This is a genomic window from Streptomyces sp. NPDC006365 (assembly GCF_042870755.1).
Classification (GTDB): domain Bacteria; phylum Actinomycetota; class Actinomycetes; order Streptomycetales; family Streptomycetaceae; genus Streptomyces; species Streptomyces xiangluensis.
Window position 1 is genome coordinate 169,786 of record NZ_JBIAHS010000008.1, and the last position, 115,343, is coordinate 285,128.

Below are 115,343 nucleotides of genomic sequence, written 5' to 3' on the forward strand. Positions count from 1 at the left end.
GGTGCGGACCTCCTCGCCCGAGGTGAGCTTCCAGCCGGCCCGGAAGTACTGGTGAGAGGTGGTCGTGGTACGCCGTGTGGTGTTGCCGGCCTCGTCGTGGAGGAACGTCTCCGTACGGGTTCCGTCACCCGCCGTGGAGACCTTGCCCAGGGCGTGCGGCTGATTCTGGCCTGCGCCGGGATAGTCGTAGCCGCGCACACTGTCCTGCCCGGCACGGATCCCTACGCCGTGCTGGGTCTCCGACGTGCGCTGGCCCGCAAGGTTGTAGGCGTACGAGGTCCAGTACGGCGCTGGTCCGGACATGCTGTCGGCGCTGCGTGCGTCGGAACACTTCTGTGAGGTGGGAGTCCAGGCCTCGGTCAGGCGCTGATGGCCGTCGTAGGCGAAGCACTGGGTCTCTGCGGCGCTGGTCCCGCCGAGCGTGGTCGGGTCGGCGATGGAGGTGACGTTGCCGGCCTGGTCGTAGGTGTAGTTGAGGTCTTGCAGCATGTACGGGTGGGTCTGGTCGGTGACATGACTGCGGGTGAGTCGGCCGGTGCCCTCTTCGTACCGGTTGGTGATGTAGGTCTTCTTGTGTTCCTCGGTGTTGGCGGTGCCGAGGACGAGTTGCTGCGCTTGGCCGAGGGCGGAGTAGTCGGTGTCCAGGAGGTAGCCGGTCGCACCGCCGATGGACTTGACCTGCCCGAGGCCGGTGTATCCGTACTCGATGATCTCGGACGGCAGGCCGCCGAGGGTGGGTTCCTTCGTGTTCTGCAGAGTGCCGTCGACGTTGTAGTAGCTGGTGGACTCCAGAGTGGACGGCGTCCCGGCGGCGACGAAGGGATCGTCGTCGGGGAGCTTGAGCTGGGTCGTGGTCGGGCGGGAGAGGCTGTCGTAAGCGGTGACCGCCTTGGTGTAAGCCTTGCCGCCCTTACCGCCGACGTAGCGGGTGGAGGAGGCCGGGTAGCCCTTGAGAACGGTGTCGTACTCGTAGCCGGTGAGCTGGTTGGCGTCGGTCCGCGTGCCTGCCCAGGTACCGGTGATGCGGCCGAGTACGTCGTAGTCCGAGATGACGGACTTGCCGCGCGAGTCCGTCAACTTCACGACCTGGTCGAGGACGTTGTACTCGGTGACGGTGTCGCCCCTGTCCGGGTCGGTGGCACGAGTCTGCCGTCTGAACAGGTCATAGTCGTAGGACCACTTGGCGCCATCGGGACCAGTGATGGTTGCGGGCTGGTCGTCCAGGTTGTACGTGTGCTTCACCGAGGCGTAGGCGGTACCGACACCGCCGCCGTACTGGACGTCCCCCGGACTGGTCCCGACGTATTCGCGCATCTCGGTGGTGCGGCCCCGGGCGTCGGTGATGGTGCGGGTGGCGGAGCCGCCCGCCGGCGCGGTGGTCGCTGTCGAGTCACCGGTGTAGCTGGTCGTGGTGGACCACTTCTTCACTCCGCCCACGAGGAAGGTACTGGTGGTGGGCCGCCCGACGCCGTCGAAGACGGTCTCGGTCTGAGCCGGGGCCTCTCCGTACTCGGCGCGGGTGTAGGTGCCGTTCGGCTTGCTGGTGGTGTCGAAGATGTCCGCCTGCGTCTCGTAGACCAGGCCGCGGCTGTCGTAGCGGGTGTCGGTCAGCAGCCGGCCACCCTGCGGCGTCGGGGACTGGATCTGCAGCGGTCTCAGCAGCGCGTCGTAGATCGCGTAGCTGGTGTTGTACGTCTCACCGTCCTTCTTCAAGGCGGAGGTGGACACCCAGGACTGCTTGCTGTTGCTGAGCTGGTAGGCGAATTTGGTGTTGGGCGCCTGGCTGCCGCTGGTGCGGTTGGGCAGCCACACGTCGGTCAGCCGACCGAGCGCGTCGTAGGCGAGTTCCGTCTTCTTCAGGTTCGCGTCATAGCTGCGCAACACCAGTCCGCGCCGCGCGTCGAGGAAGCTCACCGTGCGGTGGGTCGTGACGGGGCTGGTGGTGATGGTCTTGGTCAGAGGCCCGGCCTCGGCCGGGGTGTACGCGGTGGAGGTGGTGTTGTTCTTCGGGTCGGTGGCGGAAAGCAGTCGACCGAGAGCGTCGTAGGTGCTGGTGAGTGTGGTCTGCCAGGCCGAGGGATGGCGCTCACCGCCGGTCGCTGTCGCCGGGTAGCCGGTCGCCCGCCCGGCCCAGGTCGCTTCGCCCTTGGTCGGTGTCTGGCTCGCACTCCAAGCGGTCGCGGTGGCGGAGTCGTAGACGACCGCCGTGTCGGTGAGCACGTCGCCGCGGCTGTCCTTGGAGGTGGGCAGGTCGAGGGAGGTCTCGGCCACCGAGCAGGACTCACCGACCGTGCGAGTGCGGGAGGTAAGGGAGATGAGACCGGCATCCGGGTTGCGGGCGTACCAGGTACGGGTGCAGGTCTGGTCACCGCCCGCCCCGGCTTCACCGGAATCGTCGACCGTCACGGGCATGCCGTAGTCGTCGAAGGTGGTGGTGACCGCCCGGGCCCGCCAGGTCCCCGAAACTGTCAGATGGGTGTAGCTCGTGCTCTTCTGCGTACGCACATACCGCGCCACGTGATCGCCTGCGTCGGGCACGGTCTGGCGGGCGGTCTCCTTCGACCACGGCTGGTTGACACTCACGCCGACGGGTGTGGAGCCGTTGTAGGTGACCTGCTGGCGTAGCTGACCCGCGTACTGAGCACTGTCGGTGAGGGACGCGATACCCACGTCAGGGTCGGCCAGCGGGGCGACACTCACCGAGCGGGTGGTGCCGTCCGCCTTTCTGTCGCCGTTCATGCCCTGCATGTAGACGGAGACGGTCTTGGAACGGGTGGTGTCCGTGGCCCCGGTGTGTTCGGTGACCTGGCGGTATCCGCGCCAGGTCGACCAGGTCCGCTCGTCCCTGGGCGTGAACGGGTCGTCGCTGTAGCGCCAGGCCGCGCCCGAGTACGCGTAGGCGTGTTCGACCACGTCGTTCTGTCCGGCCGGGTCTGACGTGGCGACGGCCAGCACCCGGTACTTGTGGAACCAGTCGACGGATGCCTCCGAGGCCCCGTTGATGTTCCAGTACTGGGGGTAACAGGAGCGAGTGTTGGTGTCTTCCGCCGCTCCGAGCACCTGGCTGCGCACGCACTCGGGCGAGGACAGCGTCACCGTGGTGATGGCACCCGTCTCCGAGGTGACGGTGGAGATACGGGGGCGGGTCAGCGGCAGGATGTTGTCGGTGGCGTCCACCCGGTTGGGCCGCATCTGGTACGTGAACGCCACCGGGTCCAGCACGATGTTCGTCCCGGCCTTGGCGGTGCGCTTGAGCGACTTCAAGGTCAGGACATGGTCGGAGGTGTCGCCGATGTCCCCCCCGTCCAGGTATTCCTGGGTCAGGTCCCAGGAGTCCACCGGCTCGTACACGCTCGCCGAGGCCGACCAGGAGAAGGTGTCGATGCCGGTCAGCCGCTTCCGGGAGAAGAACGCCGTACCGGACGAGAGGCACTCGCTGTCGCCACTGGAGCAGATCGCGTCGAACGGCACGTCCGGCCAGTTGTCGGCGGTGGCCTTTGTCAGCGACGAGCAGTCCGAGGCGGTGCAGCGCTCGGCGTAGGAGAAGGTGGCCTTGGCGTCGGCGTCGTCGGTAAACAGCGCGCCCTTGCGCAGACCGTACTTGATCTCCTTGAGGTAACCGCCGCGGGTGTAGGCGGTGTTGGCGGTCTCCGCCTTGTTCTTCTTGTAGTAGTTGGTTTCCTTGGCGTACCAGTAGGTGGAGGCGTTGCCGTGGGTGTCCTCGACGTAGTCGAGGTTCCACCGCCAGGCCTGGGTCACCGCCCGACCGCCGAACGTGTCGCCGTTGCCCCAGCCGGGTTCACCGGGGTCATCGCCGAAGACGGTCGTGGTCCAGGTGGAGTTGGTCCGCTCGGTACCGGCTCCGTCGAGCTTGTTCAGACCGAAGACGTACTTGGTGCCGTCGCCGGTGATGACCGTCCAGTGCTCACCGTTGCCGTCACCGTTGTCCGCGCCCGTGGAGCGGGTCACCTTCGAAGCGTCGTCACCCTCCAGCCGCCAGGTGCTGTCCCACGTACCGGAGTCCTTCACCAGGCGAGTGGACTTGCCATTCAGTACCAGCTGCGCGTTGTCGTACTTCCAGCAGGAGTCGAAGACGTCCACGTGCCCGTCGTCGTCGCAGGAGTTGTACGAGCGCTCGATGTAGGACTCGGTCAGCGAGAAACCCTCGCCGACCGCGGTGCCCTGGTTGTTGGTGGTGGCAGTGCGTCCGTCGACAGCGCCCGAGTCGTACGACAGCGACAGCCCCGGCGTCGGCCCGGCAGCGGCCGGCGGCATCGTGAAATCGTAGGACCACGTGAAGGAACCAGAACTGCCCCCCGCCTCCCACGAGGAGGATTCCGACAGTTCGGTCGCCGAATAGTCACCCGTACCCGACGGCGACTCACCCGATCCGGCGGCAGCCGCAGTCACCGCGAAGACCGTCGCCCCGGCCGCGGCACTCTCGCCGAGCTGCGTCGATGCACCGCCCTCGGTGCCCCCCAGCGTCACCGGCGCGGAGACGGTCCGCGCGGCGATGTCATTGTGGGAAGCCAGCGGCGTCTGCGTACGGCATTCCGCCTTCTGCGGCGTCGTCAGGGCGCAGGCTGGCAGCTGTACCAACCGCAGCCGTCCCGCCCAGCCACCGCCACTGGCCGAGGCGAAGCCGCTGTAGTCGACACTCACCTCCGCCCGGCCCGCCGTGTCCGCCTCGGCGGTCAGCACCACACCGTTGATCCCCGCCTTCTCGGCGGCCTTCCGGCCGAGCACAGTCACGCGCGCTTCGCCGTCTGCTGTGTCCGCCTTCTTCGCCGGTACGGGACTGACCTCCACCGGAACGCCACCGGGTGAAAGCTTTCCGGTCTTCTGGGCGGCCAGCTTCACCGTGGCCGTGCCCGGCTCGGGCCAGTCGGCCGACCGCTGCTCGGCCCGCGCGCTCTTGCTCTGCGCGGCGTTGGCCGCCTTGTCCTTGGCGACCTTCTCCCGAGCCTTCTTCGCACCCGGCCCAGTGACCTCCCTGACCTTGCTCACCCGCTGCTCGGGCAGCTCCGGACGCCCCAACCCGCCCCCGCTGCCCGTCGCCTCGGCGACAGGGGCCAAACCCACAGGCACCACCAAAACCAGTACCACCGCCGCGATCAGGGCCCTGCTGTCCCGGCGTCCCGCCACGCCACGGGGCCCACGAGATCCACGAAGGTGTCTTGAGGTGCCTATGCCAAATACCATGATCCGTCCCCACCCGGTCTCGCACGTTGAGATGTTCCAAACCGCCCGCGGCCCCGCCTTCCGGCAGGGCAGCGGTGCGGGAAGGTCCTCGACGGCCCTCCCCGCACCTCACACGTCAGTCACCCACCCGGAAGTCGATCTGCTCACTGCTGGCCATCGCCCCCGCCCACAGCCGCATTTCCGCGACCCGGCTGGGCAGATAGTGCTTCCAGGTGCCACCGACGAAGCCGCGGCCTATGGCGAAGTCACCGGAACCGGCCTTGGCTGTGAACATCTGCGCGTCGCCGTTCTGGTTGTGGCCGAGGTAGAGACTGATCGTCCCCGCCCCTGGGTCGAAGAGCCCGGTCAGCCGTACGAAGCCGTCCAGCGCCGCCCCCTCGTCCGAGGCCACCGAGGAGAAGGTGCCATCGGCGTTGAGCCGGCCGAAGTGCCAGAACCCGACCGGAACCGTCCGCTCTTCGAGCGTCTCCTCGTCCAGCTCCGTCGTCTTGCCCGTCAGCCGATACCAGAAGCCCCACGCGGAACCGTCCGCGGTGCGCTGCCCCAACACCTGGCCGGTATAGCCGACATCCTTGGCCGCGAGCTTCGTCCCGTCGAGTTCCACCAGGGTGGTCACGGTGAAGGCACCCGTGTCGTCCACCAGTGGTCCGCTCGCACCGGCCGTGTCGTCCACACCGTCCAGCACGATCGCCTCACCGTCCAGCGAGGCCCCGCCGGTCAGCGTCAGGTTCCTGCCGTATCCGGACGTGGTGTCGGTGACGGTGGTGCCGCTGCCCCGCTCGGCGGACCAGTCCGCCACCAGCTCCGCGCCCGCGAAACCCTGCGAGATCAGCAGGCGTGCCTCGTCCGCGATCTCCTTCTCCGTCAGTGCTCCCTGCCACACCGTGGGCTCATCGACGGAACCGTGCATGTAGTCCTTGTACACATCGGCGTGCATCACGCGGCCGATCTGCAAGGGACCGTCCGCGTCCCACGCCGTACCGGCATCGACCGTCGCCTGCAGGACTCCGTTGACGTAGAGACTGGTCTTCTTCTGCTCCGCGTCATGCACCCCCGCCACATGGGTCCACACCCCACGAGGCGACGACTGCTTGGCCTTCGCCTCGGCGAACGACCCCTCCTTGGAGAGCGTCCGCATACTCCAGGCGTTGGAGCCGCCCCCGCCGTACGACAAGTACAGGGGGCTGTACTTCTTTGTGAACGGGCCGGTGGACGCAGTCTGGCTGGCCACCGTCAGCGTGTGGTTGGCACCAGGATCCACCCGCACCCACGCCGCGACCGTGTACGACGACGCGGTGTTCAGCACCGGGCCCGACGTGGCCGCATAGTCATCGGTCCCGTCCAGGACAAGGCCCTTGTCGCTGACCGCGCCCGCCAACGGCTGGCCCTGGGCATCGTGGGTGATCAGACCACGGCGCCCGCGGTAGTCCCGTACCGCACCGCCGGACAGTGTCGCGTCATCCGCGCCATCGGCCGTCGCGGAGTCCACCGCAACGCCACTGTCCTCGGCGAAATGCCACCGGCCGACCGGGGTGTCGCGCGACGCCACCAGGAAGTCCACCGCGTTCTGCGTGCCGTCGCGGCCCAGCTCGTCCTCGGCCATCGCGTACACGGTGAGCGTGCCTGACTGCTGGGGCGTGAAGTACCCACGCCAACCCAAGAACGAGGATGTGCCCTCAAGGTCCTCGCACTGGAGGGACCACGGCGGGGGCGGGCTGCACACCGGAACGGCATCCGTCCAGCCGGCGGACTGCGACAGCCGGTACTTGTACCCGACGTTGTTGCCATCGCCCGTGGCGGGTGTAAACGTGAACGACGCCTTCTTCCCCGGCCCGCCGCCGGCCACACAGGCATTGGTCGTGCACTCGCTGTACGGACTGCCGATCGCGATCCCCGGCGCCTTCGGCCTGGTCGGATCAACGCTGAAGTAGCACCAGCCGGTCGTCGACGCGTTCGAAGGACCGGACAGGAAGTCACCACCACTGTTGTAGTACGAACGCACCCAGGCCCGATAGCGGTACAACTTGCCCTCAGCCAGGGTCGACCAGGACTTGGTCAGCTTCACGCCGTCCCCGACATAGCCGGTGGACGGACTCAGATCCCCCGCACCGGCGGGGGTGTCCGACCAGCTTCCGTCACTGTTCTTGTGGTCGATGTCGAAGTACACCCGCAGCTGCGCGTCCTTCTCCCCACCCGCCATCGTCTTCGCCCTCGCTGTCAGCGCCGGTGTCGGATCCGACACCACCGCCGGCCGGGAGGCGTTCGTCTCGCACACCGTGCCCGAGCCCGTCACCAACCCGATCCCTGTGGGCTTCGCCGGAAGACCGACAAAGTCCACCGCCAGCACCGCGTCGTTCTTGAACCGCTTCCAGGCGCTGGTGTCCGTCTCGTCATGGGCCTTGAGCATCAACGTCAGCCGGGAGAACTTGCCCGCTGCGAAATCCCGTACGGTGGGCATCAAGTTCTCGTTCGTCTCGGCCGGGTTGTCGTTGAACTCGATCGGTGCGTCCGGCGAATCCGGATCGCACAGCGAGCCCCGGCCGGCCGACACATACCGGTCCCCCATCAGGTCCAGGTGCCTGGGCCGGGAAGACCACGCGGTCGACGAAGAGATGTTGCTCGTACGAAGCAGATCCACCCAGCGCGGATCACACTGGAACGCCCACGGCTCCGTCACCCGGAACGTGGCGTCCAACACCCTCTTGCCCTTCAGGCTGGCCGGGGAGAACTCGAAGTACAGTCGCTGGACATACCCCGGGCCACAGTAGTAGCCGCCCCAGTTGCCGCACTTGCCCACGCCCTTGCCCAGACCATCGTCGCCGTTGCCCCAGCCGTACGACTCATAGCCGTCACTGCGCAGCAGAGTCCGCTCCGACTCACTCCAGGTCACCGTCGGATCGATGTACAGCGGAAACGCCGACGGCTCCGTATTGGCCAGCATCTCCGGGTCGGGAATCACCGCCAGCGCATCACTGGTGACCTCCACCTCCATGCTGGTCACCGTGTCGCCGGGCTCGGGCTCTATCCCCTCCACCACCGAAGCGCCTCTCCCGGCCGGGTCCGAACCCTCCGGCTCGGCAAGGGACACGGCCGACATCAACTGCGTGGTAACCCCGGTGGCGCTGTCAGCCGTCCCCGCCGAATCCCACATCTGCGCAGGCGGCGCACGGAAGACCCGGTTGCCGTCCGCATCCACCGCCGTGAGGTTGCCCGCTTCTCCCTCGAGGAGCTTCAGCCCCTCCGCCTTCAGGGAATAGTCAATCCTTTCCAGCTCCGAACGTGCCGCCGCCTCCGGTGTCTTGACCACAAGAACGTGCCGGAAACCCTCGACCAAAGCCGTCACCTTCAGGTCAATGCCCGGCAGCACCTCGGAGTAGAGCGCACTGGAACCATCCAGCTCCGGCTCCGGCAGCTTCCCCGGCCACCCCAGCGCCAGCGAGCGCCCACGCTCTTCGATCTTGACCAGAGATTGGTTCTCCCCGCCACCGGAGAACTCCATCTCCACCGCCGCCGCCTTCGGTGCGACCGACCCGTCCGAGCTCACCTCCAGCGTCGCGTCCGGCGCCTGCCAACCGCCCCCGGGCTTGGCCACCCGCACCGGGACAGCGGACTCCTCCAACGTGAACCTGAACCCATCCGGGTTGGCGTACACAGTCGTACGCTCCGACCGCTCCCCGGTCACCTCGACGCGCCGGCCGGACTCCTGCGCCTCTGCGAGGGCCTGCTGTCCCTCCGACAACTTCGAGGGGGCGTCCTCCGCGGCCGCCCGAGCCGCCGGTTCCGACCCGAGTACCGGGACGGCCACCAGCAGAGCAACCGCGGTCGTTGAGCACAGCAAGCGACGGGCTCGCCCATCAGCCACGCCGCCGCCCCGACGCCTCCGCCTCGATCTCAAATCCCCACCCCAGATGGTTCAGAACAGGCCATGACAAATTCAGCGCGGAACTTTCACAAGAAGGAGCAACATCAAACTCGCCGTGATGAACATGTGACCAAAGTGACTGGTGGGACACCACGCACAAGCGAAGCGAATATGCCCCAATGAGCCATGGCGTTCGGATTACCTCAACAGTGAACAAATTTGCCCAGCTGCGCCCCACAGGCAGGCCGTCGCACGACACGACGGTCACCGCCGGCGACACCTGTCGTCTCTCGCGGCGGCCACTTCCGCACCGCGAGGTGGACGAGGTGGCGCAGGACTGTCCGGCCTGCGGACCGTTCGCCCGCCAGTCACGGGTTCCGCCCAGGGCCAGGCACCACGATCCGGCCCATGGCGAGCGGTCCTGAAGCTGACCTCTTCGAACCGCCTAGATGTGATCCAGCACACATAAGAATTATGTGAGTTCGAGGACAACCATTCACAGGAGTCACAGGTCTCACTTGCGAAATCAACGGCTGTACCCGCGACCCCACACGCGTAGGCCCCCCAAAATTTCGTACTGCGATGCCGCAGTACACCGGACTTTTCGAGGTCTTCATGAAGCTTCGCCGTGCTCTGGCCGCTGCGGCCGCTACGGCTGTCATAGCTCCGCTGTCGCTGCTGTCGGCACCGGTCGTGTATGCCACCGACGGCGACACCACGACCACCACCACGACGACGGGCGGTTCGACCGGGGGCGACACCGCCACCGGGGGCGACACCACCGGCGGTGACGACACCACCGAGGACAGCACGGGCTCGGACGACGACACCGCCACCGGGGGCGACACCACCGGCGGTGACGACACCACCGGTGACAACACTGGCTCGGACGACGACACCGCCACCGGCGGTGACGACACCACCGGTGGCAACACTGGGTCGGGCGACGACGCGACTGGCGACGACACCGGTGCCGAAGACACCAGCGGCGACGACCAGTCGGGCGAGGACGACGAAAAGCCCAGCCCGTCGCCGTCCGAGGGACCGGACGTGACCGTGCCCGCCCTGGAAGAGGAGTTGCCGTTCTGCGAGGAGGTGGATGACCAGTACGCTTCGGACACGGTCGTCACCAGCATCTCCGGTCTGCCGGGCAAGATCGCCGCGGGCAGTGGCTTCCACGGGTTCACCATAAACGCCGCCAACAAGTCCGACTTCGACGTGAAGAAGATCTCCCTCTTCGCCGAGGTCGAGAACTACGAATTGGACGAGAACAAGTACCTCAGCCCCTTCGTCACCCTCCAGTACAAGTCCAAGCTCGACGGCACGTGGAAGAACCTCGGTGACGCGGACTGGGCCGGTGGCTTCTTCAGCACCAGCGACGTGCTCAAGTCCGGCGAGTCGATCAGCTACGAGATGCGAGTGAGCATCGCCAAGAACGCGCCGGCGGGTGACGCCTACTCCTTCGCCGCGGGCGTCTACGTCGACAACGTCAAGGGCAAGGACTGTGTCGCCGGCAGCGAAGCCGACTACGACTTCGTCGTCCTGGCGGCCGGTGTCTCCAACCCGGACCCGGGTATCGCCAAGCCCGGGGACGGCGAAGGCAAGCCGGCTGACGGCAAGCCGACTGATGGCAAGCGGCCGCAGGGCGGTCTGGAGAAGGTCTCCGGTGAGCTCGCCGAGACCGGTTCCAGCTCCAACCTCCCGGTCATCGGCACCGTCGGCGGTATCGCCATCGTCGCGGGCGCCGGTGTCGTGTTCGCCATGAAGCGCCGCAAGACCGGTGCCGACGCGTAACGCTCGGCGCTGACGCGTAAGGCATAACGCTTCACTCACGAAGAGAAGGACCTGCGCTCGGAGGGGGGCGCAGGTCCTTCTTTTCGTTGCCGTTACTGCTTCCCTTTCGTTGCCGTCACTTCTTCGGCGGCACCGCCGGCATCCCCAGGAACGGCAGCCGCAGCGCGCCGAAGGCGTCCGCCGGGACGACGGGCGAGCGGGGCTCGACCGGCTTCAGGCGTTCGTACGCGGCTCCCGGCGCCGGACGCGGGTCCGCCTCGCCCTTGTTGGGCCAGTACGACATCGCGCGCTCGGCCTGGGCGGTGATGGTCAGGGACGGGTTGACGCCGAGGTTCGCGGAGACCGCGGCGCCGTCGACGACCGAGATGCCCGGGTGCCCGTACAGCCGGTGGTACGGGTCGATGACGCCCTCGTCGGCGGACGCGCCGATCGGGCAGCCGCCCAGGAAGTGGGCCGTCAGCGGCGTACCCATCAGCTCGCCCACATTGCTGCCCGCGAAACCGTTGATCTCCGCGGCGATCGCCGACGCCGCCTCCGAAGCCACCCTGATCTGCTTGGGGTTGGGCGAGCCATGTCCCTGACGTGCGGTCAGCAGCCCCTTGCCCGCACCCTTCGGCTTCAGATAGGTCGTCAGGGAGTTGTCGAGGGACTGCATGACGAGCCCGATGATCGTCCGCTCCGACCAGCGGCGGTTGGACAGCGAGCGGAGCACGAGCAGCGGATGCCGGGCCGCGTGGGACAGAAAGCCGAGGACTCTCGACGACCCTTCGGCGTACGGGACTTGGACGATGGACAGGCCGCCCATCGAGTTCGAGCCCTTGCCGTAGCGGACCGGCTCGATGTGGGTGTTCGCGTCGGGATGGATCGATGAGGTGATCGCGACCCCGCGGGTGAAGTCGACCTTCGCCTCGCCGGTGGCCTTGCGATAGCGCCGGTTGTCCGTCTGCGCGCCGACCAGGGCCTCGGAGTTGGTACGGGTCAGATCGCCCAGCCTGCCGGAGAGGTACGGGAGTTGGCCGCCCGCTTTCATGCGGTGCAGCAGGGTCTGCGTGCCGTACGTACCGGCCGCCAGGACGACCCGGCGGGCCCTGAAGACCCGTCCCTCGCCCTTGCGCTTCTGGTCGGTCGGGAGCGTGGCGACGGCGTACCCGTCCTGCGAGTCGTCGGTGACGGATACGACCGTCGTCAACGGGTGGACGACCGCGCCCGCCTTCTCGGCGAGGTACAGGTAGTTCTCGACGAGGGAGTTCTTGGCGCCGTGCCGGCAGCCGGTCATGCACTCCCCGCACTCGGTGCATGCCTTGCGGGCGGGGCCCGCGCCGCCGAAGTAGGGGTCGGCGACCTGCTGTCCGGGCCTTGCCTTCACCGTCCCGTCGGTGTCCTCGCCGTCACCGAAGAAGACGCCGACCGGCGCGAGGTGGAAGGTGTCCCCCACGCCCATCCGCTCGGCCGCCGCCTTGAGGTGGACGTCGGACGGCGTCATCGTGGGATTGAGCCGTACGCCGAGCATCCGTCGCGCCTGGTCGTAGTACGGCTTCAACTCCTCCTGCCAGTCCGTGATGTCCTTCCACTGCGGGTCCTGGAAGAAGGGCTTCGGCGGTACGTAGAGGGTGTTGGCGTAGTTCAGCGAACCGCCGCCGACGCCGGCGCCCGCCAGCACCATGACATTGCCGAGGAGATGGATGCGCTGGATGCCGTACATGCCGAGCTTCGGCGCCCAGAGGTAGTTCTTGAGGTCCCAGGAGTTCTTGGGCAGCGACTCGGGGGTGAAGCGGCGGCCGGCTTCGAGGACGCCGACCCGGTAGCCCTTTTCGGTCAGGCGCAGGGCGGTGACCGAGCCGCCGAAGCCGGAACCCACGACGACCACGTCGTAGTCGTAGGACTCGTCTGGCTGCCGCATGTTGTCTCCTCGCTGGGGACCCGTTGTGGTTGCTCGCGCCCACGCGGCGGCGCCGCAAATGTCACCGCCCCGCGCCCCTGAAGGGGCGCACTCACCTGAACCGGAGTGCCTACCTGAACCGGAGTGCCTTCATCACCCGGAGGCTGCGGCTCATGAACTGCGCGTACTTCTCGTCGTCCATCCCGAACGCCGGTGCCATCGGCATGATCCGCTGGTGGGCGATCGTCTGCGCCTCGGTGTACTTGAGGATGCCCTCGGAGCCATGGCGGCGGCCGAGGCCGGAGTCCTTCATTCCGCCCATCGGCGACTGGACGCTGCCGTACGCGGAGGCGTAGCCCTCGTTGATGTTGACCGTTCCGGTACGCAGCCGGGCGGCGACCTTGGCGCCGCGGCGGCCGTCCTTCGTCCAGACCGACGCGTTGAGGCCGTACGGCGTGGAGTTGGCGAGCTCGATCGCCTCGTCCTCGTCCTTGACGCGGTAGATGGAGACGACCGGGCCGAAGGTCTCCTCGCTGCAGACGGCCATCGGCGCCTCGACGCCGTCGAGGATGGTGGGCTCGAAGAAGTACGGACCGATGTCCGGGCGGGCCACGCCGCCGGCGACCAGCTTGGCGCCCTTGGCGACGGCCTCGTCGACATGCCGGGTCACGGCCTGGAGCTGGCGTTCACCGGCCAGCGAACCCATCTCGGCGCCGTATGCGAGAGACGTACCGAGCCGCATAGCCTTGGTGCGCGCGGAGAAGCGCTCCACGAAGGCGTCGGCGATCGACTCGTGGACGTACAACCGCTCGATGGAAATGCACAGTTGCCCCGCGGAGGAGAAGCAGGCGCGCACGGCACCCGCCGCGGCCTTGTCGATGTCGGCGTCGTCGAGCACCAGCATGGCGTTCTTGCCGCCGAGTTCGAGGGAGACGCCGACCAAACGGCCTGCCGCGCTCTGAGCGACCTCGCGGCCGGTGCGGGTGGAGCCCGTGAAGGAGACGTAGTCGGCGTGCCTGACCACCTCGGGCCCCACGACCGGGCCTTCGCCGATGACGATCTGGAACACCTCTATGGGCAGCCCCGCCTCGATCAGCAGGTCACGAGCCCACAGTGCGGTCAGGCAGGTCTCCGTGTCGGGCTTCATCACGACCGCGTTGCCCGCGACGAAGGCGGGCAGCGCGTCGCCGACCGACAGCTCCAGGGGGTAGTTCCAGGGCGCGATCTGCCCGACGACGCCGCGCGGCTGTCGCAGTTCGGTGACCTTGGTGAGGGTCGGCACGGCGCCGGTGTGCCGCTTGGGCCTGAGGTACGAGGAAGCCTTGCGGCCGTAGTGACGGGCCGCCACCGCCACCGCCTGCACCTCTTCGTGCGCGTGCAGCCGGGCCTTGCCGGTCTCCAGCTGGATGAGGTCGAGGACTTCGGCCTGACGCTCCAGCACCAGGTCGTGGAAGCGCAGGAGGACGGCGGCGCGCTGCCGTACGGGCACCTGCGCCCAGACCGCCTGGGCCGCGCGGGCCTGCTCGAACGCCTTCTGTACGTCCTCGGGGGTGGACTCGGGCAGATCGGCCAGCTTCTCGCCGGTGAACGGCGTGTGGTTGGCGGTACGCCCCGAGCCGGCCACGCCCTTGGTGAGCTGGGCGACCAGCTCCGGCGTGACCACGTCGGCGGCCGTGCGGGCGCCCGCGGGTGCGGGGGCGAGGGGATTCGTGCCGGTCTTTGCCGGGGCCTGCGAGTCCGTCATGGGCCGCAGCGTATTGCGGCCCGAAGACTTTTGGTACCCGGTGGTAACCGACTTCACGGAGTGCACACACCGCGCCAGTGGCCGCTGGCGGGAAACGCCCTGATCAGGGCAATCGCGGCGCACAATGTGACGTTCGTACGTCGCCCTCAGCCCTGCACGCCCTTGTCTGCCCCATCCTTCTTGTCCGAGCCAACGGTGAACTCCGAGGTGTCGAGGTCGAAGTCGAAGGGCGGAGGAACATGCAAGAACGTACCGAAGGGCACCGTCGTCCGTGACCGATAGCCCTTCGGCGACGGATCCCAGAACGCCGTGATCTCCCCCACCTGCATGTCGAGCACCAGGTACACGGGGACAACACGCCCGTACGTGTCCAGCTTGTCGAGCCAGTCGGCGTCCTTGGTGGACGCCGAGGTCAGCTCGGCGACGAGGGAGAGCGCCGCACCGTCGGCGTGACGGCCTTCGGCCTCGAAGGCGGCTTCGTCGGCGACATGCAGGTCGGGGCCGAACCCGCGCTCGGAACCGGGAAACGTGAAGAGAAACGGCGCCACATCAACGTCGTGCCCCTCCGGCGCATGAGGCTCGAGCTGGAGCCGCAAGGACTTCATCACCCGCTTGTAGCACAGCTTCGACCACGGCGACACGACGATCTTCCCCCGGATGAGTTCGGCCTTGTAGCCCTCAGGCGTGTCCAGCTCCTCGACGATCCGGAGCATGTCCTCGAAGGCTCCGGTCGGAGGACTCTCTATGGCCGCAGGGCGCTCGGTCATGATGGTCACCACAGTCCTCCATTGACTACAGAGCGTGTCGCTCTTCCCACGATAGTGCCGGGAAGCGCCTGCCGCCCGCCCTTCCACCGCCGTCACGCTGCGGCGACGCAATCGACGGCCTGCGGCCCGATCTCGCACCACAGCAGCTTCCCACCGCAGCCGAAAGGATCAGCCCGAAGCGGATAACCGCCCCACGCGTCCGCGTAGTGGCATACGAGGAACAGTCCGCGCCCGCCGTCGGAATCGACCCGGACGGGGCACCGTGGCCGCCCGGGCCGCTGGTCGAAGGGCGGCGGGATGTACGGATTGGTGTCCCAGACGCTCACGCGGAGGCGGGCACCGGCCAGGGCACGGAGGCGGAGGGTCGCGGAGCCGGTGGAGTGCCGGTAGGCGTTGGTGACGAGCTCCGAGGTCAACAGCTCAGCACTGTCGACGAGTTGCGTCAGTCCGTGCCCGGCGAGGACGGCCCGAAGCGTGACTCGAGCGATACGCGGCGCGAGCGGATCATGCGGCAACTGGAGGGCGTACGCCCAAGGTGTGGACCCTTCGGCCTTCGGCGGGGATACGGTGGCCATGAACGCCTCCTGCGGTAGGGGAACTTGAGGTCGCTCGATGGTTCCGGCCGGGCGGTGGCTTGTCGCGTGGCTGCGGGCAACGCGGTGCGCTTCCGGCTTACCGGCGGGGCCAGTTGAGCGGTTCGGTACTCACCGTAGACCGACTAATGGACTACATTCCATGAGTCACAGGGGTTGTAGTCCCTATTACCTTCGTGTGGGTGACACACGCGCCATACGTACGAACGGGAAGTCGCAGCTGATGCCGCAACCAACCCCCCTCCTCACCGCCCGACGCCGGCGACTGGGTATCGAGCTGCGGAGGCTGCGCGAGCGTGCGGACCTGTCCGCCACACAGGCCGCGGCCCTGGTTGGCGCCACACAATCACGCGTGAGCAACATCGAGGCGGGGCGCTACGGGGTCAGCAGCGAGCGCGTGCGCACGCTCGCCCGTCACTACGACTGCACCGACGAGCCGCTGATCGAGGCTCTGGCGGCGATGACCGGTGAACGTCGACGCGGCTGGTGGGAGGAATACCGCGACATCCTTTCGCCTCGCATGCTGGATCTCACCGAGGTTGAACACCACGCCACCGCCCTACGCGTGGCACACGTCATCAACATCCCCGGGCTGCTGCAGACCACGGACCATGCACGCGCCCTGTTCAGCCACACCGTGCCCCCACTGAAGCCACACGAGGTCGAGCACCGTGTGTCGCACCGCATCAAGCGCCAGGCGATCCTGCACCGCGAACAGCCCCCGCCGTACGCGGCGATCATTCACGAAGCCGCTCTGCGTATGCGCTTCGGCGACCGCACGATGGTCAGAGCTCAGCTCGACCACCTCAACGAGGTGGGCGAACTCGACCACGTCACCATCGCCGTCATCCCCTTCGACAGCGGCCCGTTCCACACCTCCGGCCAGGGCATCGACTACTTCCACGGCCCGGTCCACCAACTGGACACCGTCCAGCTCGACACCGACCACGGCGCCGAACTCATCGATTCCCCAGCCCCATTGGAGCGCTACAACCTGGTCCTGGACCGCATGCAACAAGCTGCACTCCCCCAGGCCAAGTCCCGCGACTTCATCGCCCAACTCGCCCGAGACCTCTGAAGGAGCCCGCCGTGCCCGAACCTCGCTGGCAGAAGTCCACGTACAGCCAGGAGGCCTCCGCCTGCCTGTACGTGGCGACCACCGCCCCCGCCGGAACGATCCTCCTCCGCGAGAGCGACACCCCGGACACCGTTCTCACCACCGGCCCCCGCCAACTCCACGCCCTGATAACCGCACTACGCCAGCCCGAAGCTCACAACTTGTCGATGTCCAGGTTCTCGATCGCCGCCTTCGCGACCTCCCGACCACGTTCGGTGAAGTCGCCCTTGCCGGGATAGTCGATCCACAGCTTGTACAGGTCGCCTGACTTGGTTTTGTAGTAGAAGATCCGGGCCTCGCGCGGCCGGGGCGTGTCGGGGTCCGTCCGGTCGTCGACGTAGGTGACGACGTTCTCCGCCGCCTTGCCTTCCTTGTACGACGTCTCGATGGTGTCGGCCTTGGGCGCGGGTGAATCCGCCATCTCGGAGAACGAGCTGTCGTCCGTCTTCTCCATGGCGTCGGCGTCCTGGTAGGCCTCGGAACTGGCCGTGCCCGCGATCTCGTTGAGACTGTCCTCGGACTTCTTGTACAGGGTCAGACCGACCGAGATGGCGTAGCTCGGGTCCGTGTAGGAGACCCAGCGCCCCTTGTCCGTCTCGCTGTCGGGTGCGCCTCGCACGTAGTCCGGGGGCACGGCCAGCGTCGCCGCGACCTCCTTCTCCTTGTGCTTCTCCCAGCCGTCCGGCAATGGCCCCGCGAACGGATTGCCCATCGCCAGGAACGCGGTGACCGCCGTCGCCACGACGAGCCCCGTGGCGATCCCGATCCACCCTTTGCGGCCGATGCGTATCGACTTGCCGCCAGGGGAGGCGAGTTGGACGACCTTGGTCTCCTGGGGCGGCTGGGCGGCCTTCTCCAGGAGTTGGCGGACCTGGGCGGCGTTCGGGCGGCGGGCCGGGTCCTTGTTCAGGAGCGCGTTGATGGCGTCGGCGAGCGGGCCCTTGGCCGCGTTCGGTGCGGCCGGCGTGGCGTTGAGGACGGACTGGAGTGTGGCCGGCGTGTTGGTGCGGCGGAAGGGCGAGATGCCCTCCGTGGCCGCGTACAGGACGACGCCCAGCGACCACAGGTCGGAGGCAGGGCCCGGCCGCTGCCCCAACACCCGCTCGGGCGCGATGAATTCGGGTGAGCCGACGAAGCCGCCGGTGTCCGTCAGGTTGGTCTCGCCCTCGATCTGGGCGATGCCGAAGTCGGTGAGGACGACGCGGTCGTGCGGGCCGAGCAGGACGTTGTCGGGCTTGACGTCGCGGTGCAGGATGCCCGCGGCGTGCGCGGCCTCCAGCGCGCCGAGGACGTCGAGGCCGATCTTCGCCGCCTCGCGCACCCCGAGCGTGCCCTCCTGCAGCGCGGCGCCGAGCGAGCGTCCCGGCACGAGTTCCATCACGATCCACGGCCGGTCGTCCACCACTGCGACATCGTGCACATTCACGACAGCCGGGTGATCGAGCCGGGCTGCGGCGCGCGCCTCACGACGCATGCGCTCGAAGACGTTGGCACGTTCGCGTTCGGGAAGATGGTCCGGAACACGGGGTTCTTTGACGGCGACCTCACGGTCCACCGTCTCGTCCTTGGCCCGCCACACAGTACCCATGCCGCCATGGCCGAGCTTTCCCAGCAGCCGGTAACGGCCGGCGATCAGGCGTCCGGTTCCGGGCTCCTGCGGCGCCTGTTGCTGGGGCACGACCTGGGTGGGCGCCGCGTACGGGTTGCCCGGATACGGGACGCCGGCGGGCTGCGGTGCGCCGGGCCGCTGTCCGGGCACACCCGGCTGCGGCGGTTGCAGACCGAAACTGGTTGGCTCGTTCGACCCGTAAGGGGCTCCCCCGTTGCTGCTCATAGGGCCCATCTCTATCGCGCCAGGTGGCTGGCTTCCACCCCTGGCGCCCACCGGTCACACACCCGTGACGCACGACGTTCCTTATGTTCCTTTTACGGGGCCCTGGGCGACCGGCTACGGGATCCTGGGCGGCCGGTCCGGCGACGGAGCCGTGTCCGCGATGGACGTCGGCGAGCGCGTGACGGTCCCCGAGGGCGTGGGGCTCGTCGGCGGACTCGTACCGGGGCTCGTCTCGGGCGCCGAGCTCGTGGGCGACGGCGTACGGTCGTTGTCCCCGCCCCCTCTCATCAGCAGCGCGGCGGCTGACACACCCGCCCCCGCCATCGCGGCGACCAGCGCGGCCGCGATCAGCGCGCTCCGGGGCGACAGCCTCGCCGGCCGCGTGGGCGAGGGGATGCGGGGCGGCGCGGTCACCGGCTGCCGTTCCGGTACGTCCCGCCGTGTCGGCGTCGCGGGCGCGGGCGGCACCGGTGGCGTACGGCCTGTGTCGAGAAACGCCCGCAGCATCCGCTCCGCCTCCGCCGAACCGAGGCGCCGGTCGGGATCGCGTTCCAGGAGCCCTCGTACGACGGGAAGGATCGGCGCGGCCTCGCCCGGCGGATGGATATCGGCGGCAACCACAGCGTGCAGAATGCCGCCCAACGAGTCGCGGTGGAACGGCGATTCGCCGCTCAGCGCCGTGCACAGCAGTGCGCCGAGCGACCACAGGTCGGATTCGGGTCCTGTCCTGGACCCGGACATGCGCTCGGGCGCGGTGTACTCGGGGGAGCCGACGAACGAACCGTTCTCGGTGAGCGTCGTCGCGCCCGCGACCTGGGCGATCCCGAAGTCGGTGAGCACGACGCGGCCCTCCTCGGAGACGAGGACGTTCGCGGGTTTCAGGTCACGGTGCAGAACGCCCGCGCCGTGTGCCCTGCGCAGCGCGCCGAGCAGGGCGATGCCCATCCGCGCGGCCTCGGCCGCGTCTACGGGCCCGTGCGCGGAGATCCGGTCGGCGAGCGAACTGCCCTCGATCAACTCCATGACCATGTACGGGCGTTCGTCGTCCTCGACCACGTCGTGCACCACGATGATGTTCGGATGCTCGAGCTGCGCGACGGCCCGCGCCTCCCGCAACGTGCGCTCGCGCTGCGAGCGGGACTCCTCCGCCGGGAGCGACGGGTCGACGGCGAGCTCCTTGACCGCGACCTGCCGGCCGAGCAGCAGGTCCGTGGCCCGCCATACGACACCCATGCCGCCCCGGCCGACCGAGCCCTCAAGCCGGTAACGACCCGCGATGACACGGAGGTTTTCCGCCTCGGTCCCCATGCGCCCCATCATGCCCCGCCGGACCCCTGCCTTCCGCGGCACTGACCGGCCAAGTGTGCCGCCGACCCACGGGGGTTGGCGGCACACGTCCGGGAGCTCAGGCTCGGCCTCGCGGGGAGTACTCGCAGTCGTCCCAGTTGACCTTGCCGCCGTAGGCGCTGCACACCTTGAGCTTGATGTACGTGCCCTCCACCAGGTTGACCGTCAAGCCCAGGCACGAGCCCGAGCCGGCGTTGTTGTACAGGCTGTCGAAGACGGCGCCCGTCTCGTAGTGCTCCACACCGCCCCAGACCGACTCACCGTTCTTCCGCTGGTCGCACACCAGCAGGAAGTCACCGTTGGCGGTCCAGTGCACGCTGCCCACGGTGTACCCGCCCGTGACCAGGTACGCCTCCGTGTTGGTGCCGGCGTACGCCGGTCCGGTGCTGGCCGCCAGTCCCAGCACCACAGTCGCGGGCACAGCCGCGATCCGAGCCATGCGCTTCAGCATGAGAGCCTCCCGTTGCACGATGAACGGCCGGACCTTTCCGGCATGTTCACATCACGTTCGGCGAGATTATACTGATCATGTCGGCGCCCCTCCGACCGGACCGGCCCTAGCCCTCCCTCCAGCTCTGGAGGACCCAGGTGAACTGCTTGCGCGTGGTGGCCCAGTCCTTGACCGGTGCGGACATGTAGATGGCGTACTCGACGCCGTCCCGCGCGATGTACCCCACGTCGATCGCGCGGCGAGGCCCCGGGGCGTACGGCGGGTCCTTCGCCAGCGCGGTCCACGTGTACTCCCAGCGGGAGCTCGGCAGGTCGCGGAAGATCTCCTTCTTCAGGCTCAGCTGCTTGTAGGCCACAAGGCGCTGGGAAACCTGCTGGTCCAGGTCGCGCTGGTGGTCGTACGCGCTGCTGAAGTCCGGCGAGGTGTCCACGGCGATACGGACGAGGTGCTTGCCCTTGTCGGGCGAGTAGTCGATCTGCTGGAGGCCGTCCTGGAGCTCGATGGAGACGGACCGTTTCCAGCCCCTGGGCAGATGGACGCTGAAGCCCGCCGGGTCGTCGTACTGCTCCCAACTGGCGGGAACCGCCCCCTGGCCCCCCTCCTCGGTCGGCGTGGCACTGGTGCTCGGGCTCGGCGTGGCGGAGGCGGGGTCGCTGTGGCTGCCCCTGCCGAACTGCTGCAACGCGACCGCGACACCCCCGCCGACGATCGCCGCGAGCGCCACGACCAGGGCGAGCGTTCGCAGCCGACGGCGCTTGGGTGACCGTACGAGAGCGTTGCCCCTACTCGTGTCCGTCCCGGTCTCCGCGGTGTCGTACTGCGCTCCGCCCCGCGTCGGACCCGTCATCGGCGGATACCGCGTGCCCGTGGCCGTCTCCGCTCCCATGGGCGCGGGCCCCACGCGCGCCTCCGGCTCGTGCCGAACGGCGTGCTGAGTCGGCACGTACACCTGCGCCGCGTGCGGCCGCCGTCCCTCCGCCACCTCGGCCAGCATCTGCTCCGCCTCGGCCGCGTCGGGCCGGGTGGCCGGATCCTTCTGCAGCAGCGCCGTGATCACAGGCGCGAGCGGGCCCGCGTGCTCCGGCTCGCCCGGTTCCTCGTCGACCACCGCCTGCATGGTGGTCAGCGGCGTGGTCCGCCGGAACGGCGACCGGCCCTCGACCGCCGTGTAGAGCGTGGCGCCCAGTGCCCACAAGTCGGATGAGGGGCCGGGGTCATGGCCTCGAATGCGCTCGGGCGCGAGATAGTCGACCGAGCCGACGATCTCGCCGGTCCGCGTGATCGTCGTATCCCCCTCCATCTGCGCGATCCCGAAGTCGGTGAGCAGGACACGGCCGTCCCGGGAGAGAAGTACGTTGCCGGGCTTGATGTCGCGATGCAGTACGCCTGCCGAGTGCGCGGCCCGCAGCGCACGCAGCACCCACAGCCCGATCCGTGCCGCCTCCCGGGGCTCGACGCGCTCCGAATCCTTGACCGCGTCCGCGAGCGAGTGACCCTCGACCAGTTCCATCACGATCCACGGCCGGCCATCGTGCTCCAGCACGTCGTGCACCGTGACGACGGCCGAGTGGTTGATACGCGCGGCCGCACGCGCCTCGGCCCGGGTACGAGCGAGCAGTACGGCCTGATCGCTCTCGGACACGTACAGCGCGGCCGTCAGCTCCTTGATGGCGACGGCACGGTTCAGCACCTCGTCATGCGCGCGCCATACCCGGCCCATGCCACCGCTCCCGATGGAGTCGACGAGCCGGTAGCGGCCCGAGAGGAGCACGCCCTGCATCTGATTCACGTTTCCCCGCAATGTTCTTGACAGGCTCAGACTAGGGACCGGCCATCGAACAGGGGAACCCGCGCGGACACTCGGTACCGCACTGTGACGGTCGTGCCCTGTGCGTAATAGAGGGACCTGCGGGAACTGCCGGTAACCGCGGCGCTGGTGGGGCACTCGGCGGCGCACTCGGTGGGACGATCCGGCTCGGGCGTTCCGCCGTCAACCGGTCACCTGATAGGTGGCCGACGCCTGCTCGTACAGCCGTGACACCTCGTCCCGCTCGGCCTCCGGGCCGCGCAACTGCACCACGTGGTAACGGCCGTCGACGAGGATCGCGAGATTGCGTACGTAGATCTCGCGTCCTTCGGCGTCCTGCCAGGTGAACTGGCCCTCGGCCATGGTCCGTCCGCCGACGTCGATCCGCCGCATCCCGCTGGACGTGGCCCAGGTCGAGTCGCGGAACGGCTGCAACTCGCGCTCCTCCTCGCGCTGATAGGCCATCGGATCGTCGCCGTACCGACTGGCGGTGTCGCGTCCGGGCACGATCAGCAGCTCGAAGTTGCCCTGGGAGTAGACGACCTGCCCGCTTCCGTTCTTGGGCGTCCGGTCCCAGCCGCGCGCGACCGCGACACTGAAACCCTCGGAGTCCTTACGCAGCGTGAAACCCTGCGGGAGGTCGGGGCCGGTGGTCTGCGTGCCGGAACTGGACGACTGGCTGGGGCTGTTCTCCTTGCTCGGCGTCGCGCTCGGGGTCTCGTCGGGCTGCGGATCCGTGCCCGCGTTCCCGTCCGTGCCGGGGTTCGGGCCGGTGTCGGACGAGGCCTCGGGTGCGGGCGCGGCGCCCCCGGCGGCACCGGTCTGCCCGCTCGCGTCCGGCTCGGCCTTGGGCATGAAGACGAGGGCGTATGCCACGGCCGCGGCCAGCGCCAGCAGGATCAGCACCAGCAGGGTGCGGCCGAGACGGCGCGGCTTCGGCTCCTTCTCCTGCCGCTTGTGACGGGCATGCCGGTCGGGCAGCCCTGCACGACGCTTGCGGACGAGCTCGCCCCGGCGGCGTACGACGGGCAGGCGCGTGGCATCCACCGGCGGCGCCGCCACTACATACGTCCCCGCCTCCGGCTCGGGCGCCGACCGTACGAGCGAACGCAGCCAGCCGCGCAGCTCCTCGAAGTCCAGCCGCTCGGTGGGGTCCTGACGCAGCAGCGACTCCACGACCGGCCTCAGCGGCCCGCACTCCTCCGCGAACGCGGGCGGCTCCGCACACACCAGCTGCACGAGCTCGGCGGTGTTCTCCTCCGGATACGGCGCATGCCCCTGCACGGCCCGGAAGAGCAGCGCGCCCAGCGCCCACAGGTCGGTCGCGGGCCCGATCGGCGCCGCCAACTGCCAGTTCTCGTGCACCGGCCCGGCCTGCTCGGGCGCCCACCGCTCGGTGACCGGTCCCACGACCGCCATACGGGCCTGGCGTGCACGCTCGGCGGCGAGGGCGGTGGTGGGGCCACGGTGGGGCGTGCGTTCCGGGACGAGGTGGGTCCAGCGGGTGGGCCCGGAGGAAGTGTGCTGGTCAGGGGCGTGAGGGACTGGGGCGTGTGGGTTGGTGCGGTAGTCGGGGGACCGGGTGGGTACGCCGCTTGCCTCGGGGGCGGCTCCGTTCCCCGGTACGTCGGTTCCTGTGCCCGAAGCGCCAAATCCGTTGCCCGCTATGCCCGTTCCGGCTTCGTTCGCCTGGCCCGGGAGCGCGGGCCGGCCCTGGTCGTTGCCGGGCAGCGCGGGGGCACCGGCCCGGGGAGCGGCGCCATGCCAGGGGTTCGACCCGCCCACTCCGTACGGGTCGGCGATCTGGCCGGGCGGCGCAGTGTGCTCCACGCCGTACGCGGAGGTCTGCCCGGCCTCGGTGTCACTCTCGGCGGGACGGGGCCGCGGGGCGGGCAACGCTGTGTGCTGTCCGTGCTGTCCTTCCCGCTGCTCCTCGTGCACCCGCGCGGCTGCCCGCGCACCGGCGCGATAGGCCGCGATGGCTCCGGCCCGGGCCGCCCGTACGTCATTGCTCGGCTCCAACGCCCGCCGCCCCGCGACCGGCGGCTGTGCAACGGGTGCCACGGCTCCATGACCACCGGGCGCCGCCTCTACGGCGGACCGGTCGTCACCAGGGACTCGTGTATGGGGCACAGCGGGCGAGCCGTAGGGACCGGGGCCACCCGACGGACCGGGCTGACCGGGTGGTCCGTGCGGACCCGGCGAACCGGCGGCCGTTCCGGAAGCGGAACCGGAATCGGCCCCCTCGGGCTCTCCGCCGCCCTCACCCTCCGCAACCGGCACCGGGTCGTACCCGCACAGTGCCTCCTCGGCCGCACCTGCCGCGAGTCCCGTGAGCATCACCCGGCCGTCGTCGCAGACCAGCACCGTACGCACCGTGATGTTCCGGTGCACCCAGCCGTGCGCATGCAGCACCCGCAACGCGGTCAGCACATCGGCGGCGACCTCGGCGGCCCGATACGGAGTCAGCGGGCGGTCCGCGAGCAGCGCCGCCAGCGGACGGGCGGGCACCAACTCGCTCACTATCCACATCGACCCGCCCTCGGCGAACACGTCGAAGACCTGGTCGAGCCGGGGGTGGTCGGGTATCTGCGCCGCCGCCTGAGCGGCCTCGATCGCCCGGCGCACGGCGGGCTCGGTGGGCCGCCGGGTGGGCCGCGCGGCCGACCGCCGCGCCCCGCCGTCCCGCGCCACGAACCCGTCGGGTAGGCCGTCGGCGTCGATCACCTCCGCCTCGACGACCTCGGGCAACGGCACCTGCCTGACCAGCACTTCCTGCCCGCTGTAGGTGTCGAAGGCCCGGCTCTCGGCGAATTCGTACTCGTCCGAGGGCGGCAGCGGCAGGCGGTAGCGGTCGGCGAGGACCCGTCCCGCATAGTCGTCCACGATGCCTCCCCCGGCCACCCGGTCGGTCAAATCCGTTCGTCACACGTCCCGTTGTGACCGCATATCCGGCTGCGTACGGTCCGCAACCACTCACGATACGTGCCGGAGGCAACTCGCAGTGAGGGGATGCGAGATCTCAAGACTCCCGTATCCCTCTTGTGTCCCTCAGGACTTCGGTTCGAACGTCCGCGTGAGTGTCTGCCAGGTGTCCCTGCGAAGATCGCTGCCCCAGGCCGAAGCCTTCGCGGTGTACATCAGCGCATGACCGAGCTGGTTGTTGACGACGAACCCGCGGTCGATCGAGCGGTACTTGGTCCCGCCCTCCGTGAACGTGAACTCCCAGTCGGCCGCGTTCCAGCCGCGGTAGCCCACCTTCTCGATGCGGATCCGCTGATACTGCGACCGCGCCATGAACTGCTCTTGGTTCTTCCAGTCCGCGACGGGGTCATCCTTGGGCGTGGACGTCCAGGCGATCAGCAGCTCCTGCCCGTCAGGACCGGCGAACCTGTCCCCGCTCGCGCTCGTGGACTGGTACTTCCACCCCTTCGGCAGCCCGATCGAGTATCCCTGGCCTGCCTTGTACGTCGACGCGGCGATGTCCTTCGAATCCCCGCCACCGCCTCCGTTCGTTCCACTCGGCGCACTCGGGGTCGGGCTCGGGCTCGGCGTGCCCCCCGTGGTCGGGCTTCCGGAGGCTCCGGCAGCGGACTCCGGCTTTTCACCGCTGTCCGTGCCGGTACCGCTGTTCTCGTCCTGCTTGGTGCCGCTTCCGGCGTTCGCCCCGCTGGACGCGGTTGCGTTGCCTCCGCCCTTGTTGCCCTGGGCCCCGGCATCGTCATCGCCGTCCAGCACGACCGCGAGAATCGTCCCGAGTACGGCGAGCGCCACGGCCACCGCGACGATCACCAACGTCCGCCGCGACACCACACCGCTGAGCGGCACCCTCGAGGTGGTGGACGGCGGCGTCCCGCCACCGGCCCCCGAAGTCCCGGCCTCGGAAGTCCCGCTCGCGGCACGGGAGTCCGCTCCGCCAGAGCTCAGCCCGACGGCGGCTTTCTCGCTGTCCTTCGCGGGTGCTTCGGCCTTCTCGCCGGCGGGCGTCTTCTCGCTCGGGGTTGCCGCGCCCTCCCCGGAGGAAACCTTTGATTCGGTCGAGCCTGCAGAGCCGGCGGACTCGGTAGAGCCGGCTGAATCGGCGGAGTTGGCGGGCTCGGCGGAGCTGCCGGATTCGGCCGACTCGGTGGCGCCGGATGACTCGGCAGAGCCTTCGGAGTCGGCGGTGGATCTGTCCTGCTTCCCCCGCACCCCGGCCACGGCCGCCGAGGCCGCCCCCGCCGACGCGGCAGCACTCTTCCGTACGGAACGAAACGCCCCGAGCAACCGCTCGGCCGCCTCCTCGCCCTTCTTGCTCGCCTTGCCCGGCCTGGTCCCGGAACCGCCCCCGGCCCCGCCGCCCGGACTTCCCTTCTTCGAGGGGGCCTCCGGCACGTCCGGCAAGGGCACGACCTTCGTCGCGTCCATAGGCTCCGGCTCGGGCTCGGTCTCCTTGGGCTCGGGCGCGTGGATCACCTCGGTGAGCATCGCCCGCGCACCCGCCTCGTCGAGCCGCTGCTCGGGGTCCTTCACAAGGAGTCCGGAAATGGCCTTCTCCAACGGCCCCGCGTTCTTCGGCTGTTCGAGCGGCTCGGTCATCACCGCGGTGAGCGTCGCGATGGCGGACCCTTTGTCGTACGGCGGCACACCCTCCACCGAGGCGTACAGCAGACCGCCGAGCGACCAGAGGTCGGCCGCGGGCCCCGGCTTGTGGCCGCGCGCCCGCTCGGGCGAGATGTAAGAGGGCGCGCCGACGAGCATGCCGGTCGAGGTGATGGACGGGTCGCCCTCGACCTGCGCGATACCGAAGTCGGTGAGCACGACCCGGCCGTCTTCGGAGATGAGCACGTTCGACGGCTTCACGTCACGGTGCAGGATGCCCTCGCGGTGTGCGGCACGCAGTACGTCGAGGACCGCGAGCCCGACTTCCGCAGCGCGCTTCGGAGTGAGCAGCCCGTCCTCACGGATCGCCTCGGCGAGGGACTTGCCCTCGATGAGCTCCATCACGATCCACGGCCGGTTGTCCTCGTCGACCACGTCGAAGACCGTCACCGCGCCGTTGTTCCGGATCCGAGCGATCGCCTTGGCCTCACGCAGGGTGCGCGTGATCAGCCGCCGCTTCTCGTCCTCGTCGATGCTCGACGGGAACCGCAGCTCCTTGACGGCGACCGTCCGGCCCAGCGTCTCGTCCTTGGCTCGCCACACGGTGCCCATGCCGCCGCGGCCGAGGACTTCTCCCAGCCGGTACCGACCGGCGAGGAGACGTTCACTCTTGTCCTGACGAGATGTCCCGTCCCGCTCCGGCTCCGACATGCGTCCCCTCATGCAACCCGCCCCGACAGAGCCTCCATTGTCCCTCACCCGACGAGCAGTCAGTGCCCAGGGTGGCCACAATCGGAATGCGCCACCCCCAACCCCGGCGAGGGCAGGCTGAGTTACAGCGGCACGATGTCCGGCGCCCCCAGTCGTGCCGCGTCGGCCGTCAGGTCGTCCGGCTGCCGCTGCGACTCACGCTCGGCCTCGACCCGCTTCTCGTAGTGCTGCACCTCACGCTCGATCTGGTCCTCGTCCCAGCCGAGCACCGGCGCCATCAGCTCCGCGGCCTCCCGTGCGCTGCGCGTCCCGCGGTCGAACGTCTCTATCGAGATGCGCGTACGCCGGGTCAGTACGTCGTCCAGGTGCCGCGCCCCCTCGTGCGAGGCGGCGTACACGATCTCGGCGCGCAGATAGTCCTCGGCGGCCGGCAACGGCTCGCCCAGGGAGCTGTCCTCGGCGATGAGGTCGAGCACCTCCTCGGCGAGCGCCCCGTACCGGTTCAACAGGTGTTCCACGCGCACCACATGGAGCCCGGTCCGCGCGGCGATCCGCGCCCGCGCGTTCCACAGCGCCCGGTACCCCTCGGCGCCGATGAGCGGGATGTCCTCGGTGACGCAGTCGGCGACGCGCTGGTCGAGACCGTGCACCGCCTCGTCCACCGCGTCCTTGGCCATTACGCGGTACGTCGTGTACTTGCCACCCGCCACGACCACGAGCCCCGGCACCGGATGCGCCACGGTGTGCTCGCGCGACAGCTTGCTGGTGGCGTCCGACTCCCCCGCCAGCAGCGGCCGCAGCCCCGCGTACACCCCCTGCACGTCGTCACGTGTGAGCGGCACCGCCAGCACCGAGTTGACGTGTTCCAGGAGATAGTCGATGTCCGCGCTGGACGCGGCCGGATGCGCCTTGTCCAGGTCCCAGTCGGTGTCCGTCGTACCCAGGATCCAGTGGCGTCCCCACGGGATCACGAACAGCACGGACTTCTCGGTCCGCAGTATCAGTCCCGTCGTCGAGTGGATCCGGTCCTTCGGGACGACCAAGTGGATGCCCTTGGACGCCCGTACATGGAACTGCCCTCGCTCGCCCACCATCGCCTGGGTGTCGTCCGTCCACACCCCTGTGGCGTTGACGACCTGCTTGGCGTGGATCTCGTACTCCCCGCCCGCCTCCACGTCCTGCACCCTGGCACCGACGACACGCTCGCCCTCGCGCAGGAAGCCGGTCACGCGCGCGCGGTTGGCGACTTTCGCGCCGTACGCCGCCGCCGTGCGCACCAGTGTCGCCACATAGCGGGCATCGTCCATCTGCGCGTCGTAGTACTGCAGGGCCCCGACCAGTGCGTCCTTCTTCAGGCAGGGTGCGACGCGCAGGGCGTGGCGGCGCGTCAGGTGACGGTGCATGGGCAGCCCTCGTCCGTGACCGCGCGCCATCGACATGCCGTCGTAGAGCGCGACGCCCGATCCCGCGTACAGCCGCTCCCAGCCCTGGTGCTGCAGGGGATACAGGAACGGCACCGGTTTCACGAGGTGCGGTGCCAGCCGCTCCAGCAACAGGCCGCGCTCCTTCAACGCCTCCCGCACGAGCGCGAAGTCGAGCATCTCCAGATAGCGCAGCCCGCCGTGTATGAGCTTGCTCGACCGGCTCGACGTGCCTGACGCCCAGTCACGCGCCTCGACCAGGCCGGTGGACAGTCCGCGGGTCGCGGCGTCCAGAGCGGTGCCTGCGCCGACCACGCCGGCGCCCACGACCAGCAGATCCAGCTCGTGCTCGGCCATGGATGCGAGTGACTCGGCGCGCTCCGCCGGTCCCAGTGCCGCTGTCCTCACCGCTGCCTCCCGCTTTCCGTCGAGCCGGCCTCATCTGGTCGGCGAGGCTCGGCCCACATTCCCCGCACCCAAAGTCTGACGGCGTTGCCCGACTTCGGCCACCACCCACCGCCAGCCTGTGGACAACTCTCGGCGACTCGCACGGAATCACCACCGGACAATCCCGCAAATCGGTCATATTTACTCCTAGTCTGACATTGCGCTCGCCCGTTCTGTCCACAGGGCTTGCGCCGTTGTCCCGCCTCGGCTATTGGGAAGGACGGCCCACCGCCATGCCCGCAGATCTCGCCGTCATCGGCCTCGGCCAGCTCGGCCTGCCCCTGGCCCAGGCCGCCGCCACCGCCGGCATCCCCACGCTCGGCTACCAGAGCGGCGACCCCGCACCGCTGTCCGCCGCCGACCTGCGCCGGATGCTCTCCTCAGGCTTCCGCCCGGCCACCGACCCCGCCGAACTCGGCCGCGTCCGCACCGCCGTCATCTGCACACCCACCCCGCGCGGCGCGGACGGCGGGCTCGATCTGACCCAGGTGACCGCCGCCGCGCGGGCCCTGGCCACACATCTGCGTCCGCACACCACGGTCATCCTGGAGTCACCCGTGTACCCGGGGACCACAGAGGAATTCCTACGCCCTCTCCTCGAAGAGGGTTCCGGGCTGCGCGCGGGCCGCGACTTCCACCTCGCGTACTCGCCCAGCCGTGTCGACCCGGGCAACCGCGACCACACCCCCGCCAGCACCCCGAAGGTCATCGGCGGCCTCACCCCCGCCTGCACCGAGTCGGCCGCCGCCTTCTACGGCCGGCTCACCGACAAGGTGGTACGCGCGCGTGGACCACGCGAAGCGGAGACCGTGCAACTCCTGGAGACCAACTACCGGCACGTCAACATCGCCCTGGTCAATGAAATGGCCGTACTCTGCCACGAGTTGGGCGTCGACCTGTGGGACGTCATCCGCTGTGCCGAGACCAAGCCCTTCGGCTTCCAGGCCTTCCGCCCCGGCCCCGGAGTCGGCGGCCACGCCGTCCCCCGGGACCTCGCGGGCCCCAAGACCCGTGCCCTGCGCATGGTCGAACTGGCCCAGCAGGTCAACAACCACATGCCCCAGTACGTCATCCAGCGCGCGGCCACGCTCCTCAACGAACACGGCAAGTCGGCCCGAGGCGCACGCGTGCTGCTCCTCGGCGTGACGTACAAGCCCGACCACGCCGACCAACAGGGCTCCCCCGCTCAGGAGATCGCTCTCCGGCTGATGGAGCTGGGCGCCGCCATCAGCTACGACGACCCGTACGTACCATCCTGGAGCGTTCTGGACCGCCCGGTCCCGCGCGCGGATTCCCTCTACGAGGCCACCGCCGACGCCGACCTGACGATCCTGCTCCAGCACCACCGCACGTACGACCTCCAGGGGTTGTCGGTGAAGGCACAGTTGCTGCTGGATACGCGGGGAGCTACGCCTACGGGGGCGGCGCACAGGTTGTGAAGCGGCGGCCGCTCACCAACCGAGGATCCGCGAGATCCACCTCTGGCGGCACTTCACCATGACCAGCCCAATCGGGCACAGCAAAGGGGCCCGGTCACCCACACGGGCAACCGGGCCCCTCCCTTCGCTCAAGACGAGCGCAGCGTCACGTCACCGCTTGTGCTGCGAGTCCGCCACCGTGACCTCAACCCGCTGGAACTCCTTCAGCTCGCTGTACCCGGTGGTCGCCATCGCCCGCCGCAGCGCACCGAAGAAGTTCATGGAACCGTCGGGGGTGTGCGAGGGACCCGCGAGGATCTCCTCGATCGTGCCGACCGTGCCGAGGTCGACCTTCTTGCCGCGCGGGAGCTCTTCGTTGACGGCTTCCATGCCCCAGTGGTTTCCCTTGCCGGGGCCGTCCGTGGCGCGGGCCAGCGGGGAGCCCATCATGACCGCGTCGGCGCCGCAGGCGATGGCCTTCGGGAGGTCGCCGGACCAGCCGACACCGCCGTCCGCGATCACGTGTACGTACCGTCCGCCGGACTCGTCCATGTAGTCCCGGCGGGCCGCCGCAACGTCCGCCACCGCCGTGGCCATGGGCACCTGAATGCCCAGGACGTTGCGCGTCGTGTGCGCGGCGCCGCCGCCGAAGCCGACCAGGACACCGGCCGCGCCCGTACGCATCAGGTGCAGCGCCGCCGTGTACGTGGCACAGCCGCCGACGATGACGGGGACGTCCAGCTCGTAGATGAACTGCTTCAGGTTCAGCGGCTCGGAGGCGCCCGATACATGCTCGGCCGACACCGTCGTACCGCGGATCACGAAGATGTCGACGCCCGCGTCCACGACGGCCTTGGAGAACTGGGCCGTGCGCTGCGGTGAGAGCGCGGCGGCGGTGACCACGCCCGAGTCGCGCACCTCCTTGATGCGCTGCCCGATCAGCTCCTCCTTGATGGGAGCCGTGTAGATCTCCTGGAGGCGGCGGGTCGCGGTCTCGGCGTCCAGCTCGACGATCTCGTCGAGGAGCGACTGCGGGTCCTCGTACCGCGTCCACAGGCCTTCGAGGTTCAGTACGCCGAGGCCGCCCAGCTCGCCGATGCGAATGGCCGTGGCCGGAGAGACGACCGAGTCCATGGGGGCGGCCAGGAAGGGCAGCTCGAAGCGGTAGGCGTCGATCTGCCAGGCGATCGAGACCTCCTTCGGGTCTCGCGTACGGCGGCTGGGGACGACGGCGATGTCGTCGAAGGCGTATGCCCGGCGGCCGCGCTTGCCGCGCCCGATCTCGATCTCAGTCACGTTCTGTGGCCTTTCCCTCTTCGTTGCAGCGTCTTCCAGTATCCCCGACGCCTATGACAAGGGCGGCCCCGAAGCTCCCGGGGCCGCCCTTGGCCGCGCTGCACGCGCGCGCGGATGCCGATTACGGCGTCGTACGACTACTTGTTGCGGCTGTAGTTCGGCGCCTCGACCGTCATCTGGATGTCGTGCGGGTGGCTCTCCTTGAGGCCCGCCGAGGTGATCCGTACGAACTTGCCGTTCGCCTGCAGCTCCGGAACGGTGCGACCACCGACGTAGAACATCGACTGGCGCAGACCGCCCACCAGCTGGTGGACGACCGAGGAGAGCGGGCCACGGTAGGGCACCTGGCCCTCGATGCCCTCCGGGACGAGCTGCTCGTCGGAGGCGACGCCCTCCTGGAAATAGCGGTCCTTGGAGAACGACTTGCGGTCGCCGCGGGACTGCATGGCCCCCAGGGAGCCCATTCCGCGGTACGACTTGAACTGCTTGCCGTTGATGAACATCAGCTCGCCCGGCGACTCCTCGCAGCCCGCGAGCAGGGAGCCCAGCATGACCGTGTCGGCGCCCGCGACCAGGGCCTTCGCGATGTCGCCGGAGTACTGCAGGCCGCCGTCACCGATGACCGGGACCCCGGCCTCCTTGGCGGCGAGCGACGCTTCGTAGATGGCCGTCACCTGCGGTACGCCGATGCCGGCGACCACCCGCGTCGTACAGATCGAGCCGGGGCCGACGCCGACCTTGATGCCGTCCACGCCGGCGTCGATCAACGAGCGGGCGCCGTCGCGCGTGGCGATGTTGCCGCCGATCACGTCGACGCCCGACGAGTTCGACTTGATCTTGGCGACCATGTCGCCGACGAGCTTGGAGTGGCCGTGCGCGGTGTCGACGACGATGAAGTCGACACCCGCCTCGATGAGGGCCTGGGCGCGCTCGAACGCGTCACCCGCGACGCCCACGGCGGCACCGACGAGCAGGCGCCCCTCGCCGTCCTTCGCCGCGTTCGGGTACTTCTCGGCCTTCACGAAGTCCTTGACCGTGATGAGGCCCTTGAGGACACCGGCGTCGTCGACGAGCGGCAGCTTCTCGATCTTGTGGCGGCGCAGCAGCTGCATCGCGTCGTCACCGGAGATGCCGACCTTGCCGGTGACCAGCGGCATCGGCGTCATCACCTCGCGCACCTGACGCGATCGGTCGGTCTCGAAGGCCATGTCGCGGTTGGTGACGATGCCGAGCAGCTTGCCGCCGCCATCGGTGACCGGGACACCGCTGATACGGAACTTGCCGCACAGCGCGTCCGCCTCGGCGAGCGTCGCGTCCGGGTGCACCGTGATCGGGTCGGCGACCATGCCGGACTCCGAGCGCTTCACCAGGTCGACCTGGTTGGCCTGGTCCTCGATGGAGAGATTGCGGTGCAGCACACCGACACCGCCCTGGCGGGCCATCGCGATCGCCATGCGGGCCTCGGTGACCTTGTCCATCGCGGCGGACAGCAGCGGGATGTTCACCCGCACGTTCTTGGAGACGTACGAGGCGGTGTCGATCTGGTCGGGCGCCATGTCCGACGCGCCCGGCAGCAGCAGCACGTCGTCGTAGGTCAGCCCGAGTGTCGCGAATTTCTCGGGCACTCCGTCGACGTTGGCAGTCATGACACCTTCCCCAAATGGCCTTGATCGGTGCGGATGTCCATGCTAACGGCGAACTGGGGGCTCTGATTCCACACCATGGGCTGCTCCGCCGCTTCGTGGGTTCGTACGGTCCTGGTGGCCTCCTCGTTCACCACCTGCCCGACTCCCGCCGATCCAGGGATCCCGGAAGCCGGCCCTACTGCTCGGCCAGCGCCCTCAGGCGGCTCAGCGCCCGGTGCTGAGCGACCCGGACCGCTCCCGGAGACATCCCCAGCATCTGGCCCGTCTCCTCGGCCGTGAGGCCCACCGCGATCCTCAGGAGCAGCAGCTCACGCTGGTTCTCCGGAAGGTTCGCCAGGAGCTTCTTGGCCCACTCGGCGTCGCTGCTGAGGAGGGCGCGCTCCTCGGGGCCGAGGGAGTCGTCGGGCCGCTCGGGCATCTCGTCCGAGGGCACGGCCGTCGAGCCGGGGTGGCGCATCGCGGCGCGCTGCAGATCGGCGACCTTGTGCGCGGCGATGGCGAAGACGAATGCCTCGAAGGGGCGCCCCGTGTCCTTGTAGCGCGGCAGTGCGAGCAGCACCGCCACGCAGACCTCCTGCGCCAGGTCCTCGACGAAGTGCCGTGCGTCACCAGGCAGCCGGGACAGCCGGGTGCGGCAGTAGCGCAGCGCGAGGGGGTGTACATGGGCGAGCAGATCGTGCGTGGCCTGCTCGTCACCGTCGACAGCACGATGCACGAGCGAACCGATTGCCCCTTGGGCAGTGGCCGCCTCGTCGTCGCGCATCGGTCCATGGTGCCTTGGCGTCGTCTGTTCCGTGGCACCGCGTTCGTTGTTGTGCACCGAAGCGTTATGAGCAGGTGCGCCGGAACTCATCTCCTGCGCCCTCCCCTCCCGCTCGACCGACTCGTCCCCGAGGAACTCCACACCTCAAGGATGCGGCATCGGCGCCGAAACGAGCAGCGGGCACCTGTCGGGCCCTCTCTCCACCCCCGCCCACCACGCGGCAGGCGGGGGTTTTCCTACCCCCGCTGCACTTCACCTAACGGACCAGGCCCCACCGGAAACCGAGCGCCACCGCATGGGCACGGTCCGAGGCGCCGAGCTTCTTGAACAGGCGCCGGGCGTGGGTCTTGACGGTGTCCTCCGAGAGAAACAACTCACGGCCGATCTCCGCGTTCGACCGGCCGTGGCTCATGCCCTCGAGCACCTGGATCTCTCGCGCGGTGAGCGTCGGTGCGGCACCCATCTCCGCGGAGCGGAGCCTGCGCGGGGCGAGCCGCCAGGTCGGGTCGGCGAGTGCCTGCGTCACGGTCGCCCGCAGCTCGGCGCGCGAGGCGTCCTTGTGCAGATAACCGCGGGCACCGGCGGCCACGGCGAGCGCCACACCGTCCAGGTCCTCGGCGACGGTGAGCATGATGATGCGCGCACCGGGATCGGCGGACAACAGTCGCCGGACCGTCTCCACGCCACCCAGACCGGGCATGCGTACGTCCATCAGAATCAGGTCCGAGCGGTCGGCGCCCCAGCGGCGGAGGACTTCCTCGCCGTTGGCCGCCGTCGTCACACGCTCGACGCCGGGCACGGTCGCGACCGCGCGGCGCAACGCCTCTCGGGCAAGCGGGGAGTCGTCGCAGACGAGGACCGATGTCATGACTGTCCTCCGCGGCTCTCACAGCTGCTGCGCGTCACCTTGAGCCTCCAGGCTGGTACGAATCGTCACCTGTGCGGTCGATACTCGCCGACGGATTCTGCCGTCCGACCGAGCGTTTGTTCCTTCAACCGCCTCAGCACACTCAACGACGGTCACTCGAAAGAGTTACGGGGCGGTGGGCCACCTTCGGCACTCTACGTGAGGGCGCGGACACGGTGCAGACACCCGCAAAGGACCCTCAAGGTTTCATCACAAGGCATGCCCCATTCAGACGTTTTTCTTCCCATTCGCTGGTGTCTGTAGCTAGATTCGCAATGAGTCATATTTTCATCTCCTTAGATCGTCTACACGCGATCATGGGCACGCACCCGCCTGAACGGCCACAAGGGGACAACGCAATGGCAGATTTCTCCCGCCTTCCCGGACCCAACGCGGATCTGTGGGACTGGCAGCTCCTCGCGGCCTGCCGCGGAGTCGACAGCTCCCTGTTCTTCCACCCGGAGGGCGAGCGCGGGGCAGCCCGGAGCGCTCGCGAGAACTCGGCCAAAGAGGTCTGCATGAGGTGCCCGGTACGCGCGGAGTGCGCGGCGCACGCGCTGGCGGTGCGCGAGCCGTACGGGGTATGGGGCGGACTCACCGAGGACGAACGTGAAGAGCTCATGGGACGCGCCCGCAACCGGCTGGTATCGGCCTCGGCGCCGAGCGGGGGCGTTCCATCGAACAACTGAACAATTGAAGGAACGTTTCTGCGCAGAGTTCGCCAGGCGATGCTCCGCTGAGGGCTGCGCTCTTCTCAGCGCGCCGCGGCGCGGGCCAACTCGTTCAGCGTGGCCGCCACCGCGGGCACGTGGGCCAGGTCGGGCAGCGTGAGCGCGACGATCTCCCGCCGGAGCGCGGGTTCCACCGTCACCGTGCGTGCCCTCTTGGGGCGTACGGACTCGATGGCGAGCTCCGGCAGGACGGCGACGCCCAGACCCGCACCGACCAGACCGACCACCGCCGGGTAGTCGTCGGTCGCGAAGTCGATACGCGGAGTGAAACCGGCGCTCTCGCAGGCCTCGACGAGCTGGCCGCGGCAGCGGGGGCAGCCCGCGATCCACGGGTCCCCGGCGAGTTCGCCGAGGGCGACCGACTTCGCACGGGCCAGCCGGTGCCCCTCCGGTACGAGCCCGACGAGCCGGTCGCTGAGCAGCGGCCGCACCACCAGGTCGTCCCACTCCTCGGCGCCCGCCGCGCCCTCGTACCGGAAGGCCAGCGCCACATCGCAGTCGCCCTCGCGGAGCATCTTCACCGAGTGCGGCGGCTCGGCCTCCTCCAGGGAGACCCGGGTGCCGGGGTGTGCGGCGCGCAGGGCGGCGAGCGCGGTCGGCACGAGCGTGGAGCTGCCGCTGGGGAACGAGACCAGGCGGACCCGTCCCGCTCGCAGGCCCGCGATCGCGGCGACCTCCTCCTCGGCGGCGGTGAGGCCGGCGATGATGCCCGCGGCATGGCGCACAAGCGCCTCGCCCGCCTGCGTCAGGCGCATTTCGCGGCCCGTGCGGATCAGCAGCGGGGTGCCGACGGAGGCTTCGAGGGCCTTCATCTGCTGACTGACGGCGGGCTGGGTGCAGCCCAGCTCACGCCCCGCCGCCGAGAAGGAACCGGTGGCGGCCACGGCGCGCAGCACACGGAGATGACGGGCTTCGATCACGTTCTGAGCATAAGCGCATCTTGGGTACGTTGCCGAATATTGCACCGCACCTTTGGTCGCCCATCGCCTAGCGTGCCGGCATGAAGCTTCTTTCTCTGAATCTGGGCCGGGCCGAGGCCAGCGAGCACACGGATCAGCCGGAGCGTGTGACCGGGATCGACAAGCGGCCGGTGGCCGGGCCGGTGCGGGTGGCGGCGCCCGGGCCCAAGGGGGTCGGGGCCAGTGGGGTGGCCGGGGACGCCGTGTGTCACACGCGGCATCACGGTGGGGACCACCAGGCCGTGTACGCCTTCGCGCGCGAGGATCTCGACGACTGGGAGCGGGAGCTCGGGCGGACCCTGGTCAGCGGCACGTTCGGCGAGAACCTCACCACGGAGGGGCTCGACGTATCCGGCGCGAAGATCGGGGAGCGCTGGCGGATCGGTTCCGAGGTGGTCCTCGAGGTCACCAGCGGGCGGATTCCGTGCAGTACGTTCCAGGGCCATCTCGGGGAGAAGGGCTGGGTCAGGCGGTTCACGCGGAAGGGGGCGCCCGGAGCGTATCTGCGGGTGATCGAGCCGGGGGAGATACGGGCCGGGGACCCGATCGAGATCGTGCACCGACCGGACCACGAGGTGACCGTCTCCTTCCAGTTCCGCGCGGTCACCACCGAGCGGGAGCTGCTGCCGCGGCTGCTCGCGGCGGGCGATGCGCTGCATCCGGAGGCGATCGAGAGGGCGCGGACCTATATGGCGCAGCAGAGTTGACGGACCGTCACTCCGGTGTGGCGGAATCCGGGAATCCGGTGCTCTCAAGTCGGCGAGCACTCAATAACCTTGGGCCATGACAACGGCTCTGATTACGGGATCGACCGCGGGCATCGGCGCCGCCTTCGCACGGCGCCTGGCCTCCGACGGCCACAACCTCGTGCTGGTGGCGCGTGACAAGAAGCGGCTCGGCGAGCAGGCGACCGAGTTGCACGACCGGCACGGCATCGAGGCGGAGGTGCTGTCGGCGGACCTGGCGACGGACGACGGCATCGAGGCGGTGGCCGGCCGCCTCTCGGACCGTAAGCACCCGGTCGACCTGCTGGTCAACAACGCCGGCTTCGGCAACAAGGGCCGCTATCTGGACGTACCGATGGCCGACGAGCTGAAGATGCTCAAGGTGCACTGCGAGGCGGTGCTCCGGTTGACCTCGGCGGCTGCGGAGTCCATGCGGGACCGGGGTCGTGGGGGCATCGTCAACGTCGCGTCGGTGGCCGCGTTCCTGCCGCGTGGCACCTACGGGGCGTCCAAGGCCTGGGTCGTGCAGTTCACGCAGGGCGCGGCGAGAGATCTGGCCGGGTCCGGGGTCCGGCTGATGGCGCTGTGCCCCGGATTTGTGCGTACGGAGTTCCATGAGCGGGCCGGGATGGGAACGGACAACATCCCCAACTGGATGTGGCTCGACGCCGACAAGCTGGTCACGACGGCACTCGCGGACCTGGCCCGCGGCAAGTCGGTATCCATCCCCGACCCTCGCTACAAAGCCCTCATGGGCATCGTGAAGGTGACCCCGCGTGGTCTGCTCGGCGGGATCAGCTCGAGGACGGGGCGGAAATACGGGCCGCAGTAGCGCCCGGCCGTCGCAGCCGGCGCCTGATCGCCTCAAGCCCTTATTTCAAACCCCTCAATTTCAAGGCACCCATTCAAGTCGCTCATTCAACTAAAACACTCCTGGGCGATTTTCACTAAAATGGGGGATTCAGCCGGAGTCAGGGGGGCTGGAGGCGGCGTCATGACCTTTGTGCAACTCATCGACTGCAAGACGAGTCGGTTCGACGAGGTGAACCAGCTCATGGACACCTGGGTCGAGCGGACCAAGGGGAAGCGGACGGCGACGCACAGTCTGATCGGCCAGGACCGGTCCGACTCGTCGCACATCATCGAGATCGTCGAGTTCCCGTCGTACGAGGAGGCTATGCGGAACTCGAATCTGCCCGAAACGGACGAGGTCTTCCGCGAGATGGTGGCGCTCTGCGAGGAGATGCCGACGTTCACGGACCTGGACGTCGTACGGGACGAACAGCTGTACGCGGCCAATGTCAGCAGGCTCTTCGAGGCGATGGGCACGAAAGGTGAACTGCCTCCGCTCAACGATCTGATCGCGGAGAACTACCACGACCACGATCCCTCCAACGACCAGGACACCATCGGACTCGACGCGATACGGCGCGAGATGGGGATGTGGCGCGGAGCGTTCGACTTCACGTTCACCCTTGACGACCAGATCGCCCAGGGCGACCGCGTCAGTACCCGCTGGACCTGGAACGGCACCCACAAAGGTGACTTCCTGGGGATTCCGTCGACCGGCAGGACGGTCGGCATGACCGGAACGACCATCTTCCGCTGCCGGGAGGACGGCAAGATCGTCGAGGGCTGGTGGCAGTACGACCGGCTGGGGCTGATGGCCCAGCTCGGAGTGCTCGACCCGCTCGAACTCTAGCCGGGAAGCCGAGCAGGCGGCCGGGCATCCGGCTTGGCAGCGCGAAAGGCCCGGTACCCGCGCTTGGGGTACCGGGCCTTTCGCCGGGCGTCGTCAGGGACGTACCGCCCTACTGTCCGAGCTGTCCGTGGCTCAGTGGGAGTGACCGTGGCCGTGGCCCCCGGCCTCCGGCTCCTCCTCGGCCGGCTTCTCGACGACCAGGGTCTCGGTCGTCAGGAGCAGGGAGGCGATGGAGGCGGCGTTCTCCAGGGCGGAGCGGGTGACCTTGACCGGGTCGATGACGCCCTGCTTGACCAGGTCGCCGTATTCGCCGGTCGCGGCGTTGAAGCCCTGGTTCTTGTCGAGCTCGGCCACCTTGGCGGTGATGACGTAGCCCTCGAGGCCCGCGTTCTCCGCGATCCAGCGCAGCGGCTCGACGACGGCCCTGCGGACGACGGCGACACCCGTGGCCTCGTCGCCGGTCTTGCCGAGGGAACCCTCCAGGACCTTCGCGGCGTGGACGAGCGCGGAGCCACCACCGGAGACGATGCCCTCCTCGACCGCGGCACGGGTCGCGGAGATGGCGTCCTCCAGACGGTGCTTCTTCTCCTTGAGCTCGACCTCGGTGGCCGCGCCCACGCGGATCACGCACACGCCGCCGGCCAGCTTCGCGAGGCGCTCCTGGAGCTTCTCGCGGTCCCAGTCGGAGTCCGTGGTCTCGATCTCGGCCTTGATCTGGGCGACGCGGCCCGCGACGTCGTCGGACTTGCCGCCGCCGTCGACGATCGTCGTGTCGTCCTTGGTGACGGTCACGCGCCGGGCGGTGCCCAGCACGTCAAGACCGGCCTGGTCCAGCTTGAGGCCGACCTCCTCGGCGATGACGGTGGCACCGGTGAGGGTGGCCATGTCGCCGAGCATCGCCTTGCGGCGGTCGCCGAAGCCGGGGGCCTTCACGGCCACCGCGTTGAACGTGCCGCGGATCTTGTTCACGACCAGGGTCGACAGGGCCTCGCCCTCGACGTCCTCGGCGATGATCAGCAGCGGCTTGGAGGAGTTGGTCTGGATGACCTTCTCCAGCAGCGGCAGCATGTCCTGGATGGAGGAGATCTTGCCCTGGTGGATCAGGATGTACGGGTCGTCGAGGACGGCCTCCATGCGCTCCTGGTCCGTCACGAAGTACGGCGACAGGTAGCCCTTGTCGAAGGCCATGCCCTCGGTGAAGTCCAGCTCGAGACCGAAGGTGTTGGACTCCTCGACGGTGATGACACCGTCCTTGCCGACCTTGTCCATCGCCTCGGCGATCAGCTCGCCGACCTGCGGGTCCTGGGCGGAAAGCCCGGCGACGGCGGCGATGTCAGCCTTCTCGTCGATCGGACGGGCGGTCGCGAGGAGGTCCTCGGAGATCGCGGCGACGGCCGCGTCGATGCCCTTCTTCAGGGCGGCGGGGGACGCGCCGGCGGCGACGTTCCGCAGGCCCTCGCGCACCAGCGCCTGGGCCAGCACGGTGGCGGTGGTCGTACCGTCACCCGCCACGTCGTTGGTCTTGGTCGCCACCTCCTTCACCAGCTGGACGCCGAGGTTCTCGTACGGGTCCTCGACCTCGACCTCGCGGGCGATGGTGACGCCGTCGTTGGTGATGGTGGGCGCGCCGAACTTCTTGTCGATCACGACGTTGCGGCCCTTGGGGCCGATGGTCACCTTGACCGTGTCGGCCAGCTTGTTGACGCCGCGCTCGAGGGCGCGACGGGCGTCCTCGTCGAACTTCAGGATCTTCGCCATGGAGCTGAGTCAGTCCTTTCGGAAAAAACGAACCGCGCCCCCGGCGCCCGGCTTCTTAGTGGTTGCGGGGGGCCAGGGGCGCAGTTCAAAGCAAACCTGGGTGAATTACTTCTCGATGATCGCGAGCACGTCGCGAGCCGAGAGGACGAGGTACTCCTCGCCGCTGTACTTCACCTCGGTGCCGCCGTACTTGCTGTACAGCACGATGTCGCCGGTCTTCACGTCGAGCGGCAGGCGCTCGCCGTTCTCGAACCGGCCCGGGCCCACGGCGAGGACGACGCCCTCCTGGGGCTTCTCCTTCGCAGTGTCCGGGATGACCAGGCCAGAGGCCGTGGTCTGCTCGGCCTCGACGGCCTGGACCACAATGCGGTCCTCGAGCGGCTTGATGGCAACCTTGGAGCTGGCGGTCGTCACGATCCGACCTCCCCCTTCGGAGATCTCACGGGGTTAACTGTCTGAGGTGGCGACCAGGTCGATCCGTCGTCGCGGGTGCCGGACCTGCCCGTCGCGTTGTTGGCACTCTCCACTGGGGAGTGCCAGACCTGAGACTATGACCGCGATTAGCACTCGGTCAAGCGGAGTGCCAATCGCCTCCGGCGTGTTCGCGGTTATTGGGCACCCTGGGTCGGTGTCGCCGTCCCCTGGGGGCTCCTCCCTCAGACCCCCGTATCGGCCTTGCCGCCTCGTCCTCAAACGCCGGACGGGCTGGATGGCGACAGGTAGTCCTCCAGGCGCGCCACCGTGAAGCCCTGCTCCTGGATGTCGTTCAGCACTCTGGTCGTCGTCTCCGCGAGGGTCGCGCCGTTGCGGCCCTCGGGGCGGAGGATGTCGCCCGCTCGCAGGCGGTCCGGGTCGCGCCACAGGACCACCGCCGTGACTCCGCAGTCCGCTGCTGCTCTGAGCGTGTCGTCGTTGTGGGCGCCGTACGGGGGGCGGAAGAGGCGGGGGCGGATTCCGAAGCGTTGCTTGAGTTTCTCCTGTTGGCCGCAGATCTCGGCTCGCTGGCCGGCGTAGGGGAGGCCGGGCAGGTAGGGGTGGTCCAGGGTGTGGTTCTGGACGCTCGCGCCTACCGCGCGCAGGCGACCGAAGTGCGCGTACCCCGGTCCGACGACGCTGTCCGTGAGGAACATGGTGACCGGCAGCCGAAGTTCGCGGACCATGTCGACGAACCTCGGATCCCGCTCGGCGCTGTCGTCGAAGGTCAGGAAGACCACCTTGTCGCGGGTGGGGACGCGGTCGACGACGGGCGGCAGGCCCGGACCCGCGGGGCGTACGGCGGGGCGGCCGGGTGGCTTCGGCGCCGGGGGGAGCGGGGCGGGCAGGCCCCAGCGGCGGTACGTCGCGGCCGGGAGGCTGTGGGTCCGCAGCGTGGACGTCGCCTTCTTGTCGAGCCGTTCGACCGGGTCGACGGGCCGGGAACAGCCGGTGGCGCCGACGGCGAGCAGTGCGGACGCGAGTACGGCCATGGCGAGAGCGCGACTGAAGCCAGTTCTGCCATCTTGTCGTACGGAACGCATGGTCCCGGATCCTCACAGGCATGAGCCGTACGAGCCCCCCGACACCGCTGCCGGGCGCGCACCATCCACCGACTGGCCCACAATGGAACCGTGGACGATCACGACCCTCTGGCCTCCTTCGCCGCGCTGCTCACCGACCGCGGACGGTTTCTCCTCGACGAGGTGCGGGAGGTCGAACCGGCGCAGGAGCTGGCCGTGGCCACGCGGTTGCGGCGGGAGCATCCCGCCGAGCTCGTGTCCGCGGCGATCGCGCAGGCGCGGTGGCGGCAGCGGGCGGCGGGAAAGTTCGGGGGCGCTGACGCCGGGCGGATGTTCTTTACCGCCAACGGGATCGAGCAGGCGACCCGGGCGACGGTCGCGGCGTACCGGGCGGAGCGTTTCACGGAGCTCGGCGTACGGTCCGTCGCCGATCTCTGCTGCGGCATCGGCGGCGACGCGATCGCCCTCGCCCGCGCGGGGGTACGTGTCCTGGCTGTCGACCGCGATCCGCTGACCTGCGCGGTGGCGCGAGCGAACGCCGACGCGCTCGGACTCGGCGACCTGATCGACGTACGGGAGTCGGATGTCACGGAGGTCGATACATCCTCGCACGACGCGGTCTTTGTCGACCCCGCCAGGCGCGGTGGCAGACAAGGAGGGGCCGCGCGCAGCGGGTCGGTGAGGGGCGGTGGTCGGGTGACGGGCGGGCGTGTTTTCGACCCCGAGGCCTATTCGCCGCCTCTCTCCTGGGCCGTCGAGGCGGCCCTCAAGGCACCTCGTGCCGCGCTGAAGATCGCGCCCGGGATTCCGCACGAGGCGGTTCCGGGCGACGCCGAGGCCGAGTGGGTCTCGGATTCCGGGGACGTGAAGGAGGCCGTGCTGTGGTTCGGCACCGAGCCCGGCCTTGTGCGCGCCACCCTCTTGCCAGGGCCGCGCAGCCTGCGTGGCCGTGGGCTGCCCGATCCTCAAGTCCGGGCGCCGGGGCGGTACTTGTACGAACCAGACGGTGCCGTCATCCGCGCCCATCTGGTCGCGGAGGTCGCCGAGGAGGTCGGCGGCGGACTGCTCGACGAGACGATCGCGTACGTCACCGCGGACGCCGTGACCCCGACCCCGTACGCCACCGCCTACGAGATCACCGACCAGCTCCCCTTCAGCGTAAAGAAGTTGAAGGCGCTGCTCCGAGAGCGCCAAGTCGGCACCCTGACCGTCAAGAAACGCGGCTCGGCGGTCGAGCCGGAGGAACTCCGCCGCAAGGTGAAGCCGCAGGGGCCGAACTCGGCGACAGTGTTCCTGACTCGAGTTCGGGGTGCTCCGACCATGCTGATCGGGCATCCCGTCCAGCGGCGGAAGCCCCCTGGCTAGCCGTCCAGTTGCGCCAGTGTCGCGTTCGACGGCCCCCTGCGGGAACGCTCGGCGCGTGCCACATCCTCCGCTGCTCCCAGGACCCGTACCGCGTTCTGCCAGGTCAGCTTGGCGAGGTCGGGCTTTGACCAGCCGCGGCTGAGGAGTTCGGCGATGAGGTTCGGGTAGCCCGAGACGTCGTGCAGGCCGTCGGGGGTGAAGGCCGTGCCGTCGTAGTCGCCGCCGATGCCGATGTGGTCGATTCCGGCGGCCTCGCGCATGTGGTCCAGGTGGTCGGCGACCGTCGCGGCCGTGGCGACCGGGCGGGGGTGCGAGTCCTCGAAGGCGCGGTGGACCTTCATCGCCTCCGACGTGGTGTCCAGGGAGTGGAAGCCGTGCTCGCGCATGTTCTCGTCCGCCGCCGCCGTCCAGTCGACGGCCGCCTGGAGGACGAACTTCGGCACGAACGTCACCATCGCCACGCCGCCGTTGGCCGGCAGGCGCTCCAGTACGTCGTCGGGAATGTTGCGGGGGTGGTCGCACACCGCGCGCGAGGAGGAGTGGGAGAAGATCACGGGCGCGACGGTCGTATCGAGGGCGTCGCGCATCGTCGTCGGCGCGACGTGCGAGAGGTCCACGAGCATGCCCTCGCGGTTCATCTCCCGGACCACCTCGCGGCCGAAGGCCGACAGGCCGCCCACGCTCGGCTCGTCCGTCGCGGAGTCCGCCCAGGGGATGTTGTCGTTGTGGGTGAGCGTCATATAGCGGACGCCCAGCGCGTACAGCGCCCGTAGCGTCGCCAGGGAGCTCGCGATCGAGTGGCCGCCCTCCGCGCCCATCAGCGAGGCGATACGGCCCTCGCCGCGCGCCGCCTCCATGTCGGCGGCCGTCAGCGCGGCCCTCAGGTCCGCGGGATGGCGCGCGATCAACTGCCGTACGCAGTCGATCTGTTCGAGCGTGGCGGACACGGGCTCCGGCAGGTCCGAGCGGACGTACACCGACCAGAACTGGGCGCCCACGCCGCCCGCGCGCAGCCGTGGCAGATCCGTGTGCAGGTGCGCGCTCTGGTCGGTGGCGAGGTCGCGGGCGTCGTGGTCGTAGCGGACCTGTTGGCGCAGGGCCCAGGGGAGGTCGTTGTGCCCGTCGGCGACCGGGAACTGGCGCAGCAGTTCCCGGGCTTCGTCCAGGGAGGTCAGCGGCGCCACGCCCTCAGCTCCCCGAACCGAAGCCGAAGCCCGACGCACCTTCGGCCTTGGCGCGCAGGCGCTTGCCCTTCTCCGCCGCCTGGTCGTTCAGCTCCTGCTGGAACTCCCGCATACGGCCCCGGAGTTCCTCGTCGTGGGCGCCGAGGATACGGGCCGCGAGCAGTCCGGCATTGCGTGCGCCGGCGACCGACACGGTGGCGACCGGCACCCCGGCCGGCATCTGCACGATCGACAGCAGCGAGTCCATGCCGTCCAGGTGCTTGAGCGGCACGGGCACGCCGATCACGGGCAGCGGGGTCACGGAGGCGAGCATGCCCGGCAGATGAGCGGCTCCGCCCGCACCCGCGATGATCACCTTGATGCCGCGGTCCGCCGCCTCCTCGCCGTACGCGATCATCTCGCGCGGCATCCGGTGCGCGGAGACGACATCGACCTCGTACGCGATCTCGAACTCGTCCAGGGCCTGGGCCGCCGCTTCCATGACGGGCCAGTCGGAGTCCGAGCCCATGACGATGCCGACGACGGGACCCGTCGAAGAATCTGCAGACTCAGCCGAAGTGCTCATTCGGTGATCGTCCCTCTCAGGTATGCGGCTGCGTGACGGGCGCGGTCGAGGACGTCGGCCAGGTCGTCGCCGTAGGTGTTGACGTGGCCGACCTTGCGGCCCACCTTCACGTCCTTGCCGTACATATGGATCTTGAGCTGTGGGTCACGGGCCATGCAGTGCAGGTACGCGGAGTACATGTCGGGGTAGTCGCCGCCGAGGACGTTCACCATGACCGTCCACTCGGCGCGCGGGCGCGGGTCGCCGAGGGGCAGGTCGAGGACCGCGCGGACGTGGTTGGCGAACTGGGAGGTGATCGCGCCGTCCTGGGACCAGTGGCCGGAGTTGTGGGGGCGCATGGCCAGCTCGTTGACCAGGATGCGGCCGTCGCGGGTCTCGAAGAGCTCGACGGCGAGGTGGCCTATGACGTCGAGTTCCTTGGCGATGTTCAGGGCGAGCTGCTCGGCCTGGAGCGCCCGCTCCGCGGGCAGGTCCGGGGCCGGGGCGATCACCGTGTCGCAGACGCCGTTGACCTGCCGCGATTCCACGACGGGGTATGCGACCGCCTGGCCGTGGGGCGAGCGGACCACGTTCGCGGCGAGTTCCCGTACGAAGTCGACCCTTTCCTCGGCGAGGACCGGGACGCCGGCGCGGAAGGGATCCTCGGCCTCCGCCGCGGACCCCACGACCCACACGCCCTTGCCGTCGTAGCCGCCGCGGACGGTCTTGAGGACGACGGGAAAGCCGTCACCTTCCCCCGCGAACGCGGCCACGTCCTCGGGATCGCTCACGATCCGGTGCCGTGGACACGGCACCCCGATCGCGTCGAGTCTCGCGCGCATCACGCCCTTGTCCTGGGCGTGCACGAGAGCGTCGGGGCCGGGGCGTACGGGAATGCCGTCCGCCTCCAGGGCCCGCAAATGCTCGGTGGGCACATGCTCGTGATCGAAGGTGATCACATCGCAGCCCCGCGCGAAGTCACGCAGCGTGTCGAGATCGCGATAGTCGCCGACGACGACATCGCTGACGACCTGCGCCGCCGAGTCCTGGGGAGTGTCACTGAGGAGCTTGAATCTGATGCCGAGCGGGATGCCAGCCTCGTGCGTCATACGAGCGAGCTGGCCCCCGCCGACCATGCCGACTACCGGGAACGTCACGCACCCAGGGTAACGGGCGCACCGGGGCGCCCAAGCAGCCCGCATGATCATCGAAACATCCGCATGTTCATCACGTACCGGCCACATCTGCGGCTCTGCCCAGGACTGGACCGGGAGAGCTGGATAACATGGCGGAGTCGACGGAAGTTGACGAAGTTGGCATATCCGACGAGACGGGGGCTGGGCGACACCATGGGCAAAGGTGGTTCACGCGGGGCACATGCCGCGCCGCGCAGCGCGGTACGCCAGCGCATCGACCGTCTTACACGGGAGGTCGCCAAGTTCGGGGCAGTCGGCGGCATGGGACTGCTGGTCAACCTTCTCGTCTTCAACCTCGTACGCAGCACCACGGACCTGCAGGTCGTGCGAGCCAGTGTGATCGCCACGGTGGTGGCGATCGTCTCCAACTACATAGGGTTCCGCTACTTCACCTACCGCGACCGCGACAAGAGCGGCCGCACCAAGGAACTCTCGCTCTTCCTGCTGTTCAGCGCCATCGGCCTGGTCATCGAGAACGGCATTCTGTTCGCCGCCACCTACGGCCTCGGCCTCGACAGCCCCCTGCAGAGCAACGTCTTCAAGTTCCTCGGCATCGGTATCGCGACCCTGTTCCGCTTCTGGTCCTACCGCACCTGGGTGTTCCGCACGCTCCCGGCACGCGAGGCCGTGGCCAGTGCCGAATCGTTCCTGACGGAGGACCGCCCGACCCGCCAGTTCCAGCGCGTGCGCTGAACACCAACCCCGGCGCTATCGCACTGTCTGCTCCGGCTCCTGGCCCGCCGACGCCCGCTTCTTCGGCGTACGCGACAGGAACAGGCCGAAGACAGGCGGCTGGGCCTGGAGCATTTCGAGCCGACCGCCGTCCGCCTCCGCCAGGTCACGGGCCACGGCGAGGCCGATGCCGGTGGAGTTCTGGCCGCTGATGGCCCGCTCGAAGATCCGGGCGCCGAGCTCGGCGGGGACGCCCTCGCCCTCGTCGGTCACCTCGACCACGGCCTGGTTTCCGGTGACGCGGGTGCGCAGGGCGACCGTGCCGCCGCCGTGCATGAGCGAGTTCTCGATCAGGGCGGCCAGCACCTGGGCCACCGCTCCTGGGGTGCCCACCGCCTGCAGATGCCGCTTGCCCGAGCTGACGATGGCGCGGCCCGCGCTGCGGTAGGCGGGGCGCCATTCCGCGAGCTGCTGGTTGATGACCTCGTCCAGGTCGAAGGTGACGGCGGAGCCGGTGCGCGGGTCGCGGGAGTTGGTGAGCAGCCGTTGCACCACGTCCGTGAGGCGCTCCACCTGACCGAGCGCGATGGTCGCCTCCTCCTTCACCGTGTCCGGGTCGTCGGTGAGGGTGATCTCCTCCAGGCGCATGGACAAGGCAGTGAGGGGCGTACGGAGCTGGTGGGAGGCGTCGGCGGCCAGCCGGCGTTCGGCCGTGAGCATCCGGGCGATGCGCTCGGCGGAACTGTCCAGCACATCGGCGACGCGGTCCAGCTCCGGCACTCCGTACCGCTTGTGGCGCGGTCGCGGGTCCCCGGAGCCGAGCCGCTCGGCGGTCTCCGCGAGGTCGGTCAGCGGGGAGGCGAGCCGGTTGGCCTGGCGTACGGCGAGCAGTACGGCGGCGATCACCGCGAGCAGGGCGACCGCGCCGATGATCAGGAACGTACGGCCGACTTCGCGGGTGACCGAGGACCGCGGCTCCTCGACCGTGACCGTCTCGCCCTCCTCGCCCCTGGCCTCCTTCGACTGGATGACGCGACCGCTGGGCTTGGTGCCGATCTCGATCGGATCCCGCCCCGGAATCTCGACACGCGCATACCGCTCGTCCGTGACCTGATCCTCGAGAATCTCGGCACTGATCTGCTCATCCCCGAGAATCCGACTGTCGACGATGCTGGCCAGCCGCAGCGCCTCCAGATCCACGCGTTCCTGCGCACTGGCACTGATGGTCCGGGTCTCGACGATGACGAGCGAAACCCCGAACACGGCAATCACAACAAGGACCACGGCGAGGGTGGACTGAATGAGACGGCGACGCACGGGGCCCTCCGAGCAGCTGGTTTACGAGGTCCAGTGTGCCGTGCCCCGAAGGGGCGCGGGGCTGCGTCAATCCGCGGCTCCGCATTCCCGGAGGGGGTTCAGCTCTTCTCGAAGCGGAACCCCACCCCGCGTACCGTTGCGATGTATCGCGGATTGGCCGCGTCATCGCCGAGCTTCTTGCGCAACCACGAGATATGCATATCGAGGGTCTTGGTAGACGACCACCACGTCGTGTCCCACACCTCACGCATCAACTGGTCACGCGTGACGACCCGCCCCGCATCCCGAACCAGCACCCGAAGAAGATCGAACTCCTTGGCCGTCAGCTGGAGTTCCTCGTCCCCCATCCACGCCCGGTGCGACTCGACATCGATGCGGACCCCGTGCGTGGCGGGCGCCTGCTGCGGCTCCGTGGCCCCGCGCCGAAGCAGCGCCCGGACCCGGGCGAGCAGCTCGGCAAGACGGAACGGCTTGGTGACGTAGTCGTCGGCGCCCGCGTCGAGGCCCACAACTGTGTCCACCTCGTCGGCGCGCGCGGTCAGAATGAGGATCGGGATGGTGTGGCCTTCGGCACGCAGCCGACGGGCCACCTCCAGTCCGTCCATACCGGGCAGCCCGAGGTCGAGCACGACCAGATCGACGCCACCCTGGATGCCGGCGTCGAGCGCGGTGGGTCCGTCCTCACGTACCTCGACCTCGTAACCCTCCCGGCGCAGAGCACGGGCCAGCGGCTCCGAAATGGACGCGTCGTCCTCGGCGAGCAGTACTCGGGTCATGGGGTGATGGTAGTCCGCAGTGGACAACCACCGTGAGGGAAGATCGAGATCTCGGTAAAAGCCCGCACTCCCACCCACCCGCACTCTCCCACCTGCGGGAGGGGAGTGGGCCGGGTGCGTCGTATGCCCGTCGCGGAGGTTCTGTCTCAGGCCACCCGCGCCCTGTGGCAGCCGAAGGGCCGCACGCCCACCCTGCGACGGGCTGACGCACCGGCCCACGGCCCCGGCCCACCCACGCACCCCAGGGGCGCGGGCCGTATCAATGTGCGGCTCCGCCGCGATGGGGGCCCCGCTCATGGGGGTCCCCCCGCTCGAGCGAAGCCGAGAGTGGGGGAGCGAGCAACCACAACCCACCCGCAGATACGAACCGCGCCCCCAGCGGAGCGCTACCGCAGGCGACGTCGCGGCATAAACGTGAACACCGCGCCGCCCAACAGAATCGTCGTGCCCGCCAGCAGCCCCAGTGCCCGCAGCAGCCCGCTGTCGTCGGACCCCGTGTCCGCGAGGCCACCGCCCGAGGACGCGGGCCCCGCACCCGACGTACCCGCTCCACCGGCGGAGCCACCCGCGGCTCCGCCCGGCTGAGACGAGGTATCCAGCGTCAGCGAAACCTCACTCTTGGCCGGCGTACACGTAGTCGTCGTACCCAGCGCCTCCACCGTCAGCACACCCGGCGAAAGCGTCGACTCACCGTCCGCCCCCGGCTTGTAGGTGCCCGTCAGGTTGGGAATCTCGATCGGATCGCCCGACTTGATCGGCTCCGGGTTCGTCGGGCCCTCCACACGCACAGTGCCCTTGTCCGCGCCGCCCAGCGCAACCTCCATCGACGGCTTCACGGAGTCCGCCGGGATGTCCGCGGGACTGTCCATGACCGACTTCTTGAACTGCACCGTCAGCCCGAAGTTCCCGCCGTCCTTCTTGGCGTCGATCTGCACGGGAGAGGTCGCGCTCTTGTCCCCGATCGGCGTCTTGCACTCGTACGGAATCTCGACCTCCTTGCCCGTGAACTCGGTCTGCCCGCCACCGGACCCACCGGAGTCCGAACCACCGGAGTCGCCGCTGTCACCCCCGGTCGCGCTCTCAGAGGGATCCGAGGGAGACGACGGAGGCGTACTGCCGGTCGGCAGCTCCGTCGGAACCTCCGTGGGCACCGGGGGCACCCCCGTCGGCAGCCCACCCGTCGTGCCCCCGGAGTCTCCCCCGCTCACCTTGATCGTCGCGGCCGACTTCACCGCCTCCGTCGGCGTGCACTTGGTGTCCGCGGACACGGGCTTGTTGACGTTGACGTTGTACGCGTCCGGGGTCAGCGTGACCTCCCCGGCTGCCGTCAGCTTCAGCGTGCCCTTCATGTCGGAGAGCTTCATGTCGCTGTTCTTCGGGATGGGGGGGTTCTGCCGGGGCCCCTCCATGGCGATGTCGCCGGTCTGCGCGCCGCCCGCCTTGAGGGTGCCGGTCGGCTGGACGGTGTCCTTCTCCAGGTCGATGATGTCGGGGTTCTTGGAGGCGGCCTTCACGAACTTCCAGGTGATCTGCACCTCGTCCCCGACCTTCGCCTCGGCGGGCGCGGTGATCTCCACCTGGGTCGTTCCCTGCACCGGATCCATCCCGGAGATCGCAGGCGGTACGCACTCGGTCTTGTACGACACCTCGGCCGCCTGGGCGGGCACTGCGGCCACACCGAGCAGGATGCCCGCGCCACCGAGCATCAGCGCGACTCCGGCCGCGCTCGCTCTAGGACGCTTCCGCACCCCAAGGCCGCCGTCTCCGGGCCGGACTCTCCGTAGCGTGCTCACGGGTTTCCCTTTCTGGTGGGGGTCGTCGGGCTGTTCTCTTGCGGTGCGGAGAGCTGACCGGCCTCGGCCCCCGGATCGGCGTCCGGGGTGAACCACGGCAAGGTCGGGTTCGTACGGGTGTCGCTGTCGGCGTCTGCGTGGGGGGACGACGCCGTGGACGAAAGGCTCAACTTCGGCATGCGTACGGTTACTTCGGGCAGCCGCAGGCTCCGGCGCGGACCGGCGTGCCCGCCACCGCCACCGCTCCTCGGGCGGGAGCCCCAGCGCCCGGCCGGCCTGGACCTGCCCTGCGGACGTACGCGGTCCACCACGGCCATCCCGATCCGGAACACGGCGGCCGGTACGACGATGAAGAGCAGGATCCAGAAGAGCGTCACGCCCCAGGGGCGGCCCACGCCCCAGGGCTGTTCGGCGAGCACCTTGCCGCCGTACTTCACCGAGACCGTGTAGTCGCCGTGCGCGCCGGCCGACAGCTCGACGGGCAGTTCGATCTGTGCCTTCTTGCCGGGCTCGATGGTGCCGCGCCACTGCTGTTCCTCCCATTGCGGGGCGAACACGCCGTGCGAGGTGCCGACTTGGAAGACCGGATCCTTGACGGGCAAGGAGCCGACGTTGCCGACGGTGAAGACGAAGTCGCGGGACGGCGGCGCGCCGAACCAGGTCAGCGGACCGCTCGATCCGTCGAGCCGGGTGTCGGTGAGCACCGAAAGCCGCCCACTGGTGTCCTCCTTCGGCAGGGGCTCGACCTCGTGGCCTGCCACCAGGAACGCCGCGTCCGCGTCCGCCTTCTGACCGGTCACGGTCGCCACATGCACCACGCACGGGCACGGCTGCGGCGGCTCGACGACCGGCAGTTTCTTGCTGAACGCGCCCTTCTCGTCCGTGGTGACGGCCCGGCCGTCCGAGTTGGCGCAGGAGTTGGTACCGCCGATCACGCCCCGGTCGGGGGAGGACTGACCGCAGATCAGCATCATGAGGAGGGCGTCCGGCCGCCATCCGGAGCCGGTCACCGTGATCGAACCGCCCGTTCCCGCTTGGGATTTGGACAGCTTGACCTCCGGTTTCCCGTCCGCGCCCGTAGCCGCCCCGCCCAGGGGGAGCAGGAGCAGCGCGAGCACCGCCACCACCAACGCCGGAATCCGCACCTTCCCGCTCACGTCACCGCTCCCGTCAACTCGACTTCCGTACGCGGCTGTTCAGGACCACCGGATCCACCGGGTCCACCAGGCCCACCGGGCTCGCCGGACTCCGCGGTGCGCCTTCGACGTCGTACGAACCAAACGGCACCGCCCGCACACAGCACGAGCCCGCCCGCCAGGCCCGCGACCGCTCCCCACGGCACGAACCGCGCCGCCGTGCCCGCCTCGTCGTGCGCCCCGTCCGCCGCCGTGACCGTGAGTCTCACGTCGACCGAGTCGAACGCGGGCCGGTCGTGCCAGGGCTCGCGGAGGGTGACGCGGCGGCCGGGGAGCAGTTCGACGGGGAGGGTGCGCGGGGCGCGGTCGAACACCTCGCCGAACAGTCCGTCGGCGCGTACGGCGAGCTTCGGGGTCAGCACGGTGTTGCCGCGGTTGACCAGGTCGTACGAGATACGGCCGTCCCCAACGGCCACGTCCTCGACCGTGAGCGCGGACAGGGTCGGGCCGCCGACCCGCAGCTGGACGCGTACGGCCGCGGACCGGCCGCCGCCGCTCGCGACGATCGCGCCGGGGTGATCGCCGGGGATGGCGCCCTCGGGGACGCCGATGGTGAACGGAACGTCGGCGCGCGTCCGCGCGGGCACCTTCACGGTCTTCTCGGCGAAGGTGATCCACGAGCCGGTGTCCGTCGGCTTCGCCCGCAGTGAGAAGCCGCCACCCTCCATGCTGTTGTCGGCGTCCGCGCCCCGCAGCCGTACGGTGAGCGGCTCCTCGCCCGGGTTGATCACCGACACCGTGTCCTGCAGGACCGCACCGGGCGCGCCCTCCGCGTAGAAGTACGGCCGCCCGTCCCGGCCGCCCGCCGACGGCACGACGGACCAGCCCTCGTCGGCCACGGCGGTGGGTGCGATGCCGGGCAGGCCGAGCAGAAGTGCTGCGGCGAGAGCGAGGACACAGAGGCCACGGGCGGCGGACTGCACGGATGTCACAGGCGGCTCCAGACCAGAAGGTGCGGCGTACGGCCAGCGCAGCGAGATGGGGGTCCCCCCGGCCGAAGGCTGGGGGAGGCCAGTCCTGCGCGTACGCGAAAAAACGAAAGGTCAGCGCGGCGCCTGGTTCCTTCGGGTCAGCCACAGCACCCCGGCCGCTCCGGCGAGGAGCACCGTGCCGCCGAGCGTGCCGAGGGCGATCGCGGAGTCCTCGGGGCCGGTCTGCGGGAGCTCGGCGCCGGAGTCCGCGCCGCTCTCGGTGCCGCCCTCGGGGGAGGTCTCCGACGAACCGCCGCCGCCACCCGCCGCCGTGACGTCGAGGCTCAGCGCGGGTCCCGGATTGTTGCCGGGCTCGCAGGTGGTCGTCGTACCGAGCGCCTTGATGGTGAGCACGCCCGGCGTGAAGGTGACCTTGCCACTCTTGGACGGCGTGTACGTACCGCTCAAGTCGCTGATTTTGATCGGGGTGTTGGCGGGGATGGCCTCGGCGTTGGCCGGGCCCTTCACCGTGAGCGTCCCGCTCTCGGCGCCGCCCAGCTTGATGGTGGCGCTCGGGCTCATCGCGCCCTTGCCCAGTTCCACCGGGCTGGACGAGACCCCCTTCTGCCAGGACATGGTGATCTTGTAGCCGCCGCCGCTCTCGGCACTCTTGATGTCGATGGGCGAGACGGCGGACTTGTCACCGATCGGCGTCTTGCAGTTGTACTCGACGTCGACGACCTCGGCCCATGCTGCGGGGGCGGCCATCAGCACCGCCGAGCCGGCCAGGGCCGCGGCGAACGCGAGCGCGGCGGTTCGTTTCTGGTACGTCCGGTATGACACGGTCCCCTCATTCCTGACGGCACATCAGATCGGCCGTCAAGGTACGCCCGGGGCCTTGTGGAGGGAAGACAAAGGACGCGCCGGATCTCGATCGATCCGCCGCGTACGAAGAAGGGTTCGAACCTGCGGTAACCCTCGGTGGGAGTTACCCGCGTGCTAAGCGGGCGCCCCGAGCTCCGCCCATACCGTCTTGCCCGCCACCCCTGGAGCCCGGAGGACCCCCCAATCCAGGCACAGCCGCTGCACGATGAACATCCCGTGGCCGCCGGGGCGCCCGGCGCGGTGCGGGGTGCGCGGGGCGGGCTGGCCGGTGCCCCGGTCGGAGACCTCGACGCGCAGCACCTTGCTGTCGCAGGCGATCCACAGCTCGTCCGGGCCCTCGGCGTGCAGGCAGGCGTTGGTGACGAGCTCGGAGACGACCAGCAGTACATCCTCGGCGGCGGCCCGCCGGTCGGCGGTCGCGGCGGGCAGCCAGCCCCACGCGTACAGCGCCTGGCGCGCGAAGTCGCGGGCGAGGGGGACGACCCCGCTCGCGCCGTCGAGGTTGAGCCGACGGGCCTGACGGGCGGCCGGGCGCGCGGACCCGTCGTCTCTGGCCTCCCCCGAAGCGCCGCAGACGCCCGCTTCCGGGCCGCGGTCGCCCGGCGGGTAAGGCCGGGTGGTGCTCATCAGCGCTTCACCTCACCGATTCACCAGTTCACGATTCAAGACATTTCAGAAAGCTCAGGACCCTCAGAATCCGGGACTGCCGCGGCTTACCGTTGGCCTTGTTGACATATTCAGAATGTCTCCTGCCCGGCCGATCCGTCAGAACACCCACTGATTCGGCCTGAGCACTGTGACACTGGTAACGCGCCGATCACACAGAGACAACTGAGTCATAACTTCGCACACCGCAGCCGGGCGGTTACTCACCCGGGCGCCGATCCAGCATGTCCTGCCGAGTGCGCTTACTCACACAGCGCGCGTCGACTGTGTCATGCATCACTGTGCGATCACTCACGCAGGGCCGCGTCGAGCGTGTCATGCACAGTGAAGACGGCCGCCGCACCGGTGATCTCGAACACCCGGGCCACCACCGGAAGCATCCCGGCCAGATGCACCCCACCGCCCGCTTCCTCAGCTTTCAGCCGGGCGCCGAGCAGCACGTTCAGCCCGGTGGAGTCGCAGAACTCGAGCCGCGAACAGTCCACTACGAGCCGCGCGAACCCACGCTCGAGGCAGTCCTCGAGCGGCTCTCGCAGCAGATCGGCGGTGTGGTGATCCAACTCACCCGCCGGGGTCACGACGGCGCTGGGGCCCTCTTCCCGCACCTCGACCAGAAGCCGGCCCGATTGTGCGCTGCCGACCGTCCCGCGGTCCATGCCGTCTCTCTCTTCCGACCGTCGTGGCTGTTGATTGACGCTCCTGAACACTACGCCTTTCCTACGACCACGACTCCTGCCGTGCGGTTCCTTCCCTACGACCTCTCTACGACTTGCCATCCCCGAACAACCGCCCAAAGCTGGACATTTCCCCTGCTAGCGCACTTGCGGTGGGCCGACAAAAGCGGGTAGGGCTAGTAGGGACACGAATCAACACGGCCGGCTTTGGAGGCGCCGCACACCGCAGTGCACGTATTGGCATCGGCGGCCATATGCCGAGAACGATGGAGGACATCATGTCACCCCGGCTCGACGCATCGCAGACCCCTCAGGCGACGTCGACACCCTCTCCAGAACAGGCGGATCTCGTCGAGGAGGACCTCGACGGACTCGCCGGCCTTCCGGAGATCCCGCCGTACGACGAGGTGGGGCCGGTGGACGCACGGGCCCTGTCCAAGACCCTCTTCGAGCGGCTGGAGTCCCTTGAGGAAGGCACGCACGAGTATTCATACGTACGCAACACCCTGGTCGAACTGAACCTCGCTCTGGTGAAGTTCGCCGCCTCCCGGTTCCGCTCCCGCAGTGAGCCGATGGAGGACATCATCCAGGTCGGCACGATCGGCCTCATCAAGGCGATCGACCGCTTCGAACTCAGCCGTGGCGTGGAGTTCCCGACCTTCGCGATGCCGACCATCGTCGGCGAGATCAAGCGCTTCTTCCGCGACACCAGCTGGTCGGTGCGCGTACCCCGCCGACTCCAGGAACTCCGCCTGGACCTGGCCAAGGCCGGCGACGAGCTGGCCCAGCAACTGGACCGCGCTCCGACAGTGGGAGAGCTGGCGGAACGCCTGGGCCTGTCCAACGACGAGGTCGTCGAGGGCATGGCCGCGTCCAACGCCTACACGGCATCTTCACTCGACGCCCAGCCCGAGGAGGACGACTCCGAGGGCGCCCTGGCCGACCGCATCGGCTACGAGGACCACGGCCTGGAAGGCATCGAGTACGTCGAGTCCCTGAAGCCCCTGATCGCCGAACTTCCTTCCCGCGACCGGAAGATCCTCTCCCTCCGCTTCGTCGCCAACATGACCCAGTCCGAGATAGGCGACGAGCTGGGCATCTCGCAGATGCACGTTTCGCGACTGCTGTCGCGAACGCTGGTGCGCCTGCGGAGGGGCCTGACGGTCGAGGAGTGACGCGGGCTGCCGCCGACGGTGGCCTGAACCATGACGGTGACTGAGCAACCCGGCCTGGGAAGGGCCGGGTTGCTTGGTTACGTGGAGGGTCGGGAGCCGGCTCGTTGGCTCACCTCATACGCGGCTTGGAGCCGGGCCCCTTCCACGCCGCCACACCCCGGTGACCAGCGGCACACCCGGCCGGTACGCCAGATGCACATGGCTCGGGGCGTCCAGGAGAACAAGATCGGCGTACGCCCCCGGCGTGAGACGGCCGACGTCCTCCCGCCGCAGCGCCCTCGCTCCACCCGCCGTGGCCGACCAGACCGCCTCGTCCGGCGCCATCCCCATGTCCCGTACCGCGAGCGCGATGCAGAACGGTACGGAGGAGGTGAAGGACGAGCCCGGGTTGCAGTCGGTGGACAGGGCGACCGTGACGCCGGCGTCGAGGAGGCGGCGGGCGTTCGGCCACTCGGCGCGGGTGGAGAACTCGGCGCCGGGGAGGAGCGTGGCAACCGTCCGGCTGTTCGCCAGGGCGTCGACGTCCGCGTCGGTGAGGTGGGTGCAGTGGTCGGCGCCGGCGGCGTCCAGTTCGACTGCGAGCTGGACACCGGGGCCGTATGACAGCTGGTTGGCGTGGATGCGCGGGTGCAGGCCCGCCGCCCTGCCCGCCGTGAGAATCGCGCGGGCCTGGTCACCGTCGAAGGCGCCCTTCTCGCAGAAGACGTCGATCCAACGGGCGTAGGGGGCACAGGCGTTGAGCATGTCGCCGGTGACGAGGGCTACGTACGCCGCCGGGTCGTCGGCGTAGTCGGGGGACACGATGTGTGCACCCATGTACGTGACCTCGTCGGTGTGCCGGGAGGCGATGCGCAGGGCGCGGGACTCGTCCTCGACGGTCAGGCCGTAGCCGGACTTGGTCTCCATGGTGGTGGTGCCCTGGCGGAGGGCCTCGGCGAGGTAACGCGTGAGGTTGCGCTCCAGTTCCTCGTCGCCCGCCGCACGCGTCGCGGCGACCGTCGTACGGATACCGCCCGCGCTGTAGGGCCGTCCCGACATGCGGGCGTTGAACTCCTGCGTGCGGTCGCCCGCGAAGACCAGGTGCGAGTGGGAGTCGACAAAGCCCGGGATCACCGCCCGGCCACCCGCGTCGACCCGATTGTCAGTGGCGGGTGCTTTGCTTGATTCACCGGTCCATGCGATGCGGTCGCCGTCGATGACGACGGCCGCGTCCTGGATCAGACCAAGGGGGGAACCGTCGCCGAGGGAGGGGTCATTGGTGACCAGCGTGGCGATGTTCGTGATGACGGTGGTGGTCGGGCTGCTCGTCGGGCTGCTCATGTCGTCCTCGCGGGGGCGCGGTTCGGCGGTCGTCGTCAGGCGCGCAGGGCTTCGACTGCCTGCGCGAGGGCTTGCGGTACATCCGGTACGAGCGTGTGCGCCCCGTCTCGTACGACGTGACGGCCGCCCACGATCGTGTGCCGTACGTCCGCCGCTGTCGCGGCGAATACGGCCGTCTCGGTGCCGAGCCGTGGCAGCGGCCCCGCTGTCCTGACCGAGTCGAGCGCGATCGTCGTGAGGTCCGCGAGCGCGCCGGTCTCGATGGTGCCCGTGTCGTCCCAGCCGAGGGCCGCGTGGCCGTCGGCCGAGGCCGCCCGAAGGAGGGCAGCCGCCGTCCAGTGACCGCGCGTACGGGTGCGCAGGCGCTCGTTCAGTTCCATCGCGCGCGCCTCTTCGAGCAGGTCGATGACGGCGTGGCTGTCGGAGCCGAGGGAGAGCGGTGAGCCGGCCTTCTGCAGGGCGACGGCGGGTCCGATGCCGTCGGCCAGGTCGCGTTCGGTGGTCGGGCACATGCACGTGCCGGTCGTGGAGTCGCCGAGCAGCGCGATGTCCTCATCGGTGAGGTGTGTGTTGTGGACGCCCGTCGTGCGCGGGCCGAGCACACCGTGGTCGGCGAGCAGCCGGGTGGGTGTGCAGCCGTGCACGGCCCGGCAGGCGTCGTTCTCCGCCGTCTGCTCGGACAGGTGCACATGGAGCGGGGCCCGCCGCTCCTCGGCCCATCGCACCACCGTGGACAACTCCCGTGCGGGCACGGCCCGTACGGAGTGGATGGCCGCACCGATCCGCAGGTGATCCCGGTCCTTGAGAACTGAACAGCGTTCCGCCCAGGCGTCGGCGTTCCCGTCGGAGAAACGGAGCTGGTGGGTGTTGGGTGGCTGTCCGAAGCCGGAAGAAAGGTAGGCGGTGTCGAGGAGGGTGATGCGGATACCGGCTTCGGCGGCAGCGTCGGTGAGCGCCTCGCCCATCGCGTTGGGGTCGGCGTAGCGGGTGCCGCCGGGGGCGTGGTGAACGTAGTGGAACTCGCCGACGCAGGTGATGCCGGCGAGCGCCATCTCGGCGTACACCGCGCGGGCGAGGGCGTGGTAGGTCTCCGGGGTCAGCCGGTCGGCTGTGGCGTACATGACCTCGCGCCAGGTCCAGAAGGTCCCGGAGCCGACCTGGACGGTGCCGCGCAGGGCTCGGTGAAAGCAGTGCGAGTGGGCGTTCGCCAGGCCCGGCAGAGTCAGTCCGCGCAGGATCTCGGAGCCGGGCGGTGGGCTGTCGATGCCCGTACGGACGGCGGCGATCCGGCCGTCGGCGACGTCGACGGCCACGCCCGGCTCGACGAACGAGTCGAGCCAGGCGTGCTCCAGCCAGTACGTCTGCGGGTGGGAGTGGGTCACCTGCGGGCCAGCCCTTCCAATACGTCGGCCAGTGCGAGTACCCCGGCCACGCAGTCGTCCTCGGCCGCGTACTCGGCCGGGGAGTGCGAGACACCGGTGGGGTTGCGCACGAACAGCATGGCGGTGGGGATGGTCCCGGAGAGGATTCCGGCGTCGTGTCCGGCGCCCGTGCCGAGGACGGGGACCTTGAGGTCCGTGTCGGTTCCCAGAATGCGGGCGACTTCGTTGCGCAGGGCGTGGTCGAACTCGACGACGGGGGTGAACGACTCGCGGACGACGTCGAGTTCGACGCCGTGGGCGCCCGCGTAGTCGCGGGCCGCCTGCTCGATGCCGCTGACGACGGTGTCGAGGCTCGCCTGGTCTGCGGCGCGGGAGTCGAGCCAGCCGCGGACGAGGGAGGGGATGGCGTTCACGCCGTTCGGCTCGACGGAGATTTTGCCGAAGGTGGCGACGGCGCCGGCGAGTTGGGCTTCCCGGCGGGCCGCGAGCACGGTCTCCGCGTACGACAGCATGGGGTCGCGGCGGTCCGCGAGCCGAGTGGTCCCCGCGTGGTTGGCTTCACCCCGGAAGTCGAACCGCCACCGCCCGTGCGGCCAGATGGCACTGGCGATACCGACCCGGTCGCCGGACAGGTCAAGGGCGCGCCCCTGCTCGACATGCAGCTCGACGAACGCGCCGATACGGGCCAGGCGCTCCGGATCCGCCCCGATGGCGTCCGGATCGAACCCAGCGGCCTCCATCGCCTCCGGCAGGCTGACGCCGTCGGCATCCCTGAGCCGATGCGCCTGCTCGACGGTGAGCTCTCCGGCCGCGAGCCGCGACCCCACACAGGCCAGTCCGAAGCGGGCCCCTTCCTCGTCACCGAAGTTCACGATGGCCAGGGGCTTGCTCAACTGCGCGTTCCTGCTCCGCAGTTCATCCAGCGCGGCGAAGGAGGACACGACGCCGAGGGGACCGTCGAAGGCGCCGCCATCGGGCACCGAGTCGAGGTGCGACCCGGTGACGACAGCGTCCCCGGCAGCGGGATCCCCGAGCCAGGCCCACTGATTCCCGTTCCGGTCCACCTCGTACGCCAGCCCCCGCGCCCGCGCCTGCTCCTCGAACCAGGCCCGACACTCGGCATCGGCGCCGGTCCAGGCGAACCGGCGGTACCCGCCGGAGTCGGGGTGCCGCCCGATGGGCTCCAACTGCCGCCACATCTCATGAAAGGAGGGAGACGCCGAACGTGGCTGGGCCTTCGGGCCCAGTCCCGCACCAGCCAGCCCGTCGTGGGGGTCGGTCTGAGGGCGGAGCCCCCAGTGGGGCCCAGGGGCAGCGCCCCCAGTTTCGGGAAGGGGTGGGGTGGGGGAAGAATCCTGCCCCCCACCGGACGGCAGGCTCACTCGCCCTCCCGCATGGGCACCCGCACACCGCGCTCGTCGGCCACCGACTCCGCGATGTCGTACCCGGCATCCACATGCCGGATGACCCCCATCCCGGGGTCATTCGTCAGAACCCGGCGAATCTTCTCCCCGGCCAGCTTCGTACCGTCGGCCACGGACACCTGCCCGGCATGGATGGACCGCCCCATCCCCACACCACCCCCGTGGTGAAGGGAAACCCAGGACGCACCCGACGCCACGTTCACCATGGCATTCAGCAGCGGCCAGTCGGCAATCGCGTCGGAGCCGTCGAGCATCGCCTCGGTCTCGCGGTACGGGGAGGCCACCGACCCGCAGTCGAGGTGGTCGCGGCCGATGGCGAGCGGGGCCTGCAACTCCCCGCTCGCGACCATGTCGTTGAACCGCTCCCCCGCCCGGTCCCGCTCCCCGTACCCGAGCCAGCAGATTCGCGCCGGAAGCCCCTGGAAGTGCACCCGCTCACCGGCCATCTTGATCCAGCGGTGGAGGGATTCGTTCTCGGGGAAGAGGTCGAGGATCGCCTTGTCCGTCTTGGCGATGTCCGAGGCCTCACCGGACAGCGCGGCCCACCGGAAGGGTCCCTTGCCCTCGCAGAACAGCGGCCGGATGTAGGCGGGCACGAAGCCCGGAAAGGCGAATGCCCGCTCGTAGCCGACGAGTTGGGCCTCACCACGAATGGAGTTGCCGTAGTCGAAGACCTCGGCACCGGCGTCCATGAAGCCGACCATCGCTTCCACGTGCCGGGCCATGGACTCGCGGGCACGGGTGGTGAAGCCCGCCGGGTCCTTGGCCGCGTACGAGGCCATGTCGTCGAAGTCCACGCCGAGCGGCAGGTAGGACAGCGGATCGTGGGCCGAGGTCTGGTCGGTCACGATGTCCACGGGGGCGCCCTCGGCGAGCATGCGCGGCAGCAGCTCAGCGGCGTTGCCGAGCAGCCCGATCGACAGCGGGCGCCGGGCGTCGCGCGCCTCCACGGCCAGTTGGAGGGCGTGCTCGAGCGAGTCGGCGCGTACGTCCAGGAACCGGTGCTCGATACGGCGCTCGATCGCCCGCGGGTCACAGTCGATACAGATGGCGACGCCGTCGTTCATCGTCACGGCGAGCGGCTGGGCGCCGCCCATGCCACCGAGCCCGGCGGTGAGCGTGATCGTCCCGGCGAGCGAACCCCCGAACCGCTTCGCGGCGACCGCCGCGAACGTCTCGTAGGTGCCCTGCAGGATGCCCTGCGTACCGATGTAGATCCACGAACCGGCCGTCATCTGGCCGTACATGGTGAGTCCGAGCTGCTCCAGGCGCCGGAACTCCTCCCAGTTCGCCCAGTCGCCCACCAGGTTCGAGTTGGCGAGCAGCACGCGCGGCGCCCACTCGTGGGTCTGCATGACGCCGACCGGGCGGCCGGACTGGACGAGCATCGTCTCGTCCTGCTTGAGGGTGCGCAGCGTACGGACCATGGCGTCGAAGGAGCGCCAGTCGCGGGCGGCCTTGCCCGTGCCGCCGTAGACGACGAGCTTGTCGGGGTGCTCGGCGACCTCGGGGTCGAGGTTGTTCTGCAGCATCCGCAGGGCGGCTTCCTGCTGCCATCCCAGGGCGCTCAGTTCCGTACCGCGGGGCGCTCGTACCGGGCGGGGTCCTGACATGGGCTGCCTCCTGGCGGGCTGGTGGTGCTCCGGCGTTGCAGTCGGTCTCGGCAATCGGTCTGCGCAATCCGTCACCGCGATCGGTCTGCGCAATCCGTCACCGCGATCGGTCACCGCAGTCGCTCATTGCAGAGATATTCACATCCTGACTTCATGAATAGAACTAGTCAATACACCCCCTGCGTCGGCGCCGGCGCCGTACAGGTGTTTGGCTGAATCCATGACGGCACACACAGGGGACACGCACCCATCGGGCGAGGCGCAGGACGCGGCGGATGCGGCGACGAACGGGGTCGCGCGACGCGACGACGCCGTCCGCGCGGCCGTGGAACAGGGGCTCGTGGGCCCCGCCACCCCCATCATCGGACTCCTCGACATCACCGGCATCCGCAGCTCGGCGGCGGCACTGCACGCGGCCTTCGAAGCGGTGGTCGCACCGGGTACGCCGGTGCTGCACGCGTTCGCGGTGAAGGCGACTCCGCTCGTACCGGTGCTGCGGCTGCTGCACGATGAGGGCCTCGGCGCGGAGGTGGCGAGCGCCGGCGAACTGGCCCTCGCCCGTGCGGCCGGGGTGCCCCCGTCCCGTACGGTCCTCGACTCCCCGGCCAAGACCCCGGCGGAGCTACGGGAGGCGCTGGCACTCGGCATCGCGGTCAACGCGGACAACCCGCAGGAGCTGGCCCGTATCGACGGCCTGGTCCAGTCGGCGTCGACCCGATCGCCCATCGGACTGCGGGTGAATCCGCAGGTCGGCGGAGGTTCGATCGAGGCGCTGTCCACGGCGACGGCGACCTCGAAGTTCGGGGTGGCGCTGCGGGACGAGGGGGCGCGCGAGTGGGTCGTACAGGCGTATCTGGACCGGCCGTGGCTGACCCGGCTGCATGCGCACTCCGGTTCGCAGGGGATGCCGCTGGAGTTGCTGGCCCACGGGGCGGCACAGACGTACAAGCTCGCCGAGGAGATCAACGAGCGCGCGGGACGGCGGCAGATCGACACGCTCGACATCGGCGGCGGACTGCCGGTGAACTACGCCTCGGACACCCAGAGCCCGACCTACGCGGAGTACGCACGGCTGCTGGTCCGGACCGTACCGGAGCTGTTCGACGGGCGGTACGGACTGGTCACGGAGTTCGGGCGGTCACTGCTCGCCAAGCACGGGGTCGTGCTGGCACGGGTCGAGTACGCGAAGAGCGCCGGAGGACGCGCGATCGCGGTGACGCACGCGGGCGTGCAGGTGGCGACCCGCACGGTGTATGCGCCGGCGACGTGGCCGCTGCGGGTGGGGGCGTACGACGCGAAGGGGTACCCCAAGGCCGGGGCCGTGGTCGTACAGGACGTGGCGGGTCCCGCGTGCTTCGCGGGTGACCTGCTCGCCGAGGGGCGCGCACTGCCGTTGCTCGAACAGGGCGACTACGTGGCGGCTCTGGACACGGGGGCGTACAACTTCGCGCACCACTACGCGTACAACTCGCTTCCGCGGCCGGGGATTTATGGGTTCGGGCCGGACAAGGAAGGCGGGATGCGGTTCGCGACCGTTCGGACGCCGCAGACGCTGGAGGAGATTGCGGCGGAGTCGGGCGGAGGTCATGCGGGACTCTTGTCGGCGCTGTAGCGACACCGCACCGTTCCTATGGACTGAGCGGGAGTGAGTCCTGTTGCCAGGATTCATGCTCAGCCGCGTGTCCCGAACGGTGTTGGGCACGCTGGTCGCCCGCTTTCGCTCCACTGCCGGGCGGCACGCATCGGGTGCGTGGTCCGGGCGGGTGGGGGCGGGTTTCCTCACGCCGTCGGGTCTCCGGTCGGGCCTGGACAATCCGATGCCCCACACGATCGCTCTGGTCGGGTGGGGCGGTGTCGTCCGTCGCCGGATCGGATGCCCAAGGGCGCGCCGTCCGATCGCCACGGCAGCCGCATCGTGGCGAGTCGTCTTCCGGGTGGGGGTGGTCAGGGGCTGTTGCCAGTGCTGGGCGCCCCAGCGGGAGGTGTAGGCGGGGTCGACCGCGACGATCGCGATGCCTTGCTCGGCGGCCATCGACGTCAGGCGGGCCTTGAGTTTCGCGGTGGGGAAGCGGGCGAGCAGACGCCGGAAGCGTGTGTTGCGGCCGTGCCGTTCCCGGCTTTTGCCGTCGGTGAAGTCGAGGTCCTCGATCGCGATCGCCGCCGCCCCGCAGTGGCGGGTGTGGTGCAGCAGCCGGGTGAGCGCGTGGCGGATCTGGGCGTCCCGATGCGCGGTGTTGCCCGACAGGTCGTAGAAGAAGCGCTGCGGCTCGCCCACCGGGTTGCCGTGCACGTCCAGGCGCCAGGCGGCGAGGTGGGCGTCGTTCATGTCGACGGCGACCACGCCCTGGGCAAGGGCCGCTGCAAGGGGCAGGACGGGGGCGGCGGCGCGCTGCCAGGAGGCGGTGACATACCAGCGGCCGCGCTGCACATCGTGGTCGATACGGTAGGCCACCGCCCGGTTGGCGGTGATCCGGTCCAGCCACTCCGCACCCCGGTGCTGGAACCGCACGGTGGCATCGAGCACGTACCGGCCGTGCGGTGCGTTGGCCAAGTGGCCGAGCGGCGCGGGCAGTTTGACCGAGACCTGTCCGGTGTCGGTGATGCGGATCGTCTCGTTGCCGAAGCGTTTGCCGGATTCGCCGTCCGCGGCCAGGAACATCCGGGCCGCCCGCCACCGCTTGCGCCACGCCTCCTCACTCAGTCCCGCCTCGTCGAGGTGATGGCGCAGGTGAGCGAGCTGCTTGCCGCCGCGCACCACATGCACCCGGCCCGCCGCCCAGTCCGCCTCCACCCGCACCAGCTGCGCCTTCAAAGCGTGCAGGCGGCGGGACTTGGCATGCCACTCCGCCCGGCTGCCATAGCCGCGCACCAGCCCGGCCCGCTTGTCCGCCTTGGCCCCCAGCGGACGCGTCAGCCTGGCCTCAATCTGCGCGATCTGTCTGCGCAGCCAGGCCATGTGGGCGGTCTGCCCGCGCCGCGCCAGCGCCCACTGGTCATGCGTCGCCTTGGTGATACTCCCCGCCCACCGCGCCGAACACGCCCCGGTCAACTCCCGCTTACGCACCGCCCACGCACCGGCATCATGCGCCGGCCCCTGTCGGCACCGCACCGTGAGATCACCCGCGGCCAGCGACCCGAGGAGCACACCCACCCCGGCCAGCACCACCGCATCCCGCTCCGACACCCACCCCCGGTCCCGCCGCGAAGATCCCGACACCGCACCCAACGAGCACCACCGGCAAAGGCCACCCGTTCGACACAAGAATCCCCGTTCCTCCTCGCAAAAGGCCCAGCACGCACCCACACACAGAACGACCCGCACACTTGAACGCAGCACACCGGCAGCAGCTCCCAACCCCCCACCGCGCGAATGACACGGCGCACTCCGGCGCGCAGCAGTGCGCCGTGCTTCAACGCGGCAGCACATGCGCGCCGGTTGACGCCGTAGTCTCACAGACCGGACCCGGCACCCGGAGCCGTCCACCCACGTCAGGCCACCGGCGACCATCAGGCCACCAACGTGCCCTGGTAGAAGGTCAGTTGACCCATCTTAGTCAGCCGGCGCATGTTCCGCTGGAAAATGCCAGAATCCTCACTCCTCACGCACACGGTGCGTAGCTTCGTGGTCACTCAGCCGTACCCGAGGGCGGGAGGGAGCCCAGGTGCCCGGAATCGACGAGTGTCTGCTGGAGGCCATGAGGCTGCCCGGTGCCCTGGGCGCCGCGGTGGTCGACTGGACCAGCGGCCTGGCGCTGGGCACGGTCGGGGATGCCCCGGGCGGTGACCACGAGGCGACCGCGGCGGAGGCGGCGGAGCTGGCGCGGCTCGCGGCGGAGCACCGGGCATTCGCGCCGGAGGCGGGGCCGGACGAGGCAGCGCAGGACCCGCCTGTCGAGGACCTGATCATCAGCAACGTCGACACGTACCACGTCCTGCGGTTCGTGGCGACGAGCTTCGACAGCAGCGTCTTCCTGCACCTGTGGCTGGCCCGCTCCGACGGCAACCTCGCGCTGGCACGCATACGGCTCGGCGAGATGGCCGGACGGCTGGTGCTGGGATGACCGTGGTCAGCACACCTCCGCCCCGACTGCCCTTGCGGCGCCGCTCGTTCGGCCCTGGTGTCTCCCCCATGCTGCGCCGGCTCGGCGAAGAGCGCGCCACGGGCGTACTGCTGCGCGAGCGCGGTGCGCTCCATCTCGCCGACGGCCAGGTCACATACGCCGAGAGCCCCGAGAGCCCGGGGCTCGACGTGCTGCTCACCACCGGCCGTGTTCTGGACTCCGGGGTGTGGCGGGAGGCGGTCGCCCGGGCCGGGGAGGATCGGCGGGTCGGGCGGTTCCTGGTCGACAGCGGCCGGGTCACGGAGGGCGTGCTGGAGCTGTGCCTCGTGGCAGCGCTGTTCGACGCGGCGTACTTCGTTCTCGGGCCGTCCAGCGCCCCGGCGCGCTTTCGGTACGGGGGCGCGCACTGGCTCGGGCCGGTGCGCCCCGTGCCGGTGGCCGCGCTGGAGCGCGAGACCCTGCGCCGCCGCGAGCTGCTGCACCGCATCTGGCCCGATCCGGCGACGGACACCGCCCCGCTGGTACGGACCGACCGTGCCGCCGAGCCGCCGGTCCCGACCCGCCAGGAAGCGGTACTGGGCAAGGTCAACGGGGTTCGCACGGCCGCCGACATCGCGCTCGCCCTGGGCCGGCCCGCGTTCCACACCCTGGTCGAACTGCGCAGGCTCGCCACGGCGGGCATCGTGGCGGCTTCCCCGCCCCTCCGGCCACCCCGTCCGCCCCGGTCGGCCCGACCGCCGCGGCCACCCCGGACGGACGCGGCGCCCGAGCAGCCGCCGCCCGCCCTCGACCCCGCGTCGGTCCTGCTCACCCAACCCTCGGCCGACCCCGACGTCGCTCTGTTGCGCCGCCTGAGAGACGCCCTGGAGGCCCTGTGATCCGCGCGCTTCGACAGCGTGCCGAGAGGAGACTGCTCATGGCGGCGGAGGCCGAAGTCCTCGACGAACTCCACCGGTTGCGGGCCCGTGTACCCCAGCTGACCGGCGCGCTCGCGGCCAGCGTCGACGGCCTGGTCATCGCCCAGGACACGCCCGGCGTGGAACCGGAGGGCCTGGCCGCGCTGACCGCCGCCGCACTGGGCGTCGCCGTGCGGCTGACGGACGCCACCGGCCAGGGCGGCCTCCGCGAGCTGCTCGTACGCGGCACGAACGGCTACGTGGCGACGTACTCGGCCGGCTCCTCGGCCGTACTGACGCTGCTGGCGCAGGACCGCGTCAACGTCGGGCGCCTGCACCTGGAGGGGCGCCGCGCCGGGACGCGTATCGGCGAGCTGGTCGACGCAGCGACGGCCCGCGCGGCACCGCCTCCGCGTACCGCGGGATCCACCTCCGGATCCAAGGACCCGTCGCAGGCCGCCTCCACGACCACGGACAAGTCCGCGCTTCCGACACGCCCTGCAAAGCCCACGCGGCACAGGACCACACGGACTGCACAGGCCGCGCGGACTGCACAGACCACACAGAGCGCCCAGTCCAACGGGCGGAGCACAAGCCGAACCACCAACCGATCGACCAGCAACACCCCTACCACCAACGAGAGTTGAGAGGACAGCACACCATGGCCAACACCGAAACCACGTTGAAGGAAGCCCTCGCCTCCATCGAGGGCGCGACCGGAGCCGCGCTCGTCGACTACACCAGCGGCATGGCGCTGGGCACGATGGGCGGCAGCAAGAGCTTCGACCTCAATGTCGCGGCCGCCGGCAACACCGACGTCGTACGCGCCAAGCTCCGCACCATGGAACACCTCGGCCTGAAGGGCGAAATCGAGGACATCCTGATCACCCTGTCCGACCAGTACCACCTGATCCGCCTGCTCACCGGCCGCGGCGGCAACGGCCTGTTCCTCTACTTGGTCCTCGACGCCAAGCGGGCCAACCTGGCGATGGCACGCCATCAGTTGAAGAAGATCGAGGCGGATCTGGAGGTCTGACGGAACCTCAGGTGAACCTCTGAGAATCGAACCCGCACGCATCCCGGACACACGACCGGGCAGAACTCCCCCGGACGGATCACCGACCGGGGGAGGTTCTCTTGTCCACCACCGAAACCACCACGGGCGCGCAGTCGCCCGCCGAGGAACCGGGGCTCAAGCGCGCCATCGGCCCCAAACTGCTGATCCTCTTCGTGATCGGCGACATTCTCGGGACGGGTATCTACGCCACGACCGGCGCCGTCGCGGGAAAGGTCGGCGGGGCGTTGTGGCTGCCGTTCGTCATCGGCTTCGTCGTGGCGATCCTGACGGCGGCGTCGTACGTCGAACTCGTCGGCAAGTACCCGAAGGCGGCCGGAGCGGCCCTCTACACACAGAAGGCCTTCAAGGTCCCCTTCCTCACCTTCATCGTCGCCTTCATGGTGATGGCCTCGGGCCTGTCGTCCGCGAGTGCGGCGGCCCGTGCCTTCAGCGGCGACTATCTCTCCGAGCTGACGGGAGACGCACTCCCGCCGACGCTCATCGCGATCTGCTTCATTCTGCTCCTCGCCGGCCTGAACCTGCGGGGCGTCTCGGAGTCGGTGAAGACGAACGTGGTCCTCACCCTCGTCGAGCTGACGGGCCTGCTGATCATCCTCGCGATCGGCGCGTACGCCGTGCTGACGGGTGACGGGGAGCCGTCCCGGCTGGGCGAGTTCGAGGCAAGCGGCACCGGATACGCCCTGATCACCGGGGTGTTGGGGGCCACGGCGCTTGGCTTCTTCGCGTTCGTGGGATTCGAGGACTCGGTCAACATGGCGGAGGAGACGAAGGATCCCGTACGGACCTTCCCGCGGGCGATCTTCATCGGGGTGGCGGTGACCGGCACGATCTATGTGCTGGTGGCGCTCGTATCGTCACTCCTGGTCGACTACAAGGTGCTGGAGGGGTCGAGCGGCCCGCTGCTGGAGGTCGTGAAGGCAGGCGGTGTCGACTTCCCACACAAACTCTTCGCGCTCATCGCGCTGTTCGCAGTCACCAACTCCGCGCTGATCAACATCATGATGGCCTCGCGCCTGTGCTACGGCATGGCCAACGAACGCATCCTCCCGCGCGGCATGGGCCGCGTCCTGCGCCGCCGCCGCACCCCCGTGGTCGGCATCGTCTTCGTCACCGTGCTCGCGATCGGCCTGGTCTCCACGGGCGAGATCGAGGGCCTGGGCGACACGACGGCATTCCTCCTCCTGTGCGTCTTCGCCGTTGTCAACATCACTGTCCTGGTCCTCCGGCGCGACCCGGTGGACCACGCCCATTTCCGCACCCCGACGTTCCTTCCGATCCTGGGCGCGATCACCGCCCTGATCCTGGCCAGCCCCCTGGCCGACCGCCCGGCGGACGTGTACATCCGCGCGGCGGTACTGCTCGCGATCGGCGTGGGCCTGTGGGCGGTGAACAAGGTGGTGCTCCGGGTACGGGGCGAGGAGTAGGAGGGCTGGAGGCGGCCCCGGCCGGCGCAGTCTTTGAGCCGGGCCCGTCCTCATGGCCCGCAGCCGCCAACGGCGAGCAAGTCCCACAAGAAGCCGCATGGGACAGCCGAGTTGAAACGGGCGGTGCGCGAGGGGGAGACACCGTCCGGCCGAAGGCCGGGGCGGGCGGCCACCCAGCGGCAGCCGCCCCGCTACACCAGGACTCCACCCCGACGCCGCGCCCCACCGGGCGCGGCGTCGCCCGCCGCGATACCCGTGGTCCGGTAGGCCTTGATCCGCTTGCCCGCCGGGGCACCCGCCCGACGGCTCAGCCAGTCGACGCGGACCCACAACAACTCCTCGGAGCCGCGCTCGAGGCCGCCCAGCCATGCGGCCTTCAGCCGCAGCCCGACCCCCACCCCGGCGAGCAGCATGCCCCCGGCCGCGGGCACCGCGAACGCGCTGCCCAGCGCGGCCAGGAAGGCGAGGAGCAGCCACCAGCGATGCCCCCGGCGCCAGTTGCGCGCGGTCACGGCACGGTCCTGGAGGACATCGTGCTTGCCCGCACGGGCGGCACCGCCGGCCAGGGCGACGTACCGCTTCCTGCGCAGCAGCGTCACCACGGCCGCCGTGACGAGGAACAGTGCCGCCCCCGCGATCACGCCGATGCGGCGCCCGGTCACACCCGGCACCAGCACGCCGATGCCCGCCGCGAACACGCCCAGCCACCACAGCGGCACGGCGCCGGCCCGTACGACGACGGCCACCCGAGCCAGTCCCTGACCTCCGCGCGTCACCTTCCCGCCTCCTCGTCCGCAGCCTCGTCCGAAGGTCTGAAACCTCCGAAAGCCTCCGAAGCTTCTGAAGCCTGTCGGCCGCGCAGGTTAGCGACCGAAGGTGAGACGAGTCTTAACAAGCCGACTACTCAACGAACAAGCCCCGCGCAGCCGCCCGCCCGTCGAACTCCTCCAGCCGCGCCTGCGCGTCCGGAAGGTCGTCGCACATGGCCTCCAGCAGCACCCGCCCGAGCAGCATCGGCGCACAGGCCGTGTCGAAGGCGAGTCCCGTACCGACCGCGGCGGGCAGCAGCAGATCCGACTCCTTCGCCACCGGCGCGAACGCCGAGTCCGCGACGGTCACCACGGTCAGCCCGGCCCCCTTCGCATACGCCAGGGTGTCCACGACCTCGCGCGGATGGCGCGGCAGCGCGAAGCACAGCAGAGCCGTGGCCCCGGCCCGTACCGCCGAGTCGATCCGGTCGTGGACCATCGTGCCGCCCTCGTGCAGCAGCCGGACGTCCGGATGGACCTTGGCCGCGAAGTACGCGAAGCCGTACGCCTGGGAGGCCGCCGCCCGCAGCCCGAGCACCGGCAGCGGACGCGACGCCGCGAGCAGCCGCCCCGCCCGCTCCACCGGCCGCGGATCGGCCAGTACGGAGGCCAGATGCCGCAGGTTCTCGATCTCGGCCTCGACGGCCTGCTGGTACTCGTTGTACGAGGCGGTGTCCGGGACCGGCCCTGTGGGCGCGACCTCCCGCAGGTGCTTGCGCAGTGCCGGGTAGCCGTCGAAGCCGAGCGCGACGGCGAAGCGGGTGACGGAGGGCTGGCTGACACCGGCGAGTTCCGCGAGTTCGACGCTCGACAGGAAGGGCACGTCGGCCGCCCGCCGCACCATGCTGTGCGCGATACGCCGCTGTGTCGGCGTCAGGCGGTGCCCCTCGAAGAGGGCCTGCAGGCGTGCGGCAGAACTGTCCGTCACCGTCATGTCCCTGTCCACGCCCGCGTCTCCGTCCACGCCCGTCATCGTGCCCGTATCCCTGTCCACGCTCATGCCGTGCTCCCCCTCCAGATGTCCGTGAACCGGTCGAGCAGTACGGCTGCCGCCGTCACATCGTCCGTGAGCGGCCGGTCGGTCTGGTCCGCGTCGAGCACCGACTCGGCGAGTTCCAGCGCCCGGCCCACGGGCAGCTCCGGGTCCGGCCGCAGCTCACGCTGACGCAGGGCCCGTACGGCGGCGACGAGTTCGCAGCCGACGACGAGACGGTACGCGTCGCAGACGCGCAACGTCTGACGTGCGGCGAGCGAGGCGAAGCTCGCCTGCTCCTCGACGCCCCGGGAGAGTACAGCGTGGCCGAGCGAGGCGGGCGCGGAGAAGGCCCGCAGATCACCGAGGGCGGCCCCGGCGGCGTACTCCAGGATCATCACGCCGGAGGACGCGGCCTCGTGGTCGGCGAGGAAGGGACGCAGCCGGGTGTAGGCGGGTTCGTTCAAGGTCGAAAGGCGGGACGTCGACAGTCGCGCGACCTGGGTGAGGGAGAGCCTGAAGTGGTCGAGGGCCAGGGCGAGTCCGGCCTGGTAGAAGCCGCCGTGGTGGTAGGCGGCCATGTCCTCGGCGCTGATCAGCGGGTTCTCGGCGGCGGCGTTGATCTCGACCGTGAGCACCTCTTCGAGGGCGTCGGCGGCGTCGAGCGCGGGGCCGTGGATCTGGGGCAGGCAGCGGAATCCGTACGGGTCCTGAAGGCGCCCGAGCGGCGGTGTCGGGTGGTCGGCGGCACCGATCAACTCCCGCATACGGCGCGCCACTTCGGCCGTCCCGCGATGCCGGCGTGCGGCGTGCACGGGCGCCGCGTACGCCTCGTGCGAGCCGTCCACCGCCAGCAGGGACAGCGCGGCGACGACCTGCGTGGCCCCGATCAGCCCGCGGAGCTCGTGCAGGGCGAGCGCGGATTGGCCGAGGGTGAGGGCGTTGCTGCTGATCAGGGCGAGCGCGTCGTTGTTGTCGAGGGGCTGCGCCTCGGGCGCACCCGCCCCCGGCCCGCCCGCTCCCGGCGTACGCCACCCGGGCTCCGCCTCCCGCCAAGGGTGCTCTCCCGCGAGCGCAAGCCCCACCTGGGCGAGGGCCGCGATGTCCCCGGTGCCCACCGAGCCGAACTCGTTCACGACCGGATACGCCCCGGTCTCCAGCGCCTCGCACAGTGCCGTGACGATGGTGGGCCGCAGGCCCGCGCCGCCCGCGAGCAGCTGGTTCGCCCGTACGGCCAGCATCGCCCGTACCTGCCGCGCGGGCAGCTCCGCGCCGATCGCCCCGGCGTGGCTGCGCAGCAGCCGCAGACCGTGGCCGGCGGCCGCCTCGGTCGGCACGTCCTCGTTCCGGTTGGCGCCGACTCCGGTTGAGCGGCCGTACACGCGCCCGGTCGCGGCGATCCGCCGGGCCGCGTCCCAGGACTCCTCGACACGCTTCATCGCCTCTGTGCCGGGGACGGGCCGGGCGGCTCCGTCAGCGAGGCGCACGATGTCCGCGACGCCGGTGCCGTACCCGTCGAGGACGACCAGACCGGGCGTGAGGGCCCCGGAGTCCGGGGCGGTGGCACCTGGCACGTCCACGATCCGAGACGACATCACGTGCGAACTCCTCCCAAACTCGGACATCTGATCTTGCCTGGCGGTCATCCGTAACCCGCGTTTTACTCCAGGGCGTTGACAACCTATTCAGACACCAAGAACTCTGCATGACGATATGCACGCCGGGCAAGGGACACCTCATGATCCAGTTCGATGCGGTCCACAAGCGCTTCCCGAACGGAACCACGGCGGTTCACGACCTCTCCCTGGAGATGCCCGAAGGCGGCGTGACCGTCCTCGTGGGCTCTTCAGGTTGCGGCAAGACGACCACCCTGCGGATGGTCAACCGAATGGTCGAGCCGACCTCCGGGACCATCCGCGTCGGCGGCCGTGACGTGCTGGAACAGGACGCCGCTCAGCTGCGCCGCGCCATCGGTTACGTCATCCAGCAGTCGGGCCTCTTCCCGCACCGCACGGTGCTCGACAACATCGCGACGGTGCCGCTGCTCCTCGGCTGGGGCCGCAGAAAGGCGCGGGCGCGGGCCGCGGAGCTCCTGGAGACGGTCGGCCTGACGGCCGAGGCCGGGAAGCGCTACCCGCACCAGCTCTCCGGCGGCCAGCAGCAGCGCGTCGGCGTCGCCCGCGCGCTCGCCGCCGACCCGCCCGTCCTCCTGATGGACGAGCCGTTCGGTGCGGTCGACCCGGTCGTCCGCACCCAGCTCCAGGACGAACTGCTCCGGCTCCAGAAGGAGTTGAGCAAGACGATCGTCTTCGTCACGCACGACGTCGACGAGGCGGTCCGGCTCGGCGACCGCATCGCGATCTTCCGCACCGGCGGCCACCTCGTCCAGTGCGCGGCACCAGCGGAGCTGCTGGCGCGCCCGGCGGACGAGTTCGTCGCGGACTTCCTGGGTGCCGAGCGAGGGCTGAAGCTTCTGTCGCTGACGACGCTCGCGGACGTACCGCAGGCGGCGGCGCCCGAGGGCGGTACCTGGGAGCTCGTTCTCGACGATGCCCGCAAGCCCCAGCACTGGCGCACTCAGGACGCGGAACTCCCCGTACGCCCCCTCAGGGACACCGACTCCCTGCTTGCCGCGCTCAACGAGTCCATCGCCTCCCCGACCGGTTTCGTGGCGCGTGTCGACGCGGACGGCGCCCTCACCGGCGTCACCTCCCGCGAGGAGATCCACGAGCACGCGGGCGAGGCACACAGCACCCACAGCACAGCGGGCGCCGCCATATGACCATCGACTGGTCGTGGATAGGCGACCACACCGACGACCTCACCACCCTCACCCTCTCCCACCTCCAGGCCGCCCTCTCCGCCGTCTTCTTCGGGGTGCTGATCTCCCTCCCCCTGGCCGTGGTCGCCCACCGGATCCGTCCCCTGCGCGGTCTCCTCCTCGGCCTCTCCAACGTCCTGTTCACGATTCCGTCGATCGCGGTCTTCGTGCTCCTGCTGCCGGTGAGCGGGCTCACCCGTACCACCACGGTCATCGGCCTGACGATCTACACCCTCGTCGTCCTGCTCAGGAACACGGTCGAGGGCCTCGACTCGGTACCGGCGAGGACCAAAGAGGCCGCGAAGGCCATGGGCACCCGCCCCTTCCGCACGCTTGTCACCGTCGAACTCCCCCTCGCGCTACCGGTGATCATGGCGGGCGTCCGCATCGCGACGGTCATGTCGATCTCGCTCGTCTCCGTGGCGACCTATATCGGCGACGGCGGCCTCGGCCAGCTCTTCACCGACGGCTTCCAGCGCAACTTCCCCACGCCGGTGATCGTCGGCGTGGTCCTGACCCTGCTGCTGGCGCTGGTCGCGGACGCACTGCTGGTCGCCCTCCAGTACGTACTCACGCCATGGACCCACCGGAAGCAAAAGGCGGCCTGAGCCCATGTACGAACTCTTCAAGAACCTCGGCTGGTGGCTGGTCAGCGGCGAGCAGTGGTCCGGCCCCGACGGCATCGGACACCGCCTCGCCGAACACCTCCAGTACTCGCTCCTCGCCACCCTGGTGGCAGCCGCGATCGCTCTCCCGCTGGGCCTGCTCATCGGGCACACCGGACGCGGCGCGTTCCTCGCGATCAACCTCGCGTCCTTCGGCCGCGCGCTCCCGACCGTCGGCCTGGTCGTGTTGGTCTTCCTCGCGAGCGGTTTGTCGATGTGGCCGGTGTACGTCGCGCTGGTCGCCCTCGCCGTCCCGGCGATCGTGACGAACACGTACGCGGGCATGAACGCCGTCGACCCGGACGTGAAGGACGCCGCGCGCGGCCAGGGCATGCGCTGGCACCAGGTCCTGTTCCAGGTCGAACTGCCCCTCGCGCTCCCCTTGATCATGACGGGCCTGCGCCTCGCACTGATCCAGGTGGTGGCGACGGCCACGATCGCCGCGTACGTCTCCTTCGGCGGCCTGGGCCGCTACGTGTTCGACGGGCTCGCCCAACGCGACCTCGTTCAGGTGCTCGGCGGCGCGGTGCTGGTCGCCGTGGTCGCCGTCGCCCTGGACCTCGCCCTCTCCGCGCTCCAGCGCGCCCTCTCCCTCCCCCACTCTCGGCTTCGCTCGAGCGGGGGGACCCCCATACGCCCGGCCTAGGAGCCTCGCAATGCCTCCCATGAATCGTCGTACCCTCCTCGGCGCGCTCGCAGGAGCAGCCGTCTCCGTCCCCGTCCTGTCCGCCTGCAGCAGCGGCATCACCTCGCTCGACGGCGAGGGCGGCGCCGGCAGCGGTGGCGGATCCAGCAAGAGCGGCATCACCATCGGCACCGCCAACTTCACCGAGAACCAGGTCCTCGGGTACCTCTACGCAGCCGTACTCGACGCCGCGGGCGTCGAGACGACCGTCCGCCCCAATCTCGGCACCCGCGAGATCCTCATCCCCGCCATCAAGGGCGGCGACATCGACCTGCTCCCCGAGTACCAGGGCGCGCTCCTCCACTACGTCGACCCCAAGTCGCAGGCCACCGAGGAGGGCGAGATGCAGAACGCCCTCGCGATGGCCCTGCCCGCCGGGCTCCAGGTGCTGCCGTACGGCACGGCCGAGGACTCCGACGCGTTCGCCGTCACGCGGGAGACCGCCGAAAAGTACGGCCTCGCCTCTCTCGCCGACCTGAAGAAGCAGAACGGCAAGCTCGTCATCGGCGCCGCGCCCGAGGTGAAGAAGCGCGAGGTCGGCGTGGTGGGCCTGGAGGAGGTGTACGGCGTCGAGTTCAAGGAGTTCAAGTCCCTTGATTCCTCTGGGCCGTTGGTGAAGGGCGCCCTCAAGAAGGGCGACGTGGACGTGGCGAACCTCTTCACCACCGACACCGACATCCAGGAGAACCAGTGGGTCGTCCTCACCGACCCCAAAAACCTGATCCCCGGCCAGCACGTGGTCCCCCTGATCGCCGACCGCAGGGCCGACTCGACCGTCCGCAAGGCCCTCGCCGAACTCGGCAACGTCCTCACCACCGCGGATCTCACCGAGCTCAACCGTCAGGTCGACAAGGACAAGAAAGACCCCGAGGACGTGGCCAACGCCTACGCCGAGAAGAAGGGCCTGACGAAATAGCAGCCGGGGGCACGGCCCAGCGCAGACAGGGGGGCTAACCCCAGTGCCAAGCCGGTCAAGGCTCCTTACGGTAAGCACATGACCGGTATGGATGCCCGCGACGCCGAACTCAAAAAGGAACTCGACGCCACCCTGCACGCACGCAGGGAACTGGGCGACGAGTACGACTCGGCGCTGGTCGACTCCTTCCTGGAGAAGATCGAGCAGCGCATGGACGGCGCGATCGAGCGCCGGGTACGACGACAGGTCGCGGAACAGCAGATGGTGGTGGCCCGGGGCTCACGTTCCCCGCAGGCCAACGATTCCTGGGGCGAGCGCTTCGGCTTCGGAATCGTCTCGCTGGTCCTCGCGATCCCCCTGTCCGCGATCGGCGGGGGCGTCGCGGACCTGCCCGGCCTCCTCATCGCCTGGACGGGCATCGTGGGGGTCAACGTGGTCCAGGTCGCCCGCCACACGCCGCTGTTCGGCCGCGGCAAGAAGAAGTCGGACTCGGACTGGGAGGAGTAAGCCCCGTCCCCGTCTTCAAACGACGACAACCGCAACCATCAATTGAGGAACCCCAGCAGCGAGCAACCAGGTCCGCGAGAGTGGCGGCGGTTTAGCCGCAGCAAGGGGAGCGCAACCAGGTCCGCGAGAGCGGCGGCGGTCTAGCCGCAAAGAGGGGCTATTCGCGGGGACCGCCGCACCCCCGTGAACGGGGGGCGGGACGACGGCGGTCCCCGCGAAGGACGCGGGCCGGGTCAGGGCCGGGCTTACGCGTCCGTGGCGTCCATGGAGGTCCGGGAGCCGCTCCGGAGGTCCTTGGCGCCGTTCGGCGTCGGCTCGAGCGGGGAGCCGCTCCCGCCCTTGCCGACATCCACAACAGTGCCGGACCCGTGTTAAGCCGGTGCTGCGCGGACGTGACGCGCTCGTACCACTTCCGCGAAGTTCCGCACGGGTCGCGCGTGCCGGAAGTTCCCCTCCGGCACGCACAGTTCACCGGAATTCCTACTGCAGGTTGCTCTTCGCCAGGAAGGACAACAGGTCCTGGCGGCTGACGACACCGGTCGGCTTGCCCTCGACCAGCACGATGGCCGCGTCGGCCGCCCCGAGTACGGACATCAGGTCGGCCACCGGCTCACCGGAGCCGACCTGCGGCAGCGGCGCCGACATGTGCTTCTCCAGCGGATCTTCGAGGGAGGCCGCCTTGCTGAACAGGGCGCCCAGCAGCTCCCGCTCGACGACCGAGCCGACGACCTCGGCAGCCATCACGTCCGGGTGACCGGCGCCCGGCTTGACGACCGGCATCTGCGAGACGCCGTACTCGCGCAGCACCTCGATCGCCTCCCCGACCGTCTCGTCCGGGTGCATATGGACGAGGGAGGGGATGGACCTGCCCGCCTTGTCGCTGAGCACATCGCCGACACGCGCGCTCGGCCCGCTGTCCTCCAGGAAGCCGTAGTCGGCCATCCATTCATCATTGAAGATCTTGCTGAGGTACCCGCGCCCACTGTCCGGCAGCAGCACGACCACCACATCGTCCGGCCCGAGCCGCGAGGCCACCTTCAGCGCCGCCACGACGGCCATCCCGCAGGACCCGCCGACGAGCAACCCCTCTTCCTTCGCGAGCCGTCGCGTCATCTGGAAGGAGTCCTTGTCGGAGACGGCGACGATCTCGTCCGCGACGGTCCGGTCGTAGGCGGTGGGCCAGAAGTCCTCGCCGACGCCCTCCACGAGGTACGGCCGCCCGGATCCGCCGGAGTACACGGACCCCTCCGGGTCGGCGCCGATGACCTGGACCCTTCCGTCACTCGCGTCCTTCAGATACCGCCCCGTACCGGAGATGGTGCCGCCCGTCCCGACCCCGGTGACGAAGTGCGTGATCCGCCCCTCCGTCTGCTCCCACAGCTCGGGGCCGGTGGAGTGGTAGTGCGAGAGGGGGTTGTTCGGGTTGGAGTACTGGTCGGGCTTCCAGGCTCCGGGGGTCTCCCGCACCAGCCGGTCGGAGACGTTGTAGTACGAGTCCGGGTGCTCGGGGTCCACGGCGGTCGGGCATACGACGACCTCGGCGCCGTACGCGCGCAGCACATTGATCTTGTCGGTGGACACCTTGTCGGGGCACACGAAGATGCACTTGTACCCCTTCTGCTGAGCCACGATGGCGAGCCCGACGCCCGTGTTGCCGCTGGTCGGCTCGACGATCGTGCCCCCGGGTTTCAGGGCTCCGCTCTCCTCCGCGGCCTCGATCATGCGTAGGGCGATGCGGTCCTTCACGGAGCCGCCGGGGTTGAAGTACTCGACCTTCGCGAGGACGGTCGCCTGGATGCCGGCGGTCACGCTGTTGAGCCTCACCAGCGGGGTGTTGCCGACGAGACTGATCATCGAGTCGTGGAATTGCACCGTTGTCTCCGGAGCTGAAAAGAAATGGTCGGGGTGGTTTCCGTCAGCCTAAGCCCCGTACCGGGCGTTCACGCTGTGTTGAGATTGGCCGGCAGTCTCGGCGGGGCAAGCACTGTGTGTACGGGTTTGAAGGAGGTGGCGGCTTCGCATGTCGAGTTTGTCGAGGGCGAGGGTGGCACGGCGGATCGCGGCGGGCGCGGCGTATGGCGGCGGTGGGATCGGGCTGCTGGGCGTGGCGACGATCGGCCTCGTGCTGGCCGAGGTGCAGTTGGCGAAGCGGCAGGTGGGGAACGGCCACAGTCCGTATCCGCCCAGCGCGGACGGACTGTACGGGCTTGTGTACGCCGGTGTCGATGCCCCCTTGCGGCTGACCATGCTCGGTGATTCCACGGCTGCGGGGCAGGGTGTGCACCGGGCTCGCCAGACGCCGGGTGCGTTGCTTGCCTCGGGGCTCGCCGCGGTGGCCGAGCGGCCTGTGGAGTTGCGGAACGTGGCGTTGCCGGGCGCCCAGTCGGACGACCTGGACCGCCAGGTGATCCTGGCTCTCGGGGACCCGGATCGGGTCCCCGACGTATGCGTGATCATGGTCGGCGCGAACGATGTCACGCAGCGTATGCCTGCGACGCGCTCGGTCCGCCACCTGTCGGCGGCGGTCCGTCGTCTCCGTACGGCCGGTGCCGAGGTCGTGGTCGGCACGTGTCCCGATCTCGGCACCATCGAGCCGGTGCAGCAGCCGCTGCGGTGGCTGGCTCGGCGGGCCTCCCGGCAACTGGCTGCGGCGCAGACGATCGGCGCTGTGGAGCAGGGCGGGCGGACGGTGTCTCTGGGGGACCTGTTGGGTCCGGAGTTCGCGGCCAATCCCCGGGAGTTGTTCGGTCCCGACAACTACCACCCCTCCGCCGAGGGTTACGCGACGGCCGCGATGGCGGTACTCCCCACGGTGTGCGCCGCGCTGGGGTTGTGGCCGGCGGAGGAGGAGCGCCCGGACGCGTCCCGTCGCGAGGGCTTCCTGCCGGTGGCCCGCGCCGCCGCGGAAGCGGCCTCCGAGGCCGGTACGGAGGTCGCGGCGGCCGTACCCACGGGTCCGCGCGGCCCCTGGGCCCTCTTGAAGCGCCGTCGCCGTCGCCGTGTTCCGGCTACGGACCCGGCTCCGGCTCCCTCCGGGGGTTGAGGGGGCTCGTTGTCGGGTGCGGGTGCGGGTGCGGGTGCGGACACATCATGGCCGGTGAGCATGGTGGCCGGCGGCTCCGGAACGCTCCCTCAGGGGCGCGGGGAACTGCGCGACAAGCCACGACGGCCCGCGGCCGACATGCGACCTGTCACCCTCACCCGCTGGGGCCTGGGGCGGCAGCCCCAGTTTCGGGTAGGAGCGGGCTCGGGGAAACGAACCCCTCCCGCGCCGGCCCCCACCCACCGGCACCCGAGGGCTCGCCCAAGCGAGCGCTTAGTAAAAAGCGGCCGGAGTCACACAGCAATCCCCGTGACCTTGACGGTACGTGCGGGTAACTTCCCTCACAGCCCTGCCAAGTCACACTCGTACGCGATACGCCAATGGAGCCGTAATGCCCGAAGCCGTGATCGTCTCAGCCGCCCGCTCACCGATCGGCCGCGCCTTCAAGGGCTCGCTGAAGGACCTGCGCCCGGACGACCTGACCGCCACGATCATCGAGGCCGCACTGTCCAAGGTGCCGGCGCTGGACCCGAAGGACATCGACGACCTGATGCTCGGCTGCGGCCTCCCCGGCGGCGAGCAGGGCCACAACCTGGGCCGCATCGTCGCCGTACAGATGGGCATGGACCACCTCCCGGGCTGCACCATCACCCGTTACTGTTCCTCCTCGCTGCAGACCAGCCGCATGGCCCTGCACGCCATCAAGGCGGGCGAGGGCGACGTGTTCATCTCGGCAGGCGTGGAGATGGTCAGCCGGAGCGTGAAGGGCTCGAGCGACGGGATGCCCGACACGCACAATCCCCTCTTCGCCGACGCCGAGGCCCGTACCGCCGAAGTCGCGCAGAGCGAGGGCGCCGACTGGCACGACCCGCGGGAGGACAGCCTCCTCCCCGACCCGTACATCGCGATGGGCCAGACCGCCGAGAACCTGGCCCGGCTGAAGGGCGTCACCCGCCAGGACATGGACGAGTTCGGCGTCCGTTCGCAGAACCTCGCCGAGGAAGCCATCAAGAACGGCTTCTGGGAGCGCGAGATCACACCGGTCACCACCCCGGACGGCACGGTCGTCAGCAAGGACGACGGCCCCCGCGCAGGCGTCACGATGGAGGGCGTCCAGGGCCTGAAGCCGGTCTTCCGCCCGGACGGGCTCGTCACCGCGGGCAACTGCTGCCCGCTGAACGACGGCGCCGCCGCCCTGGTCATCATGAGCGACACCAAGGCCCGTGAGCTGGGCCTGACCCCGCTCGCCCGCATCGTCTCCACGGGTGTGACGGGCCTCTCCCCGGAGATCATGGGGTACGGCCCGGTGGAGGCCAGCAAGCAGGCGCTCGTCCGTGCCGGGCTGACCATCGACGACATCGACCTGGTCGAGATCAACGAGGCCTTCGCCGCACAGGTGATCCCGAGCTACCGCGACCTGAACATCCCGCTCGACAAGCTGAACGTCAACGGCGGCGCGATCGCGGTCGGCCACCCCTTCGGCATGACCGGCGCCCGTATCACCGCCACGCTCATCAATTCCCTTCAGTTCCACGACAAGCAGTTCGGTCTGGAGACGATGTGCGTCGGCGGCGGCCAGGGCATGGCGATGGTCATCGAGCGCCTCAGCTGAAGCCGTACGGGTAACAGCAGATGAACCCGGCGTGACCGAAGCGGCCCAGAACCCAGCAACCCCCGGGGCTCTGGGCCGTTTTGTGATCCAATCTCCCCCAGGATGTGACCTATCTCCCCTTGGGAAAAGATTCACGCAGGTCAGAGCCGTTCCTCTGGGGAACTCCGGGCTGAATGCCCTGTCCTTTTCGTGACGTTACGCACTGACAGGTGGATAGTCCGCCCTTCAAGCTGATGTAGGAAGTCGGGGGTCGACTTTGAAACCGGGAGTACGTCAGTGAGCGCCATCCCTCTTGCCCTACTGCTCACCGCGGCCGCCGCCCTGGCGGTGGGCGTCGCCACCCTGCGCGCCGTGCTCAGGCTGCGCCGGGAGCTCGCGTCCCTGCACACGGAGCTCACCGCGAGCCGTGCGGCGGACCCGCGTGCCGTGGTGCCCGCTGCCCGCTCGGCCGCCGACACGGACGAGATACGCGCTGCCGTCGCCGAGGCGCTCGCGGAGGAGCGGGAGCGGGAGCTTGCCGAGGCGCGGGCGTTCTGGGCCGCCCAGGAGGCGCGTGACGCCTCTGACGCGCCCACGCTGCTCGGCCTGCCGGACAGCGAACTGTTCCTGCCCCGGCAGTCGGACTTCGCGGGCCTGGACCACCTGGAATCGGTGACGGAACCCGGCGCCGACGCCGAGGAGCTCGCCGCGGACTCCCCCGAGCTGGCCGCGGCCCGCCGCCGCCACCCCTCGCACCCCGACTTCGTACCGGTCCAGTCGCCGGTCGTGAACGATCACGAGCGTACGGTCGCCTGCCTGGAGGACCTGGCGGAGTCCCGTACGGAACTGACCGACGTGCGCCCCGGCCCGCTGGGCACGCTCGACGTCTACGTCTTCGCCGACGGCACCACGCTCTGCATGACCCCGGGCCACCGCCAGACCGCCGAGCAGCTGGCCGCCGCCCTCCAGGAGGGCGAGACCCCGGTCCTCCTCGGCGGCTCGGGCATCTCGGGCGCGTACGCCCTGACCTTCGCCTGCGGCGGGGAGAACGTCTACATCCTGGCGGACCGGGTCATAGCGTCGCTGTAAGGGCCCCTGAGCCCCGCGAGACCCACACGCGCCGGGAGCGGACGAGCTACACCCCGGCGCGTTTCTGCGCCTCCTCGACGAGCCGCATCGCCTCCGCGAGCTCACCCTCGGTTCTCAGTACGACGGCCAGATCGTGTCCGGCGACCATGACCTGGTCGGCCGCGGCGAACATCCCCGCGTCGGGCATCTCCCGCGCCGGCCCCTGAGCGTCCTCGAGCAGCTGGGCTCGCAGTGCCAACTCCCTGGCCAGGCCCAGCGCTTCGGCCGCCGCGCCTCTCTGGAGCCGGCTCTGCGGAGCGGCCCGCAGCCGGTCGGCGAAATGGTCCACGGCATGGGTGAGGGGGGTCGCATCGAGCACGCCGCGAGACTACGCGCCTTAACCGGACTGTTGCCAACAAGCCAACGCTCAGGCACCGTGACTTGAAGGACCGGCTTACATCCCATGCGTCCGGAGGCGCCGATGTCCCAAGTCTTCTCCGAGGAGACCCACCGCAACATGCTCGCCCGCATCCCCCATTGCACCGGTCGTGAAGTGTCCGACTGGCTGCGCACCGTCGACGAAGGCCCCGCTCTCTTCCGCTTCGAGGAGAAGGTCAGCTGGCTGCGTGCCGAGCACGACCTCGCGTACGGCCACGCCAAAGCGATCATTCACGAGTACGACCTGAGGAGGGCCGCGCGCAAACTGCTCTGAGGCGCGCACCAGGGAGAACAACGACGAAGGGCCCGTGAACCGGAGGTTCACGGGCCCTTCGGCCGCTACCGCCCGGTGGTGGTCCGGACAGCACGGCCCTGCTAGTCGTCGCCGCTGAAGATGGCGACCAGGCGCAGCATCTCGATGTAGATCCACACGAGGGTCATGGTCAGGCCGAACGCGGCCAGCCAGGACTCCTGGCGCGGAGCGCCGTACGCGACGCCGTCCTCGATCTGCTTGAAGTCCAGCGTCAGGAAGAACGCGCCCAGGACGAGCGCCAGGATGCCGACAATGGCACCGAGTGCACCCATGCTCCGCAGCCCGCCGTCCGGCGCGATGCCGAACACCACGAGCAGCAGGTTGACCGCCATGATGAGCACGAAGCCGATGGCGATGGTCATGCCGATGCGCGCGTACCTGGCGGTGACACGGATCCAGCCCGCTCGGTAGACGAGCAGGGTGGCGCCGGCGATCGCCATGGTGCCGAGCACCGCCTGGAAGGGCGCGCCCGACCAGCGGCTGTTGAACATCTCACTGATCACGCCGAGGAAGACGCCCTCGAAGGCGGCGTACGACAGGATCAGCGCGGGCGAGGCCTTGCGCTTGAACACCTGGACCAGAGCCAGGACCATCGCGATGAGCGCGGCGCCGATGGCCAGGCCCCAGCTGCTCGGCGAGACCGGCAGCACGGCCCAGGCGAGCACCGCGCCGACGACGACCGTGCCGAGCGTCATGGCCGAACGGGCGACCACGTCGTCCATCGTCATGCGGTCGGCGGCGGGCGGGGCCTGTGGCGGGGCTCCGTGCTGGACGTCCTGCGGGGCGTACGGGGTCTGTGCGTAAGGATTCTGCGCGTACGGGTTGCCGCCCTGTGGGGCGTACGGGGAGCCCTGTGCGTACGGGTTCCCCTGCGTGCCGACAGCGGGGCCCCCGGCCTGCGGCTGGGCGTTGAAGCCCGCGTAGCCGTTGTCGCGGCTGAACCCCCGTCGCGAGAAGACCGGGTTGCTGCTCCTCATTTCACTCCTCCATGGCCACCCTGCGTGGCTCTGGCTCAAGAGTAATGGGTAGGCAAAGGAATGCCTCTAGTGCTTGGGGAGGATCTTTCCTCTGTTGTGACCGGGAACGCCAGTGTTCAATCCAGCATTCCCGGCACCGTTACAACACAGGTACGAGCTCTTCCGGTTCCCCCGATCGTGGTGCTCCCTGCGGTTCACTCCAGCGGAAAGCCCGTGTAGCACTCGGCGAGGTCCTGTTCGGCCGAGCGGGCGACGGTGATCCGGTCGAGGCGGGCGAGCTGGATGCGGTCCTCGAAGGGGGTCGCGTCGGGCGTGCGGTGCAGCAGGGTCGTCATCGCGTACGAGAAGCGCTCGGCCTGCCAGACGCGGCGCAGACAGGTCTCGGAGTACGCGTCGAGGCGCTCGGCCGACCCGGTCTCCTCGAGATGGACGAGCGCCCGCGCGAAGGTGACGACGTCGCCGACGGCGAGGTTCAGGCCCTTTGCTCCGGTTGGCGGCACGATATGGGCGGCGTCCCCGGCGAGGAAGAGCCGTCCGTGGCGCATGGGCTCGTGGACGTAAGAGCGCATCGGCGTCACGGACTTCTGCGTGATCGGGCCCCTTTCCAGCTTCCAGTCGTCGGCCGTCTCGAAGCGGCGCTCCAGCTCGTCCCAGATCGCCCTGTCGGTCCATTCCTCGGCGTCCGTGCCCTCGGGCACCTGGAGGTAGAGGCGGGAGACCTGCGGGGAACGCATGCTCAGCAGGGCGAAGCCGCGGTCGTGGTGGGCGTAGACGAGTTCGTCGTGCGAGGGCGGGACGTCGGCGAGGATGCCGAGCCAGCTGAAGGGGTACGTCCGCTCGAAGACCTGTGTGAGCTCCTCGGGGATCGCCTTGCGGGCCACACCCCAGAAGCCGTCGCAGCCGACGACGTAGTCGCACTCCAGGACGTCCTCGCGCCCTCCGTGCCTGAAGCGCACGCGCGGGCTTTCACTGTCCGCGCCCTCCACGGCCAGCGCCTCCGCCTCGAAGAGCAGCGGGCCGCCCTCCTTGAGCTGGAGAGCGATGAGGTCCTTGCAGACCTCGGTCTGCGCGTACACCATCACCGACCGGCCGCCGGTGAGCCCGGGGAAGTCGACACGGTGGCGCCTCTTCGCGAAGCGCAGCTCGATCCCGTCGTGCCGCAGCCCCTCGCGGTCCATGCGCTCGCCGGCGCCGGCCGCGCGCAGCACGTCGACCGTGCCCTGCTCCAGGATTCCGGCCCGCTGCCGATGCTCGACGTACGCGCGGTCGCGGCTCTCCAGGACGACCGAGTCGATCCCCGCGTTGTGCAGCAGCCGCGCCAGCAGAAGTCCGGCCGGTCCGGCCCCGATGATCCCGACGGTGGTACGCATCGGCACGCCCCTTCGCGCTGTTGGTGCGGTGGTGTAGTCTGAGTGTATTGTTCGCATGGTGAAATTTACTTCACTAACGTTCCAGCGTGAGTCTCCGATGACATAGGCCCGCTGTCAACGGGTGCGCGGTGTGAAGTCTTCAATGCACGATGCAGGGAAGTCGCGGGCCCTCGGGAGGGTCGGTGGTGCCCGGAGCCGGACTTGAACCGGCACGCCCGCGTAGGGGCAGCGAGGTTTAAGCTCGCCGTGTCTGCATTCCACCATCCGGGCAGGCCATGGGCTCCGCATTTTGAGCTTCCGAGCCTATCGGGGCGCATCCCCCGAACAGCGGACGGGCGGCCCGATGTTGTCTTATTTTATTGACGTCTGAGGGTGCATCAGACCACCGTACGGGCCATCGGCACTTGCCACGAGCCCTTCCACAGAGCCGTCGCGGCACATGCGGAATGACGTGAATTCACCGCCCGAACGAGGGTCGTCCGACGAACCGTCACCGATGACCCTGTCAGGGGTACGTGTCATCCCCAGGTATGACTCAGATCCGAACGGTCCGACCGAAGTCGCCCTTCGGAACCAGAACAGGGGGTGACTACACGGCGGTGATGGGCCACGACGATGGAAGTCACGTTCCCCACTCGTCGTCGTACTGACAGGAGCACTGTCCCGTGACCACCACCACTCCCATCGCCGGGCGCGCCACCGCCGTGGCCGCGCGCGCCTCGGATCTGTCGAAGGTCTACGGACAGGGCGAGACCCAGGTGGTCGCCCTGGACCGGGTCTCTGTTGACTTCCGACAGGCCGAGTTCACCGCGATCATGGGCCCTTCCGGGTCCGGCAAGTCCACGCTGATGCACTGTGTGGCGGGCCTGGACACGTTCTCGTCCGGCTCCGTGCGGATCGGTGACACCGAGCTCGGCTCCCTCAAGGACAAGCAGCTGACGAAGCTTCGGCGGGACAAGATCGGGTTCATCTTTCAGGCCTTCAATCTGCTGCCGACGTTGACGGCCCTGGAGAACATCACCCTTCCGATGGACATCGCGGGCCGCAAGGCCGACAAGGAGTGGCTGAACTCGGTGATCGGGATGGTGGGCCTGGGCGACCGTCTCTCCCACCGGCCCGCCCAGCTCTCCGGCGGCCAGCAGCAGCGCGTCGCCGTGGCGCGGGCGCTCGCCTCCAAGCCGGACATCATCTTCGGTGACGAACCGACCGGAAACCTCGACTCGCGCGCGGGCGCCGAGGTGCTGGGCTTTCTGCGCAACTCCGTACGGGAGTTGGGGCAGACGGTGGTGATGGTGACCCACGACCCGGTGGCCGCAGCGTACGCGGACCGCGTGGTGTTCCTCGCGGACGGACGGATCGTCGACGAGATGTACGGGCCGACCGCGGACAACGTGCTCGACTTCATGAAGCAGTTCGACGCGAAGGGCCGCACCAGCTGATGTTCCGCACCGCCCTGCGCAACGTACTCGCGCACAAGGCCCGGCTCCTGATGACCGTGCTCGCCGTGATGCTCGGCGTCGCGTTCGTCTCCGGCACCCTGGTCTTCGCCGACACCCTCTCCAACGCCTTCCGCAACCAGTCGGCCAAGAGCTACGACAACGTCGCCGTCGCCATCACCTCGTACGCCGACCCCGACGACGCAAAGGAAGAGCCCGGCCTCTCCCGCAAGACCCTCGACAAGATCTCCGCCGTGGACGGCGTCGCCGGCGCGTACGGCCGCGTCGAGGGCTTCGCCGGGGTCGCCGACCCCGACGGAAAGCTGATCGGCGTCGGCTGGTCCAACAAGGGCTCCAACTTCGCCCCCGGCAAGGACGGCAAGGACACCGCCTACACGTTCACCGATGGCTCGGGCCCGGTGAAGGACGATCAGATCGCCCTGGACAAGGAGTCCGCGGCCAAGGGTGAGTACCAGGTCGGCGACCGAGTGCGCGTCGCGACCAACGGGCCGGTGAAGGAGTTCACCCTCAGCGGCGTGTTCACCACCGAGGACGGTGCCGTGAACGCCGGCGGCAGCCTCGTCCTCTTCGACACCGCGGTCGCCCAGAAGCAGTACCTCAAGCCGGGCTACTTCGAGAGCGTCACCGTCACCGCCGCCTCCGGCGCGGACGACGCGAGGATCCTGGACGCGGTCAAGCCGCTGCTGCCCAAGTCCGCCGAGGCCCAGACCGGCCAGGCACTCGCGGACGAGCAGGCCAAGGAGATCGAGCAGGGGCTGGGCAGCCTCAAGCAGGTCCTGCTCGGCTTCGCGGGCATCGCGCTGTTCGTCGGGATCTTCCTGATCTCCAACACCTTCACGATGCTGGTCGCCCAGCGCACGAAGGAGATCGCCCTGATGCGCGCCGTCGGTGCGTCGCGCAAGCAGATCACCCGCTCGGTGCTCGCCGAGGCCGCGGTGGTGGGCCTGGTCGCCTCGGTGATCGGCTTCGTCCTCGGCATCGGGCTGGCGGTCGGTCTCCGGTCCGGAATGGCCGCGTTCGAGATGAAGATTCCGGACGGCCCGCTGATCCTGTCCGCCACGCCGATGATCGCCGCTATCGGCGTCGGTGTGCTGATCACGATGTTCGCCGCCTGGCTGCCCGGCCGCCGGGCCGCGAAGATCCCTCCGGTGGCGGCCATGAACAGCGTCCACGCGGTGGCCACCACCAAGTCGCTGGTGCTGCGCAACTCCATCGGTGCGGCCATCACCGCCCTCGGCGCGGCCGGGATCGTGCTGGGTGCCTCGTCCGGCGGCAACGACGGCCGGATGTACATCGGGGCGGGCGCGTTCTTCGCGCTGATCGGTGTGATCATCTTGATCCCGCTGCTGTCCCGGCCCGTGATCGCGCTCGTCCGTCCGCTGCTCGTCGGCCCCTTCGGGGTGTCCGGCAAGCTGGCCGGCCAGAACGCGGTCCGCAATCCGCGCCGTACCGGAGCCACCGCATCGGCGCTGGCGATCGGACTGACGCTGGTGACCGGCCTGTCGGTGCTCGGCATCACGGTCGGCACGGCCATCGACAAGATGACCACGGACAACATCAAGGCCGACTACATGGTCTCGATGGCGAACGGCGGGGACCTCGACCAGTCCGCACTGACGGCGCTGGAGAAGGCCAAGGGTGTCTCCGCGGTCTCGCCGCAGCAGGACGCCTACTTCGAGGTCGGCAACGAGGACGAGGACTACGTGTCCGCCTCGGCGGTCACGCCGGGCGACATCGAGCGGGTCCTCAACGTCGACGTCGTCAGCGGCAACGCCGACTCACTCGCCAAGGGCCAGATCGCGGTCGCCGAGAAGACGGCCAAGAGCAGGGGATGGAAGCCCGGTGACACCGTCCCCGTCACCTTCGGCGACGAGAAGAAGGCCACGCTGACGGTCGGCGCCGTCTACAAGGACAGCGAGTTCCTCTCGCCCGTCCTCGTCGACACGAAGGTCGTGAACCCGCACGAGGCGCAGCCGTCCATCCGGCAGATCTTCGTGAAGGTCGACGGCGGCCAGACCTCGGCCAACGAGAAGGTCCTCATCGACGCGCTGGGCGACAACCCCGCGATCACGGTCATGGACCGGCAGGACATCCGCAACGAGTTCGGCGGCGCCATCAACACACTGCTGAACATCATGTACGGCCTGCTGGCGATGGCCCTGATCATCGCGGTGCTGGGCGTCGTCAACACCCTCGCGATGTCGGTCTTCGAAAGGCAGCAGGAGATCGGCATGCTGCGGGCGATCGGTCTCGACCGGCGCCGGGTGAAGCGGATGGTCCGGCTGGAGGCCGTGGTCATCTCGGTGTTCGGCGCGGTGGTCGGCATCGGTCTCGGCTCGTTCCTCGGCTGGGCGATCGGCGAGACCTTCGCGGACCAGATCCAGGGCTACGCGCTGGTCCTGCCCTGGGACCGGATCGGGATCTTCCTGGTGCTGGCCGGTCTGGTGGGCGTACTGGCCGCGCTGTGGCCGGCCCGCAATGCCGCGAGGCTGAACATGCTGAACGCGATCAAGGCCGAGTGACCACGCTCTGACCCACCGAAGGGCCGGGCTTCCCCATCACGGGGGAGCCCGGCCCTTCCGCTTGTGTCCGGTTCAACGGCGCTCGCGCTCACTCCACTCGCGGGCCCGCAGTGGCATCCCGGAGCGACCCCCTTCCGGCGTCTTCACTGCCAGCACCTGGTTCACACCGATGCGGTTGCGTTCGAAGGCGACAGCGGATGCGGCCATGTAGAGGCGCCAGATGCGGGCGCGGCCGGGGCTGGTGAGGCGGACCGCGAGCGGCCAGCCGGCCTCCAGGTTGGCGACCCAGTGGCGCAGGGTGAGCGCGTAGTGCTCGCGGATCGATTCGACGTCGCGCACCTCGAAGCCGGCGCGCTCGAGTTGCGTGACGGTGCTGCCGATGGGCGCGAGCTCGCCGTCCGGGAAGACGTACGCGTCGATGAACTCGTCGACCTCGTACGCCGATTCGTCGCGCCGCGGACGACGGCCGATCTGGTGGTTCAGGAGCCGCCCGCCCGGCTTGAGCAGGGCGAACAAGGTTCGCGCGTACTCCAAGTACCGTTCGCTGCCGACGTGTTCGGCCATGCCGACGGAGGAGATCGCGTCGTACGGACCGTCGGCGACGTCTCGGTAGTCCTGGACGCGGATCTCGACGCGGTCGGTGAGCCCTTCGTCGGCGACGCGCTTGCGGGCGTACGCGGCCTGCTCGTGCGACAGCGTGACGCCGACGACGCTCACGTCGTGCTCGCGGGCGGCGTGGACGGCCATCGAACCCCAGCCGCAGCCGACGTCGAGCAGCCGCCCGCCCGGCTTCAAGTCCAGCTTGCGGGCGATGAGTTCAAGCTTGTCGCGCTGGGCGTCCTCGAGGGTGGCGTCCGGGGCGGGCCAGTACGCGCACGAGTAGACCATGGACGGCCCGAGGACGATTTCGTAGAAGTCGTTGCCGACGTCGTAGTGGTGGCTGATGGCGCGTCTGTCGGTGCGCTTGGTGTGCAGATGGGAGCGCCGGCGCACCTCCTCGCGGGGCGGGGCGGGCGGCAGCGGGGGCCATGCCATCATCACGAGCCCACGCACGGCGGCCCGTGCCTCGGGATCCCGCAGCGTCTCGCCCAGGCTTCTGGCGTCCTCGCCGCGATCCCAGACGAGCCCCGACATCAGGTCGAGGGCGGTGTAGAAGTCACCGTCCACGGTCAGATCACCGGCGACCCAGGCCCGGGCGAGCCCCAGCTCCCCCGGCTTCCACAGCAGTCGGCGAACCGCACGGCGATTGCGTACGACGAGGGCGGGGGCACCAGGCGGACCCGCTTCCGAACCGTCCCAGGCGCGCAGACGCACCGGGAGCGGGACCCCCAGCAGCTGTTCGAGGAGAGTCTTGAGCCGCAGTGCGGCGTCCTGCATGGCGCACACCTCCGTGACGATGGATCCCGAAAGTCCAACACCACGTAAACACTGCGGGGGCCGGAGCGCAGTCCCGCAAAAGCGTTACATCTGCGCAAAATGGGCGGCGGGGGCGAGAAAACGCCGAAGGAGCCCCCCGCACCACGGATGGCGAGGAGCCCCTTCGGGTCGAGCAGTGACCGGAGGTCAGGAGGCCTTGGCCTTCTCCTCCGACTTGGCGCGGGTCGGCGGGAGCTGGGCCTCGGCGGACTGGGCCACCTTGGGCGCCGGCTTGGCCGCCTCGTAGAACTCCTCGCGCGGCGTCTCGATGGCGCCGAGCGAGACGACCTCGCGCTTGAGGAACACCGCAAGCGTCCAGTCGGCGAAGACCCGGATCTTGCGGTTCCACGTCGGCATCGCAAAGCCGTGGTAGCTGCGGTGCATGTACCAGGCGAGCCGGCCCTTGAGCTTGATCTTCATCTTGCCCATGACGATCATCGCGACGCCCTTGTGGAGGCCGAGACCGGCCACCGCACCCTTGTTGGCGTGCGCGTACTCCTTCTGCGGGAAGCCCCGCATACCGGAGATCACGTTGTCGCCGAGGACCCGCGCCTGACGCAGCGCGTGCTGGGCGTTCGGCGGGCACCAGGCGTTCTCGACGCCGGCCTTGCGGGCGGCGACATCCGGCACCTGGGCGTTGTCGCCGGCGGCCCAGATGTAGTCGGTGCCCTGGACCTGGAGGGTCGCCTGGGTGTCGACGTGACCGCGCGGGCCGAGCGGCAGACCGAAGCGGGAGAGCACGGGGTTCGGCTTGACGCCGGCAGTCCAGACGATCGTGCTGGAGTCGACCTCGAGGCCGTTCTTCAGCACGACGTGGCCGTCGACGCAGGAGTCCATGGAGGTCGACAGGTACACCTCGACCCCGCGGGACTCCAGGTGCTCCTTGCCGTACGCGCCGAGCTTCGGGCCGACCTCGGGGAGGATCTTGTCCGCGGCGTCGACGAGGATGAACCGCATGTCCTCTCGGGACACGTTGGTGTAGTACTTGGCCGCGTCGCGGGCCATGTCCTCGACCTCGCCGATGGTCTCGGCACCGGCGAAGCCGCCACCGACGAAGACGAAGGTGAGCGCCTTGCGGCGGACCTCGTCGTCGGTCGTGGAGTCCGCCTTGTCGAGCTGCTCAAGCACGTGGTTGCGCAGGCCGATGGCCTCCTCGATGCCCTTCATACCGATGCCCTGCTCGGCGAGGCCGGGGATCGGGAAGGTGCGGGAGACCGCGCCCATCGCGATGACGAGGTAGTCGAAAGGCAGCTCGTACGCCTCACCCACGAGGGGGGCGATCGTGGCGACCTTGCGGTCCTGGTCGATGGTGGTGACCCGGCCGGTCAGAACTTCCGCCTTGGGCAGCACGCGTCGCAGGGGGACGACGACATGCCGAGGCGAAATGCTGCCGGCGGCGGCTTCGGGGAGGAAGGGCTGGTAGGTCATGTACGACCGGGGGTCGACGACCGTGACGGTCGCCTCGCCGTAGCGCATCTTCTTCAGAATGCGCCGAGCTGCGTACAGGCCTACGTACCCACCGCCTACTACGAGGATCCTGGGACGCTCCGTGGTGCTCATGCCATCGAGTATCCACCCGTCCCAGGGGGGTAGCTCGTGCGCCCCTTCACAAGCTCGGTCGCACCCTCTGCTACACTGCCCGGCCCACATTCTCCGAACCCTGCCCGTACGGCGGAACCATGGGGGCCTTTGGGGGGTTGTCAACACCGCGTGAGCTGCCCTTTGGGCTCACGACCGGGCTGAACCAGTCGCCCGTTCCCGCGCCTCGCGGCACCCCGGAAACGAACTCGCACATCCGCTCCGGAACCCCGTACGACTCCCGTCCCGCCTCAGACGTCAAAAACCTCCCTCAGCAGGGTCGATTTCCTTGTGAAGAACTTCACGAAGTTTCTCCGCGGGACGTTTCCGAGAGGTCTTCCGGGCCCCCTCAGGCGCGCTCATACGTTACCGGAACCGCTCAGGCGTTACTACCCGTGGGTAGCTTAAGAGGCCTACTCAAGATCCTCTGCGGCCTTCCAAGCGATCCCGTCAAGGATGTCGTGCTCGCTCACGACGACCTCCTCCGCCCCGATCCGCTCCATGATCGAGAGGAGAACGAGAGCGCCGGTACCGATGACGTCCACGCGGCCCGGGTGCATGGAGGGGATCGCGGCGCGCTCGGCGTGGGTGGAGGTCAGGAGGGACTCGGTGATTTCGCGGACGCGGGCGTACGGGACCCGGGAGTGGTGGATGGCGGCCGGGTCGTACGCCGGGAGGTTCTGCGCGATCGCCGACACCGTGGTGACGGAACCCGCGAGCCCGACCAGCGTGCGGGCCTCGCGCAGGGGGACGCTCTGCCCGACGAGGTCGAGGGCCGCCTCGATGTCGGCGCGAATGGCGCTGATCCGATCGGGAGTCGGCGGATCGGCGACCACTGAGTCGTGCAGGAGGTGGCGTTCCGTCATGCGTACGCAGCCGATGTCGACCGAGCGTGTGCCGCGTACGTGGTCGTCGCCGACGACGAACTCGGTGGAGCCGCCTCCGATGTCCACGACCAGGTAGGGCTTGGCGAGGTCCGCCCGGCCGCTCAGCTCCTTGGTGGCGCCCGTGAAGGAGAACTCCGCCTCCTCGTCACCGGTGATGACCTCGGGCTCCACGCCCAGGATGTCCAGGACGCCCCGCACGAAGTCGTCGCGGTTCTCGGCGTCCCGGGAGGCGGAGGTCGCCACGAAGCGGACGCGCTCCGCTCCGTGTTCCTTGATGATCGCCGCGTACTCCTTGCAGGCGGCGAACGTCCGCTCCAGCGCCTCGGGCGCGAGGCGGCCCGTACGGTCGACGCCCTGGCCGAGCCGGACGATGGTCATCCGCCGGTCCAGGTCGACGAGTTCACCCGTCGCCGGGTCGGCATCGGCGACGAGGAGGCGGATGGAGTTCGTACCGCAGTCGACGGCGGCGACGCGTGTCACTTCTTGCCACCTTCCCCTTCCTCAGTACTGAAGAACTCTCCTCCGTTGGCGCCGGCCTTCACGATGTCCTCCTGGGACTGCGACGGTGTCACGCACGGCCCCTTCCACCACCACTCGGGCAGCATCGCGAGCGCCTCGTCGCCCAGCGGGTTCACTCCGGGGCCCGCGGCCAGGGAGTGGGCCACGAGCACGTGCAGGCACTTCACCCGGTCCGGCATGCCGCCCGCGCTGGGGAAGCCCTCCAGGACCTCGATGGCGTCGCGGCGGGCGAGGTAGTCCTCGTGGGCGGCGCGGTACGCGGCGGCCAGGTCGGGGTCGGCGGCCAGCCGCTCCGTCATCTCCTTCATTACGCCGTTCGCCTCGAGGGTGCCGATCGCGGAGGCGGCCCGAGGGCACGTCAGGTAGTACGTCGTCGGGAACGGCGTACCGTCCGGCAGTCGCGGCGCCGTCTCGACCACGTCGGGCTGACCGCACGGGCAACGGTGCGCGATCGCGCGCAGACCTCGTGGCGGGCGCCCGAGTTGCTGCTTGAAGGCCTCGACGTCCGCGTCGGTGGGCTCGGTTCGCGGCGTGGGAGGCAGATCAAACAGCGTCAGCGCGGAGCGCTGCCCCTGAGGGGTGGTGGTCGGGCGGCGGGCGGGAGTGTCCATAGCCGTCTTTCTCATCGCATTCAGCATTCACTGGTCGGCGCGGTCGGCCTTGTCGACCCCGTCCCAGACATTGGCGTACCAGGGGCGGGCGGCCACCCCTTGCGTCGTACGCGACTTCTTCGCCGCGTTCGGATCGATCACGATGTAGCCGGTTTCGCCCGGCTTCACGTAGTGCAGGCGCTCGCGGATTCGCTGCTCGGCGTACGCGTCGTCCTGCCAGCGTGCCTTGAGGTCGCGCAGCTGCTCGACCTTCTCACGGGCCTGCTCCCGCTCCCGCTCGAGTTCGGCGATCTCGGCGCGCTGGGAGACGTACTGCCGGGTCGGATACGCGAGGGCGACGACCAGGGTGCACAGGACGAGGGCGAGGAGCGCGGCCCTCCCGGTCAGCCGGGAGCGGCGGGCCTGGCGCCTGGTCTGGGAGCGGTAGACGCGCGCCGCCGTCTGCTCGCCGAGCAGTCGCAGCCTGGTCGCGGTGGAGAACCGGTCCCGGTCCTTCCCGGCCATGTCACCCGCCTCCCCTTCATACACGCGTACGTCCCCGCACACGGTACGGGACCGCGTACGGGGACGTGGGCAAGGAGGTGCCTGTGCAGGTCAGCCCTTGAAACGGGGGAAGGCCGAACGGCCCGCGTACACCGCAGCGTCGTCGAGGATCTCCTCGATGCGCAGCAGCTGGTTGTACTTGGCGACGCGGTCCGAGCGGGCCGGGGCGCCGGTCTTGATCTGGCCACAGTTGGTGGCGACGGCGAGGTCGGCGATGGTGACGTCCTCGGTCTCGCCCGAGCGGTGGGACATCATGCACTTGAAGCCGTTGCGCTGGGCCAGCTCCACGGCGTCCAGGGTCTCGGTCAGCGAGCCGATCTGGTTGACCTTGACCAGCAGGGCGTTGGCGGAGCCCTCCTCGATACCGCGGGCGAGGCGCTCCGGGTTGGTGACGAAGAGGTCGTCGCCGACGATCTGGACCTTGTCACCGATCTTGTCGGTGATGACCTTCCAGCCAGCCCAGTCGTCCTCGAACAGCGGGTCCTCGATGGAGACGAGCGGGTACGAGGCGACGAGCTCCTCGTAGTACTCCGTCATCTCGGCGGCCGAGCGCGACTTGCCCTCGAAGAGGTACGAGCCGTCCTTGTAGAACTCGGAGGCGGCGACGTCGAGCGCCAGGGCGACCTGCTCGCCGGGCTGGTAGCCGGCCTCCTTGATGGCCTCGATGATGAGGTCGAGGGCGGCGCGGTTGGACTCCAGGTTCGGGGCGAAGCCGCCCTCGTCGCCGAGGCCGGTGGACAGGCCCTTGGTCTTCAGCACCTTCTTGAGGGTGTGGTAGACCTCGGCGCCCCAGCGCAGCGCCTCGGAGAAGGACTCCGCGCCGATGGGGGCGATCATGAACTCCTGGATGTCCACGTTCGAGTCGGCGTGCGAGCCGCCGTTCAGGATGTTCATCATCGGTACGGGCAGCAGGTGCGCGTTCGGCCCGCCCAGGTAACGGAACAGCGGGAGGTCGCTGGCCTCGGAGGCGGCGTGCGCGACGGCGAGGGAGACGCCGAGGATGGCGTTGGCTCCGAGCGAGCCCTTGTTGTCGGTGGCGTCCAGGTCGATCATGGCCTGGTCGATCAGTCGCTGCTCGGTGGCGTCGTAACCGACGAGCTCCGGGCCGAGCTGCTCGATGACGGCGAGGACGGCCTTCTCGACACCCTTGCCGAGGTAGCGGTTGGCGTCTCCGTCGCGGAGTTCGACAGCCTCGAAGGCGCCCGTGGAGGCGCCGGACGGAACGGCGGCACGACCCGTGCTGCCGTCGTCGAGGCCGACCTCGACCTCGACCGTGGGATTGCCTCGGGAGTCCAGGATTTCCCGGGCTACGACGACGTCGATGGACGGCACGAGCATCTCCTTCTGGGATGTGACGCGATTACGCGGGCCGCTGGGCCCGCACAGCGCGAAGCCGCGGCGGCTCCGCGATGACGAGCCTAACCGGCTCCGGGCGCTCAGCCAGCCGTCCACCCCTCTTATGGGCCGAACCGAAGGCGAATTGTTTCCGAACTGAACAAAAAGTCCCGCCCCGGTGCGTACGGGGGAAGACGCACCGGGGCGGGACTGCTGGGGGCTCAGCTTCGGCCGCTCTGGGGGCCGGGCTTCAGCTGAGCCGGGGCTCAGTTCAGCTGAGGTGCAGCTGCTGGCCCGGGTAGATGACGTCCGCGTTGTCGACGATGTCGTCGTTCAGCTTGAACAGCTTCTGCCAGCCGCCCTTGACGTCGTTCTCCGTGGCGATCTCGCTGAGGGTGTCACCCTTGACGACCTTGTACTCGCCGTCGCCCTTCTTGACCTTCTTGCCGGTCGGGGTGGTGACGGTCTTCTTGGCAGCCGGACGGTCCGCGGAGCGGGAAGCGCGCTCCTCCTGGGCCGGGGCGCTCTGCTGCTGGGACTGCTGGGTGTTCTCCTGCGCGGCACCGGAGCCCGAGGAGCCGCCGCCGGTGTACGCGGCGCTCGACAGACCCTTGCCGCAGACCGGCCAGGCACCCTTGCCCTGACCCGCGAGGACCTTCTCGGCGATCTCGATCTGCTGGGCCTTGCTGGCCTGGTCGGCGGTGGCGGCGTACTTCGTGCCGCCGTAGCCGGCCCAGGTGGAGGCGGAGAACTGCAGGCCGCCGTAGTAGCCGTTGCCGGTGTTGATGGACCAGTTGCCGCCCGACTCGCACTGGGCGACGGCGTCCCACTCGGAGGCGGTGGCAGCGGAAGCCGTACCCGACACCATCAGCGGGGCGGCGATGGCGGCACCGGTGACACCGGCGAGCGTGGCTATGCGGGTGGCCTTGGACGGGCGACGGTGCTTGCCCTTGCCGGAAAGCAGCATGAAGAGATCCCCTCACCGACGCCTACGAGGTGAGCTGTCGGGTTCGGGCCTGGTGAGTTGCCCGGCCGTGCGGATCGCTCCGCACGACTTCACCCCAAGCCGCACCTGGTCTCGACGACCGGGCCCGGCACTTACCTTGGGTCCCCCGCTCCTGCCTACGGCGCTTACGCGACGACTGTTCCCGTACGGCCGTTGGCAGGATTCGGCGTGACGTCCGTCGGGGCCCGCTGTGGCGAGCGGTCACGACCGTAAACATGCGATCCGCCGAATTTCAAAGACGATCAGGGCCTTTGAGATCCATGTCTCACTTTCACCAAACCGGACATCCGGCACGAACTGCCGCTACTTTTGGCCCGGTTCGGCACCTTGCACACCACTCACTCTGCGCCGAGTTCAAGGCGCTGACCGGGGAGGATGAGGTCCGGATCGGCGCCGACAGTGTGCTTGTTCGCGGAGTACAACTCGGACCATCCGCCTTGGAGGTCAAGGGAGTCGGCGATTGCCGAGAGGCTGTCTCCGGAACGGACGGTGTACGAGCCGTCCGAAGCGTCCGCCGCATCGCGTGAGGCGCTGCCCGCGCGCGAGGCATGCCGGCCGGCGGAGTCGTCCACACGGGGGGCATCGGCACCCTCTTCGGCGCTGCCGCCACGGTGACGGCCGGTGCCGTGATCTGTGTTCGTACTCTCACTCCCGCCGGTCGAAGAGTCGGCGTTCTCACCCGAGTTGCCTGATTCGCCCTCATTCGTCGCACCCGTGGATGGACTGGGCGAGCTGTCGGGGCTCGGTGATTCGGCGGTGGAATCGCTGCCGGAGTCCTGCGAACCGTCGGTGGACGACCCGGACGTACCGGACGATCCCGAATCAGCGGATGTACCGGACGAGTCGGAACTGTCGGAACTGTCGGACGATTCATCCTTTGCGGAGTGGTCACTTGACGTCCGCCCCGAATCGGAGCCCGATCCCGAGTCCGCCTCGGTGGGCGGAGTGGAGGTCGGTGTGGGCGAATCCTGCGCCAGGCCCGTGTCAACGTCGGCCGAGTCGGAGTTCTGCGTCAGGCCCGCGACCAGTCCACAGGTCGCCCAGGGGCTCGTACCCTTGTCCGCGAGGATCTTCTCGGCGACGGCTATCTGCTGCGAGCGACTGGCCAGGTCGGCCCTCATCGCGTAGTCGAGACCGCCGTACTGCTCCCACTCCTCCTGGGCTATCTGGAGGCCGCCGTACTCCCCGTTGCCGGAGTTGGCGCTCCACGAGCCGCCGCTCTCGCACTCGGCGACCGCGTCCCAGGTCGCACCACTGGCGGCACTCGCGCTGCTCGCCGCGAGGAGGGGGATCGCGATGGCCGATCCGGTCACCCCTGCCGCCACAAAGAGAGCCGGCGCCTGACGGGGGCGACGGTGTCGACCGTTCCCGGAGAGCATGCGATTGCCTTTCACGCGACAGTGTGTGACGTGGGTGTGACCCATGGGACTGATGAGGTTCGCTTTCGCGTGAACCTAGTGGGACCCGATCACTTGTCACCAGTAGATGTAGCGCAGATCACGTGAAGATCACGGACTTGAGGGTACGTCAGCTTTGAGCTGGGGGTTCGTCAGTCTTGAGTCCGGGCTTCGCCGGCACTGAAACCGGGCGAAGAGAGGGTGAAGCTGACGGGCAACGTCCGCAGGCCGCGCATGATGAGTCCCCCACGCCACCGCAAATCTGTTGAATTCACTGCTAGTTGCAGATCGGGGAGGCGGGTGAGGAGCGTCGCGAGTGCGGTCCGGCCTTCCAGCCGGGCGAGGGGTGCGCCCAGGCAGTAGTGGATGCCGTGCCCATAACCGAGGTGCTGGTTGTCGCGTCTGCCGAGGTCGAGGGTGTCGGAGTCGTCGAACCGCTCGGGGTCACGGTCGGCGGCGGCGAGTACGACGAGTACGGGGTCGCCGACCGCGATGTGCTGCCCGCCGATGGTGACCGCCTCCGTCGCGAACCGCCAGGTGGCCAGCTCCACGGGGCCGTCGTACCGGAGCAGTTCCTCGACGCCGGTTTCGAGGAGGTCCGTTTCTCCGGCTGCCAGGGACTTCTGCAGCCGATACCGCTGCTCGGGGTGCGTGAGCAGCGCATACATGCCGTTGCCCACCAAATTGACCGTGGTCTCGAAACCGGCGAACAGGAGGATGAAGGCCATGGCTGCGGCCTCGTTCTCGGTGAGGTGCTCGCCGTGATCGGAGGCGCGGATGAGTCCGGAGATGAGGTCTTCGCCGGGGGTGGCTTCGTCGGGGAGCGCTGCACGCTTGCGGTGGATGAGCTCGGCGAGATAGCCGCGCATCTTCTTCACGGACCGGGCGACGCCGCCGCGCGGCCCTCCCCCGTGCCGGATCATCATCCCGGCCCAGTCCCGGAAGTCGTCCTGGTCCTCGCGGGGGACGCCGAGCAGATCGCAGATCGCGTAGATGGGGAGCGGGAAGGCGAACTCGTGAATGAGATCGGCGCTGCCCCTGTCCGCGAACCGATCGATGAGCTGGTCGGCCAGCTCCTGTACGCGCGGCGCGAATTCGGCCACGCGGCGCGGGGTGAACGCCTTGGCCACGAGCCGCCGGAGCCGTGTGTGATCCGGCGGATCGATATTGAGCAGATGAGTCATCAACTCGGCCTTGCGCTCACCGGGGATACCGGTCTTGCCCTTGGCGTGGGCGGGTTCGTCGTGGTGAGCGGGGTTCTTGCTGAGCCGCTGATCAGCGAGGGCCTGCTTGGCATCCGCGTACCTGGTGACCAGCCAGGCCTCGACTCCACTCGGGAGTCGGGTCTTGTGCACGGGGGCATGCTCACGGAGCCAGGCGTACGCCGGGTAGGGGTCGGTGGCGAACTCCCAGGTGAAGAGTTCGGGGGGCGGGCCGGCGAGGGCGGCGCTCCGAGCAGGCGGCTGGTCGTGCATACCTTTGACCGTAGCCGCCCGCCCTGGCCGACGTGTCTCCACGGTGGAGCTACCCCAGTCGCAGCAGCCCCGGCCACACAGCCGCGTCAGCCCTCCGTCGCCCGTATCGCATCCCGATAGGCCCGCGCGGCAGCCCGCAGCGCCGCCTCCGGGTCCACCCCGTCCGCCTCGGCGCGTGCCGCCATCGCCAGCAGTTCGTAACCGACGCCCTCGCCCTGCGGTATCGGCACCTCAAGTCCCGCTGTGCGTACTCGGGATGCCAGCTTCGCTGCCAGGGCCAGGCCGGGCTGGCCCAGTGGGACACCCTCCGTCACGGACGTGCGCTGCTTCTCCGCCGCCTTGGTGCGCAGCCAGTGGGCCTTGACCTCTTCGGGGGTCGTGGCGGTTTCGTCGCCGAAGACGTGGGGGTGGCGGTGGATGAGCTTGGTGACGATGCCGCCTGCGACGTCGTCTATGGAGAAGGGTTCCGACCCATCCTCCGGGCGGCCTTCCTCCGCTATCCGGGCATGGAAGACGACCTGGAGCAGGACATCGCCCAGTTCCTCCCGCAGCTCGTGACGGTCACCCTCCTCGATCGCCTCGACGAGTTCGTACGCCTCCTCGATGCCGTATTTCGCGAGTCCCTTGTGGGTCTGCTGGGAGGACCAGGGGCATTCGGCTCGGATGCGGTCCATGACCTGGACGAGGTCGAGGAGGCGGGCGCCGGGGAGGTCGTACGAGGCGGGGAGCAGTTCCAGGTCGGGCATCTGGACGCGGCCGGAGCCGGCCAGGCGGGCGAGTCCGTCGGTCAGTTGGGGCTCGCCCTCGCCCGTGGCGACCACGGTCACCGTGTGGCCGCCGGCGCAGGCGTCGACGAGTTCCTCGGCGGTCGAGGCCGCCTCGTCGACCTTGACGCCGGCCTCGCGCAGATACGGCAGCTGGGGGTGGGCGCCGTCCGCGCACAGGACGCGGTCGGCGTCGTGCAGCGCCTGCCAGGCGGGCCAGGACAGGAGTCCGGGCGCGACGCGGTGGCTGGTGGTGAGCAGGACGATGCGCCCCGGGCTGGATGCGTTCACCCCTCGAACGTAACCCACGCCACCGACAACAAGGTCGGACAGCAGACGCGGAATACGCAGAAGGCGCCGACAGCGGTTACGCCGTCTCCTGGCTGCCCGCCTGCGTCACCTGGCGCAGCCACGGCAGCTTGGCCTCGACGCGGCTGTTCTTCTCGGGGTCCCAGGTGCCGTAGCGCGGGTTCAGGTCGACGTCGAGTTTCTTGGAGGCGTCGGACAGGGCCTTCCAGAACGCGGGCCCGCTGGTGTCGGTGCCCAGCTGGGCGGCGACCTTCTGGGCCTCGAGCTGGAGGCGGAGGTTCTCGTCGATCCGCTCCGGCGGGATGCCGTACGTCTGCAACCAGTCCCTCTCCAGCGCCTCGACACCGCCCGGCTTGTCCTCGAGCTCGGCCCGGACCCGCGTGACCTCCTTGCGGGAGACGGTCACGCCCGCGTCCTGGGCGGCGCGGTGCAGCACACGGTCGAGGACCATGTTGTTGAGGATCTCGCGGGTGAGGCCGCCGGACTGGGCGATGGCCTGCCCGTACTGGGCGTCGTCCGCGATGGCGGCCCGCTGCGCGGAACGCACCTCGCTCACCCTGTTCTCCAGCTGGGAGACCGTGATCCGGTCGTCGCCGACGACGGCCGCGGCACCGGGATGCGCCTCGTCTCCGCAGGCGGTGAGGAGAGGGGCCGCGGTGACGAGCGTGGCGGCGAGGAGGAGCGCGGTGCGACGGCGGCGGTGCAAGGAGACCTCCAGTGGGAGCTTGTGCGGCGGTGCACAAAGTCTTGCGGTGATCGATGGTAGGCAGGGGACCGGCTCTCGGCCACCCATTCGACCCAACGATTCGCCAAGAGTTCCGTACTGCCCCGAAGTCCCTGCGACGTCACTAACCGCGCACTTGGCCCAGCCATTGCAGCGTCCGCCGGATCTCCACGGCCATCGGGCGGCCCGGCCCCTGGAGGCGCTCCACGTCGAGGAGCAGCCGGGCCAGCGTTTCGTGGGCGGCTCCCCGGTCGCCGAGGGCGAGGAGGAGGTGGCCGATGCGGCGGCGTACGTCGTAGGAGAGCTCGGGGTCGCCGGCCACGTACTGGTTCTCGTAGTACGGCAGCAGGGACCGGTACTCCGCGAGCGCGGCGGCTGGTTCGCCGAGCTGTTCGAGGCACTGGGCGGCTTCGTAGCGGAAGCGCAGGGACTGCGGGTCGGCCTGGCCCGCCTCCTTGGCGCGCTCGTCGGCGAGGCGGCGCAGCTCGGGCAGGGCTCGGCGGAACTGGCCGTCGTCCATCAGCGTGGCCGCGTACTGCTTGCGCAGGGTGCGGACGACGGGCGAGTGCTCGCCGTGCTGCTCGGCCGCGGCCGGGAGGATCGAGCCGAGGATGTCGACGGCCTGCGTGATACGGCCCTCCCCGAGGAGCTGCTTGACCTCGTCGACGGCGCGCGCGACATCGGGTTTCTCCACGGCCGGGGTGGCCTGCGGCTGGGCCGCGGGGGTGCGGGCCCGGTCGGGCCAGGGAGCGTGCGGGCGCAGGAAGGGGCGCGCCGGGTCGAGCGGGCCGCCGCTCGGGATTCCGCGCGCGGGGAGCATCGGGAGCAGTTGCTCGTAGGTGTCCTGCGCGGAGGCCGGGCGGTGCTGCGGGTCCTTGGAGAGCAGGCGCAGGACGAGCGCTTCGAGCGGCTCGGGGACTTCGGGGCGCAGTTGGCGTACCGGAACGGGCGGTTCGTAGAGGTGCCGGTGGAGCACGCCGAGGGCGGTGGAGCCCGAGAACGGCACATCGCCGCTGAGCAGTTCGTGCAGCAGCACGCCCAGCGCGTACAGGTCGGTGTACGGGCCGACCGCGCCGCCCATCGCCTGCTCGGGCGCCATATAGGCGGGGCTGCCGATGGGTGAGCCGGTGTGGGTGAGGCGGGTCGTGTCCGTGTCCATGACGGAGGCGACACCGAGGTCGAGGACGGTGACCGTGCCGTCCTGCTTGACCATCACATTGCGGGGCTTCAGGTCGCGGTGCACGATCGGCACGGCGTGCACCGCGGACAGTACGGCGCACAGCTGGGCGGCGACCGCGACGGCCCACTGCCAGGGGTACGGAGTGTGCTCGGTGAGGTGGCCGGAGAGGTCGACTCCGTCGACGTACTGCATGACGAGGAACAGCTCCTCGCCCTCGGTGCCCGCGTCGTGCACCGTGACCAGGCCAGGGTGGTCGACCTGGGCGGTGACGCGGCACTCGCGTACGAAACGGCGGCGGAGCTCGTCGGCCTCCTGGCCCGCGACCTTGTCGGGGCGCAGCAGCTTGACCGCGACGCGCCGGTCCAGGCGCTGGTCGTATGCCGTCCACACCTGGCCCATGCCGCCCTGGCCGATGAGCGTGGACAGTTCGTAGCGTCCGGTGATCACGCGTCCCGACGCCACGGTCACCTGTCGTCCTCCTGCTTGCGGAGGTAGTCACTCAGCTCGTCGAGCTCGGCGCGCACCTGGTCGATCCGGACGGGCGCGGGGCGCTGCGGGGGCGGCGGGGCGGGTGCCGACTGGGGCGGGGGAGGCTGCGGGACGGGTGTGCCGGCGTACGGCTGCGGGGCGGGCGGCTGGGGGGCGGGCGGTGCCTGCTGGAAGCCGTAGAGGGTCGTCTGTTGGGGCGGCGCGTTGCCCATGACCATGGGCTGTCCGTAGTGGTGGATGTCCACGATCAGGAAGTAGATGGCGCAGGCCACGCCGCTCAGCATCATGAGGACCAGGCCCAGGGTGCCGTTCGGGCTGCTGAAGTCGTCGGTGTTGTCGGTGCTCATGAGCGCGATGGCGAAGGTCCAGATTGCGAGCGAGGCTCCGAAGGCCCACCACTCGCGCTGTCGGCGCGTCACCAGGGCGGCCCGCAGCGTCGCCGGCCAGCCGAGGAACCCGCAGGTCATGAGAGGCAGTGCCACGAGGATGACGCGCAGCGTAACCACCGCCCCCGTCGAGGGTCGACGCGGCGGTGGCGGCGCGTAGCCGTGGCCGTGCATGGATGCTCCTGAAGACCTGATACCAGCAGACGTACGAGTGTGGAGACGAGCGTATAGGCCGACAAGGACAACGGTCCCTGCTTGTACCGAACCGTTGTAACGCCGAGCGCCTACGGGGCTACTCAGTTTGCGTGGAACCGTTCCGGCGCTGTTGTCGGGTTCCCTCCCGAGGGGAGCTTCTGCCCGGGGCAACCGGCCAACACCCTTTCCATGGCGGCCTTCTCGGCCTCCGTGACCCACAGCCCGTACTTCTTCTTCACGGCTACCTGCCCTGCCACATACGTGCAGCGGTACGCCTTGTTGGGCGGGAGCCAGGTCGCCGTGTCACCGTCGCTCTTGCTGCGGTTGGTGCTCGCATCCACGGCCAGGAGGTTGAGCGGATCGTTGGCCAGGGCTATTCGCTTGCTGGGGTCCCACTGCTGGGCGCCCTTCTGCCAGGCGTCCGACAGGGCGACGACGTGGTCTATGTCGACCTGACTGCGTCCGCGTACGAACGTCACGTCCTTGTTGGTGTACGGGTCCGGGTCGAGCGTCCCCGAGCTGACCTCGCAGTCGTCGTCGCCGAACTTCACCTCCTTCAGATCCCGTTTGAGTATGTCGTCGCGGGTCCCACAGCCGTTCGAGTCGGTATCGGCCCAGGGGCTGCCGAACCTGTCGCGGTCGTATCCCGTCCTGGGCGCCCTCCCCTTGACGGTCAGTGAGTCGACGGCGGCCAGGGCGGCACCGCCGGCCGATTCCCCGGAACGGCCCGAAGCCGTAGGCCCCGTCGGTTCGTCCGGTCCCGCCGAACCCGTGCCGTCCACGGTGCAGCCCGTCACGGCGAGCAGCATGACCGCGACACCGGCCCCCTTGGTCCAGAGCGTCACGCGCGCTCTCCTCCCCTTGCCTCCCGGGTCCGCCCTGGTCGGGCGGTCCCGCTGTGTTCCTCACGGTAGCGAGCGAGGGGTCCGGGCATAACGGCCGCGTGCTGTCGGGGATGCTGTTCCGGTCGCGGCCGGACCAGCGCAAAGGAGTACCGAATGGCCCCCGCACCACCCGCGCCCCGCACACTCAGCGGCGTCCTGATCGCCGAAAGCCTGTGCGTCGGCAGCGAGTTGAGCGGCGTTCCGCTCCGCGTCACGTCAATTCAGCGCATCGCGGTCGGCGACGCCACCGCCGATCAGCCCCGGCACTGGACCCTGCTGCACTTCCGGGCCCCTGACGACGCGGCCGGGCAACTCGCCGAGGCACTGGCGAGTTGCCTGGCGCCGACCGGCGGTTGGTACGTCGACTACAGCACCACGACCGAGACGTACGTCGTCTTCGCCGACCGCGTCTTCCGCTACGCACGCGGCGACGCGGCGACGCGCGCCGAAGTGGAGGCGTACGCCCGCTCGGTGGGCGTACCGGAAACCCAGCTGGACTGGGGGGACTGAGGCCGACGCCCCGGCCTCGGCCCCGACCGGCCGCGCCCGCCCCTCACGAGCCCAGGATCGAAGCCAGGAACTCCCCCGTCCACCCCAGCAACTCTCGCCCGACCAGCGGCATTCCGCCCACCTTCGCTGTCTTCGGGCGCGGAACCAGGACCTGGTGGACGGCGGGCTTGATGACGACCCCCGGGTACAGACGCTTGACCCGCAGCTCCTGGGACTCCCTCAACTCCACCGGTGCGAAGCGGATGTTGTTCCCCTGGAGCACGATCTCGGCGACTCCGCATGCTCGCGCGAGCATGCGGAGTCCGGCGACCAGGAGCAGGTTCTCCACCGGCTCGGGCAACTTGCCGTAGCGGTCGACGAGTTCCTCGCGTACGGACTTGATGTCGTCCTCGGAGTTCACCGAGGCGATCGCCCGGTACGCCTGGAGGCGCAGCCGCTCGCCGGGCGCGTAGTCGTGCGGGACGTGTGCGTCGACCGGGAGCTCGATCTTGACCTCCAGCGGCGGCTCCTCCTCCACACCGCCTTCCAGCGACGCCCGGTAGTCCGCGACTGCCTCGCCCACCATGCGTACGTACAGGTCGAAGCCGACGCCCGCGATGTGGCCCGACTGCTCGCCGCCCAGGAGGTTTCCGGCGCCTCGGATCTCCAGGTCCTTCATGGCCACGTACATGCCCGCGCCCATCTCCGTGTGCTGGGCGATGGTGGCGAGGCGTTCGTGGGCCGTCTCGGTCAGCGGCTTCTCCGGGGGGTACAGGAAGTACGAGTAACCACGCTCGCGGCCACGCCCCACCCGGCCCCGCAGCTGGTGCAGTTGCGAGAGGCCGAAGTTGTCGCCGCGCTCCACGATCAGTGTGTTCGCGTTGGAGATGTCGATGCCGGATTCCACGATCGTGGTCGACACGAGCACGTCGAACTTCTTCTCCCAGAAGTCGACGACGACCTGTTCCAGGGCCTGTTCCGACATCTGGCCGTGGGCCGTGGCGATGCGCGCCTCCGGGACGATCTGCCTGAGCCTCGCCGCCGCGCGGTCGATGGACTCGACGCGGTTGTGGATGTAGAAGACCTGCCCCTCGCGCAGCAGTTCGCGTCGGATCGCCGCGCCGATCTGCTTCTCCTCGTACGGCCCGACGAAGGTCAGGACCGGATGCCGCTCCTCCGGAGGCGTCGTGATCGTCGACATCTCGCGGATGCCCGTCACCGCCATCTCCAGGGTCCGGGGGATCGGAGTGGCCGACATCGTCAGCACATCCACATTGGCCCGCAGCTTCTTCAGCTGTTCCTTGTGCTCGACCCCGAACCGCTGCTCCTCGTCGACGATCACGAGCCCGAGGTCCTTGAACTTCGTCTCGGCGGAGAACAGCCGATGCGTGCCGATGACGACGTCCACCGAGCCGTCCCGCAGACCCTCCAGGACCGCCTTCGCCTCCGTGTCCGACTGGAAGCGCGACAACGCCCGGACATTCACCGGGAACTGGGAGTAACGCTCGCCGAACGTCCCGAAGTGCTGCTGCACCAGCAAGGTGGTCGGCACGAGCACCGCCACCTGCTTGCCGTCCTGCACGGCCTTGAAGGCCGCCCGTACCGCGATCTCCGTCTTGCCGTATCCGACGTCTCCGCAGATCAGCCGGTCCATCGGGACCGTCTTCTCCATGTCCTCCTTGACCTCGGCGATGGTCGTCAGCTGGTCGGGCGTCTCCACGTACGGGAAGGCGTCCTCCAGCTCCCGCTGCCACGGGGTGTCCGCGCCGAACGCGTGCCCCGGTGCCGCCATCCGCGCGCTGTAGAGCCTGATCAGGTCGGCCGCGATCTCCTTGACGGCCTTCTTCGCGCGCGCCTTCGTCTTCGTCCAGTCCGCGCCGCCCAGGCGATGCAGTGTGGGGGCCTCGCCGCCCACGTACTTGGTGATCTGCTCCAGTTGGTCGGTCGGGATGTAGAGCCGGTCGCCGGGCTGGCCGCGCTTGGCGGGGGCGTACTCGACGACCAGATACTCGCGGGTCGCGCTCTGCACGGTCCGCTGCACCATCTCGATGTAGCGGCCGACTCCGTGCTGCTCGTGGACGATGTAGTCGCCCGTCTCCAGGGTGAGCGGGTCGATGGTCTTGCGGCGGCGGGCGGGCATACGCGCGCCCTCCTTGCCGGCCGCCCTCTGACCCGTGAGGTCGGTCTCGGTGAGGACGGCGAGCTTCAGTGCCGTATCGACGAAGCCGTACTCGATCGAACCGCACGCCACCTGCACGACGGACGGCGCCAGCCCACCGAGGTCCGACTCCAGGCGGGCCGCGATGCCCTCGCCGCCGAGGACCTCGACGGTACGGGCGGCCGGGCCGTGCCCCTCGGTGACGAACACCGCGCGCCAGCCGTCCGCGAGCCACCCCTTGGTGTCGGCCAGTGCCCTGGCGGTGTCGCCGCGGTACGCCTCCGGGGCATGCATGCCGAGCTTCAGCGTGTCCGCGTCGCCCTCTTCGTCCGCCGCGAAGGGCGACACCGACCACCACATCATGCCCAGCTCACGGGCCCGGTCCCGGACATCCGCGATGGACCACAGGGAGGCCGCGCCGACGTCGATGGGCGCCTCTCCCGCCCGTCGCCCACCACCCTTGCCGGAGCGGGCTTCGCCCGCGCTGGACATCGCGGTCGCCGCCCATGACGCCTGCAGGAACTCCTGCGAGGTCGCCACCAGATCCGAGGCCCGCGTCCGTACCCGCTCCGGATCACATACGACGGCCATGGCGCCCTGGGGCAGTACGTCGAGGAGCAGCTCCATGTCGTCGACGAGTACGGGAGCCAGGGACTCCATGCCCTCGACGGCGATACCCTCCGCGATCTTCCCGAGCAGTTCGCCCAGCTCGGGATGCGCCTCGGCCAGCGCCGCCGCCCGCCGCCGAACCTCGTCCGTCAGCAGCAGCTCACGGCAGGGCGGCGCCCACAGCCCGTGCTCGGCGACTTCGAGGGAACGCTGGTCGGCGACCTTGAAGTAGCGGATCTCCTCTACGTCGTCGCCCCAGAACTCCACGCGCAGCGGGTGCTCCTCGGTGGGCGGGAAGACGTCGAGAATTCCACCGCGTACGGCGAACTCGCCGCGCTTCTCGACCAGTTCGACCCGGGAGTACGCCGCTGCCGCCAGCGCCTCGACGACATCGCCGAGGTCGGCGCTCTCGCCGGCCCGCAGGGCCACAGGCTCCAGGTCGCCCAGGCCCTTGACCTGGGGCTGGAGCACGGAGCGCACGGGCGAGACGATGACCGAGACCGGCCCGGTCTCCGGGTCGTCCGGGCGCGGGTGCGCGAGCCGCCGCAGCACCGCGAGCCGCCGCCCCACGGTGTCGCTGCGCGGGGAGAGGCGTTCATGCGGAAGGGTTTCCCAGGAGGGGTACTCCACGACCGTGTCGGGGGGCAGCAGCGACCTGAGCGCCGCCGCCAGATCCTCGGCCTCGCGGCCCGTGGCGGTCACCGCGAGGACCGTACGGCGGGTTTCACGCGCCAGCGCCGCGATCGTGAAGGGGCGGGCTGCCGGGGGGCCGACCACGTCGATGTGCATTCGGTTGCCGTCCGTGGCGGCCTTCACCGCTTCGGTGAGAGCGGCGTCCTTGACGACGGCGTCGAGCAGACCGTGCAGGCTCATGAAGGGGCTTCCATCCGGAGGGTGGGCAACGCGTAGCGCCCGACACGTCGTACGGGCCGGGGGTGTCCTAGGGTACGTCGGCTCGGTCGCGGGTGCCGGGGCTGTGGATAACGTCTGGGTCTGGAACGGCCCCGCGCCCCTTACTGGGCTCCCTCACCGCAGAGGTACCGTCTCAGGTCGAGCCCCTAGACCGATCGCCCGACCGAAGGACCGCCCCCGTGCACGGAGCCCCCGTCGCCACGTCCGAAGCCGACCGGACCGCGCAGGACCCGACGCAGCCCCCGACGCCGGTCGCGCCGTCCCGTGACCGGGGGCTTCGCCGCCTTCTGGACGGGCGACGGGATCCGCACCTCCTGGCCGCCGTGCTGTTCGTGGCGTATGCCGTGGTCTCCATAGGCCGCTACGTGCGGCTGGGGACCAGGTCCTGGGACCTCGGCATCTTCGAGCAGGCCGTGCGCGCGTACGCGCATCTCCAGGTGCCCGTCGTGGATCTCAAGGGGCCCGGCGCCAACGTCCTGGGCGACCACTTCAGCCCCGTCACCGCGCTGCTCGCCCCCTTCTACCGGGTCTTCCCCTCCCCCGTCACGCTGCTCGTCGCCCAGGCCGCGCTGCTGGCGCTGTCCGCCGTGCCCGTGACCCGTGCTGCCGCCCGGCTGCTCGGACGCCGGCGCGGGCTTGCGCTCGGCGTCGCGTACGGGCTGTCGTGGGGCATCCAGCGGGCCGTCGACTTCGACTTCCACGAGATCTGCTTCGCCGTTCCCCTGATCGCCTTCTCTCTGGAGGCGTTGCTGCGACAGCGCTGGCGGGCTGCTCTGTACTGGGCCCTCCCCTTGGTCCTGGTCAAGGAGGACCTCGGTCTGACCCTGGCGACTCTCGCGCTCGTCGTCGCCTTGCGGGCCCGGAGATCCTCTCGCCGGACGGCCCTGGCCGCGCTCGGGGTCGCGGCCTTCGGCGTCTTGGCCACGGTGGTCACCATGACCCTGGTCATACCTGCCTTCAACACCACGGACGCCTACGACTACTGGAGCAAGGTCAGCGACTCGAGCGGCCCCTTCGACGGCTTCGACACCAAACTCCGCACCGTCGCCTGGCTGTTGATCCCCACCACCGGGCTGCTGGCCCTGCGTTCCCCGCTCCTCCTGATCATCCTGCCGACACTGGGGTGGCGCTTCTTCTCCTCCGATCCGCATCACTGGGATACGGAGTGGCACTACAGCGCGATCCTCATGCCGGTCGTCGTGCTCGCCCTGGCCGACGCGCTGGCCGGCGCGCGGCGCAGTTCGCGGCCCTGGCTGCGTTCGTACGCCCTTCATCTGCCCACCGCGGTCGCCTCGGCGGCGCTCGCGCTGACGACCACGTTGCCGCTCGGGGCGCTGACCGAGTCCGCCGCCTATCGCGTGCCCGCGCGTGTTTCCGCCATCGACGGGTTGCTGGGGCGAATTCCGGACGGTGCCACCGTCGAGTCCAACATCGGGCCGATCAGTCGCCTCACCTCTCGGTGCCGGGTCTTCTGGATCACCAACACCCGAGGGGTGACACCGGACTTCATCGCCCTGGACAACACCTCCCGGCGTTACGAGGACGTCCCGGGCTACGTCCGGCAGTTGCACCCGCGCGCGGAGTATGTCGTCGCGGGCTCGGCCAGGGGGTACGTGGTTCTCGAACGGGTGGGATGACGTACGTCGCGTGCGCGTGGGTGGGGGCAGGCGTTTCTTTTCCCCAGCCCCGCCCCTTCCCGAAAACTGGGGGCTGCGCCCCCAGGCCCCCACCCCCTGGCGGGGGCCTGGGGGCTGCGCCCCCAGGCCCCCGCCAGGGGGTGGGGGTGACACACGGCGTGTCGCGGCTGCGGGTGCGTCGTGGCTGGTCGCTCCCCCACTCTCGGCTTCTCCCCCACTCTCGACTTCGCTCGAGCGGGGGGACCCCCATCGCGGCGGAGCCGCAAATTGATACAGCCCCGCGCCCCTAAAAGGCAAAAGACTGCGACTCCCCGCCCCCGAACGGACCGGCACCCTGAAAGCCCGTACCCCCAACTACCCGCGCTCTCCCACCGGCGGGAGGGGACGTGGGCCGGTGCGTCGTACGCCCGTCGCGTAGGTTCTGTCTCAGGTCACCCGCGCCTTGTGTGAGCCGGAGGGCCGTATGCCCACCCTGCGACGGGCTGACGCACCGGCCCACGGCCCCGACCCCCAACGAACCCAGGGGCGCGGGGAACTGCGCGACCAGCCACCCACAAACCCGCACCCGAAAACGAACAACTGAAGGAGCCCGGCGCCCCCCGGCGCCGGGCTCCTTCCCCCGTACCCCCGTACCCCCGTCCACAGAAGCCTGCGCAGCTACTCCGTTGCGATCGCGTTCAGTACATTCATCCGGCCCGCCCTGAACGCCGGTACCAGCGCTGCGAACAGCCCCACGAACGCGGATCCCAGGAACACTCCGGTGATCGTCGGCCACGGAATCTCCAGGACCTTCATGCCCTCCAGGGCCAGGAGCTGCTGGGCGGTCGCGCCCCAGCCCATGCCCAGGCCAAGGCCCAGGAGGGCGCCGAACAGGGCGATCACCACCGACTCCAGACGGATCATGCGCCGCAGCTGACGCCGCGAGAGGCCGATCGCCCGCATCAGACCGATCTCCCGTGTCCGCTCCACCACCGACAGCGCCAGCGTGTTCACCACACCCAGGATCGCGACGATGATCGCCAGGGCCAACAGGCCGTAGATCATGTTCAGGAGCTGGCCTATCTGGTCCTTCAGCGCTTCCTTGTAGTCGGTCTGGTCGCGAACGGTGTACTGCGGATAGTCGTCCAGCGCGGTCTTCAGCGACTTGTACGCGGCCGTCTCCTGGCCGTCCTTCGCCGAGGCGAAGACCATCGTGTCGAGCGGCATCTTGTCGGCGGGGACGTACTTGGCCATCGTGTCGATGGATGTGTACATGGCCCCCTGGTCGATGACGACCTCACTGCTGGTGATCGCACGGACCGTCAGCCGGGCGGTGGAGCCTTCCTTGAAGGCGACCGAGATCTTCGAGCCGAGGCTGATGCCGTGAGCCTTGGCGAAGTCCTCGTGGACGGACATCGAGTCGGGCCGGTAGGCGTCCTTGAGGTTCCCTGCGACCGTCTCGGTGTTCAGGTCCGTGGCGTAGCTCGGGTCGGCCGCCGTGATGGCCGTTTCCTTGAGCGTCTTGCCGTCGGGGGTGGTGAAGTCGGCCTCGGTCCACTTGTACTCGGTGACCCCCTTCAGGCCCTCCGCCGACCTGGCCGCCTGCACTGCCTGCGGCGTGATCAGCTGGCCGCTGTCGGACTGGATGATGAAGTCCGTACCGACGGTCTTGTCCAGCTGGTCCGTAGCCGACGCGACCATTGACGAGCCGACCACCGACAGGCATGCGACCAGCGCGAGGCCGATCATGAGCGCGGCGCCGGTCGCCCCCGTACGACGCGGGTTGCGCAGCGCGTTCCGCTCGGCCATCCGCCCGACCGGTCCGAAGATCCGCAGCACCACGGCACTCAGTACCCGCACCACGCCGCTCGCGAGCAGCGGGCCGATGACGACGAAGCCGATCAGCGACAGCACCACACCACCGCCCAGCCACATCGAGCCCTCGCTCGCCTTGTCGGCCTGGGACGCGAGGTACAGCCCGTAACCGCCGGCGCCCGTAAGGACCAGGCCCAGCAGAGCCCGTATGACACCGGACTTGGCGTCCACCGGCGCCCCGGAGTCCCGCAGCGCCGCCATCGGCGAGACCTTGCCGGCCCGCCGGGCGGGCAGGTACGCGGCGAGCACGGTGACCACGACGCCGAGCACCAGGCCGACCACCGGGGTGGTCCAGGCGACGGTGAGGTCGTCAGTGGAGAGGTTCATGCCGGTGGCGCCCATGAGCTTCATCAGGCCGATGGCCAGGCCCACGCCCGCACCGACCCCCAGCACCGAGCCGAAGACACCGAGCAGCAGCGCCTCGGCGAGCACGGACCGGTTGACCTGCCGGCGACTCGACCCGACGGCCCGCATCAGGCCGATCTCGCGGGTCCGCTGGGCGACGAGCATCGAGAAGGTGTTGATGATCAGGAAGATGCCGACGAGGAAGGCGATCCCGGCGAAGCCGAGCATCGCGTACTTCATCACGCCCATGAAATCGCCGACGTCCTCGGCGTTGGCGTCCGCGACCTCCTTGGCCGTCTGGATCTGGTAGCCGCTGTCGAGCGCGGCCGTGACGTTCTTCTTCACCTGGGCGTCGCTGAAGCCGGAGGCAGCGGTGATGTTGACGTTGGTGTAGACGCCGGTGTCGCCGACCAGGGCCTTCTGCGCGGTCTTCGTGTCCAGGTAGAAGATCGCGGCACCCGGGTTGGTGACCTCGAACTTCGCGATGCCCGAGACCTTGGCCCGGTGCGTGCCCACCGCCGTGATGACGCCGATCTCGTCGCCGAGCTTCAGGTGGTGCTTGTCTGCGGTGTCGGCGTCGACCATGATCTGGTCCGGTCCGCGCGGGGCGTTGCCGGAGGAGATCTTCATGGTGCGGGCTTCGTTGGCGTTCCAGTTGCCGACGATGGTCGGGGCGCCGCCCGAAGGCGAGAGGCTGTCCTTGTCGGCGTCGACGACGGTCACCGAAGTGGAGAAGACGGTGCCCTCGGCGGACTTGACCCCCTCCGCCTTGCGCACCTCGCCCAGCACGGACGCGGGCATGACCGGCGGCTTGCCGTTGTCGGCCTGGGTCTCACCGGTGTCCGAGGCGCCCTTGGCGCTGACCTGGACGTCGGACGAGGTGGCCGCGAAGAGCTTGTCGAACGTCGTGTTCATCGTGTCGGTGAAGACGAGCGTTCCGCAGACGAAGGCCACCGACAGCAGGACCGCCACGGCC

Annotated in this window: 88 protein-coding genes, 1 tRNA gene, 2 pseudogenes and 1 riboswitch (2 of these 92 only partly in view); of the genes and pseudogenes, 30 read left to right on the top strand and 61 right to left on the bottom strand. The window is 69.4% G+C overall.

Going from position 1 to position 115,343, the window contains the following annotated elements:
- Window positions 1-5,082, bottom strand: the 5' portion of a protein-coding gene (locus ACFYO0_RS23050) for a polymorphic toxin-type HINT domain-containing protein (protein WP_388678968.1). It extends 2,142 nt beyond the left edge of the window; the window shows 5,082 of its 7,224 coding nt (coding positions 1-5,082); it begins with the start codon at window positions 5,080-5,082; its stop codon lies off the left edge, out of view.
- 235 nt (window positions 5,083-5,317) lie between these two features.
- Complete coding sequence (locus tag ACFYO0_RS23055; RefSeq protein WP_388678971.1) at window positions 5,318-9,007, bottom strand: LamG domain-containing protein; 3,690 nt, start codon at window positions 9,005-9,007, stop codon at window positions 5,318-5,320.
- A gap of 639 nt (window positions 9,008-9,646) precedes the next feature.
- Here ACFYO0_RS23055 and ACFYO0_RS23060 point away from each other — a divergent pair.
- Window positions 9,647-10,858: an LAETG motif-containing sortase-dependent surface protein gene (locus tag ACFYO0_RS23060; protein ID WP_388678974.1), complete on the top strand. Its 1,212-nt coding sequence runs from the start codon at window positions 9,647-9,649 to the stop codon at window positions 10,856-10,858.
- A 115-nt stretch (window positions 10,859-10,973) separates the two neighbouring features.
- Here ACFYO0_RS23060 and ACFYO0_RS23065 read toward each other — a convergent pair whose 3' ends face one another.
- From ACFYO0_RS23065 to ACFYO0_RS23080, 4 genes are all read right to left on the bottom strand, one after another.
- On the bottom strand, window positions 10,974-12,758 hold the full coding sequence (locus ACFYO0_RS23065; protein ID WP_388678977.1) for a GMC family oxidoreductase N-terminal domain-containing protein: 1,785 nt from the start codon (window positions 12,756-12,758) through the stop codon (window positions 10,974-10,976).
- Between the two features lie 109 nt (window positions 12,759-12,867).
- A complete protein-coding gene (locus ACFYO0_RS23070) occupies window positions 12,868-14,481 on the bottom strand; it encodes a succinic semialdehyde dehydrogenase (RefSeq protein ID WP_388678980.1) in 1,614 nt (537 codons plus the stop codon).
- Window positions 14,482-14,627: 146 nt separating this feature from the next.
- A complete protein-coding gene (locus ACFYO0_RS23075) occupies window positions 14,628-15,248 on the bottom strand; it encodes a Uma2 family endonuclease (RefSeq protein ID WP_388679468.1) in 621 nt (206 codons plus the stop codon).
- Window positions 15,249-15,340: 92 nt separating this feature from the next.
- Entirely contained in the window at window positions 15,341-15,823 is a 483-nt protein-coding gene (locus tag ACFYO0_RS23080) for an ATP-binding protein (protein WP_388678983.1), read from the bottom strand.
- 241 nt (window positions 15,824-16,064) lie between these two features.
- Here ACFYO0_RS23080 and ACFYO0_RS23085 point away from each other — a divergent pair, with 241 nt between their 5' ends.
- Both ACFYO0_RS23085 and ACFYO0_RS23090 read left to right on the top strand, forming a co-directional pair.
- A complete protein-coding gene (locus tag ACFYO0_RS23085; protein WP_388678986.1) occupies window positions 16,065-16,919 on the top strand; it encodes a helix-turn-helix domain-containing protein in 855 nt (284 codons plus the stop codon).
- Window positions 16,920-16,930: 11 nt separating this feature from the next.
- Window positions 16,931-17,197, top strand: coding sequence for a DUF397 domain-containing protein (locus tag ACFYO0_RS23090; protein WP_388678989.1), 267 nt, complete (start codon window positions 16,931-16,933; stop codon window positions 17,195-17,197).
- On the opposite strand, the gene ACFYO0_RS23095 is transcribed toward ACFYO0_RS23090, so the two are convergent.
- From ACFYO0_RS23095 to ACFYO0_RS23125, 7 genes and pseudogenes are all read right to left on the bottom strand, one after another.
- A complete protein-coding gene (locus tag ACFYO0_RS23095; RefSeq protein WP_388678991.1) occupies window positions 17,113-18,792 on the bottom strand; it encodes a serine/threonine-protein kinase in 1,680 nt (559 codons plus the stop codon). The two genes, ACFYO0_RS23090 and ACFYO0_RS23095, sit on opposite strands and share 85 nt — an antisense overlap.
- A gap of 132 nt (window positions 18,793-18,924) precedes the next feature.
- A pseudogene (locus ACFYO0_RS23100) lies at window positions 18,925-20,100 on the bottom strand (serine/threonine-protein kinase); the annotation flags it as partial.
- A gap of 97 nt (window positions 20,101-20,197) precedes the next feature.
- Entirely contained in the window at window positions 20,198-20,590 is a 393-nt protein-coding gene (locus ACFYO0_RS23105; RefSeq protein ID WP_388678993.1) for a hypothetical protein, read from the bottom strand.
- A gap of 106 nt (window positions 20,591-20,696) precedes the next feature.
- A complete protein-coding gene (locus ACFYO0_RS23110; RefSeq protein WP_388679471.1) occupies window positions 20,697-22,370 on the bottom strand; it encodes a protein kinase in 1,674 nt (557 codons plus the stop codon).
- Window positions 22,371-22,580: 210 nt separating this feature from the next.
- Window positions 22,581-25,283 (bottom strand): protein kinase, encoded by a 2,703-nt coding sequence (locus ACFYO0_RS23115; RefSeq protein WP_388678996.1) that lies wholly within the window; start codon window positions 25,281-25,283, stop codon window positions 22,581-22,583.
- Between the two features lie 165 nt (window positions 25,284-25,448).
- Complete coding sequence (locus tag ACFYO0_RS23120; RefSeq protein ID WP_388678997.1) at window positions 25,449-27,689, bottom strand: protein kinase; 2,241 nt, start codon at window positions 27,687-27,689, stop codon at window positions 25,449-25,451.
- A gap of 122 nt (window positions 27,690-27,811) precedes the next feature.
- Window positions 27,812-29,518: a glycerol-3-phosphate dehydrogenase/oxidase gene (locus tag ACFYO0_RS23125; protein WP_388679000.1), complete on the bottom strand. Its 1,707-nt coding sequence runs from the start codon at window positions 29,516-29,518 to the stop codon at window positions 27,812-27,814.
- Between the two features lie 272 nt (window positions 29,519-29,790).
- Between ACFYO0_RS23125 and ACFYO0_RS23130 the strand changes: the two genes are divergently transcribed.
- Window positions 29,791-30,996, top strand: a complete 1,206-nt coding sequence (locus ACFYO0_RS23130; protein ID WP_388679003.1) for a nucleotide sugar dehydrogenase — start codon at window positions 29,791-29,793, stop codon at window positions 30,994-30,996.
- Window positions 30,997-31,146: 150 nt separating this feature from the next.
- Here ACFYO0_RS23130 and ACFYO0_RS23135 read toward each other — a convergent pair whose 3' ends face one another.
- The 4 genes from ACFYO0_RS23135 to ACFYO0_RS23150 form a co-directional block, all read right to left on the bottom strand.
- Window positions 31,147-32,271 carry a GuaB3 family IMP dehydrogenase-related protein gene (locus tag ACFYO0_RS23135; protein ID WP_388679006.1) on the bottom strand — a complete coding sequence of 375 codons (1,125 nt, stop codon included), beginning with the start codon at window positions 32,269-32,271 and terminating at the stop codon, window positions 31,147-31,149.
- A 137-nt stretch (window positions 32,272-32,408) separates the two neighbouring features.
- A complete protein-coding gene (gene guaB, locus ACFYO0_RS23140; protein ID WP_388679009.1) occupies window positions 32,409-33,917 on the bottom strand; it encodes an IMP dehydrogenase in 1,509 nt (502 codons plus the stop codon).
- Window positions 33,918-34,092: 175 nt separating this feature from the next.
- Complete coding sequence (locus ACFYO0_RS23145) at window positions 34,093-34,680, bottom strand: sigma-70 family RNA polymerase sigma factor (protein ID WP_033323245.1); 588 nt, start codon at window positions 34,678-34,680, stop codon at window positions 34,093-34,095.
- Between the two features lie 256 nt (window positions 34,681-34,936).
- Window positions 34,937-35,548, bottom strand: coding sequence for a response regulator transcription factor (locus ACFYO0_RS23150; RefSeq protein WP_003948568.1), 612 nt, complete (start codon window positions 35,546-35,548; stop codon window positions 34,937-34,939).
- A 398-nt stretch (window positions 35,549-35,946) separates the two neighbouring features.
- Between ACFYO0_RS23150 and ACFYO0_RS23155 the strand changes: the two genes are divergently transcribed.
- Window positions 35,947-36,276, top strand: a complete 330-nt coding sequence (locus tag ACFYO0_RS23155) for a WhiB family transcriptional regulator (protein WP_386351442.1) — start codon at window positions 35,947-35,949, stop codon at window positions 36,274-36,276.
- A 65-nt stretch (window positions 36,277-36,341) separates the two neighbouring features.
- Here the strand turns inward: ACFYO0_RS23155 and ACFYO0_RS23160 are convergent, their stop codons facing one another.
- The gene (locus tag ACFYO0_RS23160; protein ID WP_388679012.1) at window positions 36,342-37,238 is read right to left on the bottom strand and encodes a LysR family transcriptional regulator; all 897 of its coding nucleotides are present in this window, start codon (window positions 37,236-37,238) and stop codon (window positions 36,342-36,344) included.
- 80 nt (window positions 37,239-37,318) lie between these two features.
- Here ACFYO0_RS23160 and ACFYO0_RS23165 point away from each other — a divergent pair, with 80 nt between their 5' ends.
- From ACFYO0_RS23165 to ACFYO0_RS23175, 3 genes are all read left to right on the top strand, one after another.
- A complete protein-coding gene (locus ACFYO0_RS23165) occupies window positions 37,319-37,984 on the top strand; it encodes an MOSC domain-containing protein (protein ID WP_388679014.1) in 666 nt (221 codons plus the stop codon).
- Between the two features lie 76 nt (window positions 37,985-38,060).
- Window positions 38,061-38,834, top strand: a complete 774-nt coding sequence (locus ACFYO0_RS23170) for an SDR family NAD(P)-dependent oxidoreductase (RefSeq protein WP_388679016.1) — start codon at window positions 38,061-38,063, stop codon at window positions 38,832-38,834.
- 162 nt (window positions 38,835-38,996) lie between these two features.
- A complete protein-coding gene (locus ACFYO0_RS23175) occupies window positions 38,997-39,704 on the top strand; it encodes an ester cyclase (RefSeq protein WP_388679018.1) in 708 nt (235 codons plus the stop codon).
- Window positions 39,705-39,836: 132 nt separating this feature from the next.
- Here ACFYO0_RS23175 and groL read toward each other — a convergent pair whose 3' ends face one another.
- The 3 genes from groL to ACFYO0_RS23190 all read right to left on the bottom strand — a co-directional run bounded on the left by groL (window position 39,837) and on the right by ACFYO0_RS23190 (window position 42,928).
- Complete coding sequence (groL, locus tag ACFYO0_RS23180) at window positions 39,837-41,462, bottom strand: chaperonin GroEL (RefSeq protein ID WP_388679021.1); 1,626 nt, start codon at window positions 41,460-41,462, stop codon at window positions 39,837-39,839.
- A 105-nt stretch (window positions 41,463-41,567) separates the two neighbouring features.
- On the bottom strand, window positions 41,568-41,876 hold the full coding sequence (groES, locus tag ACFYO0_RS23185; RefSeq protein WP_328769227.1) for a co-chaperone GroES: 309 nt from the start codon (window positions 41,874-41,876) through the stop codon (window positions 41,568-41,570).
- Between the two features lie 275 nt (window positions 41,877-42,151).
- On the bottom strand, window positions 42,152-42,928 hold the full coding sequence (locus ACFYO0_RS23190; RefSeq protein ID WP_388679024.1) for a polysaccharide deacetylase family protein: 777 nt from the start codon (window positions 42,926-42,928) through the stop codon (window positions 42,152-42,154).
- A gap of 141 nt (window positions 42,929-43,069) precedes the next feature.
- Between ACFYO0_RS23190 and ACFYO0_RS23195 the strand changes: the two genes are divergently transcribed.
- Window positions 43,070-44,323, top strand: a complete 1,254-nt coding sequence (locus ACFYO0_RS23195) for a methyltransferase domain-containing protein (protein WP_388679027.1) — start codon at window positions 43,070-43,072, stop codon at window positions 44,321-44,323.
- Here the strand turns inward: ACFYO0_RS23195 and ACFYO0_RS23200 are convergent.
- The 3 genes from ACFYO0_RS23200 to ACFYO0_RS23210 are packed head-to-tail and all read right to left on the bottom strand — an operon-like array spanning window position 44,320 to window position 47,208.
- Window positions 44,320-45,498 (bottom strand): dipeptidase, encoded by a 1,179-nt coding sequence (locus tag ACFYO0_RS23200; RefSeq protein ID WP_388679474.1) that lies wholly within the window; start codon window positions 45,496-45,498, stop codon window positions 44,320-44,322. The genes ACFYO0_RS23195 and ACFYO0_RS23200 overlap by 4 nt on opposite strands.
- A 13-nt stretch (window positions 45,499-45,511) precedes the next feature.
- Window positions 45,512-46,072 carry a 5-(carboxyamino)imidazole ribonucleotide mutase gene (gene purE / locus ACFYO0_RS23205; RefSeq protein ID WP_388679030.1) on the bottom strand — a complete coding sequence of 187 codons (561 nt, stop codon included), beginning with the start codon at window positions 46,070-46,072 and terminating at the stop codon, window positions 45,512-45,514.
- Window positions 46,069-47,208, bottom strand: coding sequence for a 5-(carboxyamino)imidazole ribonucleotide synthase (locus ACFYO0_RS23210; protein WP_388679032.1), 1,140 nt, complete (start codon window positions 47,206-47,208; stop codon window positions 46,069-46,071). The genes purE and ACFYO0_RS23210 overlap by 4 nt, the downstream gene beginning before the upstream one ends.
- A gap of 192 nt (window positions 47,209-47,400) precedes the next feature.
- Between ACFYO0_RS23210 and ACFYO0_RS23215 the strand changes: the two genes are divergently transcribed.
- Complete coding sequence (locus ACFYO0_RS23215; protein WP_388679476.1) at window positions 47,401-47,940, top strand: GtrA family protein; 540 nt, start codon at window positions 47,401-47,403, stop codon at window positions 47,938-47,940.
- A gap of 15 nt (window positions 47,941-47,955) precedes the next feature.
- Here the strand turns inward: ACFYO0_RS23215 and ACFYO0_RS23220 are convergent, their stop codons facing one another.
- From ACFYO0_RS23220 to ACFYO0_RS23255, 8 genes are all read right to left on the bottom strand, one after another.
- Complete coding sequence (locus tag ACFYO0_RS23220; protein WP_388679034.1) at window positions 47,956-49,236, bottom strand: ATP-binding protein; 1,281 nt, start codon at window positions 49,234-49,236, stop codon at window positions 47,956-47,958.
- Between the two features lie 98 nt (window positions 49,237-49,334).
- Window positions 49,335-50,012 carry a response regulator transcription factor gene (locus ACFYO0_RS23225; protein WP_386351476.1) on the bottom strand — a complete coding sequence of 226 codons (678 nt, stop codon included), beginning with the start codon at window positions 50,010-50,012 and terminating at the stop codon, window positions 49,335-49,337.
- A 386-nt stretch (window positions 50,013-50,398) separates the two neighbouring features.
- Window positions 50,399-51,718: a hypothetical protein gene (locus tag ACFYO0_RS23230; protein WP_388679478.1), complete on the bottom strand. Its 1,320-nt coding sequence runs from the start codon at window positions 51,716-51,718 to the stop codon at window positions 50,399-50,401.
- Window positions 51,719-51,801: 83 nt separating this feature from the next.
- Entirely contained in the window at window positions 51,802-52,962 is a 1,161-nt protein-coding gene (locus tag ACFYO0_RS23235) for a hypothetical protein (protein ID WP_388679036.1), read from the bottom strand.
- Window positions 52,959-53,924, bottom strand: a complete 966-nt coding sequence (locus ACFYO0_RS23240; RefSeq protein WP_388679480.1) for a hypothetical protein — start codon at window positions 53,922-53,924, stop codon at window positions 52,959-52,961. Before ACFYO0_RS23240 ends, ACFYO0_RS23235 begins: the two co-directional genes overlap by 4 nt.
- A 120-nt stretch (window positions 53,925-54,044) precedes the next feature.
- Window positions 54,045-54,755, bottom strand: a complete 711-nt coding sequence (locus ACFYO0_RS23245) for an LPXTG cell wall anchor domain-containing protein (RefSeq protein ID WP_388679039.1) — start codon at window positions 54,753-54,755, stop codon at window positions 54,045-54,047.
- Window positions 54,756-54,911: 156 nt separating this feature from the next.
- Complete coding sequence (locus ACFYO0_RS23250) at window positions 54,912-55,424, bottom strand: ATP-binding protein (protein WP_388679041.1); 513 nt, start codon at window positions 55,422-55,424, stop codon at window positions 54,912-54,914.
- A 326-nt stretch (window positions 55,425-55,750) separates the two neighbouring features.
- Window positions 55,751-56,119, bottom strand: coding sequence for an STAS domain-containing protein (locus ACFYO0_RS23255; protein ID WP_388679044.1), 369 nt, complete (start codon window positions 56,117-56,119; stop codon window positions 55,751-55,753).
- A 296-nt stretch (window positions 56,120-56,415) separates the two neighbouring features.
- On the opposite strand from ACFYO0_RS23255, the gene ACFYO0_RS23260 reads away from it, so the two are divergent.
- Window positions 56,416-57,312: an RNA polymerase sigma factor SigF gene (locus ACFYO0_RS23260; RefSeq protein WP_388679047.1), complete on the top strand. Its 897-nt coding sequence runs from the start codon at window positions 56,416-56,418 to the stop codon at window positions 57,310-57,312.
- A gap of 114 nt (window positions 57,313-57,426) precedes the next feature.
- On the opposite strand, the gene hutI is transcribed toward ACFYO0_RS23260, so the two are convergent.
- The 4 genes from hutI to hutU all read right to left on the bottom strand — a co-directional run bounded on the left by hutI (window position 57,427) and on the right by hutU (window position 63,051).
- Window positions 57,427-58,632, bottom strand: a complete 1,206-nt coding sequence (gene hutI / locus ACFYO0_RS23265) for an imidazolonepropionase (RefSeq protein WP_388679049.1) — start codon at window positions 58,630-58,632, stop codon at window positions 57,427-57,429.
- A gap of 35 nt (window positions 58,633-58,667) precedes the next feature.
- Window positions 58,668-60,014 carry a formimidoylglutamate deiminase gene (locus tag ACFYO0_RS23270; protein WP_388679052.1) on the bottom strand — a complete coding sequence of 449 codons (1,347 nt, stop codon included), beginning with the start codon at window positions 60,012-60,014 and terminating at the stop codon, window positions 58,668-58,670.
- Window positions 60,011-61,213, bottom strand: coding sequence for an allantoate amidohydrolase (locus ACFYO0_RS23275; RefSeq protein ID WP_388679054.1), 1,203 nt, complete (start codon window positions 61,211-61,213; stop codon window positions 60,011-60,013). The genes ACFYO0_RS23270 and ACFYO0_RS23275 overlap by 4 nt, the downstream gene beginning before the upstream one ends.
- 179 nt (window positions 61,214-61,392) lie before the next feature.
- A complete protein-coding gene (gene hutU / locus ACFYO0_RS23280; protein WP_388679057.1) occupies window positions 61,393-63,051 on the bottom strand; it encodes a urocanate hydratase in 1,659 nt (552 codons plus the stop codon).
- 220 nt (window positions 63,052-63,271) lie between these two features.
- On the opposite strand from hutU, the gene ACFYO0_RS23285 reads away from it, so the two are divergent.
- A complete protein-coding gene (locus ACFYO0_RS23285; protein WP_388679059.1) occupies window positions 63,272-64,663 on the top strand; it encodes a diaminopimelate decarboxylase in 1,392 nt (463 codons plus the stop codon).
- Between the two features lie 16 nt (window positions 64,664-64,679).
- Here ACFYO0_RS23285 and ACFYO0_RS23290 read toward each other — a convergent pair.
- Window positions 64,680-66,235 (bottom strand): annotated as a pseudogene (locus tag ACFYO0_RS23290) (IS200/IS605 family accessory protein TnpB-related protein).
- 478 nt (window positions 66,236-66,713) lie between these two features.
- Here ACFYO0_RS23290 and ACFYO0_RS23295 point away from each other — a divergent pair.
- From ACFYO0_RS23295 to ACFYO0_RS23315, 5 genes are all read left to right on the top strand, one after another.
- Window positions 66,714-67,112 carry a hypothetical protein gene (locus ACFYO0_RS23295; protein WP_388679062.1) on the top strand — a complete coding sequence of 133 codons (399 nt, stop codon included), beginning with the start codon at window positions 66,714-66,716 and terminating at the stop codon, window positions 67,110-67,112.
- Complete coding sequence (locus ACFYO0_RS23300) at window positions 67,109-67,990, top strand: hypothetical protein (RefSeq protein WP_388679065.1); 882 nt, start codon at window positions 67,109-67,111, stop codon at window positions 67,988-67,990. Before ACFYO0_RS23295 ends, ACFYO0_RS23300 begins: the two co-directional genes overlap by 4 nt.
- 38 nt (window positions 67,991-68,028) lie before the next feature.
- Window positions 68,029-68,655 (top strand): roadblock/LC7 domain-containing protein, encoded by a 627-nt coding sequence (locus tag ACFYO0_RS23305; protein WP_388679068.1) that lies wholly within the window; start codon window positions 68,029-68,031, stop codon window positions 68,653-68,655.
- A 14-nt stretch (window positions 68,656-68,669) separates the two neighbouring features.
- The gene (locus tag ACFYO0_RS23310) at window positions 68,670-69,044 is read left to right on the top strand and encodes a hypothetical protein (protein WP_386351518.1); all 375 of its coding nucleotides are present in this window, start codon (window positions 68,670-68,672) and stop codon (window positions 69,042-69,044) included.
- Between the two features lie 101 nt (window positions 69,045-69,145).
- Complete coding sequence (locus ACFYO0_RS23315) at window positions 69,146-70,510, top strand: APC family permease (protein WP_388679071.1); 1,365 nt, start codon at window positions 69,146-69,148, stop codon at window positions 70,508-70,510.
- Between the two features lie 191 nt (window positions 70,511-70,701).
- On the opposite strand, the gene ACFYO0_RS23320 is transcribed toward ACFYO0_RS23315, so the two are convergent.
- The 3 genes from ACFYO0_RS23320 to ACFYO0_RS23330 form a co-directional block, all read right to left on the bottom strand.
- Window positions 70,702-71,286, bottom strand: a complete 585-nt coding sequence (locus ACFYO0_RS23320) for a hypothetical protein (RefSeq protein WP_388679073.1) — start codon at window positions 71,284-71,286, stop codon at window positions 70,702-70,704.
- Between the two features lie 124 nt (window positions 71,287-71,410).
- Window positions 71,411-72,292 (bottom strand): MurR/RpiR family transcriptional regulator, encoded by an 882-nt coding sequence (locus ACFYO0_RS23325; protein WP_388679483.1) that lies wholly within the window; start codon window positions 72,290-72,292, stop codon window positions 71,411-71,413.
- A gap of 23 nt (window positions 72,293-72,315) precedes the next feature.
- A complete protein-coding gene (locus tag ACFYO0_RS23330) occupies window positions 72,316-73,887 on the bottom strand; it encodes an aromatic amino acid ammonia-lyase (RefSeq protein WP_388679076.1) in 1,572 nt (523 codons plus the stop codon).
- A gap of 143 nt (window positions 73,888-74,030) precedes the next feature.
- Between ACFYO0_RS23330 and ACFYO0_RS23335 the strand changes: the two genes are divergently transcribed.
- From ACFYO0_RS23335 to ACFYO0_RS23355, 5 genes are all read left to right on the top strand, one after another.
- A complete protein-coding gene (locus tag ACFYO0_RS23335) occupies window positions 74,031-75,074 on the top strand; it encodes an ABC transporter ATP-binding protein (protein WP_388679079.1) in 1,044 nt (347 codons plus the stop codon).
- Complete coding sequence (locus ACFYO0_RS23340) at window positions 75,071-75,721, top strand: ABC transporter permease (protein ID WP_388679082.1); 651 nt, start codon at window positions 75,071-75,073, stop codon at window positions 75,719-75,721. Before ACFYO0_RS23335 ends, ACFYO0_RS23340 begins: the two co-directional genes overlap by 4 nt.
- A gap of 4 nt (window positions 75,722-75,725) precedes the next feature.
- Complete coding sequence (locus ACFYO0_RS23345; RefSeq protein WP_388679085.1) at window positions 75,726-76,424, top strand: ABC transporter permease; 699 nt, start codon at window positions 75,726-75,728, stop codon at window positions 76,422-76,424.
- Between the two features lie 19 nt (window positions 76,425-76,443).
- Window positions 76,444-77,379, top strand: a complete 936-nt coding sequence (locus tag ACFYO0_RS23350) for an ABC transporter substrate-binding protein (RefSeq protein ID WP_388679087.1) — start codon at window positions 76,444-76,446, stop codon at window positions 77,377-77,379.
- Between the two features lie 78 nt (window positions 77,380-77,457).
- The gene (locus ACFYO0_RS23355) at window positions 77,458-77,886 is read left to right on the top strand and encodes a hypothetical protein (RefSeq protein WP_388679090.1); all 429 of its coding nucleotides are present in this window, start codon (window positions 77,458-77,460) and stop codon (window positions 77,884-77,886) included.
- 480 nt (window positions 77,887-78,366) lie between these two features.
- Here the strand turns inward: ACFYO0_RS23355 and ACFYO0_RS23360 are convergent, their stop codons facing one another.
- Window positions 78,367-79,758 (bottom strand): cystathionine beta-synthase, encoded by a 1,392-nt coding sequence (locus ACFYO0_RS23360; protein ID WP_388679092.1) that lies wholly within the window; start codon window positions 79,756-79,758, stop codon window positions 78,367-78,369.
- Between the two features lie 148 nt (window positions 79,759-79,906).
- Here ACFYO0_RS23360 and ACFYO0_RS23365 point away from each other — a divergent pair, with 148 nt between their 5' ends.
- From ACFYO0_RS23365 to ACFYO0_RS23375, 3 genes are all read left to right on the top strand, one after another.
- Window positions 79,907-80,929 (top strand): SGNH/GDSL hydrolase family protein, encoded by a 1,023-nt coding sequence (locus ACFYO0_RS23365; RefSeq protein ID WP_388679095.1) that lies wholly within the window; start codon window positions 79,907-79,909, stop codon window positions 80,927-80,929.
- 391 nt (window positions 80,930-81,320) lie between these two features.
- On the top strand, window positions 81,321-82,541 hold the full coding sequence (locus ACFYO0_RS23370; RefSeq protein WP_388679097.1) for an acetyl-CoA C-acetyltransferase: 1,221 nt from the start codon (window positions 81,321-81,323) through the stop codon (window positions 82,539-82,541).
- Window positions 82,542-82,826: 285 nt separating this feature from the next.
- Window positions 82,827-83,609: a hypothetical protein gene (locus tag ACFYO0_RS23375; protein ID WP_388679486.1), complete on the top strand. Its 783-nt coding sequence runs from the start codon at window positions 82,827-82,829 to the stop codon at window positions 83,607-83,609.
- 46 nt (window positions 83,610-83,655) lie between these two features.
- On the opposite strand, the gene ACFYO0_RS23380 is transcribed toward ACFYO0_RS23375, so the two are convergent.
- Window positions 83,656-83,967: a hypothetical protein gene (locus ACFYO0_RS23380; RefSeq protein ID WP_388679100.1), complete on the bottom strand. Its 312-nt coding sequence runs from the start codon at window positions 83,965-83,967 to the stop codon at window positions 83,656-83,658.
- 102 nt (window positions 83,968-84,069) lie between these two features.
- Here ACFYO0_RS23380 and ACFYO0_RS23385 point away from each other — a divergent pair, with 102 nt between their 5' ends.
- Window positions 84,070-84,300, top strand: a complete 231-nt coding sequence (locus tag ACFYO0_RS23385; RefSeq protein ID WP_165342835.1) for a DUF4287 domain-containing protein — start codon at window positions 84,070-84,072, stop codon at window positions 84,298-84,300.
- 101 nt (window positions 84,301-84,401) lie between these two features.
- Here ACFYO0_RS23385 and ACFYO0_RS23390 read toward each other — a convergent pair whose 3' ends face one another.
- The 3 genes from ACFYO0_RS23390 to ACFYO0_RS23400 form a co-directional block, all read right to left on the bottom strand.
- Window positions 84,402-85,316 carry a Bax inhibitor-1/YccA family protein gene (locus ACFYO0_RS23390; RefSeq protein WP_388679103.1) on the bottom strand — a complete coding sequence of 305 codons (915 nt, stop codon included), beginning with the start codon at window positions 85,314-85,316 and terminating at the stop codon, window positions 84,402-84,404.
- 194 nt (window positions 85,317-85,510) lie between these two features.
- Window positions 85,511-86,686, bottom strand: a complete 1,176-nt coding sequence (locus tag ACFYO0_RS23395) for a 4-hydroxybenzoate 3-monooxygenase (RefSeq protein ID WP_388679106.1) — start codon at window positions 86,684-86,686, stop codon at window positions 85,511-85,513.
- Window positions 86,687-86,869: 183 nt separating this feature from the next.
- A tRNA-Leu gene (locus ACFYO0_RS23400) sits at window positions 86,870-86,956 on the bottom strand.
- Window positions 86,957-87,351: 395 nt separating this feature from the next.
- Between ACFYO0_RS23400 and ACFYO0_RS23405 the strand changes: the two genes are divergently transcribed.
- Together ACFYO0_RS23405 and ACFYO0_RS23410 are read left to right on the top strand one after the other, a co-directional pair.
- The gene (locus ACFYO0_RS23405; protein WP_388679109.1) at window positions 87,352-88,125 is read left to right on the top strand and encodes an ABC transporter ATP-binding protein; all 774 of its coding nucleotides are present in this window, start codon (window positions 87,352-87,354) and stop codon (window positions 88,123-88,125) included.
- A complete protein-coding gene (locus ACFYO0_RS23410; RefSeq protein WP_388679112.1) occupies window positions 88,125-90,665 on the top strand; it encodes an ABC transporter permease in 2,541 nt (846 codons plus the stop codon). The genes ACFYO0_RS23405 and ACFYO0_RS23410 overlap by 1 nt, the downstream gene beginning before the upstream one ends.
- A 72-nt stretch (window positions 90,666-90,737) precedes the next feature.
- Here the strand turns inward: ACFYO0_RS23410 and ACFYO0_RS23415 are convergent, their stop codons facing one another.
- From ACFYO0_RS23415 to ACFYO0_RS23480, 14 genes are all read right to left on the bottom strand, one after another.
- A complete protein-coding gene (locus tag ACFYO0_RS23415) occupies window positions 90,738-92,042 on the bottom strand; it encodes a class I SAM-dependent methyltransferase (RefSeq protein WP_388679114.1) in 1,305 nt (434 codons plus the stop codon).
- 186 nt (window positions 92,043-92,228) lie between these two features.
- On the bottom strand, window positions 92,229-93,641 hold the full coding sequence (locus ACFYO0_RS23420) for an NAD(P)/FAD-dependent oxidoreductase (RefSeq protein ID WP_388679116.1): 1,413 nt from the start codon (window positions 93,639-93,641) through the stop codon (window positions 92,229-92,231).
- Window positions 93,642-94,072: 431 nt separating this feature from the next.
- On the bottom strand, window positions 94,073-95,026 hold the full coding sequence (locus ACFYO0_RS23425; protein ID WP_388679119.1) for an exopolyphosphatase: 954 nt from the start codon (window positions 95,024-95,026) through the stop codon (window positions 94,073-94,075).
- Entirely contained in the window at window positions 95,023-95,691 is a 669-nt protein-coding gene (locus tag ACFYO0_RS23430) for a DUF501 domain-containing protein (protein ID WP_388679122.1), read from the bottom strand. The genes ACFYO0_RS23425 and ACFYO0_RS23430 overlap by 4 nt, the downstream gene beginning before the upstream one ends.
- A 12-nt stretch (window positions 95,692-95,703) precedes the next feature.
- Window positions 95,704-96,180 (bottom strand): septum formation initiator family protein, encoded by a 477-nt coding sequence (locus ACFYO0_RS23435; RefSeq protein ID WP_388679124.1) that lies wholly within the window; start codon window positions 96,178-96,180, stop codon window positions 95,704-95,706.
- A 90-nt stretch (window positions 96,181-96,270) separates the two neighbouring features.
- Window positions 96,271-97,557, bottom strand: a complete 1,287-nt coding sequence (eno, locus tag ACFYO0_RS23440; RefSeq protein ID WP_388679127.1) for a phosphopyruvate hydratase — start codon at window positions 97,555-97,557, stop codon at window positions 96,271-96,273.
- Between the two features lie 268 nt (window positions 97,558-97,825).
- Window positions 97,826-98,521, bottom strand: a complete 696-nt coding sequence (locus tag ACFYO0_RS23445; protein ID WP_388679129.1) for a transglycosylase family protein — start codon at window positions 98,519-98,521, stop codon at window positions 97,826-97,828.
- A gap of 4 nt (window positions 98,522-98,525) precedes the next feature.
- Window positions 98,526-98,694: riboswitch (cyclic di-AMP (ydaO/yuaA leader) on the bottom strand.
- A 204-nt stretch (window positions 98,695-98,898) separates the two neighbouring features.
- The gene (locus tag ACFYO0_RS23450) at window positions 98,899-99,873 is read right to left on the bottom strand and encodes a transglycosylase family protein (protein ID WP_388679132.1); all 975 of its coding nucleotides are present in this window, start codon (window positions 99,871-99,873) and stop codon (window positions 98,899-98,901) included.
- Window positions 99,874-100,109: 236 nt separating this feature from the next.
- Window positions 100,110-101,432, bottom strand: a complete 1,323-nt coding sequence (locus ACFYO0_RS23455) for a cytochrome P450 (RefSeq protein ID WP_388679135.1) — start codon at window positions 101,430-101,432, stop codon at window positions 100,110-100,112.
- A gap of 86 nt (window positions 101,433-101,518) precedes the next feature.
- Complete coding sequence (locus ACFYO0_RS23460) at window positions 101,519-102,505, bottom strand: nucleoside triphosphate pyrophosphohydrolase (RefSeq protein ID WP_388679138.1); 987 nt, start codon at window positions 102,503-102,505, stop codon at window positions 101,519-101,521.
- 58 nt (window positions 102,506-102,563) lie between these two features.
- Window positions 102,564-103,211: a SurA N-terminal domain-containing protein gene (locus ACFYO0_RS23465; protein ID WP_388679141.1), complete on the bottom strand. Its 648-nt coding sequence runs from the start codon at window positions 103,209-103,211 to the stop codon at window positions 102,564-102,566.
- A gap of 142 nt (window positions 103,212-103,353) precedes the next feature.
- Window positions 103,354-104,835 carry a protein kinase gene (locus tag ACFYO0_RS23470; protein WP_388679488.1) on the bottom strand — a complete coding sequence of 494 codons (1,482 nt, stop codon included), beginning with the start codon at window positions 104,833-104,835 and terminating at the stop codon, window positions 103,354-103,356.
- 38 nt (window positions 104,836-104,873) lie between these two features.
- On the bottom strand, window positions 104,874-105,458 hold the full coding sequence (locus tag ACFYO0_RS23475) for a hypothetical protein (protein ID WP_388679143.1): 585 nt from the start codon (window positions 105,456-105,458) through the stop codon (window positions 104,874-104,876).
- Between the two features lie 122 nt (window positions 105,459-105,580).
- Window positions 105,581-106,288, bottom strand: coding sequence for an HNH endonuclease family protein (locus ACFYO0_RS23480; RefSeq protein ID WP_388679491.1), 708 nt, complete (start codon window positions 106,286-106,288; stop codon window positions 105,581-105,583).
- Window positions 106,289-106,477: 189 nt separating this feature from the next.
- Between ACFYO0_RS23480 and ACFYO0_RS23485 the strand changes: the two genes are divergently transcribed.
- Window positions 106,478-106,873: a hypothetical protein gene (locus ACFYO0_RS23485; RefSeq protein ID WP_388679146.1), complete on the top strand. Its 396-nt coding sequence runs from the start codon at window positions 106,478-106,480 to the stop codon at window positions 106,871-106,873.
- A 43-nt stretch (window positions 106,874-106,916) separates the two neighbouring features.
- Here ACFYO0_RS23485 and mfd read toward each other — a convergent pair whose 3' ends face one another.
- A complete protein-coding gene (gene mfd, locus ACFYO0_RS23490; protein WP_388679149.1) occupies window positions 106,917-110,492 on the bottom strand; it encodes a transcription-repair coupling factor in 3,576 nt (1,191 codons plus the stop codon).
- Window positions 110,493-110,710: 218 nt separating this feature from the next.
- Between mfd and ACFYO0_RS23495 the strand changes: the two genes are divergently transcribed.
- A complete protein-coding gene (locus ACFYO0_RS23495; RefSeq protein WP_388679152.1) occupies window positions 110,711-112,168 on the top strand; it encodes a DUF2079 domain-containing protein in 1,458 nt (485 codons plus the stop codon).
- A gap of 657 nt (window positions 112,169-112,825) precedes the next feature.
- Here the strand turns inward: ACFYO0_RS23495 and ACFYO0_RS23500 are convergent.
- Window positions 112,826-115,343, bottom strand: the 3' portion of a protein-coding gene (locus ACFYO0_RS23500; protein WP_388679154.1) for an ABC transporter permease. It continues 62 nt past the right edge of the window; only the last 2,518 of its 2,580 coding nucleotides appear in the window; its start codon lies beyond the right edge, outside the window — the gene reads right to left on this strand; its stop codon occupies window positions 112,826-112,828.

What these genes read in the sequence shown, in the direction of transcription:
- ACFYO0_RS23060 (WP_388678974.1), top strand. Translation starts at nt 9,647, where the DNA reads ATGCCGCAGTACACCGGACTTTTCGAGGTCTTCATGAAGCTTCGCCGT.
- ACFYO0_RS23065 (WP_388678977.1), bottom strand. Translation starts at nt 12,758, where the DNA reads ATGCGGCAGCCAGACGAGTCCTACGACTACGACGTGGTCGTCGTGGGT.
- ACFYO0_RS23070 (WP_388678980.1), bottom strand. Translation starts at nt 14,481, where the DNA reads ATGACGGACTCGCAGGCCCCGGCAAAGACCGGCACGAATCCCCTCGCC.
- ACFYO0_RS23075 (WP_388679468.1), bottom strand. Translation starts at nt 15,248, where the DNA reads ATGACCGAGCGCCCTGCGGCCATAGAGAGTCCTCCGACCGGAGCCTTC.
- ACFYO0_RS23080 (WP_388678983.1), bottom strand. Translation starts at nt 15,823, where the DNA reads ATGGCCACCGTATCCCCGCCGAAGGCCGAAGGGTCCACACCTTGGGCG.
- ACFYO0_RS23085 (WP_388678986.1), top strand. Translation starts at nt 16,065, where the DNA reads ATGCCGCAACCAACCCCCCTCCTCACCGCCCGACGCCGGCGACTGGGT.
- ACFYO0_RS23095 (WP_388678991.1), bottom strand. Translation starts at nt 18,792, where the DNA reads ATGAGCAGCAACGGGGGAGCCCCTTACGGGTCGAACGAGCCAACCAGT.
- ACFYO0_RS23105 (WP_388678993.1), bottom strand. Translation starts at nt 20,590, where the DNA reads ATGCTGAAGCGCATGGCTCGGATCGCGGCTGTGCCCGCGACTGTGGTG.
- ACFYO0_RS23110 (WP_388679471.1), bottom strand. Translation starts at nt 22,370, where the DNA reads ATGCAGGGCGTGCTCCTCTCGGGCCGCTACCGGCTCGTCGACTCCATC.
- ACFYO0_RS23120 (WP_388678997.1), bottom strand. Translation starts at nt 27,689, where the DNA reads ATGTCGGAGCCGGAGCGGGACGGGACATCTCGTCAGGACAAGAGTGAA.
- ACFYO0_RS23130 (WP_388679003.1), top strand. Translation starts at nt 29,791, where the DNA reads ATGCCCGCAGATCTCGCCGTCATCGGCCTCGGCCAGCTCGGCCTGCCC.
- guaB (WP_388679009.1), bottom strand. Translation starts at nt 33,917, where the DNA reads ATGACTGCCAACGTCGACGGAGTGCCCGAGAAATTCGCGACACTCGGG.
- ACFYO0_RS23145 (WP_033323245.1), bottom strand. Translation starts at nt 34,680, where the DNA reads ATGCGCGACGACGAGGCGGCCACTGCCCAAGGGGCAATCGGTTCGCTC.
- ACFYO0_RS23150 (WP_003948568.1), bottom strand. Translation starts at nt 35,548, where the DNA reads ATGACATCGGTCCTCGTCTGCGACGACTCCCCGCTTGCCCGAGAGGCG.
- ACFYO0_RS23155 (WP_386351442.1), top strand. Translation starts at nt 35,947, where the DNA reads ATGGCAGATTTCTCCCGCCTTCCCGGACCCAACGCGGATCTGTGGGAC.
- ACFYO0_RS23165 (WP_388679014.1), top strand. Translation starts at nt 37,319, where the DNA reads ATGAAGCTTCTTTCTCTGAATCTGGGCCGGGCCGAGGCCAGCGAGCAC.
- ACFYO0_RS23170 (WP_388679016.1), top strand. Translation starts at nt 38,061, where the DNA reads ATGACAACGGCTCTGATTACGGGATCGACCGCGGGCATCGGCGCCGCC.
- ACFYO0_RS23175 (WP_388679018.1), top strand. Translation starts at nt 38,997, where the DNA reads ATGACCTTTGTGCAACTCATCGACTGCAAGACGAGTCGGTTCGACGAG.
- groL (WP_388679021.1), bottom strand. Translation starts at nt 41,462, where the DNA reads ATGGCGAAGATCCTGAAGTTCGACGAGGACGCCCGTCGCGCCCTCGAG.
- ACFYO0_RS23190 (WP_388679024.1), bottom strand. Translation starts at nt 42,928, where the DNA reads ATGGCCGTACTCGCGTCCGCACTGCTCGCCGTCGGCGCCACCGGCTGT.
- purE (WP_388679030.1), bottom strand. Translation starts at nt 46,072, where the DNA reads ATGAGCACTTCGGCTGAGTCTGCAGATTCTTCGACGGGTCCCGTCGTC.
- ACFYO0_RS23215 (WP_388679476.1), top strand. Translation starts at nt 47,401, where the DNA reads ATGGGCAAAGGTGGTTCACGCGGGGCACATGCCGCGCCGCGCAGCGCG.
- ACFYO0_RS23225 (WP_386351476.1), bottom strand. Translation starts at nt 50,012, where the DNA reads ATGACCCGAGTACTGCTCGCCGAGGACGACGCGTCCATTTCGGAGCCG.
- ACFYO0_RS23230 (WP_388679478.1), bottom strand. Translation starts at nt 51,718, where the DNA reads ATGCTCGGTGGCGCGGGCATCCTGCTCGGTGTGGCCGCAGTGCCCGCC.
- ACFYO0_RS23250 (WP_388679041.1), bottom strand. Translation starts at nt 55,424, where the DNA reads ATGAGCACCACCCGGCCTTACCCGCCGGGCGACCGCGGCCCGGAAGCG.
- ACFYO0_RS23255 (WP_388679044.1), bottom strand. Translation starts at nt 56,119, where the DNA reads ATGGACCGCGGGACGGTCGGCAGCGCACAATCGGGCCGGCTTCTGGTC.
- ACFYO0_RS23260 (WP_388679047.1), top strand. Translation starts at nt 56,416, where the DNA reads ATGTCACCCCGGCTCGACGCATCGCAGACCCCTCAGGCGACGTCGACA.
- hutI (WP_388679049.1), bottom strand. Translation starts at nt 58,632, where the DNA reads ATGAGCAGCCCGACGAGCAGCCCGACCACCACCGTCATCACGAACATC.
- ACFYO0_RS23275 (WP_388679054.1), bottom strand. Translation starts at nt 61,213, where the DNA reads ATGTGGCGGCAGTTGGAGCCCATCGGGCGGCACCCCGACTCCGGCGGG.
- hutU (WP_388679057.1), bottom strand. Translation starts at nt 63,051, where the DNA reads ATGTCAGGACCCCGCCCGGTACGAGCGCCCCGCGGTACGGAACTGAGC.
- ACFYO0_RS23285 (WP_388679059.1), top strand. Translation starts at nt 63,272, where the DNA reads ATGACGGCACACACAGGGGACACGCACCCATCGGGCGAGGCGCAGGAC.
- ACFYO0_RS23300 (WP_388679065.1), top strand. Translation starts at nt 67,109, where the DNA reads ATGACCGTGGTCAGCACACCTCCGCCCCGACTGCCCTTGCGGCGCCGC.
- ACFYO0_RS23305 (WP_388679068.1), top strand. Translation starts at nt 68,029, where the DNA reads ATGGCGGCGGAGGCCGAAGTCCTCGACGAACTCCACCGGTTGCGGGCC.
- ACFYO0_RS23310 (WP_386351518.1), top strand. Translation starts at nt 68,670, where the DNA reads ATGGCCAACACCGAAACCACGTTGAAGGAAGCCCTCGCCTCCATCGAG.
- ACFYO0_RS23325 (WP_388679483.1), bottom strand. Translation starts at nt 72,292, where the DNA reads ATGACGGGCGTGGACGGAGACGCGGGCGTGGACAGGGACATGACGGTG.
- ACFYO0_RS23330 (WP_388679076.1), bottom strand. Translation starts at nt 73,887, where the DNA reads ATGTCGTCTCGGATCGTGGACGTGCCAGGTGCCACCGCCCCGGACTCC.
- ACFYO0_RS23335 (WP_388679079.1), top strand. Translation starts at nt 74,031, where the DNA reads ATGATCCAGTTCGATGCGGTCCACAAGCGCTTCCCGAACGGAACCACG.
- ACFYO0_RS23340 (WP_388679082.1), top strand. Translation starts at nt 75,071, where the DNA reads ATGACCATCGACTGGTCGTGGATAGGCGACCACACCGACGACCTCACC.
- ACFYO0_RS23345 (WP_388679085.1), top strand. Translation starts at nt 75,726, where the DNA reads ATGTACGAACTCTTCAAGAACCTCGGCTGGTGGCTGGTCAGCGGCGAG.
- ACFYO0_RS23350 (WP_388679087.1), top strand. Translation starts at nt 76,444, where the DNA reads ATGAATCGTCGTACCCTCCTCGGCGCGCTCGCAGGAGCAGCCGTCTCC.
- ACFYO0_RS23355 (WP_388679090.1), top strand. Translation starts at nt 77,458, where the DNA reads ATGACCGGTATGGATGCCCGCGACGCCGAACTCAAAAAGGAACTCGAC.
- ACFYO0_RS23365 (WP_388679095.1), top strand. Translation starts at nt 79,907, where the DNA reads ATGTCGAGTTTGTCGAGGGCGAGGGTGGCACGGCGGATCGCGGCGGGC.
- ACFYO0_RS23370 (WP_388679097.1), top strand. Translation starts at nt 81,321, where the DNA reads ATGCCCGAAGCCGTGATCGTCTCAGCCGCCCGCTCACCGATCGGCCGC.
- ACFYO0_RS23385 (WP_165342835.1), top strand. Translation starts at nt 84,070, where the DNA reads ATGTCCCAAGTCTTCTCCGAGGAGACCCACCGCAACATGCTCGCCCGC.
- ACFYO0_RS23390 (WP_388679103.1), bottom strand. Translation starts at nt 85,316, where the DNA reads ATGAGGAGCAGCAACCCGGTCTTCTCGCGACGGGGGTTCAGCCGCGAC.
- ACFYO0_RS23395 (WP_388679106.1), bottom strand. Translation starts at nt 86,686, where the DNA reads ATGCGTACCACCGTCGGGATCATCGGGGCCGGACCGGCCGGACTTCTG.
- ACFYO0_RS23410 (WP_388679112.1), top strand. Translation starts at nt 88,125, where the DNA reads ATGTTCCGCACCGCCCTGCGCAACGTACTCGCGCACAAGGCCCGGCTC.
- ACFYO0_RS23415 (WP_388679114.1), bottom strand. Translation starts at nt 92,042, where the DNA reads ATGCAGGACGCCGCACTGCGGCTCAAGACTCTCCTCGAACAGCTGCTG.
- ACFYO0_RS23420 (WP_388679116.1), bottom strand. Translation starts at nt 93,641, where the DNA reads ATGAGCACCACGGAGCGTCCCAGGATCCTCGTAGTAGGCGGTGGGTAC.
- ACFYO0_RS23430 (WP_388679122.1), bottom strand. Translation starts at nt 95,691, where the DNA reads ATGAGAAAGACGGCTATGGACACTCCCGCCCGCCGCCCGACCACCACC.
- ACFYO0_RS23435 (WP_388679124.1), bottom strand. Translation starts at nt 96,180, where the DNA reads ATGGCCGGGAAGGACCGGGACCGGTTCTCCACCGCGACCAGGCTGCGA.
- eno (WP_388679127.1), bottom strand. Translation starts at nt 97,557, where the DNA reads ATGCTCGTGCCGTCCATCGACGTCGTCGTAGCCCGGGAAATCCTGGAC.
- ACFYO0_RS23445 (WP_388679129.1), bottom strand. Translation starts at nt 98,521, where the DNA reads ATGCTGCTTTCCGGCAAGGGCAAGCACCGTCGCCCGTCCAAGGCCACC.
- ACFYO0_RS23455 (WP_388679135.1), bottom strand. Translation starts at nt 101,432, where the DNA reads ATGCACGACCAGCCGCCTGCTCGGAGCGCCGCCCTCGCCGGCCCGCCC.
- ACFYO0_RS23475 (WP_388679143.1), bottom strand. Translation starts at nt 105,458, where the DNA reads ATGCACGGCCACGGCTACGCGCCGCCACCGCCGCGTCGACCCTCGACG.
- ACFYO0_RS23480 (WP_388679491.1), bottom strand. Translation starts at nt 106,288, where the DNA reads ATGCTGCTCGCCGTGACGGGCTGCACCGTGGACGGCACGGGTTCGGCG.
- ACFYO0_RS23485 (WP_388679146.1), top strand. Translation starts at nt 106,478, where the DNA reads ATGGCCCCCGCACCACCCGCGCCCCGCACACTCAGCGGCGTCCTGATC.
- mfd (WP_388679149.1), bottom strand. Translation starts at nt 110,492, where the DNA reads ATGAGCCTGCACGGTCTGCTCGACGCCGTCGTCAAGGACGCCGCTCTC.